100 protein-coding genes (2 of these 100 cut by a window edge) are annotated in these 115,343 nt (G+C 73.6%); 59 read left to right on the forward strand and 41 right to left on the reverse strand.

Annotated features, from left to right (window positions below; translation table 11 throughout):
• From CLV34_RS05415 to CLV34_RS05430, 4 genes are all read right to left on the reverse strand, one after another.
• A protein-coding gene (locus CLV34_RS05415; RefSeq protein ID WP_100349282.1) for a hypothetical protein crosses the window boundary here: on the reverse strand, positions 1-159 show its beginning. Its footprint begins 456 nt before the window's first position; 159 of the gene's 615 nt are visible here — the first part of the coding sequence; its start codon is at positions 157-159; its stop codon lies beyond the left edge, outside the window.
• Between the two features lies 1 nt (position 160).
• Positions 161-571, reverse strand: a complete 411-nt coding sequence (locus CLV34_RS05420; protein ID WP_100349845.1) for a DUF4383 domain-containing protein — start codon at positions 569-571, stop codon at positions 161-163.
• Between the two features lie 97 nt (positions 572-668).
• On the reverse strand, positions 669-1,937 hold the full coding sequence (locus CLV34_RS05425; protein WP_100349283.1) for a threonine/serine exporter family protein: 1,269 nt from the start codon (positions 1,935-1,937) through the stop codon (positions 669-671).
• 139 nt (positions 1,938-2,076) lie between these two features.
• Positions 2,077-2,856, reverse strand: a complete 780-nt coding sequence (locus CLV34_RS05430; protein WP_100349284.1) for a VOC family protein — start codon at positions 2,854-2,856, stop codon at positions 2,077-2,079.
• A gap of 240 nt (positions 2,857-3,096) precedes the next feature.
• Here CLV34_RS05430 and CLV34_RS05435 point away from each other — a divergent pair, with 240 nt between their 5' ends.
• The gene (locus tag CLV34_RS05435; RefSeq protein WP_100349285.1) at positions 3,097-3,513 is read left to right on the forward strand and encodes a VOC family protein; all 417 of its coding nucleotides are present in this window, start codon (positions 3,097-3,099) and stop codon (positions 3,511-3,513) included.
• Between the two features lie 13 nt (positions 3,514-3,526).
• Here the strand turns inward: CLV34_RS05435 and CLV34_RS05440 are convergent, their stop codons facing one another.
• From CLV34_RS05440 to CLV34_RS05465, 6 genes are read right to left on the reverse strand one after another with little or no spacing between them, the layout of a single operon-like run.
• Positions 3,527-4,537: a 5'-3' exonuclease gene (locus CLV34_RS05440; RefSeq protein ID WP_100349286.1), complete on the reverse strand. Its 1,011-nt coding sequence runs from the start codon at positions 4,535-4,537 to the stop codon at positions 3,527-3,529.
• 31 nt (positions 4,538-4,568) lie between these two features.
• Positions 4,569-5,330 carry a respiratory nitrate reductase subunit gamma gene (narI, locus tag CLV34_RS05445; RefSeq protein WP_100349287.1) on the reverse strand — a complete coding sequence of 254 codons (762 nt, stop codon included), beginning with the start codon at positions 5,328-5,330 and terminating at the stop codon, positions 4,569-4,571.
• Positions 5,327-6,046 carry a nitrate reductase molybdenum cofactor assembly chaperone gene (gene narJ / locus CLV34_RS05450; RefSeq protein ID WP_100349288.1) on the reverse strand — a complete coding sequence of 240 codons (720 nt, stop codon included), beginning with the start codon at positions 6,044-6,046 and terminating at the stop codon, positions 5,327-5,329. The genes narI and narJ overlap by 4 nt, the downstream gene beginning before the upstream one ends.
• Positions 6,046-7,749: a nitrate reductase subunit beta gene (gene narH, locus CLV34_RS05455; RefSeq protein WP_100349289.1), complete on the reverse strand. Its 1,704-nt coding sequence runs from the start codon at positions 7,747-7,749 to the stop codon at positions 6,046-6,048. The genes narJ and narH overlap by 1 nt, the downstream gene beginning before the upstream one ends.
• Before the next feature lie 12 nt (positions 7,750-7,761).
• Positions 7,762-11,526 (reverse strand): nitrate reductase subunit alpha, encoded by a 3,765-nt coding sequence (locus CLV34_RS05460; RefSeq protein WP_100349290.1) that lies wholly within the window; start codon positions 11,524-11,526, stop codon positions 7,762-7,764.
• A complete protein-coding gene (locus CLV34_RS05465) occupies positions 11,526-12,824 on the reverse strand; it encodes an MFS transporter (RefSeq protein WP_100349291.1) in 1,299 nt (432 codons plus the stop codon). The genes CLV34_RS05460 and CLV34_RS05465 overlap by 1 nt, the downstream gene beginning before the upstream one ends.
• Before the next feature lie 141 nt (positions 12,825-12,965).
• On the opposite strand from CLV34_RS05465, the gene CLV34_RS05470 reads away from it, so the two are divergent.
• Positions 12,966-14,231: an amidohydrolase gene (locus tag CLV34_RS05470; protein ID WP_211289361.1), complete on the forward strand. Its 1,266-nt coding sequence runs from the start codon at positions 12,966-12,968 to the stop codon at positions 14,229-14,231.
• A gap of 68 nt (positions 14,232-14,299) precedes the next feature.
• Positions 14,300-14,926, forward strand: a complete 627-nt coding sequence (locus tag CLV34_RS05475; RefSeq protein ID WP_100349292.1) for a GNAT family N-acetyltransferase — start codon at positions 14,300-14,302, stop codon at positions 14,924-14,926.
• Between the two features lie 130 nt (positions 14,927-15,056).
• Here CLV34_RS05475 and CLV34_RS05480 read toward each other — a convergent pair whose 3' ends face one another.
• The 3 genes from CLV34_RS05480 to CLV34_RS05485 form a co-directional block, all read right to left on the reverse strand.
• Complete coding sequence (locus tag CLV34_RS05480; RefSeq protein WP_100349293.1) at positions 15,057-16,574, reverse strand: dicarboxylate/amino acid:cation symporter; 1,518 nt, start codon at positions 16,572-16,574, stop codon at positions 15,057-15,059.
• 231 nt (positions 16,575-16,805) lie between these two features.
• Complete coding sequence (locus CLV34_RS17320) at positions 16,806-16,901, reverse strand: putative leader peptide (RefSeq protein ID WP_425436183.1); 96 nt, start codon at positions 16,899-16,901, stop codon at positions 16,806-16,808.
• 149 nt (positions 16,902-17,050) lie between these two features.
• Complete coding sequence (locus CLV34_RS05485; protein ID WP_100349294.1) at positions 17,051-17,425, reverse strand: TraR/DksA family transcriptional regulator; 375 nt, start codon at positions 17,423-17,425, stop codon at positions 17,051-17,053.
• Between the two features lie 270 nt (positions 17,426-17,695).
• Between CLV34_RS05485 and CLV34_RS05490 the strand changes: the two genes are divergently transcribed.
• Both CLV34_RS05490 and CLV34_RS05495 read left to right on the forward strand, forming a co-directional pair.
• Positions 17,696-18,499 (forward strand): alpha/beta fold hydrolase, encoded by an 804-nt coding sequence (locus tag CLV34_RS05490; RefSeq protein ID WP_157803715.1) that lies wholly within the window; start codon positions 17,696-17,698, stop codon positions 18,497-18,499.
• 144 nt (positions 18,500-18,643) lie between these two features.
• The gene (locus CLV34_RS05495; protein ID WP_100349847.1) at positions 18,644-19,333 is read left to right on the forward strand and encodes a hypothetical protein; all 690 of its coding nucleotides are present in this window, start codon (positions 18,644-18,646) and stop codon (positions 19,331-19,333) included.
• 18 nt (positions 19,334-19,351) lie between these two features.
• On the opposite strand, the gene CLV34_RS05500 is transcribed toward CLV34_RS05495, so the two are convergent.
• Complete coding sequence (locus CLV34_RS05500; protein WP_100349296.1) at positions 19,352-20,725, reverse strand: L-serine ammonia-lyase; 1,374 nt, start codon at positions 20,723-20,725, stop codon at positions 19,352-19,354.
• Between the two features lie 63 nt (positions 20,726-20,788).
• Here CLV34_RS05500 and CLV34_RS05505 point away from each other — a divergent pair, with 63 nt between their 5' ends.
• The 3 genes from CLV34_RS05505 to CLV34_RS05515 all read left to right on the forward strand — a co-directional run bounded on the left by CLV34_RS05505 (position 20,789) and on the right by CLV34_RS05515 (position 22,579).
• Entirely contained in the window at positions 20,789-22,009 is a 1,221-nt protein-coding gene (locus tag CLV34_RS05505) for an aminotransferase class I/II-fold pyridoxal phosphate-dependent enzyme (RefSeq protein WP_100349297.1), read from the forward strand.
• A gap of 114 nt (positions 22,010-22,123) precedes the next feature.
• Positions 22,124-22,294, forward strand: a complete 171-nt coding sequence (gene rpmG, locus CLV34_RS05510) for a 50S ribosomal protein L33 (protein ID WP_100349298.1) — start codon at positions 22,124-22,126, stop codon at positions 22,292-22,294.
• A gap of 12 nt (positions 22,295-22,306) precedes the next feature.
• Positions 22,307-22,579, forward strand: coding sequence for a type B 50S ribosomal protein L31 (locus tag CLV34_RS05515; protein ID WP_100349299.1), 273 nt, complete (start codon positions 22,307-22,309; stop codon positions 22,577-22,579).
• 116 nt (positions 22,580-22,695) lie between these two features.
• On the opposite strand, the gene CLV34_RS05520 is transcribed toward CLV34_RS05515, so the two are convergent.
• Genes CLV34_RS05520 through CLV34_RS05530 form a run of 3 tightly spaced genes read right to left on the reverse strand, consistent with a single transcriptional unit; the run spans position 22,696 to position 25,440 of the window.
• Positions 22,696-23,649 carry a metal ABC transporter permease gene (locus tag CLV34_RS05520; protein WP_100349300.1) on the reverse strand — a complete coding sequence of 318 codons (954 nt, stop codon included), beginning with the start codon at positions 23,647-23,649 and terminating at the stop codon, positions 22,696-22,698.
• A complete protein-coding gene (locus CLV34_RS05525) occupies positions 23,649-24,482 on the reverse strand; it encodes a metal ABC transporter ATP-binding protein (protein WP_245859022.1) in 834 nt (277 codons plus the stop codon). Before CLV34_RS05525 ends, CLV34_RS05520 begins: the two co-directional genes overlap by 1 nt.
• Positions 24,469-25,440, reverse strand: coding sequence for a metal ABC transporter solute-binding protein, Zn/Mn family (locus tag CLV34_RS05530; protein WP_211289362.1), 972 nt, complete (start codon positions 25,438-25,440; stop codon positions 24,469-24,471). The genes CLV34_RS05525 and CLV34_RS05530 overlap by 14 nt, the downstream gene beginning before the upstream one ends.
• Positions 25,441-25,677: 237 nt before the next feature.
• On the opposite strand from CLV34_RS05530, the gene CLV34_RS05535 reads away from it, so the two are divergent.
• Positions 25,678-25,959 (forward strand): HU family DNA-binding protein, encoded by a 282-nt coding sequence (locus CLV34_RS05535; RefSeq protein ID WP_100349302.1) that lies wholly within the window; start codon positions 25,678-25,680, stop codon positions 25,957-25,959.
• Between the two features lie 97 nt (positions 25,960-26,056).
• On the opposite strand, the gene CLV34_RS05540 is transcribed toward CLV34_RS05535, so the two are convergent.
• Entirely contained in the window at positions 26,057-28,684 is a 2,628-nt protein-coding gene (locus tag CLV34_RS05540) for a lysylphosphatidylglycerol synthase transmembrane domain-containing protein (RefSeq protein WP_100349303.1), read from the reverse strand.
• 112 nt (positions 28,685-28,796) lie between these two features.
• Here CLV34_RS05540 and CLV34_RS05545 point away from each other — a divergent pair, with 112 nt between their 5' ends.
• Positions 28,797-29,738 carry an HdeD family acid-resistance protein gene (locus CLV34_RS05545; RefSeq protein ID WP_170044597.1) on the forward strand — a complete coding sequence of 314 codons (942 nt, stop codon included), beginning with the start codon at positions 28,797-28,799 and terminating at the stop codon, positions 29,736-29,738.
• Here CLV34_RS05545 and CLV34_RS05550 read toward each other — a convergent pair.
• Positions 29,619-30,470, reverse strand: coding sequence for a CPBP family intramembrane glutamic endopeptidase (locus tag CLV34_RS05550; RefSeq protein ID WP_170044599.1), 852 nt, complete (start codon positions 30,468-30,470; stop codon positions 29,619-29,621). The two genes, CLV34_RS05545 and CLV34_RS05550, sit on opposite strands and share 120 nt — an antisense overlap.
• 100 nt (positions 30,471-30,570) lie before the next feature.
• Between CLV34_RS05550 and CLV34_RS05555 the strand changes: the two genes are divergently transcribed.
• The 3 genes from CLV34_RS05555 to CLV34_RS05565 all read left to right on the forward strand — a co-directional run bounded on the left by CLV34_RS05555 (position 30,571) and on the right by CLV34_RS05565 (position 32,839).
• Positions 30,571-31,215 (forward strand): nucleotidyltransferase domain-containing protein, encoded by a 645-nt coding sequence (locus CLV34_RS05555; protein ID WP_170044601.1) that lies wholly within the window; start codon positions 30,571-30,573, stop codon positions 31,213-31,215.
• Positions 31,203-31,547, forward strand: coding sequence for a hypothetical protein (locus CLV34_RS05560; RefSeq protein WP_100349306.1), 345 nt, complete (start codon positions 31,203-31,205; stop codon positions 31,545-31,547). Before CLV34_RS05555 ends, CLV34_RS05560 begins: the two co-directional genes overlap by 13 nt.
• Before the next feature lie 263 nt (positions 31,548-31,810).
• The gene (locus tag CLV34_RS05565; protein ID WP_100349307.1) at positions 31,811-32,839 is read left to right on the forward strand and encodes a hypothetical protein; all 1,029 of its coding nucleotides are present in this window, start codon (positions 31,811-31,813) and stop codon (positions 32,837-32,839) included.
• Between the two features lie 46 nt (positions 32,840-32,885).
• On the opposite strand, the gene CLV34_RS05570 is transcribed toward CLV34_RS05565, so the two are convergent.
• From CLV34_RS05570 to CLV34_RS05580, 3 genes are all read right to left on the reverse strand, one after another.
• Positions 32,886-35,360 carry a heavy metal translocating P-type ATPase gene (locus CLV34_RS05570; RefSeq protein ID WP_100349308.1) on the reverse strand — a complete coding sequence of 825 codons (2,475 nt, stop codon included), beginning with the start codon at positions 35,358-35,360 and terminating at the stop codon, positions 32,886-32,888.
• 68 nt (positions 35,361-35,428) lie between these two features.
• The gene (locus CLV34_RS05575) at positions 35,429-35,659 is read right to left on the reverse strand and encodes a heavy-metal-associated domain-containing protein (RefSeq protein WP_100349309.1); all 231 of its coding nucleotides are present in this window, start codon (positions 35,657-35,659) and stop codon (positions 35,429-35,431) included.
• A gap of 43 nt (positions 35,660-35,702) precedes the next feature.
• The gene (locus tag CLV34_RS05580; protein WP_100349310.1) at positions 35,703-36,050 is read right to left on the reverse strand and encodes a metal-sensitive transcriptional regulator; all 348 of its coding nucleotides are present in this window, start codon (positions 36,048-36,050) and stop codon (positions 35,703-35,705) included.
• A 252-nt stretch (positions 36,051-36,302) separates the two neighbouring features.
• Here CLV34_RS05580 and CLV34_RS05585 point away from each other — a divergent pair, with 252 nt between their 5' ends.
• The 3 genes from CLV34_RS05585 to CLV34_RS05595 all read left to right on the forward strand — a co-directional run bounded on the left by CLV34_RS05585 (position 36,303) and on the right by CLV34_RS05595 (position 38,758).
• Positions 36,303-37,460: a pectinesterase family protein gene (locus CLV34_RS05585; RefSeq protein WP_100349311.1), complete on the forward strand. Its 1,158-nt coding sequence runs from the start codon at positions 36,303-36,305 to the stop codon at positions 37,458-37,460.
• Positions 37,461-37,621: 161 nt separating this feature from the next.
• Positions 37,622-38,212, forward strand: coding sequence for an HdeD family acid-resistance protein (locus tag CLV34_RS05590; protein WP_157803718.1), 591 nt, complete (start codon positions 37,622-37,624; stop codon positions 38,210-38,212).
• Between the two features lie 105 nt (positions 38,213-38,317).
• A complete protein-coding gene (locus CLV34_RS05595; RefSeq protein WP_100349313.1) occupies positions 38,318-38,758 on the forward strand; it encodes a hypothetical protein in 441 nt (146 codons plus the stop codon).
• Between the two features lie 55 nt (positions 38,759-38,813).
• Here CLV34_RS05595 and CLV34_RS05600 read toward each other — a convergent pair whose 3' ends face one another.
• From CLV34_RS05600 to CLV34_RS05610, 3 genes are read right to left on the reverse strand one after another with little or no spacing between them, the layout of a single operon-like run.
• Complete coding sequence (locus CLV34_RS05600) at positions 38,814-39,977, reverse strand: glycosyl hydrolase family 8 (protein ID WP_100349314.1); 1,164 nt, start codon at positions 39,975-39,977, stop codon at positions 38,814-38,816.
• Positions 39,974-42,199, reverse strand: a complete 2,226-nt coding sequence (locus tag CLV34_RS05605; RefSeq protein ID WP_100349315.1) for an acyltransferase family protein — start codon at positions 42,197-42,199, stop codon at positions 39,974-39,976. The genes CLV34_RS05600 and CLV34_RS05605 overlap by 4 nt, the downstream gene beginning before the upstream one ends.
• Positions 42,200-42,244: 45 nt before the next feature.
• Complete coding sequence (locus CLV34_RS05610) at positions 42,245-44,020, reverse strand: glycosyltransferase family 2 protein (protein WP_100349316.1); 1,776 nt, start codon at positions 44,018-44,020, stop codon at positions 42,245-42,247.
• A 357-nt stretch (positions 44,021-44,377) separates the two neighbouring features.
• Between CLV34_RS05610 and CLV34_RS16690 the strand changes: the two genes are divergently transcribed.
• The 5 genes from CLV34_RS16690 to CLV34_RS05635 are packed head-to-tail and all read left to right on the forward strand — an operon-like array spanning position 44,378 to position 47,717.
• Positions 44,378-44,920, forward strand: coding sequence for a P-loop NTPase family protein (locus CLV34_RS16690; RefSeq protein WP_100349317.1), 543 nt, complete (start codon positions 44,378-44,380; stop codon positions 44,918-44,920).
• Entirely contained in the window at positions 44,865-45,893 is a 1,029-nt protein-coding gene (locus CLV34_RS05620; RefSeq protein WP_170044603.1) for a hypothetical protein, read from the forward strand. Before CLV34_RS16690 ends, CLV34_RS05620 begins: the two co-directional genes overlap by 56 nt.
• Positions 45,890-46,483: a hypothetical protein gene (locus CLV34_RS05625; protein WP_100349319.1), complete on the forward strand. Its 594-nt coding sequence runs from the start codon at positions 45,890-45,892 to the stop codon at positions 46,481-46,483. The genes CLV34_RS05620 and CLV34_RS05625 overlap by 4 nt, the downstream gene beginning before the upstream one ends.
• Complete coding sequence (locus CLV34_RS05630) at positions 46,480-46,953, forward strand: hypothetical protein (protein WP_100349320.1); 474 nt, start codon at positions 46,480-46,482, stop codon at positions 46,951-46,953. The genes CLV34_RS05625 and CLV34_RS05630 overlap by 4 nt, the downstream gene beginning before the upstream one ends.
• Positions 46,950-47,717: a hypothetical protein gene (locus CLV34_RS05635; RefSeq protein ID WP_157803719.1), complete on the forward strand. Its 768-nt coding sequence runs from the start codon at positions 46,950-46,952 to the stop codon at positions 47,715-47,717. The genes CLV34_RS05630 and CLV34_RS05635 overlap by 4 nt, the downstream gene beginning before the upstream one ends.
• A 295-nt stretch (positions 47,718-48,012) precedes the next feature.
• Here CLV34_RS05635 and CLV34_RS05640 read toward each other — a convergent pair whose 3' ends face one another.
• The gene (locus tag CLV34_RS05640; protein WP_100349322.1) at positions 48,013-48,681 is read right to left on the reverse strand and encodes an SDR family oxidoreductase; all 669 of its coding nucleotides are present in this window, start codon (positions 48,679-48,681) and stop codon (positions 48,013-48,015) included.
• Between the two features lie 166 nt (positions 48,682-48,847).
• Between CLV34_RS05640 and CLV34_RS05645 the strand changes: the two genes are divergently transcribed.
• The 6 genes from CLV34_RS05645 (at position 48,848) to CLV34_RS05665 (ending at position 54,736) form a co-directional block, all read left to right on the forward strand.
• Positions 48,848-49,204 carry a carbohydrate binding domain-containing protein gene (locus CLV34_RS05645; protein WP_211289363.1) on the forward strand — a complete coding sequence of 119 codons (357 nt, stop codon included), beginning with the start codon at positions 48,848-48,850 and terminating at the stop codon, positions 49,202-49,204.
• 167 nt (positions 49,205-49,371) lie between these two features.
• Positions 49,372-50,100: a hypothetical protein gene (locus CLV34_RS05650; protein ID WP_157803720.1), complete on the forward strand. Its 729-nt coding sequence runs from the start codon at positions 49,372-49,374 to the stop codon at positions 50,098-50,100.
• A 114-nt stretch (positions 50,101-50,214) separates the two neighbouring features.
• Positions 50,215-50,895 (forward strand): hypothetical protein, encoded by a 681-nt coding sequence (locus CLV34_RS05655; RefSeq protein WP_100349324.1) that lies wholly within the window; start codon positions 50,215-50,217, stop codon positions 50,893-50,895.
• A gap of 36 nt (positions 50,896-50,931) precedes the next feature.
• The gene (locus CLV34_RS05660; protein WP_100349325.1) at positions 50,932-51,669 is read left to right on the forward strand and encodes a hypothetical protein; all 738 of its coding nucleotides are present in this window, start codon (positions 50,932-50,934) and stop codon (positions 51,667-51,669) included.
• A gap of 5 nt (positions 51,670-51,674) precedes the next feature.
• Positions 51,675-52,352 carry a hypothetical protein gene (locus CLV34_RS16310; protein ID WP_157803721.1) on the forward strand — a complete coding sequence of 226 codons (678 nt, stop codon included), beginning with the start codon at positions 51,675-51,677 and terminating at the stop codon, positions 52,350-52,352.
• Positions 52,353-52,474: 122 nt separating this feature from the next.
• Positions 52,475-54,736 carry an MMPL family transporter gene (locus CLV34_RS05665; protein WP_157803722.1) on the forward strand — a complete coding sequence of 754 codons (2,262 nt, stop codon included), beginning with the start codon at positions 52,475-52,477 and terminating at the stop codon, positions 54,734-54,736.
• Here CLV34_RS05665 and CLV34_RS05670 read toward each other — a convergent pair.
• Positions 54,717-55,361 carry a response regulator gene (locus CLV34_RS05670; protein ID WP_100349327.1) on the reverse strand — a complete coding sequence of 215 codons (645 nt, stop codon included), beginning with the start codon at positions 55,359-55,361 and terminating at the stop codon, positions 54,717-54,719. The genes CLV34_RS05665 and CLV34_RS05670 overlap by 20 nt on opposite strands.
• Positions 55,362-55,505: 144 nt before the next feature.
• Here CLV34_RS05670 and CLV34_RS05675 point away from each other — a divergent pair, with 144 nt between their 5' ends.
• Entirely contained in the window at positions 55,506-56,843 is a 1,338-nt protein-coding gene (locus tag CLV34_RS05675; RefSeq protein WP_157803723.1) for a sensor histidine kinase, read from the forward strand.
• Positions 56,844-56,957: 114 nt separating this feature from the next.
• Here CLV34_RS05675 and hemL read toward each other — a convergent pair whose 3' ends face one another.
• From hemL to hemC, 4 genes are read right to left on the reverse strand one after another with little or no spacing between them, the layout of a single operon-like run.
• Positions 56,958-58,289: a glutamate-1-semialdehyde 2,1-aminomutase gene (gene hemL / locus CLV34_RS05680; RefSeq protein WP_100349329.1), complete on the reverse strand. Its 1,332-nt coding sequence runs from the start codon at positions 58,287-58,289 to the stop codon at positions 56,958-56,960.
• Positions 58,290-58,292: 3 nt separating this feature from the next.
• Complete coding sequence (gene hemB, locus CLV34_RS05685) at positions 58,293-59,330, reverse strand: porphobilinogen synthase (protein ID WP_100349330.1); 1,038 nt, start codon at positions 59,328-59,330, stop codon at positions 58,293-58,295.
• Entirely contained in the window at positions 59,327-60,253 is a 927-nt protein-coding gene (locus CLV34_RS05690; protein ID WP_100349331.1) for a uroporphyrinogen-III synthase, read from the reverse strand. Before CLV34_RS05690 ends, hemB begins: the two co-directional genes overlap by 4 nt.
• Positions 60,250-61,311: a hydroxymethylbilane synthase gene (hemC, locus tag CLV34_RS05695; RefSeq protein ID WP_245859023.1), complete on the reverse strand. Its 1,062-nt coding sequence runs from the start codon at positions 61,309-61,311 to the stop codon at positions 60,250-60,252. Before hemC ends, CLV34_RS05690 begins: the two co-directional genes overlap by 4 nt.
• A 223-nt stretch (positions 61,312-61,534) precedes the next feature.
• Here hemC and CLV34_RS05700 point away from each other — a divergent pair, with 223 nt between their 5' ends.
• Genes CLV34_RS05700 through CLV34_RS05725 form a run of 6 tightly spaced genes read left to right on the forward strand, consistent with a single transcriptional unit; the run spans position 61,535 to position 69,525 of the window.
• A complete protein-coding gene (locus CLV34_RS05700) occupies positions 61,535-63,016 on the forward strand; it encodes an FAD-binding oxidoreductase (protein ID WP_100349332.1) in 1,482 nt (493 codons plus the stop codon).
• 40 nt (positions 63,017-63,056) lie between these two features.
• Entirely contained in the window at positions 63,057-64,733 is a 1,677-nt protein-coding gene (locus CLV34_RS05705) for an ABC transporter substrate-binding protein (protein ID WP_100349333.1), read from the forward strand.
• A gap of 1 nt (position 64,734) precedes the next feature.
• Positions 64,735-65,742, forward strand: a complete 1,008-nt coding sequence (locus tag CLV34_RS05710; RefSeq protein ID WP_100349334.1) for an ABC transporter permease — start codon at positions 64,735-64,737, stop codon at positions 65,740-65,742.
• Positions 65,739-66,611 carry an ABC transporter permease gene (locus tag CLV34_RS05715; protein ID WP_100349335.1) on the forward strand — a complete coding sequence of 291 codons (873 nt, stop codon included), beginning with the start codon at positions 65,739-65,741 and terminating at the stop codon, positions 66,609-66,611. The genes CLV34_RS05710 and CLV34_RS05715 overlap by 4 nt, the downstream gene beginning before the upstream one ends.
• Positions 66,612-66,625: 14 nt before the next feature.
• Positions 66,626-68,314: a dipeptide ABC transporter ATP-binding protein gene (locus CLV34_RS05720; RefSeq protein ID WP_100349336.1), complete on the forward strand. Its 1,689-nt coding sequence runs from the start codon at positions 66,626-66,628 to the stop codon at positions 68,312-68,314.
• The gene (locus tag CLV34_RS05725) at positions 68,311-69,525 is read left to right on the forward strand and encodes an aminotransferase-like domain-containing protein (RefSeq protein WP_100349337.1); all 1,215 of its coding nucleotides are present in this window, start codon (positions 68,311-68,313) and stop codon (positions 69,523-69,525) included. The genes CLV34_RS05720 and CLV34_RS05725 overlap by 4 nt, the downstream gene beginning before the upstream one ends.
• Positions 69,526-69,546: 21 nt before the next feature.
• On the opposite strand, the gene CLV34_RS05730 is transcribed toward CLV34_RS05725, so the two are convergent.
• Together CLV34_RS05730 and hemE are read right to left on the reverse strand one after the other, a co-directional pair.
• The gene (locus CLV34_RS05730; protein ID WP_100349338.1) at positions 69,547-71,034 is read right to left on the reverse strand and encodes a protoporphyrinogen/coproporphyrinogen oxidase; all 1,488 of its coding nucleotides are present in this window, start codon (positions 71,032-71,034) and stop codon (positions 69,547-69,549) included.
• A gap of 19 nt (positions 71,035-71,053) precedes the next feature.
• On the reverse strand, positions 71,054-72,202 hold the full coding sequence (gene hemE, locus CLV34_RS05735; RefSeq protein WP_211289365.1) for a uroporphyrinogen decarboxylase: 1,149 nt from the start codon (positions 72,200-72,202) through the stop codon (positions 71,054-71,056).
• Positions 72,203-72,256: 54 nt separating this feature from the next.
• On the opposite strand from hemE, the gene CLV34_RS05740 reads away from it, so the two are divergent.
• The 4 genes from CLV34_RS05740 to CLV34_RS05755 all read left to right on the forward strand — a co-directional run bounded on the left by CLV34_RS05740 (position 72,257) and on the right by CLV34_RS05755 (position 76,283).
• Complete coding sequence (locus CLV34_RS05740; protein ID WP_157803724.1) at positions 72,257-73,585, forward strand: glutamyl-tRNA reductase; 1,329 nt, start codon at positions 72,257-72,259, stop codon at positions 73,583-73,585.
• Between the two features lie 137 nt (positions 73,586-73,722).
• Entirely contained in the window at positions 73,723-73,953 is a 231-nt protein-coding gene (locus CLV34_RS05745; RefSeq protein ID WP_100349340.1) for a hypothetical protein, read from the forward strand.
• A 226-nt stretch (positions 73,954-74,179) separates the two neighbouring features.
• Positions 74,180-75,430, forward strand: a complete 1,251-nt coding sequence (locus CLV34_RS05750) for an SH3 domain-containing protein (RefSeq protein WP_170044605.1) — start codon at positions 74,180-74,182, stop codon at positions 75,428-75,430.
• Between the two features lie 115 nt (positions 75,431-75,545).
• Entirely contained in the window at positions 75,546-76,283 is a 738-nt protein-coding gene (locus CLV34_RS05755; protein WP_100349342.1) for a PAS and ANTAR domain-containing protein, read from the forward strand.
• 82 nt (positions 76,284-76,365) lie between these two features.
• On the opposite strand, the gene purB is transcribed toward CLV34_RS05755, so the two are convergent.
• Positions 76,366-77,814 (reverse strand): adenylosuccinate lyase, encoded by a 1,449-nt coding sequence (gene purB / locus CLV34_RS05760; RefSeq protein WP_100349853.1) that lies wholly within the window; start codon positions 77,812-77,814, stop codon positions 76,366-76,368.
• Positions 77,815-77,937: 123 nt separating this feature from the next.
• Here purB and CLV34_RS05765 point away from each other — a divergent pair, with 123 nt between their 5' ends.
• Positions 77,938-78,267: a hypothetical protein gene (locus tag CLV34_RS05765; protein ID WP_100349343.1), complete on the forward strand. Its 330-nt coding sequence runs from the start codon at positions 77,938-77,940 to the stop codon at positions 78,265-78,267.
• Positions 78,264-79,646 (forward strand): PGAP1-like alpha/beta domain-containing protein, encoded by a 1,383-nt coding sequence (locus CLV34_RS05770; protein WP_157803725.1) that lies wholly within the window; start codon positions 78,264-78,266, stop codon positions 79,644-79,646. Before CLV34_RS05765 ends, CLV34_RS05770 begins: the two co-directional genes overlap by 4 nt.
• Before the next feature lies 1 nt (position 79,647).
• On the opposite strand, the gene CLV34_RS05775 is transcribed toward CLV34_RS05770, so the two are convergent.
• Positions 79,648-80,037 carry a phage holin family protein gene (locus CLV34_RS05775; RefSeq protein ID WP_100349345.1) on the reverse strand — a complete coding sequence of 130 codons (390 nt, stop codon included), beginning with the start codon at positions 80,035-80,037 and terminating at the stop codon, positions 79,648-79,650.
• A 73-nt stretch (positions 80,038-80,110) separates the two neighbouring features.
• Between CLV34_RS05775 and CLV34_RS05780 the strand changes: the two genes are divergently transcribed.
• The 5 genes from CLV34_RS05780 to CLV34_RS05800 all read left to right on the forward strand — a co-directional run bounded on the left by CLV34_RS05780 (position 80,111) and on the right by CLV34_RS05800 (position 89,715).
• Entirely contained in the window at positions 80,111-81,268 is a 1,158-nt protein-coding gene (locus CLV34_RS05780; RefSeq protein ID WP_100349346.1) for a histidinol-phosphate transaminase, read from the forward strand.
• Between the two features lie 81 nt (positions 81,269-81,349).
• Positions 81,350-85,939, forward strand: a complete 4,590-nt coding sequence (locus tag CLV34_RS05785; protein WP_100349347.1) for a DUF7507 domain-containing protein — start codon at positions 81,350-81,352, stop codon at positions 85,937-85,939.
• Between the two features lie 130 nt (positions 85,940-86,069).
• Positions 86,070-87,224: a pyruvate dehydrogenase (acetyl-transferring) E1 component subunit alpha gene (pdhA, locus tag CLV34_RS05790; protein WP_100349348.1), complete on the forward strand. Its 1,155-nt coding sequence runs from the start codon at positions 86,070-86,072 to the stop codon at positions 87,222-87,224.
• Positions 87,224-88,213 (forward strand): alpha-ketoacid dehydrogenase subunit beta, encoded by a 990-nt coding sequence (locus CLV34_RS05795; protein WP_100349349.1) that lies wholly within the window; start codon positions 87,224-87,226, stop codon positions 88,211-88,213. The genes pdhA and CLV34_RS05795 overlap by 1 nt, the downstream gene beginning before the upstream one ends.
• A 26-nt stretch (positions 88,214-88,239) precedes the next feature.
• Positions 88,240-89,715, forward strand: a complete 1,476-nt coding sequence (locus CLV34_RS05800) for a dihydrolipoamide acetyltransferase family protein (protein ID WP_100349350.1) — start codon at positions 88,240-88,242, stop codon at positions 89,713-89,715.
• 405 nt (positions 89,716-90,120) lie between these two features.
• Here the strand turns inward: CLV34_RS05800 and CLV34_RS05805 are convergent, their stop codons facing one another.
• Both CLV34_RS05805 and CLV34_RS05810 read right to left on the reverse strand, forming a co-directional pair.
• Complete coding sequence (locus tag CLV34_RS05805; RefSeq protein ID WP_100349854.1) at positions 90,121-92,958, reverse strand: cation-translocating P-type ATPase; 2,838 nt, start codon at positions 92,956-92,958, stop codon at positions 90,121-90,123.
• Between the two features lie 73 nt (positions 92,959-93,031).
• Positions 93,032-93,295, reverse strand: coding sequence for a hypothetical protein (locus CLV34_RS05810; protein ID WP_157803726.1), 264 nt, complete (start codon positions 93,293-93,295; stop codon positions 93,032-93,034).
• A gap of 253 nt (positions 93,296-93,548) precedes the next feature.
• Here CLV34_RS05810 and CLV34_RS05815 point away from each other — a divergent pair, with 253 nt between their 5' ends.
• The 3 genes from CLV34_RS05815 (at position 93,549) to CLV34_RS05825 (ending at position 98,346) form a co-directional block, all read left to right on the forward strand.
• Positions 93,549-95,609, forward strand: a complete 2,061-nt coding sequence (locus tag CLV34_RS05815) for a bifunctional copper resistance protein CopD/cytochrome c oxidase assembly protein (protein WP_100349352.1) — start codon at positions 93,549-93,551, stop codon at positions 95,607-95,609.
• A gap of 163 nt (positions 95,610-95,772) precedes the next feature.
• The gene (locus CLV34_RS05820; RefSeq protein WP_157803727.1) at positions 95,773-96,168 is read left to right on the forward strand and encodes a type IV toxin-antitoxin system AbiEi family antitoxin domain-containing protein; all 396 of its coding nucleotides are present in this window, start codon (positions 95,773-95,775) and stop codon (positions 96,166-96,168) included.
• A gap of 12 nt (positions 96,169-96,180) precedes the next feature.
• Complete coding sequence (locus CLV34_RS05825; RefSeq protein WP_245859026.1) at positions 96,181-98,346, forward strand: S9 family peptidase; 2,166 nt, start codon at positions 96,181-96,183, stop codon at positions 98,344-98,346.
• 42 nt (positions 98,347-98,388) lie between these two features.
• Here CLV34_RS05825 and CLV34_RS05830 read toward each other — a convergent pair whose 3' ends face one another.
• Both CLV34_RS05830 and CLV34_RS05835 read right to left on the reverse strand, forming a co-directional pair.
• Positions 98,389-99,120 carry an alpha/beta fold hydrolase gene (locus CLV34_RS05830; RefSeq protein ID WP_100349354.1) on the reverse strand — a complete coding sequence of 244 codons (732 nt, stop codon included), beginning with the start codon at positions 99,118-99,120 and terminating at the stop codon, positions 98,389-98,391.
• A 59-nt stretch (positions 99,121-99,179) separates the two neighbouring features.
• Positions 99,180-99,815, reverse strand: a complete 636-nt coding sequence (locus CLV34_RS05835) for an HdeD family acid-resistance protein (protein WP_157803728.1) — start codon at positions 99,813-99,815, stop codon at positions 99,180-99,182.
• A 97-nt stretch (positions 99,816-99,912) separates the two neighbouring features.
• On the opposite strand from CLV34_RS05835, the gene CLV34_RS17175 reads away from it, so the two are divergent.
• The 8 genes from CLV34_RS17175 to CLV34_RS05875 all read left to right on the forward strand — a co-directional run bounded on the left by CLV34_RS17175 (position 99,913) and on the right by CLV34_RS05875 (position 111,259).
• Entirely contained in the window at positions 99,913-102,150 is a 2,238-nt protein-coding gene (locus tag CLV34_RS17175; RefSeq protein WP_100349356.1) for an RHS repeat-associated core domain-containing protein, read from the forward strand.
• Positions 102,151-102,732: 582 nt separating this feature from the next.
• A protein-coding gene (locus CLV34_RS05845) for an IS3 family transposase (protein WP_425436185.1) occupies positions 102,733-103,889 on the forward strand; the annotation gives its coding sequence in 2 pieces (ribosomal slippage) (positions 102,733-103,006 and positions 103,006-103,889; 1,158 coding nt in all).
• Positions 103,890-103,895: 6 nt separating this feature from the next.
• Positions 103,896-104,654, forward strand: a complete 759-nt coding sequence (locus CLV34_RS05850) for a hypothetical protein (RefSeq protein ID WP_100349357.1) — start codon at positions 103,896-103,898, stop codon at positions 104,652-104,654.
• A gap of 1,187 nt (positions 104,655-105,841) precedes the next feature.
• Positions 105,842-106,519: a class I SAM-dependent methyltransferase gene (locus CLV34_RS05855; protein WP_100349358.1), complete on the forward strand. Its 678-nt coding sequence runs from the start codon at positions 105,842-105,844 to the stop codon at positions 106,517-106,519.
• A 35-nt stretch (positions 106,520-106,554) separates the two neighbouring features.
• Complete coding sequence (locus CLV34_RS05860) at positions 106,555-108,510, forward strand: NHL domain-containing thioredoxin family protein (protein ID WP_100349359.1); 1,956 nt, start codon at positions 106,555-106,557, stop codon at positions 108,508-108,510.
• 66 nt (positions 108,511-108,576) lie between these two features.
• Positions 108,577-109,044 (forward strand): hypothetical protein, encoded by a 468-nt coding sequence (locus tag CLV34_RS05865; RefSeq protein ID WP_100349360.1) that lies wholly within the window; start codon positions 108,577-108,579, stop codon positions 109,042-109,044.
• Positions 109,045-109,086: 42 nt separating this feature from the next.
• A complete protein-coding gene (locus CLV34_RS05870; RefSeq protein WP_245859030.1) occupies positions 109,087-109,809 on the forward strand; it encodes an HAD hydrolase-like protein in 723 nt (240 codons plus the stop codon).
• A gap of 307 nt (positions 109,810-110,116) precedes the next feature.
• Positions 110,117-111,259 (forward strand): magnesium and cobalt transport protein CorA, encoded by a 1,143-nt coding sequence (locus tag CLV34_RS05875; RefSeq protein ID WP_100349856.1) that lies wholly within the window; start codon positions 110,117-110,119, stop codon positions 111,257-111,259.
• A 3-nt stretch (positions 111,260-111,262) separates the two neighbouring features.
• Here CLV34_RS05875 and CLV34_RS05880 read toward each other — a convergent pair whose 3' ends face one another.
• Positions 111,263-111,862 carry a nitroreductase family protein gene (locus CLV34_RS05880; protein ID WP_100349362.1) on the reverse strand — a complete coding sequence of 200 codons (600 nt, stop codon included), beginning with the start codon at positions 111,860-111,862 and terminating at the stop codon, positions 111,263-111,265.
• Positions 111,863-111,909: 47 nt separating this feature from the next.
• Entirely contained in the window at positions 111,910-112,737 is an 828-nt protein-coding gene (locus CLV34_RS05885; protein WP_100349363.1) for a GntR family transcriptional regulator, read from the reverse strand.
• Positions 112,738-112,966: 229 nt separating this feature from the next.
• Between CLV34_RS05885 and CLV34_RS05890 the strand changes: the two genes are divergently transcribed.
• The 3 genes from CLV34_RS05890 to CLV34_RS05900 all read left to right on the forward strand — a co-directional run.
• Positions 112,967-114,247 carry an extracellular solute-binding protein gene (locus CLV34_RS05890; RefSeq protein ID WP_100349364.1) on the forward strand — a complete coding sequence of 427 codons (1,281 nt, stop codon included), beginning with the start codon at positions 112,967-112,969 and terminating at the stop codon, positions 114,245-114,247.
• Between the two features lie 118 nt (positions 114,248-114,365).
• On the forward strand, positions 114,366-115,262 hold the full coding sequence (locus CLV34_RS05895) for a carbohydrate ABC transporter permease (RefSeq protein ID WP_245859032.1): 897 nt from the start codon (positions 114,366-114,368) through the stop codon (positions 115,260-115,262).
• Positions 115,259-115,343 carry the 5' end (the start) of a carbohydrate ABC transporter permease gene (locus CLV34_RS05900; RefSeq protein WP_100349366.1) on the forward strand. 824 nt of this gene lie beyond the right edge of the window, so the window shows 85 of its 909 coding nt (coding positions 1-85); the start codon lies at positions 115,259-115,261; its stop codon lies off the right edge, out of view. Before CLV34_RS05895 ends, CLV34_RS05900 begins: the two co-directional genes overlap by 4 nt.

Genomic DNA, 115,343 nt, shown 5'->3' on the forward strand with positions numbered 1-115,343 from the left:
GAGGAGCGCAGACCCGCCCTGGTCGCCCACGAGCGCCAGGTTCACGAGCGCCGCGCCGAGCACGACGAACGCGAGCGCGGTCGTCGTCGCCCAGCTCGGCGTCCGGACGGTCGTGGTCCGTTCCGTCCGGACGCCGGGACGGGCGGTGACGGCGGACATGTCAGGCGACCGCCTGGTTCGTCCGGTCGGGCTCGCGGTCGGCGGCGAGGCCGACGCCGAGCAGCAGCACGGCGCTCGCGAGGTGCAGGACGTTGTCGGCACCGTTCAGCGCGATGATGTTCGCCGCCGACCCGATGATGAACAGCCCGACGATCCCGACGAGCAGGTACACGGCGCCGATCGTGGTGTTCACCGCGCGCGCGGACCCGACCGCACGGGACGCGAGCAGCAGGGCGAGCCCGATCGCGACGTGCACGATGTTGTGCAGCGGGTTCACCGCGAACACGATCAGCTCCTTGCCCTCGGTCGACGCGAAGCCGACCCCGGGCGTGATCGCGAAGCCCACGAGGCCCACGAGGAGGTACACGGCGCCGAAGACCGCTGCGAGCAGACGGTTCGGGGAGGAGGTCAAGCCGTTCATCGGTCGCACCTTCCGGTCGTGGCGCGGGCCGTCCCCGCGCCGTCACGTGCGGGGTTCGGTGCCCGGACGCGTCCGGATGGGTGCGTCGTCAGTCGCGGCGCCAGGACCGGTCGGTGAGCATGCGCGAGACGGACAGCCCGATGGGCAGCGCCACGATCACGAGGCCCGCCTGGGCGCCGAACGAGAGCGCCTGCGTCATGTCGCCGTCGGACAGGTGGAACACGGCCCGGTACGCGAGGGCGCCCGGCACCATGATGACGACCGCCGGCACGGACACGGTGATCCGCGGGACCCGCAGGCGTGGCGCGACCACGGCGGTGAGCAGCCCCACGACGACCGCGCCCGCGAACGCGGCGCCCTGGACGGCGACCCCGCGCTCGTCCAGGGCGATCCGCAGGACGTTCCCGACCGCGCCGACGGCCGCGGCCCCGAGGGCCATGCGCCACGGGCTGTTGAACATCAGGGCGAAGCCGAGCACGCCCCCGAAGCTCGCGACCGCGCGCAACGTCCACAGGACGACGCCGGGCAGGTCGGGCGGGACGGGCAGGTCAGGGGACAGGCCCGCGAGCGCCGACACGCCCCACACCGACAGGGCTGCCGACGCGAGGATCGCGGTCGCGTACGCGAGCCGGGACAGCGCCGCCGAGAAGTCCGACTTCGCGATGTCGAGCCCGCCCGTCACGAGCGGGAAGCCCGGCACGAGGAACAGGACCGCGGCGACGTACCCGGCCTGGTGCTGCGTCTGGGTCAGTCCGGTGCCGTGCAGGCTGCCGACGAGGCCCAGGTAGACCAGGCACGCGAGGGCGGCGACGAGCATCGTGGTGCCGAAGTGGTTGTACCCGCCGTGCAGCAGCCGGCGGCGGACGCCCTGCCCGAGCGTCGCCGCGACGAGCACGCCCACCATCTCGACCGGACCGGCACCCAGCAGGAACGCGAACGCCGTGCACGCGACACCCGCAGACAGGGCGTTGAGCCACGGCCCGTACAGCGGTCCCGCGTGCTCGATGTCGTCCAGGCGTGCCGTGACGTCCTCGACGGTGACGGTGCCCGGGTCGGCGCGCTCGACGTCCGACGCGAGGGCCTCGAGGTCGGCGAGCCGCCGCGCGTCCACCCCGACCCGGCGCACCTCCGTGACCTCCGTGCGGAACGAGCGCCCGCGCCGGGACGTCGTCGTGATCTCGGTCAGCGTGACCTGCGCCTCGTGGGTCTCGACGCCAAGCGCGTGGGCAACCCGGGCCATCGACTGCTTGACCCGGTACGACCCCGTCCCGGACGACAGGCTCAGGCGGCCGACCCGCAGCACCACGCCCGACCGGCGGATCAGGTCGAGCTCGTCGGCGTCCGGGAGAGACGGCATGGCGTCATCCTCTCGGACGCCGCCGGGGTGCGCAGCCCCGCCCGTCCTGCCCGTCGCCGAACAGGCGTTTGCCCACCTGATATCGCGTGATCCGGTGGACGAGCGCCTGCTCGGCGGGAGGCGAGCGCCTGCTCGGGCGTCAGGCCTGCGCGGCTCCCGTGTTCGGGCCGATCACCGAGAAGGTGGCCCCCCGCGGGTCGGTGACGTTCAGGAGCCGGCCGAACGGTGTGTCCTCCGGCCCCCGGACGACCGTCCCGCCCAGCTCGGTCACCCGGGCCGCGGTCGCGTCGGCGTCGTCCGTCCCGAAGTAGACGAGCCAGTACGACGGCCCGGGGACGCCCGAGCGGGGGTCGTCCATGATCCCGGCGTACTGCTGCCCGCCGACCTCGTCGACGGCGTACCGGAACTGCGGCTCGTCCGACATGATCCTCGGCGTCCACCCGAGCTCCGCGTAGAACGGCACGCTCGCGTCGAAGTCCTGGGTGTGCAGCTCGTGCCACCCCGGCGCGGCGTGCTCCGCGACCGTCTCGAAACCGGTCTGGGTGCCCGGCTGCCACAGCGACACCGCGGCGCCCGACGGGTCGACTACGACCGCCTGACGTCCCAGGTCCATGACGTCGAGCGGGTCGAGGACGACGCTGCCGCCCGCGCGCTTCGCCGCCTCGGTCGCGGCGTCGACGTCCGGGGCGTGCAGGTGGACGAGCCACCCGAGCGGGGACTGCGGCGACATCTGCGGCATGACGCCTGCGACGCGCTTCCCGTCGAGGAAGAACGTGCCGTAGTTCCCGAACTCCGGACCGTGGTTCTCGTGCGTCCAGCCGAACAGGTCGGTGTAGAACGCGACGGTGGCGTCGAGGTCGTCCGTCGTGAGGTCGTTCCAGATCGGTGCCCCGGTGGGCAGGTCGCCGCGTGCAGGCATGGTTCCTCCAGGGTGCGTGTGATCGGTGTGCGCGGGATGTCCGTGCTCCCACTCTCGACCGACCGGCGAAATCGCGCGAACTCATCGCCCCGGTGCGGCCGGGGGTCGTCCGTCGCCTACGCAAGGTCGCTTCGCGTCCGTTGCGGCGCACGCGAAGCGCCGATCCGCACGCGGAGCTCGCGCCCGGACCCGCGCGCGTCCGGACGCCGGCCGCCGCAGAGTGGACACGGAGGTGGCGACATGACCGACACGTACCCGACGATCAGCGGCGTCGTCCTGGACACGACGGACGCCCGGGCGCTCGCGGAGTTCTACCGCGCGCTGTTCGGGCTCGAGTACCGCGAGGGCGACGCCCCGCCCGCTGCGGGCGAGCCGGATCCGCGCGGCGAGGACTGGCTCGTCCTGCGCGGTGAGGGGTTCTCGCTGGGCTTCCAGCAGGTCGACGACCTGGCCCGCTCGACGTGGCCCGCGCCGGACGTCCCGCAGCAGCTCCACCTGGACACGACGGTGGGTTCGGCGGACGAGCTGGCGCGCCAGCGGGACCGCGCGCTCGCGCTGGGCGCGACGGTCCTGCACGACCGCAGCGACCATCCCGACGAGCCGCTCTACGTGTTCGCGGACCCGGACGGCCACCCGTTCTGCATCTTCGTGGCGTAGCCGGTCGACGCGGTCAGCCGGCGGCGTCCAGCGCCTGCACGACCCGGCGGACGCTCGACTCGAGCCCCCACTCCTCGATGAGGGTCGCGAGCGCGTCGGGGAACGCGGGGACGCGGGGGAGCGCGTCCGGTAGCGGGTCGTCGGAGCTCGGGAGCGCCAGCGAGACGGGGGCGTGCCGCGCAACCCGGACGACACCGGGCGCGACGTCGAGGTAGTCGGACGCCTCGGTGAGCCGGCGCCGCTGGGTCGCGGTGAGACCGGGGTCGCCGTCGTCGCGGGCCCGCACGACGCCGGCGAGGTCGCCGTACTTCGCGAGCAGCGCCGCGGCGGTCTTCTCGCCGACGCCCGCGACACCGGGCAGCCCGTCGGACGGGTCGCCGCGCAGCGTCGCCATGTCGGCGTAGGCGGGGCCGGACGCCACGGCGTACTTCTCGCGGAGCACGGCCTCGTCGACGACGAGCAGGTTCTTGATGCCCTTGACGGGGTAGAGGACGCGCACCCGGTCGTCGTCGGACACGAGCTGGAACAGGTCGCGGTCGCCGGTGACGATGTCGACGGGGTCGCGGTCGCCCTCGGGCCGGGACGCCTCGCGCGCGACGAGCGTCCCGATGACGTCGTCGGCCTCGAACCCGGGCGCGCCGACGCGGGGGATGCCGAGGGTCGCGAGCGCTTCGACGATGACGGGGATCTGGCGCTGCAAGGCCTCGGGGACCTCCTCTCGCCACCCGGGGGTCCCGTCGGGGCCGTCGAACCCGGTGAGCTCCTCGACGACGCGGTGACCCTTGTACGAGGGGATGGCCTCGACGCGGAACCGCGGCCGCCAGTCCTCGTCCCAGCACGCCACGAGACGGGTGGGGTGGTGGTCGGTGACGAGGGTCGCAATCATGTCGAGCAGCCCGCGCACGGCGTTGACGGGCGTGCCGTCGGGCGCCTTGATCGAGTCGGGCACCCCGAAGAACGCCCGGAAGTACAGGCTGGCGGTGTCGAGCAGAAGCAGGCGTCCGGGGACGGCGTCGGCGGTCATGCACCCATCCTGCCGCGGACGTCCGACGACGTCAGCGGGGATCGCGTGGGCGTTCGGACGGGTCCCAGCCGGGCCGGGGCTCGCGGGCGGCGACGGACGCGTCCCGGGACCGGTACACGATGTACGGGCGGAACAGGTAGGGCAGGGGTGCCGAGAACGCGTGGACGAGCCGGGTGAAGGGCCACAGGGCGAAGAGCAGGAACGCGGCGACGATGTGGAGCTGGAAGGGCGCGGGCACCCCGGTCATCAGGACGGGTTGCGGGTCGAGGTACCAGAGCGACCGGAACCACGGCGAGATGCTCTCGCGGTAGTCGTACCCGCCGCCGGCCTCGAGCAGCTGGGTCTGGACGGTCGACCAGGCGCCGAGGGCGATGGACGCCGTGAGGCCGACGTACATGGTCTTGTCCATGCGCGTGGTGGCGAGGAACACCGGTCCGGTGGTGCGCCGGCGGTAGATCAGGATGAGGAGGCCGGCGACGAGCAGCAGCGCGCCGAACGACCCGGCGTAGGTCGCGAGCGCGTGGTACCAGGTCTCGGAGATGCCGGCGGCCTCGGTCCACGTCTTGGGGACGACCAGCCCGACGACGTGCCCGACGACGACCAGCAGCAGCCCGACGTGGAACATCGGAGACCCGAGGCGCAGCAGCCGGTTCTCGTAGAGCTCGGAGGACCGGGTGGTCCAGCCGAACTTGTCGTACCGGTAGCGCCAGAACGTCCCGACGACGAACACGGCGAACGTCACGTACGGCAGGACGACCCAGAGCAGGATCTGGGAGCTGGTGGCGCCGCTCATCGTGGCCCTCCGCCGGTCGGGTCGTACGGTTCGAGCGGGCCGTGGGCGCTCACGCCCACCATCTCGGTCGGGGGACCGGCGGTCACGAGTTCCGTGTACCGACGGTGCATCGCCGGGTCGAGCGGGCCGAGGGTGAGGCAGACGGCTTCGACGACGTCCGTCCAGGGGCTGCGCTCGCCGCGGTCGGCGGACGCGAGCGCGGAACGCAGCACCTCGATGCCGTCGCGGTGGGTGCCGAGGAGCCCCGCCGCGATGACGGCGTCGTCGCCGGTGGCGCGCGCGGAGAACTCGAGGACGACGGGCAGGTGGTCGGGCAGCTCGTCACCGGCGACCTCCCACCCGGCGGCCCGGTACGCCTCGACGAACCGGACGAGCGCGGTCCCGCGCCGACGGGTGTCGCCAGCGGCAAAGTACGACAGGTACATGGAGCACTGGCGCCGCAGGTCGAACGTACGCACGTATGCGGCGGCGAGGACGTCGGCCGGCGTGTTCTCGACGACGTCCACGAAGGCGGCGAGGCGGGTGGCGACGTCCGCGGGCAAGGGGCTGAGGAGTGCGCGCACGGCCGCGGTGCTCGTCCGCAGCGTGTCGTCCGGGTAGCCGAGCAGGACGGATGCGGCGAGGTGCGCCGCCCGTCGCTGCTGCGGGGTGACGGGGAGGGCGTCGAGGGGCTCGGCGCGGGGCGTGCGCCGCGACAGCGTGACGAAGCTCCGCATCAGCTCTCCTCGGGAGGGGTCGCGCGGGTGGACGGCCGTTCGTGGGCGTCGTCGTCGGTCGGCGTGGAGCCGGGCGGGAACAGGCCGGCCGGGCGACCGTTCCCGTCCCAGTTCAGGAGATTGACCCGCCCGGGGGTCGACGGTCCGTTGGGGGAGTCGGCGGTCTGCCGCGCCTGCAGGACGTGGAAGTTCTCGACGGCCACGGGTGCCGGCTTGCCGGAGGAGGAGCCGAACGGCCCCGCACCGCCCATCCCGGGCCCGCCGTCGAAGTCGAGCGAGCAACTCATCTCCTCGAGCTCGCGCGCGATCTCGGTGTGCGCGGGCGGGATGACGTAGCGGTCCTCGTACTTGGCCACGGCGAGGAGTCGGAACATGCTCTCGACCTCGCTGCCCGTCATGCCGACGGCGGCGGCGGTCTCCTCGTTGCCGGGATCGCCGAGGTTGATGTCCCGCATGTAGGACCGCATGGCGGCGAGCCGCCGCAGCACCCGTTCGACGGGTCGGGTGTCGCCCGCGGTGAACAGGCCGGCCAGGTAGTCCAGGGGGATGCGGAGCTGCGGGATGGCAGCGAACAGGGTGCGCGCGTCCTCCCCGTCGTTGCCGGACGACGCGATCACGTCGACGACGGGCGACAGCGGCGGGATGTACCAGACCATGGGGAGGGTCCGGTACTCGGGGTGCAGCGGCAGCGCGAGCTCGTACCGGCTGATGAGCGCCCAGATCGGTGACCGCTGGGCGGCCGTGATCCAGTCCTCCGGGATGCCTGCGGCGCGGGCAGCGGCGACCACCTCGGGGTCGTCCGGGTCGAGGAAGACGGACCGTTGCGCGGCGAGCAGGTCGTGCTCGTCCTCGACCGATGCCGCCTCGGTGACGCGGTCCGCGTCGTAGAGGACGAGCCCGAGGTAGCGGAGGCGTCCGACGCACGTCTCGGAGCAGATCGTGGGCAGGCCGACCTCGATGCGCGGGTAGCACAGGGTGCACTTCTCGGCCTTGCCGGTCTTGTGGTTGAAGTAGACCTTCTTGTACGGGCACCCGGTGACGCACATGCGCCACCCGCGGCACTGGTCCTGGTCCACGAGGACGATCCCGTCCTCGGCCCGCTTGTACATGGCGCCCGACGGGCACGACGCGACGCACGCCGGGTTGAGGCAGTGCTCGCAGATGCGCGGCAGGTAGAACATGAACGTCTGCTCGAGCTCTTCGGCGACGTGCTCCGACATGTGCTGCAGGATCGGGTCGCGCTGCATGGTCGCGGTCGACCCGGCGAGGTCGTCGTCCCAGTTGGCCGACCACTCGATCTTCATGTCCTTGCCGGTGAGCAGGGACTTGGGTCGTGCGACGGGCGTCTGCTTGCCCTGCGGTGACGACAGCAGCAGGTCGTACTCGTACGTCCAGGGCTCGTAGTAGTCGTGGATGGACGGCAGCTTCGGGTTGGAGAAGATCGTCGCCAGCTTCTTGATCTTCCCGCCGGCGCGGAGCTTGAGCTTCCCGCGCCTGGTGCGCTCCCAGCCGCCCTGCCAGCGCTCCTGGTCCTCGTGCGTGCGGGGGTAGCCGAGCCCGGGCCGGGTCTCGACGTTGTTGAACCACACGTACTCGACGCCGGTGCGGTTCGTCCACGCCTGCTTGCAGGTGACGGAGCACGTGTGGCAGCCGATGCACTTGTCGAGGTTCATCACCATCGACATCTGGGCCATGACCTTCATCGCGTCGTCCCCTCAGTACTCGACGTCCTGCGACCGCCGACGGATCGTGGTGATCTCGTCGCGCTGGTTCCCGGTGGGACCGAGGTAGTTGAACGCGAAGCTCAGCTGCGCGTACCCGCCGACGAGATGGCTGGGCTTGAGCAGGATGCGCGTCAGGGAGTTGTGGATCCCGCCACGCAGCCCCGACGCCTCCGCGATCGGGACGTCGATGGTGCGGTCCGTGGCGTGGTGCATGTAGACCGTGCCCTCGGGCATGCGGTGCGACACGACGGCGCGGGCCACCACCACTCCGTTGCGGTTCACGGCCTCGACCCACTCGTTGTCGACCACGCCGATCTTCGCGGCGTCCTGCGGCGACATCCAGACGTTGGGTCCGCCGCGCGACAGCGACAGCATGAACAGGTTGTCCTGGTACTCGGAGTGGATCGACCACTTGGAGTGCGGTGTCAGGTACCGCACCGCGACGGTCTGCTCGGTCCGCTCCCCGACCTGCGGCGAGTCCTGGAACAGGCGGTGGAGGTCGAGCGGTGGCCGGTACACGGGCAGCTGCTCCCCGAGCTCGGCCATCCAGTCGTGGTCGAGGAAGAAGTGCTGCCGTCCGGTGAGGGTGTGCCACGGCTTGAGGCGCTCGACGTTGACGGCGAACGCGGTGTACCGGCGACCGCCGTGCTCGGACCCCGACCACTCGGGCGACGTGATGACGGCCGTCGGCCGCGCCTGGATGTCCGGGAACGTGATCCGCACGCCCTCCTCGTCCCGTGCGAGGTCGGCGAGCGGCGTGCCGGTGCGCCGCTCCAGCTGCTCGAAGCCCTGGACGGCGAGACGTCCGTTGGTCGTCCCGGACAGGGCGAGGATCGTCTCGCAGACGAATGTGTCCCGGTCGAGCCGCGGGCAGCCTGCGGTGGGGCCACCCGCGACGACGCCGTTGCGCCGGGCGAGCCCGTCGACCTCCGGCCCGGGGGAGAACGTGACGCCCTTCGTGGCCATCCCCGCCTTGGCGGTCAGCGGCCCGAGCGCTCCGAGGCGCGCGGCCAGCGCCGGGTAGTCCCGCTCGACGACGACGAGGCGCGGCATCGTCACTCCGGGGACGAGGTCGCGCTCCGACATCGGCGCACCCCAGTCCTCGACGGTCCCGTGCGGTACGGCCATCTCGTCGGGCGAGTCGTGCATGAGCGGCACGGCGACGAGGTCCTCCCGCACACCGAGGTGCGTCTCCGAGTACTCGGAGACGAGCCGGGCGATCGTGTGGAAGATGTCGAAGTCGGTGCGGGTCTGCCACGGCGGGGCGATGGCGGGGTTGAAGGAGTGCACGAACGGGTGCATGTCCGTGCTGGACAGGTCGTGCTTCTCGTACCAGGTCGCTGCCGGCAGCACGACGTCCGAGAACAGGGTGGTCGACGTCATCCGGAAGTCCAGGGTGGTCAGCAGGTCGACCTTCCCCTGCGGGGCGTCGTCGCGCCAGACCATCTCCGCGGGACGACGGTCCGGACCGGACTCCTGGGCGCTGACGGCGGCGTCGGCACCCAGCAGGTGCTTGAGGAAGTACTCGTTGCCCTTGCTGGACGACCCGAGGATGTTGGAGCGCCACACCGTGATGCAGCGGGGGAAGTTCTCCGGCGCGTCGGGGTCCTCGACGGCGAACCGGAGGCGGCCGGACCTGAGCTCCTGCACAACGTGCTCGGCCGGCTCGACCCCGGCCGCCCGGGCCTCGGCGACCACGTCCAGCGGGTTCCGGTCGAACGTCGGGTAGGACGGCATCCAGCCGCGGCGTGCGGACTCCACGAGGCAGTCGGCCGTGGTGCGCCCGGCGAAGATCCCGGGCCCCGTGGGCGAGGAGAGCGTGTCGGCGGGCAGGCCGTCGTAGCGCCACTGGTCGGTCGCGAGGTACCAGAACGCGGTGCCGATCATGTGGCGCGGTGGCCGCGACCAGTCGAGCGCGTTGGCGTACTGGTTGAAGCCGGTCAGGGGTCGGACCTTCTCCTGGCCGACGTAGTGCGCCCAGCCGCCCCCGTTGACGCCCTGGCAGCCCGTCATGGTCGTCAGGGCCAGGAACGCGCGGTAGATCGTGTCCGAGTGGAACCAGTGGTTCGTGCCGGCGCCCATGATGATCATGGACCGGCCACCGGACCGTTCGGCGTTGCCCGCGAACTCGCGGGCGATGCGCGCGGCCTGGGCCGCGGGCACCCCCGTGATCTGCTCCTGCCAGGCGGGCGTCGCGGGCGTCCGCGGGTCGTCGTAGCCCGTGGGCCACGTCCCGGGAAGATCCAGCGCGGTGCGGTTGACCCCGTACTGCGCGAGCAGCAGGTCGAACACCGTGGTGACGAGGTGGCCCCCGACGCGTCGCACGGGCACGCCGCGCAGGACGCTCCCGGCTCCTCCCTCGTGCTCGTGCCCCGTCGCCGGCACGACGTCGAACCGGGGGAGCGCGATCGTGGCGGTGAACGGCGTCGCGTCGTCGGACGCGACGTCCGCGATGCTGAGCACCGGGTCCACGTCCGCGAGGTCGAGGTTCCAACGACCGACGTCCGCGTCGCCGAACCGGTGGCCCAGCGACCCGTTCGGCACGCGTGGGGTGCCGTCCGCGTCGAGCAGCACGGTCTTGAACGCGGCGTTCGCCTGTGCCGCGTGCTCGGGCAGGTCGGCGGCGGTGAGGAACTTCGCCGGCACGCGGGGCCGCTCTCCGGGGCCGTCGGGCGCGTCGTAGCCCGTCCGGGGCGCCGGGGCGAGGGTCACGAGGTACGGGGAGTCGGAGAACCGCTTGAGGTAGTCGACGAACCGCTCCGTGCGGCGCTCGACGAGGAACTCCCGGAGGATCACATGACCCATCGCGAGGGCGAGCGCGCCGTCCGTCCCCGGCTGCGGCGACATCCACTCGTCGGCGAACTTGGTGTTGTCTGCGTAGTCGGGCGAGACGGTCACGACCTTCTGCCCGCGGTAGCGCGCCTCCGTCATGAAGTGCGCGTCCGGCGTGCGGGTGACCGGGACGTTGGAGCCCCACATGATGCAGTAGGACGCGTTCCACCAGTCCGCGGACTCGGGCACGTCCGTCTGGTCGCCGAACACCTGCGGCGACGCCACCGGCAGGTCGGCGTACCAGTCGTAGAAGCTGAGCATGGTTCCGCCCAGCAGCGAGAAGAACCGCGACCCGACGCCGTGGGAGACCATCGACATGGCGGGGATGGGGGAGAAGCCGGCCACCCGGTCGGGGCCGTACCGCTTGATCGTGTGCACGTGCGCTGCCGCGACGATCTCGGCGGCCTCGTCCCACGTCGCCCGCAGCAGCCCACCCTTGCCGCGCGCCGCCTTGTACGAGCGGGCCGCCTCGGGGTCGTCGGTGAGGGCCTCCCACGCGAGGACCGGGTCGCCGCCGACGCGAGCCTTCGCCGCCCGGTACGCGGTGAGGAGCGCCCCGCGGACGTACGGGTAGCGCACTCTCGTCGGCGAGTACGTGTACCAGGAGAACGCCGCGCCGCGCGGGCACCCGCGCGGCTCGTACTCCGGCGAGCCCGGCCCGACGCTCGGGTAGTCCGTCTGCTGCGTCTCCCACGTGATGATGCCGTCCTTGACGTACACCTTCCACGAGCACGACCCCGTGCAGTTCACGCCGTGCGTGGAGCGGACCACCTTGTCGTGCGACCAGCGGTCCCGGTAGAACACGTCTCCCTGGCGTCCGCCCTGCAGGAACACCTGCCGGAGGTCTTCGGAGACCTCCCCACGACGCAGGTGCTTGCCGAGGCGGAGCAGGCCCTGCTCGAGCGGGTCGTCGAGCGCCGTCATCAGGCGGCACTCCCGGCGTCGGTGGACGCCGCCTGTCGCTGCACGCGGCTCTTCACCGGCCCGAGCGTGAAGAACATCGTCAGGAGGGCGATGATCGCGAGGAGCGCGAAGCCGAGGTCGTAGTTGCCCTGCTGCCCGTAGACCGCGCCCATGATGAGCGGCGGGATGAACCCTCCGAGGCCGCCCGCGGCCCCGACGAGCCCGGTCACCGCCCCGACCTTCCCGGGCGGGGCAGCCTTCGCGACGAGCGCGAACACGGCCCCGGACGCGGCGCCCAGCGCGGCGGCCAGGCCCAGGAACCCGACCGTCCCCCAGAACGACAGCGACGGCTGGAACGCCTCGACCATGGCGAGCACCGCCACCGTCCCGAAGCACGTGACGCACACGGGGATGCCGCCGACCTTGTCGGACAGCCAGCCGCCCACCGGGCGCATGATCACGGCGAGGATCACGAACCCGGCCGTGCGGTTCGCCGCGTCGGACGTGGAGAGCCCGTATGCGTTGTGCAGGTCCGTGGGCAGGTAGACGCTGAACGCCACGAAGCCGCCGAACCCGATCGCGTAGAGCCACGAGAGCTGGAGGGTCGCAGGGAGCTTGAAGGTCGTCCAGGTGCGGTTCCAGAAGCCCTCCGCCGCCGTCGACGGCGACGGGGGCTTCGCGTCGCGCATGAGGAACCACGCCAGCACGGCGAACACCGCGAGGATGCTCGCGACGATCACGAAGGGTGCCTTGTCGCCGTGCGCGTCCACGATCTTCACCGTCGTGAAGGCGGAGATCGCGGTGCCGCCCATGCCCATCCCGAAGATCCCGATGGCCGTCCCGCGGCGCTCGGGCGGGTACCAGGCGTTGACGTACGGGACACCGATCGCGAACGTCGTGCCGCCGAGGCCCAGGAAGAACCCGCCGATCAGCATCAGCGGGTACGAGTCGGACGCGACGAACGCGATGAAGAGGACCGGCACGATGGTCGCTGCCGTCACGATCGGGAACATCAGGCGACCGCCGTAGCGGTCGGTCAAGGCGCCCACCGGGATGCGTCCGAGCGACCCCACGATGACGGGGACCGCGACGAGGAACGACTGCTGGAAGTCCGACAGGCCGAGCGACTCCTTGTAGGAGGCCCCGAGCGGGCTGATGAGCGCCCACGCCCAGAAGTTGATCGCGAACCCGATGGTCGCGAGCGCCAGCATGAAGCCCGCCTTGGAACTCGTGCTGGGCGGCGTGGCGGCAGGTTCGCGCCGCGCTGCGGGCGCCGTGCCGGGGCCGTCGTCACGCCCGGCGGGATCTGAAGTCGACATCGCACGCTCCTCGAGGGGTGCCCGCCGTCGGACGGGCGAGTCGCCGTTGTCTCGCGCTTGTCACGCTAGCGGCGGGATCCCGGGTGCGCAGGTCGGGGCCTCGGCCTGCGCACCCGGGGCTCGCGGCGTCACGATGGACCCATGACCACCGAAACCCCCATCACCACCGCCCGCGGCTCGGTCGCGATCACGAACGCCTATGTCGTCCCGGTGGCGGGTGACCCGATCGACGGCGGCACGGTTCTCGTCGTCGACGGCGTGATCGCCGCCCTGGGCGCGGCCGCGGACGTCGACGTCCCCGAGGGCGTGCGCGTCGTCGACGCGGCCGGCCGCTGGGTGCTGCCCGGCTTCGTGGAGTCGCACGGCCACCTCGGGGTCCACGAGGAGGGCGAGGGCTGGGCCGGCAACGACACGAACGAGATGACGAACCCGGACGGCTCGGCGCTGCGCGCGCTGGACGCGATCAACCCGGACGACGAGGGCTTCCGCGACGCGCTGGCCGGCGGTGTGACGTCGGTGGTCGTGAAGCCGGGGTCGGGCAACCCGATCGGTGGGCAGACGGTCGCGATCAAGGTGTGGGGCGGCCGGACGGTCGACGAGCAGGTGATCAGCGACGCGGTGTCGGTGAAGTCGGCCCTGGGCGAGAACCCGAAGCGCATCTACGGGGAGCGTAAGCAGACGCCGGCCACCCGCCTCGGTGTCGCCGCGGTGATCCGCAAGGCGTTCGTGGACGCGCAGAACTACCGGGCGAAGCGGGACGCGGCGGCGGCGAAAGGCGACCCGTTCGACCGCGACCTCGGCAAGGAGACGCTCGTCCGGGTGCTCGACGGCGAGCTCGCGTGGGACCAGCACACGCACCGCGCGGACGACATCGCGACGGCGCTGCGCCTCGCGGACGAGTTCGGGTACCGGCTGGTGGTCAACCACGGGACGGAGGGTGCGGACCTCGCGGACGTCCTGGCGGAGCGGGACGTCCCGGTGATCTTCGGGCCGATGTTCACGACGCGGTCGAAGGTCGAGCTGCGGCATCGCGCGATCGCGAACCTGGGGCGTCTGGCGCGGGCTGGGGTACGGGTCGCGATCACCACGGACCACCCGGTCGTCCCCATCAACTTCCTGGTGCACCAGGCGTCGCTCGCCGTGAAGGAGGGCCTGGACCGGGACGTCGCGCTGCGGGCGCTCACGACGAACCCGGCCGCGTTTCTCCGCCTGGACGACCGGGTGGGGGCGCTGGTGCCGGGGCTGGACGGCGACGTCGTGGTCTGGTCGGGCGACCCGTTGGACGTGAACAGCCGCGCGGAGCGGGTGTTCGTGACGGGTGTCGAGGTGTACCGGTGGGACGCGACGGCGAACGGGGGCCTGGGTGGGGGAGCGGTGACCGAGCGGGGCAGCCGGTTCGACGTCTGACCGGCCGGACGCGGGCGTTTCGCGCGATTCGCATTGTCATGGGAGCGCTCCCATGACACGCTCGGACCATGACCACCGTGACAGCGACGTTGCGGCCCTTCCGGCCGTCCGACGCCGACGACCTCTACGACATCTGCGTCCGGACGGCCGACGCGGGCACCGACGCCCGCGGGATCTACACGTCGGACCGGCTCGTGGGCGACCTGTTCGCCTTGCCCTACGCCGTCCTCGAACCGGGCCTCGCGTTCGTCGTCGACGACGGCGAGCGCGTCGTCGGCTACGTCGTCGGGACGGCCGACACGCGCCGCTTCGTCGACCGGTACCGCGACGAGTGGGTGCCGGCGCTCGCGGGCCGGTACGCCGCCGCGCCCGCGGCGCTCGACGCGGCGTCGACCCCCGACGACGTCATGACGTACCTGCACGAGCACCCCGAACGGATGCTCGTGCCCGAGCTCGCGGCCTATCCCGCGCACCTGCACGTCGACCTGCTGCCCGCGTGGCAGGGCAAGGGCATGGGCCGGTGGCTCGTCGAACGGTTCCGTCGCGCGGCCGCCGCCGAAGGGGCTGCCGCGGTGCACGTCGGGATGGTCACCGCGAACACCGGTGCCCGTCCGTTCTACGACGCGCTCGGGTTCCACGTCGTCGACGTGCCCGACGCCGGACCGCTCACGTACCTCGGCCGCCCGACCCGCTGACCGTCTCGTCCGACGCGCGCTCGGAAAGCCGCGCGCGTACGCCTGCACGTGTCCGTCGCCTACGCGAAGTCCCTTCGCGTGCGCCGAAACACACGCGAAGGGACTTTGCGTAGGCGACGGACCGCCGCGGTCAGCGGGCCGCGCCCACCAGCTCCCGGTCGTCCGAGGCCTCGCCCGAGGTCTCGTCCGGCCCGGACGTCGGGCCGCCGTCGTCGTCGGACGACTCGTCGTCGGTGAACAGGTCCTCGGCCGACGCGCTCTCGTACTGCTCGAGGTCGAGGATGCCTTCCCGCTTCGCGACGACCACGGGCACGAGCACCTGCCCGGCGACGTTGGTCGCGGTGCGGCCCATGTCGAGGATGGGGTCGATGGCGAGGAGCAGCCCGACGCCGGCGAGCGGGAGCCCCAGGGTCGAGACCGTCAGCGTCAGCATGACGAGCGCGCCGGTCAGGCCGGCGGTGGCGGCCGACCCGACGACGGACACGAACGCGATGAGCAGGTAGTCGGTGATCGACAGGTGGATCCCGAAGAGCTGCGCGATGAAGATCGCGGACACGGCCGGGTAGATCGAGGCGCAGCCGTCCATCTTGGTGGTGGCGCCGAGCGGCACGGCGAAGGACGCGTACTCGCGCGGCACGCCGAGGTTGCGCTCGGTGACGCGCTCGGTCACGGGGAGCGTCCCGATGGACGACCGCGACACGAACGCGAGCTGGATGGCGGGCCAGGCGCCGCGGAAGTACGAGCGGACGCGCAGGCCGTTGCCGCGCAGGATCAGCGGGTACACGGCGAACAGGACGATCGCGAGGCCCAGGTAGATCGCGAACGCGAACCGGCCGAGGGGTGCGAGCAGGTCCCACCCGTACGACGCGACGGCGTTCCCGATGAGGCCGAGGGTGCCGAGCGGCGCGAGGCGGATGATCCACCACAGGACCTTCTGGACGATCGCGAGCGCGGAGCGGCTGAACGTGATGAACGGCTCGGCCTTGCGGCCGGACTTGTAGGCGGCGATGCCGACGACGAACGCGAGCACGACGATCTGCAGGACGTTGAAGCTGACGTTCGTGGTGGCGCTCGCGGCGCCGTCGGCGCCGGGCTCGAGGCTGGTCGACGCCCCGAGGCCGAGGAAGTTCGACGGGATGAGCCCGGTGAGGAAGTCGATCCACGACCCGGTGTGGTCGGGGGCGACGCCGGCGGAGATGTCGAGCGACGTGTGCTTGCCGGGCTGCAGGACGAGCCCGAGCGTGATCCCGACGGCCACGGCGATCAGCGAGGTGATCGCGAACCAGAGGATCGTCTTCCAGGCGAGACGCGCGGCGTTGGTCACGCCCTTGAGGTTCGCGATGGAGACGACGATCGCCAGGAAGACGAGCGGCGGGACGACGGCCTTGAGCAGGGTCACGAAGTCCTGGCCGATGGTGCCGAGCGTCGTGGTGAGCCAGTTGGGCGTCTCGTGGTCGGTGCCGGCGTCGACGGGGCCCATGTTCCGGGCGACCCAGCCGAGCAGGATGCCGAGCACGAGGCCGGCGACGATCTGGACGCTGAACGACGGCCAGCGCAGCCGTCGGCGTCGGGCGGTGGTGGTCGTCGCAGGCTGCTTCTCGGCGACGGCCGCGGACGCGGCGGCGTCCGGCGTGGTGGGTGCAGGCACAGGTGTTCCTCGGTGTGTCGGCGCCTCATGGGCGCGGGGGAGTCCGCGGACGGCAGGGTGCGGCCGGTCCGGGCGCGGGTGGGAAGCCGTTCCGGGGCGTGGTGGGCACACGCCGGTCGGCAGGGGGAGGACGGGTCTCGGGGCGGCCGCCCGCGTTCGCCGCGACGGTCCTCGTCGGGCGGTGCGGGGCGCGCGTCCGCGTGGGCGGAGGGCTCTACCTCGTCGTGCGGGTCAGCGACACAGCGCGCTGGCGACGCGTCGGAGGTCGACGTCGCGGCGCGTGGTGAGCAGGCCGGCGAACGGGCCTGTGGTCGGGCGCTGAGGCACGGAGGGAGCTCCTGCGGACGATGGCAGATGGTTGAAGCGTCAATGACGCGGCGTCCAGGCTAACACCGCCCCGCCGCGCCCTTGTTCCCGGCACCCTCTCGCCCCCGAGCCGTCACCCCGAGCCGTCACTCCCAGCCGCCCCCCAGCCGTCAGGCGCGGGCCTGCTCCCGCTCGACCGCCTCCTGGCACGTGACGCACCGCCGCGCCGTGGGGTGCGCCGCCAACCGGTCGGCGCCGACCGGCCGGCCGCACCGCTCGCAGACGCCGTACGTCCCCGCGTCGAGCCGGGCGAGCGCGGCGTCCGCCTCGACGACGCGCGCCTGGGCTGCGGCGACGAGCCCGAGCGCCTGCGCCCGGTCGACCGCGAGGGTCACGCCCTCGGGGTCGTGCTCGTCGTCGACGTTCGAGTCCTGTCGCGCGGCGGTGACGTCCTCGACGACGGCGCCACGCGCGGCGGCCTGGTCGACGGCCTCGGCGCGCAGCGCCAGGAGCCGGTCGCGGATGCGGTCGTCGTCGGTGGGCACCAGACCAGCCTGCACCCGGAAAAGGTGTGCGCGGGGGTCTGCGTCCGTCGTCCCGCCAGGGCGACATGGCGGGTGTGTCCGCCACGTCCGGTACGCGACCGGGTGAAACCTGCGTCCGGCGCCGAAAAGCCGCGTCACGATCTGTTGCCACGGTGCTCTCCTCCACAGAATGGAGTCGCGCAGGGGCGGCGCGACGCGGTCAGGACGAAGTTCTCGCCAGAGCGACGACGGGCAGGTCTCAGCGTGACGGATTCCCAGGAGTGTCGCGGTGTGCGGGTCGGCACACCGCTGGGTGAGCTCGGTGTCACGATCGTGGGGGCGGGCTACCCCGCGGTCCTGTGGCACTCCGTCCTCGTCGACTCGGCGCAGTGGTGCCGCATCCAGAACGTGCTGGGGTCGCACCGCACGCTGCTCATGATCGACGGGCCCGGCCACGGCGTCAGCGACCGTCCGACGCGCCGGTTCGGCCTGCGGGACTGCGCGGACGCGGCCCTCGCCGTGCTGGACGCGCTCGGTGTGCACCGTGCGGACTGGGTGGGCAACGCCTGGGGCGGCAGGGTCGGCACGGTGTTCGCCGCTGACCACCCCGAGCGCGTGCGGTCGCTGACGACCTTCAGTGCACCGCCGCACCGCCTCCCGCGGGCGTGGCGGCTGGCGGCGTCGGCGCTCACCGTCCCGTACCGGGCGCTCGGCGCTGTCGGCCCCATCACCGAGGCCGCCATGTCGGCGCTCCTGGGCGAGCGCGCACGGCGGCACGACTTCGACGCCGCGATGGTCGCGTCGCGCGCCTTCCTGGCTGGCGACCGCATCGGGATCGCGCGGGCCGCCCGCAGCGTGCTGCTCCGCGCAGAGGACATCACCGACCTGCTCCCCCGGGTGGTCGCGCCCACCCTGGTGGTCGCGGGCGGGAGCGACCCGACGTTCACGGCCGACGACGCGGAGCGGGCGGCCGCCCTCATGCCCGACGCGCGGGTCGAGGTCGTGCCGAGCGTGTTCCGGCTCGCACCGCTGGAGCGTCCACAGGAGACGGCGAAGCTCCTGCTGGAGCACTGGGACGCCACGTCCTGGTCCTGAGAGGCTCCGTGCGGTCCACCCCGACGCTCCACCGTTGCGTCGGGATGGACAGGGGGCGACACTGGGGTGAGCAGCACAGGGACGTGCACGCGTCCCCGGGCCGGCGCAGCCGGTCTCGACCCGACGGTGGAGGGGGTGGTCCCCATGTCGACCACGTTTGACGTCCTGCCGATGCTCGGCCGCGGTAAGCACCGGAACCCGCGCAAGGGCGCGTGCTTCATGGAGCTCGCGTCGTACCTCGCAGGTGAGCGCTGGAGCGATCACCCGGCCTGTACCCACCCGCTGCTCGCGATGCTCGCGCGCGCGGTCAACGACCTGACGACGGACGTCGGCCGTCCGCGTCTGGCCCTCCTCATCCCGTCGGTGATCGGCGTGAGCTCGGACGACGCGCACTGGGACGTCCGGATCGCGCTCGACGCCGCGGTGCAGGCCCTGCCCGGCGCCCCCGAGTACCGGCAGCGCACGCTGGCGGTCGCGGTGATCGCGTGCGAGCGCATCCTCGACGAGATGGACGACCGTGCCCCGGGGACGCGCAGCCTGGCGTCGCGCGAGGCGCTGGCGTCGGTCCCGGCGACGGCCGCGTGGGCGGAGGAGTTCTGCCGCGGTTCGGTCGCGAAGCCGGCGCGGTTCGTGCGCGACGCGGCGCCCAGCATCGTCGGGTCGGCCGTGCTCGCGGTCGCCGAGTCAGCGCTGCCCGACACCGACGCCCGCCTCCACGCCATGCTCGACGCGGCGATCACCCGGTGCCGTGCGTGGGCCGACGCGGGCGAGGTCGAGGCGCTGGCCGAGGACCGGTGGCGCGAGGTCGTGCGTCCGGTCAACGTCGAGGTCTGATCCTCGGCGCTCGAGCGCTCAGCACTCCACGACGTTGACGGCGAGGCCGCCCTCGCTCGTCTCCTTGTACTTGTCGCTCATGTCGAGGCCGGTCTGACGCATCGTCTCGATGACGGCGTCGAGGGACACGACGTGGCTGCCGTCGCCGTGCGTCGCGAGGCGTGCGGCGGAGACGGCGGTCGCCGCGGCGACGGCGTTCCGCTCGATGCACGGCACCTGGACGAGCCCGGCGATCGGGTCGCACGTGAGCCCGAGGTGGTGCTCGAGCGCGATCTCGGCGGCGTTCTCCACCTGTTCGGGCGTGCCCCCGAGGACGGCGGTGAGCCCGGCGGCGGCCATCGCGCAGGCGGACCCCACCTCGGCCTGGCATCCGCCCTCCGCGCCCGAGATCGAGGCGTTGGCCTTGGCGAGCGACCCGATGACGGTCGCGGTGAGCAGGAACTCGCGCACCCGCTCGGGCGTCATCCCGACGACGAACTCCGACGCGTAGTGCAGGACGGCCGGCAGGACGCCCGCGGCACCGTTCGTCGGCGCGGTGACGACGCGTCCGCCGGCGGCGTTCTCCTCGTTCACGGCGAGCGCCCACGCGTGCAGCCAGTCGATGCCGTCCCCGGGACCGTCGGGCGTGCTCTCGAGGCGTGCGCGCAGGCCCGCGGCGCGGCGCCGGACGCGCAGCCCGCCCGGCAGCTCGCCCGAGCCCGCGAGCCCGTGGCGTACGCACTCCTGCATGGCGGCCCACACGGCGTCGAGCCCGGCGTCGGTCTCCGCATCAGGACGGTGGCGGCGCTCCGCCTCGCGTGCCACGCCCGCCAGGCTCGTGCCGTGCGCGCGGCACAGGGCGAGGAGCTCGGCGGCGTTGCGGAAGGCGTACGGGTCGTCTGCCGGGGCGGTCGCGGGGCGCGCGTCCGTCGGCTCGGCGCCGAGGCGCCGGACGAAACCGCCCCCGACGGACAGCCACGTCTCCTCGACGAGCGGCAGCGGCCCGCCGGCGTAGGCGCGCAGCGTGAGGGCGTTGGGGTGCTCGGGGAGGCGGGTGCGCGGCTCGAGGGTGATGTCGTCGCGGCGGAACGGGACGGGGTGCCGGCCGGCGAGGAGCAGCGGGGCACCGTCGTCGTGCCGGGCCCAGCAGGAGCGGACGTCGTCGGGGTCGCACGTCTCGGCGTCGAGCCCGCGCAGACCGGCGACGAGGGCGTCCGGGGTGCCGTGGCCGAGGCCGGTCGCGCCGAGCGAGCCGTACAGGACCGCCTCGATGCGGGTGACCCGGTCGAGCTCCCCGCGTGCGGCGAGGCCGTCGACGAACGCGCGTCCGGCGCGCAGCGGGCCGACGGTGTGCGAGCTGGACGGGCCGATGCCGAGGGAGAACAGCTCGAGGGCGGAGACGTACACGGTCACCTGTCGAGCCTACGTCCCCGCGTCCACCATCCGAGACGATGTGACGGGCCGTAGGCTCGACGGGTGCCCACCGCCGACGCTCTCGAGACCCGCGCCGTCCCCGACCCGCTGGACGCCCTGACCCTCGACGACCTGCGCCGCCGCACGAGCGTCAAGTGGCGTCGCTACCCCGCGGACGTGCTGCCGCTGTGGGTCGCGGAGATGGACGCCGTCCTCGCTCCGGGGGTCGTCGACGCGGTCGCGCGGGCGATGCAGGTCGGCGACACCGGGTACGACTCCGGAACCCGGTACGCGGAGGCATGGGCCGCGTACGCGGCCGACCGGTGGGGCTGGACGGTCGACGTCGGCCGCGCGCGGACCATGCCGGACGTCATGACGGGCGTCGTGCACGTCGTGCGGGCGACGACGGACGAGGGCGGCGCGGTCGTGGTGAGCCCGCCGGTGTACCCGCCGTTCTTCGAGTTCGTCGAGACGGTGGGGCGCCGGGTCGTCGAGGCGCCGCTCACCGCGACGGGGCGCCTCGACCTCGCCGACGGGGGTGCGCTGGACACGGCGTTCGCGGCGGCGCGGGCCGGGGGTCGTCCGGCGCTGTACCTCCTGGCGAACCCGCACAACCCGACGGGGGTCGCGCACGCGCCCGACGAGCTGGCGGCGCTGTGTGCGCTGGCCGACCGGCACGGCGTCCAGGTGCTGGCGGACGAGATCCACGCGCCGCTCACCGGGCGTCCCGGCGTCGACGACGTCCCGGTGTTCACGCCGCTGCTCACCGTGCCGGGCGGGGAGCGGGCGCTGTCGCTCGTGTCGCCGTCGAAGGCGTGGAACCTCGCGGGGCTGCGTGCGGCGCTGCTGCTGTCCGGACCGGCGGCGGACGACGCGGTGGACCGTGTCCCCCTCAACGCGCGCGAGGCCGTGAACCACGTGGGCGTCCTCGCGCAGACGGCGGCGCTCGAGACCGGAGGAGAGTGGCTCGACGCCGTGCTCGACGCCCTGGTGCGGCGGCGGGCGCTGCTCGCCGACCTGCTGGCCGAGCACCTGCCCGAGGTCGGCTACGACGCCGGGCACGCGACGTACCTCGCCTGGCTGGACTGCCGCGCGCTCGGGCTCGGCGACGACCCGGCGGCGGCGCTCCTGGACGAGGGGCGGGTGGCGCTCAACTCCGGGCTGCCGTTCGGGACGGGTGGTGAGGGGTTCGTCCGGCTCAACCTCGCGACGTCGCCGTCGATCGTCTCCGAGGCCGTGGCGCGCATGACGGACACGGTCGAACGCCCCGGCGCGCGCGGCTGACCGTCGGGCGGTGGGGAATACCGGGAGCCCCCACGCGTTGTAGAGAACGGTTCTCATGAGCGGTGATCACGCCGCGGAGGGCCGACCTGCAACACCGTGGAAGGAGCGGCCCTCATGGCCACCAAGCACGCCGACCTGCGACCCGTCGTCAGGCTCCGTTCGACCGCCGGCACCGGGTTCACCTACGTGACCCGCAAGAACCGGCGCAGCGACCCCGACCGGCTCGTGCTGCGCAAGTTCGACCCCGTCGTGCGCACGCACGTCGACTTCCGCGAAGAGCGCTGAGGAGGAACCACCATGAAGAACAACCACCCCGAGTACGGCTCGGTCGTGTTCCGCGACGCGTCCGCCGACTTCCAGATGCTGACCCGCTCGACCCTCTCCGCCGACAACGACGGCGGCCCCGGTCGTCCGGCGAAGACCGTCGAGTGGACGGACGGGAACACGTACCCCGTCGTGGACGTCGAGATCTCGTCCGCGAGCCACCCGTTCTACACGGGCACCGCGCGCGTCGTCGACACCGCCGGTCGCGTGGAGAAGTTCAACCGCCGCTACGGCCGCACGGCCTGACGCTCCCGAGCGCCCCTTCCCGCCGAGGCGCACGTTCCGTACCTCGTCCGGCTCGGACGAGGTACGGAACGTGCGCCTCGCGGTGTCGTGGCGACCCCCGCACTCCCCCGGGAGCCTCAGACGAGGTGCCCGTGGTGTGCGCCGGCGTGCTCGTCCGTCCCGACGACGACGGGCACGGCCCGGTGGGTGGACCGGGCCCCCATCCACACGCCGAACCAGACCACGCACGCGATGGTCACGATGACGAAGCTGGGCGGCAGGTTGAGCATCGCGGACAGCGCGAGCCCGACCCACACGGACACGAGCCCGATCCCGGTCGACACGAGCATGGCGCGCCGGGGCCGTGGCGTGAGCTGGATGGCGGTGGCTGCGGGCGTCACGACGAGCGCGAACAGCAGGAGCGTCCCGACGACCTGCACGGCCATGGTGACGACGAGCCCGAGCAGCGCCATGAAGAGGATGGACAGGGCTCGGACGGGCACGCCGCGCGCCTCCGCGACCTGCGCGTCGACGGACGAGAACAGCAGCGGCCGGTAGATGAGCCCGACGGCGGCGGCGAGGACGACGAGCACGACGGCGAACCCGACGAGCTGGTCGTCGCTGATGGCGAGGAGGTTCCCGAACAGGACGTTCGTCATGGTGGACGACGACTTGGTCGCCAGCGACGCGAAGTAGAGCCCGAGCCCGGTCGCGAACGCGAGCACGGTCCCGGTGGCGATCTCGCGGTCGGCGGCCTTCTTGCCCATGGCGCCGATGACGAGCGCGCCGCCGACGGCGAAGACGCCGAGCCCGAGGCTGACGGGCACGCCGATCAGGACGGCGCCGGTCGCGCCGGGCAGCCCGATGTGCGCGAGGGCGTGCGCCGCGAACGCGCTGTTGCGCACGACGACGAAGTACCCGACGAGCCCGGCGGCGAGCGCCACGATCGTCCCGCCGAGCAGCGCGTTGCGCATGAACGGGGAGGTGAGGATCTCCCACCAGTTGGGCTGGTAGACGACCAGGTCGGTGGCGCGCAGGCCCGCCCCGAGCGCGGTGCTCCCGAGGGTGCTCCCCAGTGCGGTCCCGAGCATCACACGCTCCTCATGAACATCTCGCCCTGCGGGGTGCGCACCACCTGGATGCGCGTGCCGTAGAGGTGGCTGAGCAGGTCTTCGTCGACGACGCCGGACAACGGCGCGTGGTGGGCGTGGCCGTCGAGCAGGTAGATCGCGCCGTCGAGCTCGGCGAGCAGGGGGTTGAGGTCGTGCGCGACGACGAGGATCGTCACGCCGTACTCGTCGTTGATGCGGCCGAGCAGCTCGACGATCTCGCGCTGGTTGCGCAGGTCGAGCGACGCGAGGGGTTCGTCGAGGATGACGAGCCGCGGCTCGGACACGATGGCCTGCGCGATGGCGACGCGTTGGCGCTGCCCGCCGGAGAGCTGGGAGAGGCGCCGGTCGGCGAGCTCGGTGGCGCCGACGGACGCGAGCGCCCGCTCGACCTGCGCCTTCTCGGCGGCGGTGACGCGCGACAGGGCCCACCGGTGCCCGACGAGGCCGAGCAGCACGGCGTCGCGGGCGCGGATCGCGTCAGCCGACAGGGCTGTGTAGTCCTGGGGGACGTAGCCGATGTCGGCGTTCCCGGCGCCGGGCGCGTGGCCGAGCACGGTGACGGTCCCGGAGCACACGGGCACGAGCCCGAGGATGACCTTGAGCATGGTGGTCTTGCCGGACCCGTTGGAGCCGATGACGGCGGTGACGGACCCTTGCGGGACGGTGAACGTCCCTTCGGACCAGACGAGCCGTCCGCCGAGGACGACGCCGACGTCGTCGAACACGAGCGCGGGCACGTCGTCTGCCGCAGGCGTCCCGGGCGCCGCGGCGGCGGGTGCGGCCGCGGGCGCCGCCGCGTCAGGCGTCGACACCGAGGGCCTTCGCGAGGGCGGTGAGCTGTGCCACCTGCCAATCCTGGAACGTGGCGCCGTCGGGCGCCACCGTCTCGGTGACGCCGACGACGGGCACCCCGGCGCTCTTCGCGGCGTCCCGCACCTGGTCGGTGAGGGCGCCCTCGGTCTGCGTGTTCACGACGAGCACGTCGGCGCCGTGGGACGTCAGGAGGTCGTCGAACGCCTTGACGTCGCCGGGTGCCGGGTCGGTCTCGTTGGCGGCGGCGCGTGCGTACCCGGCGGGGGTGACGTCCTTGAGGCCGACGGCCTGGGCGGTGTAGTCGAAGACGCTCTCGGTGGCAGCGTAGGTCTTGTCGGCCGCCTGTTCCTTGATGGCCGCGACGAGGTCGTCGTAGGGCTTCATCGAGGCGGCGAACGCGGCGCGGTTCTTCTCGAAGACGTCGCGCGCCGCGGGGGCGGACGTCTCGAGCTGCGCGGTGACGGTGTCGGCGACCTGGGTGACGAAGGTCGGCGAGTACCAGAGGTGCGGGTTGTCGCCGTCCGCGGCGCCGACCACGTCCCCGGCGTCCACCACGGCGGCGCCCTGGGCACTGGACGCGGCGAGCTTGCTCGCCCAGGCGTCGTAGTCGACGCCGTTGACGACGACGACGTCCGCGTGGGTGAACGCGACGCCGTCCTTGGGGCTGGGCTCGTAGTCGTGCGGGTCGACGGACGAGCTCGCGAGGATCGTGGTGACGTCGGCGCAGTCGCCGCCGAGCTGGCGGACGATGTCACCCCACTGGTCGACGCTGACGACCACGTCGACGGGCGTGGTCGGGCAGTCGCCCGTGGCCCGGGCGTCGCCGTCGTCGGCGGTCGAGCACGCGGCGAGCGCGAGGACGGCGACGGCCACCGCGGTCACGCCGGACGCGAGCGTGAGGGCTCTCCGGGTGCGGCGCCGGGTGCGGGGGGCGGGGAGGGGCGGACGCGATCTCACCCCCACACCGTAATGAGAATCGCTATCGAAAAGCAATCCGAGGCGCTCCCGTGAGCGATCACACATGCCCGGAAGTCGCTCGACACGCCCCGGATCCGCGTGATTCCGCCCCCGGACGGCCCGTCGAATGCGCATCTGTCGCAGGGATTCCCTAGAGTTGGGCCGACGTCCGGCGTCCCGGACGGACCAAGCGGCGTTGTGGCGCCCGCTCGGGCGTCATCCGACGAAGGGAATTGCATGTCTCTCAACAAGTCCGAGCTCGTCTCGGCCATCGCAGCCAAGGCCGAGATCTCGAAGGCCGACGCCGAGAGCGCCATCAACGCGCTCCAGGACGTGCTGATCGAGTCGCTGGGCAAGGGCGAGGCCGTCAAGCTGACGGGCCTGCTCTCCGTCGAGCGCGTCGAGCGCGCCGCCCGCACGGGCCGCAACCCCCGCACGGGCGAGGAGATCGCCATCCCCGCCGGCTACGGCGTGAAGATCAGCGCGGGCAGCCTCCTGAAGAAGGCCGTCTCCGCCTGAGACCCCGCCGCGCGCACACCGCGCGCGGCCCGAAGGGCCGGACGCACACCGCGTCCGGCCCTTCGTCGTCCTGCCACGGTCTCGCTGGCGCTGGGCGCTACAGGTCGCCCTGGCGTTGCAGCCATCGCATGAACACCCAGCCGATGGGGATGCGCAGCCAGTAGGTCGCGACGCGGAACAGCACGGTCACGGACGTCGCGATCGGCGCGGACACCCCCGCCGTCGTCAGGCCCAGGATGAGCGCGGCCTCGATCGCGCCGATGCCGCCCGGCGTCGGGACGGCCGCACCGGCCGCGTTCCCCACGAGGTACACGACGGCGACGTCCACGAGGTCGAGGTGCTGCCCGAAGGCGAGCAGCGCCGTGTAGAACGCCAGGACGTAGCTCATCGTCAGGACGAAGCTGCCGGCCAGGCCGGACAGGAGGCGCAGCGGCTGCCCCAGGACGGCGGACAGCCGCGGCCACACCTGCTCGAGCGTCGGACGGACGCGGGCGAGCACCCAGCGCCGGACGGCCGGGACGAGCAGGGTGCCGGCCACGACCATCGCGAGCGCCCCGATCGCGACCATGACAGTCGTCGACGGTGCCGACACGAGGCCGCCGTCGCCCGTCGCGAGCGACAGGACGACGAGGATCCCGATGGTCACGGCGAACTGGGAGAGCTGCACGAGGGCGACGGTCGCGAGCCCGAGGGACGTGGACACGCCGCGCTTGGTGAGCAGTCGCATGTTGAGGGCGGCCGGCCCGATGCCGGCGGGTGCGGCGATGGCGACGAACGACCCGGCCACCTGCGTCCACAGCGTCCGCAGGAACGGCAGCCGGGCCGGCGAGAAGGCCATGAGCGTGATCGCCGCACCGAGCCACGAGAACCCGCCCAGCACGAACGTGAGCACCGCCCACACGGGGTTCGCGTCCGCGAGGGCGGACGTGATCTCGTCCGCGTTGACGGTGGTCACGATGGCGACCACGGCGACGACGGTCAGGGTCAGCGTGAGGATCGTGCGGACCGAGAACCGCGTGATGTTCTCGGGCTCGAACTCCGTGGCCTCCGGCATGCGGTCGACGAGCGCGGCGCGCAGCCCCTTGAGGAGCTCCTTGTCGGCACGCACCGCCTCGCGGGTCGTGGACGGCAGGGCGATCGACTGGAGGACCGGGCCGACGGACTCGAGCTCGTCCTCGTCCAGCGCCCGGGCGGCGGACTCGACCGCGCGCTCGATCCCGACGCGGATCGCGAGCACCGCGAGCAGCTGGGCGAGGTCGAGGCGCCGCGCGAGGGTGGACGACGCGACCTCGCCGTGCTCCCACCCGGTGAGCAGCACCCGTGGCGCGTCGGTAGGCACGTCGCCCGGCCCGACCGTCCCGGCGCGTTCCACGGCGTCGTCCGGACCGGTCGCGACGAGCACGACGTCGACGGTGAGCGCGCGGTGCGTCAGGCCCGCGTTGTGGGCGAGGCGGAGCTGGCGCCACGCCTCGTCCAGCACGTCGTCGCCCAGCAGCGTGGCGTCGGCGTCACGCAGCGAGACGGTCCGAGCGGCGTGCTCCTGCACGAGCACCATGGAGTCCTCGGCCTCGGACATGCCGAGCAGCCGCGGTCCGCGCACGCCGGCCGCGTGCGCCGCGTACGTGAGCAGGGCGGCCCGCTCGGCCGCGGCGCGCAGCGAGATCGCCGTCCGCGTCTCGAGCCCGCGCAGCCGGACGGAGTGCCAGAAGCGGGAGAGCCACCCGACGACCTGGCGGTCCCCGTCGAGCACGACGACGTCGTGCCGCTGACCGTCGGGCGTGAACAGCGCGTAGACGCGGTTGTCGCCCGCGCGGGTGAGCGCGACGGACGCCGCGTCCCAGGTGGCGGCGATCGCCTCCGCGGGTCGTCCGGGTGGCGCGTCCGGCACGACGACGGGGTGCTGGCCGGTGCGCAGGTCGGCGACGTCGACCTCGCCCGTGACCTCGCCGCGCTCGACGCTCGTGACCTGCTCGCGCAGCGCGCTCGCCGGGTCCGTGAGGTCCCGGACGCGGACGAGGTACGTGGGGTCGAACCCGGCCCGCCGCACCCCGTCGACCAGGTCGGCGCCGTACGCACGCTCGCTGCGCACCCCGGACGCGTACCGGACGGCGAGCCCGGCGATGCGCCCGAGGAGGAGCGTCACGATCTCCGCGGGCAGCGACACCTTCGCGGTGACGAGCAGCACGCCGATCGCGACCCACAGCAGGTTCCACGACCACTTCACCGTGCGGCGCCGGGTGCGCGGGCCGGCGACCGTGAGGATGCCGACGAGCGCGGCCGCGTACGCCGGCATGACGACGGTGAGGTCGCCGCTCACCCAGACGCTGAACCCCGTGACGAGGGCGTCCGAGCCCCAGATCCGGATCAGCTCCTCGGCGAGCAGGGCGAGCCCCAGGGCGAGGCCCGCGGCGACGACCCCTTCGAGGATCTGCCGTCCGAGCCGGCGCAGCGCGAGCTCGGTGAGCACCGCGATCGGGATGAAGATCGTCACGAGACCCTCGAGCACCGCGACCGGCACGAGGAGCAGGCGCGCGAGCAGGTTCGAGAAGCCCTGGACGTCCTGGGCCACGCCGGCGGTCGTCGCGTGCGCGTAGACCGCGAGGAAGAACGTGACGACGACGCCCACCGCTGCGACGATCGCGCCCACGGCGTCGGACGGGTGGTGGACGCGGCTCGTGGGCGTGTCGACGACCCGGACGACCTGGTCGTGCGTGGCCACGGGCATGCCGTCGAGTGTAGGTGCGCAGGTCGGCCTAGGCTGGCAGGAAGGCTGCAGCAGCGTCGGCCTCGTGGCGGGGTGGCCCCGTCACGGTGGTGGGTCAGGGACGGGGACGCTCATGATGACGACGGTGCAGGGCACGGACGAACCGACGGAGCGATCGAAGGAGCCCAAGCCGGTCAAGCGGTTCCGCGCGGTGTGGTTCCTCGCGATCCTGCGCGGGTTCGTCCTGCTGGTCCTCGGTCTCCTGCTGATGATCCAGCCGATCGCGACGGACTTCGGGACCCTGCGCTGGGTCGTGGGGTTGTTCGTCGCAGGGGACGCGGTGCTCGCCGCGTGGCAGGGGCTCGCCCACCGCAAGCAGCCGGCCTGGCAGGCGTGGCTCGCGCAGGCGGTCGTGGACGCCGTGTTCGCACTCGTCGTGATGTTCTGGCCGGACCTGTCGCAGCAGTCGATGTACTACCTGTTCGCGTCGTGGGCCATCGCGCTCGGGGTGACGGTCGTGGTGACGGCAGGCTCGCTGGCCCGCGCGCGCGACCTCGAGTGGTCGTGGCAGCTCATGGCCGGGATCGTCGGGTTCCTGTTCGGGACGCTGCTCCTGCTGCGCTCGTCGGACCTCGACGACGACCTCGCGACCACGACCCTCGTCTTCGCGTTCTACGCGTTCGCGATCGGGGCGGTGTACGTCGTGACGGGCTTCGCGACGCGTGGTCTGGCGCGCGAGCTGCGTGCACTGCGGGAGAGGGCCGGGGACGACGAGGACGAGGTCGCCCGCGGTCGGACGGGATCCGTGCTGGGCGGTGTCGTGCTGCCGCAGCGGCCGGCGCCTGCCCCGGAGCCCTCGACGGAGCCCGCGGCGGAGCCGGCACTCGAGCCCGCGGCACCCGCGCCCGTCGTCGCGCCCGAGGCGTCGGAACCCGAGACCTCAGAGCCCGAGACCTCAGAGCCCGAGCGAGTCCTTCCAGGTCTGGGGGAGGAGCGCGTACCCGACGAACGACACGATGTCGAGGATCGTGTGCGCGACGACGAGCGGCACGACACGCCGACGTCCCCAGCGTGACGTGTAGAACCAGGTGAACAGGACGCCCATGGCGGCGTTGCCGAGGAACGGCCCGAACCCCTGGTACAGGTGGTAGCTGCCGCGCAGCACCGAGCTCGACGCGACGAACCTCCACCGGCCCCAGCCGAGGTCGGTGAGCCGTTCGTGCAGGTAACCGACGACGATCACCTCTTCGAGCAGCCCGTTCTGGAGCGCGGCGAGGATCAGCACCGGGACGGTCCACCAGTAGCCGCTCAGGTTCGACGCCTGCACCTCGACGGTGATGCCGAGGGCGCGTCCGACGAGGTAGAACGCGAGCCCGGGGATGCCGACGGCGGCGGCGAGCGCGACGCCCCAGCCGAGGTCCGGCCCGGGCCGGTGCAGGTCGAGGCCGATGGCCGCGGTGGACGACCGGCCGCGGTTCGACAGCAGATACAGCGCCAGCACGACGGGCACGAGCGCGAACCCGATGCCGAGGAGCTGGTACGTCAGGTCGAGGTAGGGGCGCGGTGACTGCGAGACGTTGAGCGCGGTCGACTGGCCCTTGAGCGGTCCCTGGCTGAGCTTCGCGATGATCGACACGACCGCGTAGACGGCCGAGGCGCCGAGGCTGGCGGCGAGGACGATCCAGATCTCGCCGACGATCCGGCGGGGCTGCATCGAGGGGAGCGAGCTCCTCGGCGTGAACGAGACGGAGGCCGAGCGCGTCGGCGGCGCGGGCTCAGGGGCGGGGGTCGCGTCGTCGCCGGTCATGGTGCGGTTATAGCACCGGCGCATCCTTCCGCCCTGGACGACCGCCTCCCTAACTGACGAGATTAGTAGTCAATCGACTACCAAGAAGGGGCGTCAAGACGTGGACCTGACTCATCCGATCGCGACCGTGATCCCCAGCCTCGATGGTCGAGTCCTCGCAGTGCTCTCCCGGACGACGCGCCCGATGGCCGGTCGGCAGATCGCCAGGCTTCTTCCGGACGCGTCGCTGCGGGGGGTCCAGCTCGCGCTCGAGCGGCTGGAACGGCAAGGGCTGGTGCTGGCCGAGCCGTTCGCGCACGCAGTGATGTTCAGCGCCAATCGGCGCCACCTGCTCTGGCCCGCCATCGAGCGGCTCGTGGAGGCTGCCGCATCGACGCCCACGCAGCTCCGGCGCCTCGTGCAGCACACGGTCCAGAGCTTCGACCCTGAGCTGGCACCGCGTCTCTCGATCGCGCTGTACGGGAGTGCTGCCCGGCAGGCCGCGACCCCCGACAGCGACATCGACGTGCTGATCGTGGAACCTGCTCCCGCGAGCGCCCGGGTGGACGACCTTGTGGCTCACCTGGCGGAAGAAGTTCGCCTGGCGACAGGCAACGACTGCAACGTCTACCTCACGACTCGTGAGCGGCTGGACGAGATGGTCCGCGAGCGCGACCCGATCATTGCGTCCTGGCTCGAAGACGCCGAAATGGTCACCGGACCGGACGTCCGGCCGCACCTGGAGGGATCGCCATGGCGCGCGTGACCGCTGTGACCGCGGCAGACGTCCGTCAACGCGCGGCGACGGCGCGCGAGCACTTCCAGGTCACGCTCGAACGCCTCGAGATCGCACTCGGTCGCCCCGGCCCTTCGCCGGAGGCGCAGGTCGCGGCGTCGAACGCGGTGAGCGCCGCGATCGCCGCCTGTGACGCGCTCTGCGGCGACGCCTTGGGGCAGCACGCCAGCGGCCAGGATCACAGAGCCGCGGTCGCGATGCTGTCCAGCATTCGCCCGGACGGACAGAGTCTCGGACGCAGGCTGAGTCGGCTCCTCAATGACAAGACCTTGTTCCAGTACGGGACGTTCTGCACCGGCTGAACGGGCCCGAAGGGACGCGGAAGCCCTCATCGACGCCCTCGACGCGCGCGGTCTCTGACGGGATCACCCCACCTTCACACGACCGTCGCACGGTGCCCCGGGGACACCCAGGTGACGGGCGGTCGGGCCGCCTAGCCTGGGAGGGCCGCTCCGCGGCACCCCTTCGACGACGAGGCCCGGACCGTCAGGTCCGGGTCCGTCGGTCGTGCCCCCGCCCGTGCCGGCGGTCCGTGCCCGGACCGCGCCCCGACCCCGAGAGAGCCGTGACGACCCCCTCGCCAGCACCCCGCACGCGCGACGCGCGCGACGCGACCCGACCCCTGCCCACCGCGCCGAACGCTGTCGGTGCGCCTGCCGTCGCGCCGGCCGCCGCCGACCCGCACGCCGCGGACGACGTCGCGCAGCGCATCGAGGACAAGGCTCCGCGCCCGTCGATGGTGCAGCTCACGGGCAGCGCCCTCGCCGCGATCACGTCGACGGTGTGCCTGTCGTACTTCGGTGTCGCGGGGACGGTCATCGGCGCCGCGGTCGCGAGCATCATCACGGTGCTCGGGAACTTCGTGTACCAGCGGTCCATGCTGCGCGCCCAGCACAAGGTCGCCGCGGCGCTGCGCACGGGGGCGCGCCTGGGTGCGGGGACCCCGGCGCCGTCGCGCGTGGCCGACTCGTCGGCCGTCCTCACCGCGGTCCTCGGCCCGGACGGGGCCGAGCGGGCGCGCGCTGCCGCGGACGGCACCGGCACCGAAGCCGCCGACGCCGGCAGCGGGACGGATCCGCTGGACCCGCAGGACCTCGCCCGGCGGCCGCACTGGCGGCGCCGTCTCGTCGTCATGTCGGTGGGGCTGTTCGTCGCGCTGCTCACCGTGATCACGGGCTTCGAGCTCGTCACGGGCAAGCCGCTCACCGACTTCCTGCACGGGACGGACGGCTCGGGCACGAGCATCTCGCACGTCAGCAACCGCGGGGACGGCGCGTCGGTGCCCGGGCCCGCGGACACGTCGACGCCCACGCAGGCGCCGACGTCGGGCAGCGACCCGGAGCCGACGTCCGACCCGACGAACGTGCCGACCGAGGAGCCCACGTCGGAGCCGACGCAGCAGCCGACGTCCGACCCGACGAGCAGCCCCACCGACCCGGCGACCACCGACCCGGACCCGGCCCCGAGCACGACGCCGACAGGTGCGGCGGGCGGCTCCGGCGCCGCGGGCGAGAGCGAGTCAGGGGAGTCGGACGGCGGCACCGACGCGTCCGGCACGTCGGTGCCGCAGTCGACCGCGACGACCGCGTCCTGACGCACCGCGTCCCGACGGACCGCCTCCGCGGACGGTCCCGGGCCGCTCAGGCGGCGCGGCGCAGCCGCAGCGAGCTGCCCACGACGAGCACGGAGCTCGCCGCCATCGCGGCACCGGCGACCATCGGGGACAGCAGCCCGGCCGCGGCGAGCGGGATCGCGGCGACGTTGTAGGCGAACGCCCAGAACAGGTTCTGCTTCACGACGCGCAGCGTGCGCCGCGACAGCCGGACGGCGGTCGCCGCGAGCCGCAGGTCGGGCCGGACGAGCGTGATGTCGCTCGCCTCGATCGCGACGTCGGTGCCGGTGCCCATCGCGAGGCCGAGGTCGGCCTGTGCGAGCGCCGCGGCGTCGTTCACGCCGTCGCCGACCATCGCGACGACGCGTCCCTCGGCCTGCAGGCGCTCCACCTGGGCGACCTTGTCCTCGGGCCGGACGTCGGCCACGACGTCGTCGATCCCGACAGCCTCGGCGGCCGCGTGCGCGGAGGCGGCGTTGTCGCCCGTGAGCAGGACGGGTCGCAGCCCGAGCGCGCGCAGGTCGCGGATCGCGTCCGCGGACGTCGGCCGCACCGCGTCGCGGAGCACGACGACCCCGCGCGCCGACCCGTTCCAGGCGACGGCGACCGCGGTCGCGCCGGTGGACTCGGCCTCGGCGACGGCGCTGCGGGTGCCGTCGTCGAGCGTGACGCCCTGGTCGGCGAGCCAGCCGAGCCGGCCGACGAGCACACGGCGCGAGCCCGTGGCACCACCGAGCGTGATCGTGGTGGGGCTGTCGGGCGCGGCGCCGGTGCCGCGGTCCCGCGTGCCGCCGTCCCCGATGCCGGAGTGCGCGACCCGCACGACGCCCTCGACCCCGCCGCCCGCGTGGTTGCGGAAGTCGTGGACCTCGAGCGCGCCGATCCCGACGCCGTCCGCGCCCGTCCCGCGCGTCTGCTGCGGGGTGCCCGGGCCGGTGGGGGATCCGGCGTCCGCCGCCGCGGCGACCGCCTGGGCGACGGGGTGCTCGCTGCGGGCCTCGACGGCGCCGGCGTACCGCAGGACGTCGTCCGGCGTGGTCCGGGGGTCGGTGGCGACGACCTGCTCGACCTCCATGCGGCCCTCGGTGACGGTCCCGGTCTTGTCGAGCACGACGGTGTCGACGCGGCGCGTGGACTCGAGGACCTCGGGTCCCTTGACGAGGATGCCGAGCTGCGCGCCGCGCCCGGTGCCGACGAGCAGCGCCGTGGGCGTGGCGAGCCCGAGCGCGCAGGGGCACGCGATGATGAGGACGGCGACGGCGGCCGTGAACGCGTCGGACGCCGACGCCCCCGCGAGCAGCCAGACGGCGAGCGTGCCGACCGCGATCACGAGCACGACGGGCACGAACACCGCCGAGATGCGGTCCGCGAGGCGCTGGACGGGAGCCTTGCCGGTCTGCGCACGCGTCACCAGACGCCCGATCTGCGCGAGCGTCGTCTCCTCGCCGACGCGCGTGGCGCGTACCACGAGCGACCCGGACGTGTTGACGGTCGCGCCGGTCACGGTGTCGCCCGGCTCGACGTCCACGGGGACGGGCTCGCCCGTGAGCAGGGACGCGTCGACCGCGCTGCGGCCCTCGACGACCTCGCCGTCCGTCGCGACCTTCTCGCCCGGCGCGACGCGGAACAGGTCGCCCACGGCCAGCGACGCCACGGGGACGCGCTGCTCGCGGCGCCCGCCGGGGCCGTCGACCAGGCGGACGGCGTCCTTCGCGCCGAGGTCGAGCAGGGACCGCAGCGCGTCGCCCGCGCGGCGGCGCGACCGTGTCTCCGCGTACCGGCCGGCGAGCAGGAACGTCGTGACGACGACCGCCACCTCGAGGTACAGCTCGCCCTCTCCGGACACGAGGACCCACACGGACCAGAGGGTCGCGGCGGCGACGCCGATCGAGACGAGCGTGTCCATCGTCGACGACCCGTGCCGGGCCGCCCGCGCGGCGGCGCGGTGGAACGGCCACGCGCCCCACGTCACCACGGGGGCTGCGAGCACCGCCACGACCCACTCCCAGCCGTCGACGTGCCACGCGTGGACCATCGACAGCAGGACGACCGGCACGGCGAGCACGGCGGACACGACGAGCCTGCGTCGCAGGTCGTGCGCGCGGTCGTGGGTGGGGGCGGAGGTGTCCTCGTCGGGGTCCATCTCACGCGCGTGGGGGCCGCCCGGCATCGAGTGGCCCGACAGCGCCATCTCGGTCGCGTCGTGGCCGCCCATCTCGTGGGCGCTCATGTCGTGGGCGCTCATCGCGTGGCCGCGCGGGCCGCGTCGTGCGGTCACCCGGGCGTCGTACCCGGCCTTGCGGACGGCGGCGACGAGGTCGTCGTCGGGGACGTCGCTGCCGGGCTCGAGGACGACGTGCGCGGACTCGAGCGGGAGGTTGACCGTCGCCGTGACGCCCGGCACCTGGCCGAGGCGCTTCTCGACGCGCGCGACGCACGACGCGCACGTCATGCCCTCGACGGCGAGCTCGACCTCGGTGGGGTCGGTCTGCTGCGTGGTCATCGGGTTCCTCCCTCTGTCGTGCTGGTCGTGCTGGTGCTGCGGTGCGTGCTGGCGCGGCGCCGGTGGTCCTACCGGACGGCGACGAGCGCGTAGCCGGCCTCGTCGACGGCGGCGCGCAGGGCGTCCTCGGGGACGTCCGTGGTCGTCGTGACGGTCACGTGCGACGTGCCGCCGGCCTGCAGCTCGACGTCCACGCCGGCGACGCCGTCGAGCGCGGTGAGCTCCTCGGTGACGGCGTGGACGCAGTGTCCGCAGGTCATGCCGGTGACGTCGAGGGTGCGGGCTGCGGTGGTGGTCATGGTGTTCTCCTCGTGGTGCTTCGGGACGTTCGAGCGGGTGGGGTCAGCTGCGGACGAGCCGGGCGATGGCGTCGGCGGCCTCGCGGACCTTCGCCTGGCCGGCCGCGTCGGACTCGCGGGCCGCGTCGACGACGCAGTGGCCGAGGTGGTCCTCGACGAGGCCGAGGCTCACGGCCTGGAGCGCCTTGGTGACGGCCGCGACCTGGGTGAGGACGTCGATGCAGTAGACGTCCTCGTCGACCATGCGTGCGATGCCGCGCACCTGGCCCTCGATGCGGCGCAGGCGCTTGAGGTAGGCGTCCTTGTCCTGGGCGTAGCCGCGTGCCGTCGACGTGCTGCCGTCGGTCGGCGAGGCGTGGTGGTGCTCGGTGGTGTTCTCGACGGTGGCCATGGCGTCCTCCGGGGCGACGGTCGGCGATCGATATACCCTGCTGGGGTATCTCGAGCATACCCCTTGGGGGTACTACGTCAAGGGGGGTACGTTCGGCCACGACGGAACGAGAACAGGTTTCTGTGGTCCGGACTCACCGGAAGGGTTGCCGAACACCTCTGCCGGCGCCAAACATGGGAAACCGGTTACCGAACCGCCCGCACCGTCAGGGACGACCGTGTGAGGACGACGACACCGGAGGCACCCGCACCCATGAACCCGCTCGCACGCACCCCCCGCAGCGCCCGGATCCTGCCCGGCCTGCTCCTCGCGCTCCCCGTCCTCGCGCTCGCGGTCATCGGGTCAGGGTCCGCGTCCGCGGTGGGGTCGCCCTCGCGGTCCCCCCACGACCAGCGGCCGCACGTCCGGCCTGACCACGACCGCGGGGGCCACGACCGGGCCGACATCGTGGTCGCCGCGGACGGCTCGGGCGACACGACGACGGTCCAGGGCGCGGTCGACCTCGCGCCGGCCGGGTCGTCGGCGCGCACCACGATCCTCATCCGGCCCGGCGTCTACCAGGGCGCCGTGACGGTCGGCGCCGACAAGACCGGGCTGACCTTCGTCGGTGCGACGGGCGACCCGGAGGACGTCGTCATCACGGACGACCGCGCCAACGGCACCCCGAAGGAGGGCGGCGGGACGTGGGGCACGTCCGGCAGCGCGACCGTGACCGTCGCAGGGGCGGGCTTCGAGGCGCGCGGCGTGACGTTTGCGAACGCTTTCGACGAGGCCGCGCACCCCGAGATCGCGAACCGGCAGGCCGTCGCCGTGAAGACGATGGCCGACAAGGTCGTGTTCGACCACGTCCGGTTCCTCGGCAACCAGGACACCCTGTACCTCGACTCGCCCGCAGCCGACGTCCCCGCCCGCGTGTACGTGCGCGACAGCTACGTCGAGGGCGACGTGGACTTCATCTTCGGGCGGGCGACTGCCGTCATCGAGGGCTCGACCATCAAGGCGCTGCGCCGCGACAGCACCCCCGACGGGTACGTGTTCGCGCCGAGCACGTCGAAGGAGTTCGCCCACGGGTTCCTCGTCACGCGGTCGCGGCTGATCACCGACGCCGACCCCGGCGCGTACGCCCTCGCGCGGCCGTGGCACCCCAGCAGCGCCCCCGACAACGACCCTCGGCTCGTCGTCCGGGACTCCTACCTGGCCGCGCACCTCGCCGTCGACGCCCCCTGGGCCACCATGTCCGGCTACGACTGGACGCCCGGCAGCAACGCCGAGTACCGCAACAGCGGCCCCGGGGCGTTGGTCACCGACGCCCGTCCGCAGCTCGACGCCCGCACCGCGCGCGCGTACGAGGTCGCCGACTTCCTGCGCGGCGACGACGGGTGGTCCCCGCAGGACGGCCCGCGCTGCTGAGCGGGACGACCGGCTGCGCGGGTCGACGCCCCGTTCGACCTGCGCGAACGCCCGGACGGGAGCACGATCGTCCTGACACCACGTACGTGGGTCGGTGGCCGGGACGCGCGTCGTCCCGGAGCGAACGTCGTCCGGCGCCCCGGCGCCAGCAGGGAGGCCCCGTGTCCGACCGTCAGAACCTCGACCCCCTCGGCGTGAACCCCGCGCAGGTCGCCCGGCAGTACTGGTGGCTCCCCGTGCTCCGCGGCATCGTGTCGATCCTCTTCGGTCTGCTCGCCGTGATCTGGCCCAAGATCACCGCGGGCGCCCTGCTGTGGATCGTCGGCCTGTTCGCCCTGATCGACGGCATCCTCATCCTCGTGGACGCCCTCCGGCACCGCGGTCAGGGGGGGACGGCGCTCGGCGTCGTCCTCGGCGTGCTGGCCGTCGCGTTCGGCCTCGCGGCCCTGTTCTGGACCGAGAAGACGGCCGTCGTGATCGTCGTCATCCTCGGCATCTGGGCGATCATCGCCGGCCTCGTCGAGCTCGTCGCCAGCATCGACCTGCGGTCCGCGATCGGGAGCGGATGGGTGTGGGGCACCATCCTCGGTGCCGTCACGCTGGTGTTCGGCATCCTCGTCGTCGTGTGGCCCAAGGCCAGCATCGTCTCCGTCGTCTGGCTCATCGGGCTCTGGGCGATCATCGCCGGGCTCGTGCTGGTCGTCGTCGGGTTCCAGGTGCGACGGCTCGGCAGGGCTGAGCGCACCGTCTGATCTCCCGCGCCCGGGCCGACCGCACGGCGCCCGGGAGCGGTGATCTTCTGCACCAGCCGACGTCGGGCGACGAGCGTCGGGCGAGCGTTCGGACGGGGAGGTCCTATGGCGCAAGCGGTGGACCACGGGGGGCCCGTCGGTGGCCCGCGGCACGGCGCGCACGCCGGACGCCGCACCGCCCACCCCGGCGCCTTCCGCTGGTCCACGCTGGCCCTGACCGGCGTCGGGCTCCTCGTGAGCGTCCTCGCGCTCGCCGTCCTCGACCGGCACTGGCCCGACTGGGTCGGCGCCGGGTGCTTCACCGTCTGGTTCGTCGTCGGGGTCGCGTGGGCCGACGCCGTCCGCACCCACTGGCACTGGGCCGTCTCGATCGGGCTGGGGCTGGTGCTGCTCGCCGCCGCCTCCGTCCTGCCCAGCACGCACACCCCGCCCGACGACGGATGGGCGTGGGTGGTCGCACTGTGCGCCGCGCTGGGGACGGGCTTCGCGCTCGGTCCCGTGGTGGGTGCCGTGCTCGGACGCGTCGTGGCGTCGCGCGAGCGGTGAGGCTCGCCCGTCGGTGAGCGAGCGAAGCACCGGGGCTGACGCGGTGCTGTACGGGTCAGGCTCGGCAGGTGTACAGCGCAGTCAGCGCGATCCACGCCGAGCCGTAGTAGGTGGGGTAGTACCCGTCGGCGCGCTGCGCGGCCCCCAGCAGCCGGTCGAAGCCGTCGGCGTCGCCCGCGGCACGCGCCGTCGCGGCCGCGCTCGTCCACATCAGCGGGTTCGTCCAGGTGACCAGCGGCTTCCCGTCGACCGAGTAGCTGCCCACCGGGCTCTCGCCCAGCGCGCGCAGTCGCGGCCACAGGCTCGCGGCGACCGCCTGGTCGTCCGGCGCGCACGACTGCGCGTACCGCGCGCCGATGCGGGCCGCGTCGAGCCCGTAGGCGGGCGTCGCCGCGTCACCCCACGTGGACGGCGTGACCGTGCCGTTCGCCGCGACGCGCGCCCAGTCGGGCGGGTAGTCCACCTGGTCGAGCAGCGACCGCACCACGGCGCGGTCGCCGTCGGCCACCTCGCCCCATCGGGTGTCGCCCGTCAGGGACTGCAACGCCGCGCCCCCGCGCGGGTTGAAGTAGCTGGGGTTCACGGTCGCCGGCAACATCCACCCCTGGCTGCCCGCGAGCAGCACCCGGCCGCCGTCCGGGAGCGGAGCGGTCGCCCGGTCCAGCAGCGCCGCACCGAGCGCCGCCGCGTCCCGGGCGTCGTCGTCCGACCCGAACGCGTGCGCCGCCATCGCCAGCGCCCACGCCGTGTCGAGGTCGGCGTCGGACGCGCTGTCCTGCCCGACGACCGCGCCGTCCCACCGCCACGCAAGGCGCCCGTCGGTGCGGAGCAGGTGCTCGCGCGTCCACGCCCACACCCGGTCGAACGTGTCGCGGTCGCGCACGGCGACGGCGACGAGCAGCGCGTACGCCTGCCCCTCGCTGACGGTGTCGCCGCCCTGGTCGTGCCGGACGACGCGTCCGTCCGCGTCGACGTACCGGTCGAGGAACGCGCGACCCAGGCGGCCGGCGTCGGGATCGGGCGAGGGGAGCGGGACGCCGGACGCGTCGGTCGTGGACAGCGACGACGCTGACGACCCGGTCGACCCGTCCGTCGTGGTCCCGCCGCCCGCCGTGGGAGGCGTCGGCGAGCACCCGCTCACCAGGGCGCCGACGAGGGCGCCGACCAGGACGCCGAGCCCGAGGGCGGGCACCGTCGCGCGCGTCGGGCGCGGCCTCATCCGAGCACCCCCGTGCTCTCGAGCTCCGCGCGGACGGCCGGGGCGAGGGCCGCCATGGCCGTGCGCGTCACGTGCGACGAGTCCCGGTACAGCAGCACGCCGTCCCGGACGGTCGGGCACGTGGCCGGGCCGTCGCCGGGGGTCGGAGAGCCGTCACGCGGGTGGTCGCCGGTGCGAGCGCCCGGGCACAGGTACCGCGCGACGTCCACGGTCCGCAGGTCGGCGAACCCCGCGCGCCGGTCGCGCACGGCGTCCGCGAGCACGTCGCCGCCGGGGGTGGGGACGGTGCAGCGCGACCAGTCGTCGAGGTGCGCGGACACGCACGTCGGCACGTCGGTGCCCGGGTAGGGGGTGTCGACGAGGTAGACGATCGGGGCGCCCGTCGCGCGGAGCGCGCGCAGGGTGGTGCGCCAGCCGTCGAGGAGCTCGTCGTCGGTGTCGTAGTGGTTCATGGTCGAGACGAGGATCGCGCGCGGCCGGGGCTCGTGCGCGAGCCGGTCCAGCGCGGCGATGCGCCAGGCGTCGCACTCGGTGAAGGCCCGCCCGAGCTGGGCGTCCACGTAGTGGATCGTCGGGAGCGCGCAGCCCGACTTGGTGAGCACCTCGATCGAGAGGCCGTGCGCGGCGGCCGCCGGTCGGACGGCGTCGAACCACTGCCCGGCGTGCGAGTCGCCGAGGAGCACCACCCGGTCGGACGTCACCGCGCCGCCGGTCGACCAGTCGGGGGCGATCAGGCAGGGCGGCGACGTCGTGCCGAGGGTGTCCACGACGCACTCGGCGGGGTAGTGCGGGTCGTCGTGGGACGCCTCGAGCACGCCCGGGGTGACGGGCCCGCTCGTCGCCGTGGACCGGAACGGGTCGGCGGTCGACGCCGCCACCGTGAGCGGGTCGTCGGCCCGTGCGGACGCGGCGGGTGCGAGCTGCCGCGCGACGCCCGTCCCGACGACCAGCACCACGCACACCGCGAGCACGGTCGACGCGAGTCCCACGCTGAGACCCTGCCGCGGGCTGCGGAGCACCGCGGGCGCCCGCCGGACGGGGTTCTCGACGAAGCGCCAGGACAGCCACGCGGGCACGAGGCTCGCGGCGGCGACGCCCGTGAGGACGGGCCAGGTCGCGCCGGGCACCAGCAGCGTCACGAACGCGATGGCCGGCCAGTGCCACAGGTACCAGGAGTAGGAGAGTCCGCCGACGGCCTGCGCCGGTCGCGCGGAGAGCCAGCGCGACGGGTCGCCCGGTCCGGCCGGGCGGAGCTCGAACCCCGTCCCGGTCGACCGCCCCACGAGGATCACGAGCCCGATCGCGAGGGTCGGCGCGAGCGCCGCCACACCCGGGTACGGGGTCGCGGTGGTCAGGCGCAGCATGACGACGACGAGGGTGACGAGCCCGGCCCAGCCGAGCGCGGCCCGCACCGCGCGCGGCCACGCCCCGACGTCGAGCGTCCGCACCAGCAGGGCGACGAGCGCGCCGACGGCGAACTGCCACACGCGCGTCGGCGTCGACAGGTACGCGACCGGCTCCTGCGTCGCGGTCCACGCGAGCGAGAGGGCGAACGTCCCGCCGAGGGCCGCGAGCGTCACGGCGAAGAACGGGACGGCCCGCCACCGGGGCGCGAGGCGCCGGGCCAGGAGCCCGCACGCGAGGAACAGCAGCGGCCACGCGAGGTAGAACTGCTCCTCGACCGACAACGACCAGAAGTGCAGCACCGGGCTCACGGCGTCGCCCGCGTGCAGGTAGTCGGTCTGCCGGTCCACGAACCGCCAGTTCACCGCGTACGCGAGCGACCAGGCGACGTCGGCGAGCACGCCGGCCGCGCGCAGCGGGGCGAGCAGCAGCCACGACGCGACGCTCACCACGACGAGCACGAGCGTCGCCGCGGGCAGGATGCGCCGGGCACGGCGCGCGTAGAAGTCGCGCAGCCCGATCGTCCCGCTGCGGGTCGCCTCGTCGAACAGGAGGCCGCAGATGAGGAACCCCGAGATCACGAAGAACATGTCGACGCCCACGAACCCGCCCGGCAGGAACGGGACGCCCGCGTGGTAGAGGACGACGGCGAGGACGGCGAGCGCCCGCAGGCCCTCGACGTCGGTGCGGCGACCGGACGCCCCGGGGTGGCCGGGCCGCCCGAGGACGGTGGCCGGGTCGACGGGCGTCCCTGGGGCCAGGCGCCCTCGGGGTGGGGCGGCAAGGGGGGAGCGAGCGGGTGGAGCGGTGCGGGACACGGGTGCCTCCGGGCTCTCGCGACAGCAGGGACGGGATCGGGTGCGTCAGACGAGCGGGACGGTGTGGACCTGGCCGGACGCGACGATCGCGACGAGGACGACCACGGCGGTCCACGCCACGGACTCGGGCCACGCGAGGGGGCGGTCGAGGTGGTGCTCGCTCGCGCCGCGGCGACCGGCCCGGGCCCGCGCGCGCGCCCGGGAGCGCGGCGAGACGGCGGGCCGGGCGACGCGCCCGCGGGCGAGCGGCCACAGCTCCACGACGACGGGCACCGCGACGTACGCGAACAGCGCGACGAGCAGCCCGGCGACCCAGACCTGCCCGATGCCGACGGTCACGGTGGCGCGCGCGAGCGCCGCCACGAGTCCGGCGAGGAGCGTCGTGAGCCAGACGACGCCGAGCCGGGCGACGCGCACGGGCACCCCGCCACGGCGGCGGGCGGAGACCGCGGCGCTCGTCGGCACCCAGGCGGCCTCGCGCCGGCGCAGCGTGTCGACGATCGCGACGACGTGCGTCAGCGAGTACAGGAGCTGGACGCGCAGCACCTCGAACCGCCACACCGTCGTCGACGTGCCGGGGACGAGCACGAGCCGCACCCACACCGCGGGCAGGAGCGCGAGGTACGCCCACGGGTGCACGGACCGCGGGTCGGTGGCGAGCACGACGAGCCCGGGGAGCTCGCCGAGGAACACGCCGAGCGCGGTCGTCACGTAGAAGAGGAACCCGGCCCAGTGGGCGACGCGCTGGCGGCCCGTCATCGCCATGCGGTGGAAGTCGCGGCTCGCGAGCAGCGACATCGCGCCGAGGCACCAGCGGTACTGCTGGTTGAGGAAGGAGTCGGTCGTGTCGGGGCACACGCCCTTCGAGACCTGCACGGGCACGTAGCACAGGCCGTACCCGTGCTCCTGGAGCTGGAGGCCCGTGTAGACGTCCTCGCTGTGGGCGATGCGCGCGAAGCCGCCGTTCGCGTCGAGCGCCGTCCGCCGGTAGACGGCCGACGTGCCGACGCAGATCGCGGCGCCCACGGCATCGCGCGACGGCTGGATCCAGCGGTAGAAGAGCTCCTGGGCGGCGCCGGCGGTGCGCTGCACCCAACCCATGCGGGCGGTCGTGTCGAACACCTGGGGGGACTGCACGATCCCGACCGTCGGGTCGTCGAAGGAGGGCACGAGGTGGTCGAGCAGGTCGGGCCGCGGGCAGAAGTCGGCGTCCAGCACGACGACCAGGTCGCCGTCGGTACGCTGGTAGGCGGCGTGCAGGTTCCCGGCCTTCTTGAGCTCGCCGCGGTTCGCCCGGACGTGGTGGACGAACCCGTGCGCGCGGGCGGCGTCGGCGACCTCGGGCCGGTCGGCGTCGTCGAGGACGTGCACGCGCAGGACGCCCGGCCACCGCAGCGCCGCGACGTGCCGGTACGTGTTCTCGAGCAGGGTCAGCGGCTCGCCCGCGGTGGGCAGGAAGACGTCGACGCTCGGGTGGTCGTCCGCGGCGCGCCCGGCGGGCCACAGGAGCAGCCGGGCCTCGTGGTCGGCGCGCGACACGCGGCGCCGGCGCAGCCCCGACGCCGTGGACAGCACAGCGCCCACGACGGACAGCGCGAAGAAGACGAGGAACGGCCAGAAGGCCCACGACCGCAGCGTGAACACGAGCAGCGACGCCATCGTTGCGACGAACGCGACGTCGGTCGCGACGAGCACCCAGCGGCGCTGCGGGCCGAGGTAGGCGTACAGCTCGGCGTCCGTAGGCGGTGCCGGCAGGTCGCCGGCCCCGGGCGGGCGGACGACGGGGCGGGTGCGGCCGTGTCGTGGTGCGGTGACAGTCATGGCTCCCCTTCGCGGGCGGCGGAGGCGAGCTGCACGACGGCACGCGGAGACGGCGCGGCGACCGTGCTGACGGCCGTCGCCCCGCGTCACACGCCCCCTGCGCGTGTGCTGCGGCCGCTCCCCCCTGAGTGCTCTTGGAGACTAGCGGGCGAAACGTGAGCGACGGTCACAAATACGGGGTTACTCGTAAGTATTCACCCGAAGTGCAGGTTTCGGACGGCCATCACGCCCGCTGTTCGTCCGCAGGAACGGACGGAACGTCCAGGATGCGGACGAATCGGGTCGGTCGGCGCGCGGCGCGCGAGGCTCGGTCACCCGCGCGCCACCGCGCACCCGCACACCACCGAGGGAGGGGCCGTGCTCGTCAGCTCGGGGATCACGCACCGCTACCGCCGCCTGCACGGGCCGCGGGGTGCCGGCCGCGACGCGCTCGCCGGCGCGCACCGCCCGACGGCCGGCGCCGTCACGCTCGACGGCGTCCCCGTGCGCGACCCCCGCTCGCGCCGCCGCGTCTCCTGGATGCCGCAGGACGTCACCGCGATCCGCGGGCTCACCGTGCTCGAGCAGGTCGCCTACGCGGGGTGGTGTGCCGGTCTGGGCACCGCCGCGGGCCTCGATCCCGCCCAGCGCGCCAACTTCCGCGCGATCCTCGCGGACACGCGACGCGACACCACCCTCGTCGTCTCGACGCACCAGACGGACGACCTCGCCGACCTGTTCGACCACGTCACCGTGCTCGCCGCGGGGCGCGTCGCGTTCGAGGGGACGCGGCACGCGTTCCACGCGCTCGCCGCCGGGGACGAACCGGGCCGACCCGCGGGCTCGCAGCCCGGCGAGGGTGACCGTGCGTCCGCACGCGACGAGCACGCCTTCACGCTGCTCGTCGGGGACGGCGCCTGATGCCCCACCCACCTCCCTGCGCTGGTCGGACGCCGTGTGGGGAGGCGCGCTCGTCGTCCTCGGCGCGCTCTGGGTCGTCGTCTCCGTGCCCGCGCTCACGCCCTCCTACGACGTGTCACGCCTCGCGACCGCCCTGCGGTCCGTCGTCGTCGCCGCGCCGGTCGCCGCCGTCGTCGCCGCACTGCGGACCGGCCGGCTCCGCCCCTGGCTCGACGCGCACGCCACCGTCCGGCCGCGCACGGTCGTCGTCCTCGGGGCGACCTGGCCCCTGCTCGTCGCGAGCACGGTCGGCTACGCGCCGGTCGTCGTCGGCGCGCACCGGGGCGTCCCCGGCGGACGCGGCCTCGCCATGCTGGCGGTCGGGGTGCTCGTCGTCGTCCTCGGCGCTGCCGTCGGGACCGCCGCCGGACTCCTGCTCCCGCGCGTCGCGGCACCGCTCGTCGGCGTCGTCGTGTGGGCCCGGCTCGCGCTGCCCGGGTCGAGCGGCGACGCCGCGCTCCGGGCCGGGTCCGGGTCGCTCGCCGGCTGCTGCACCCTCGCCGAGGTGCCGCAGACCGCGCTGCTCGTCCTCGCGGGCGGGTTCGCGGTGCTCGGGACGGCCGTCGTCGCGCTCGGGCTCGTGGGACGCGGGTGGCGTGGGGCCGGGATCGTCGCCGGCGGCCCACGAGCCGAGCGCCTGCCCGCAGCCCGGCGGGACCGGGGACCCAGACCGCGCGGACCCGTACGACGTCGCGGCCGCGCGCACCGCGTGGCTCGCCGAGGTCATGGGCGTGCCGCGCCAGCAGGCTCTCGACGGGACGGGTGCAGAGGGGTCCGTCCCGTCGGGAACGACGACCGCCGCGCACCGCGCGTGGTTCCGCGCGGGCGTGGAGTCGTTGCGCGCGTGCACGGCAGGTGCGGGTTCGGACGCGCGCGCCGGCGCGGGTGCCGGCGCGGACGCGGGTGCCGGCGCGGACGGGTCGTGAGGCTGTGACGCTCTGGCTCCGCGTCCGGCACGGACGGTCGCTGCTGCTCGTCCTGCTGGGCGCCGCGGTGTGCGCGGCCACGCTGCGGGACGCCGTCGTGCACGTGCCTCCCGTGCTCGGCGGCGGGTCGTCGCCCGTCTCCGTGTCGCTGCTGCTGCCGCTCGTCTTCGCCGTCTGGCTCGCCGCGGCGCTCGGGGCCGCCGGTCGCGTCCAGGAGCGGGCCGCCGTGCGCCGGCTCCCCGCCTATGACGTCGCCCTGTGGTGCGGCGCCACGCTCGCCGTCGCGCTCGTGCTCGTCACCCTCGGGTTGTGCCTGGGTGGCGACGTCGGCTCCACCGCACGCGTGACCCGCGACGTCGTGCTGCTCGGGGCGCTCGTCGCGGCGCTCGTGCCGTGGACCGGGCCGGCCGGTGCGTCCGCCGTCACCGTCGCCGTCGTGCTGCTCGCGTCGTCGTACGGCGTCGGGGCGGACGGCGCGCGGTACGTCCGGGCGTTCGAGCAGCCCGCGTCGTCCGTCCCCGCGGGAGGCGCGACCGCCGTCGTCGTGCTGATGGCGCTGGTCGGCGTCGGCGTCCGGGCGGTACCGTTCCGCGCGTGAAGACCACGACGCCCCACGGGGCCACCGTCCGCGTCCGTCGGCGTCTGCTCCCGTGGCGTCGACGCGTCCGCAAGACCGACCGGTTCGACGGCCTGCCCGACCTCGCCGACCTGTTCAGCGGCGCGGACGACCTCATCGGCGGCGTCATCGGTGCCGTCCTGCTCGTCATCGCCGTCGTGCTGATCCTGCCCGTGCTGATCTTCGCGCTCGTCGTCGTCGGCGAGGTCCTGCTCCTCCTCCTGCTGCTGCCGCTGTTCCTGCTCGCGCGCGTCGCGCTCAAGAAGCCGTGGATCGTCGAGGTGACGATCGGTGGTGCGGTCGTCCACTCCGAGGCCGTCGTCGGATGGAGGGCCGCCGGTGCGCGAGCCCGGCAGCTCGTGAAGATCGTGTCCGTGGGCGCGCCGCTCGTGGACGCGTGGACGGTTGACGCGCCGCCGGCGGACGTGTCGTCCGCTCCGACCCCGAGATGACTCCGCCCTCGGCCGCAGTGCCGCGCACCCCGGAACCCGACCCCGACGACGCCCGCGAAGCCGCCGCGGCCGCCGCGCGCGTCCATGACGACCGCGTCACCGGGACCGGGTGGGCTTCCGCGCTCGCCGCGCTCGGCGTCGTCGTCGCGGCCGCCGGCCTGACGACGCACTCGAGCGAGCTGGACTGGATGGTCGGCGACTCGTGGGCCCTGGCGCTGGTCACCGCGTCCGGGCTCGCGTCCCGGTGGCTGCGCCCGGCGGCGCGCTGGGCCCTGACCGCGGCGTTCGCCGCCCTGGCAGTCGTCGCCGTCACGGACGTCGGGCACGACGGGCCGCACGACGCCGCGTCGCGCGCGGTCGTCGGAGTCGCCGCCTGCGCCGGGGCCGTCGCACTGGGCATCGTCGCCGACCCGCTCCGACGTCACCTCGGACAGCGCCGTCGCCGCCGCGACGCCACGTGGGCCCGCGCCGGGCTGTCGGCGCCCGCCGCCGAGCGCGCCACGCTCCCGATGCGCTGGTCCACCGGTGGTGCGGCTGTCGTCGTCGACGACCTCGGCGAGCGACGGATCCAGGTCGTGAAGGCGTTGCGCGATCTCGGTCCGGACGACGCCGGACGCGCGATCCTGGCGCTCGGGCGGGACGACGACGGGAAGCCGACCACCGCGCCCGGGGTGATCGCGACCGGGCTCTCCGCCGCCGACGCCGCCGTGGTGGTCGCGCGCCTCGGTGACGCCGGAGCGTCCGCACGCGTCGTCGAGGGCTGACGTCCGCGGGCGCGCGTCGGGCGCGGGCGCGCGTCGGGCGCGGTGTCCGCTGCCGCGGTCGGTGCGGGTTGGTGACGTGGAGCACCCGAGCCCCCGCGCGTCGGTGACGTGGAGCACCCGAGCCCCCGCGCGTCGGTGACGTGGAGCACCCGAGCCCAGCGCGTCGGGCACGCCAACCGGCGAGATTCCGCGCGACCGCGCTGTTCGAGGGGGCTCCCGCGCGTGACGGATCACGGGACTGTGGTGCGTGGCGTCACGAACGTGCGGGGGATGCGCCGCGCTGTGGTGCGCGGCGTCACGAAGCGCGGGCGACCGCGTCCTCGATCGGCACGTCCCCGCTCACGAAGCCGATGAACCGCCCTGACGTGTCGGGGCGTGGCAGTACCGCGGCGACGACGGCCGCGACGTCCTCGCGCGGGACGCTCCCGCCGTCGGGCGCGGTGCCGTCGTCGGGGGAGCCGGCCTCGATCCGGCCCGTGCCGGGGTCGAGCGTCAGGGTGCCGGGCGCGACGATCGTCCACGCGAGCTCGGAGCGGCGCAGGTGCTGGTCCGCGGCGGCCTTCGCCTCGGCGTACGCGTAGAACGCGTCGTCGGGGTCGACGCCGTGGTCAGGTCCGGCGCCCAGGTACGACACCATGACGTAGCGCCCCACGCCGGCCTGCTCGGCGGCGTCGATCGTGCGGACGGCCGCGTCCCGGTCGACCGCGTACGTGCGGTCCGCGCTGCCGCCGCCCGCACCAGCGGACCACACGATCGCGTCGGCGCCGTGGAACAGGTCGGCGAGCTCGGGGGTGAGCAGGTTCTCGACGTCCGCGAGCACGGGCTCGGCGCCGAGCGCCCGGACCTCCTCGGCGTGGTCGGGGTTGCGGATCAGTGCGCGGACGCTGTCGCCGCGCGCGACGAGGAGGGGCTCGAGCAGGAGTGCGACCTTGCCGTGGCCGCCGACGATCACGATGTCAGCCATACCTCCACCTTGTGGCGTGCGGGAGCGATGTGCACGACGGGCCGCCGCCGCGCCGCGGGCACGGCCGGGCGGGTGGCGTGTCATCTTCGCGTGCGATACGGCGCTTCGCGTGCGCCGCACCGGACGCGAAGCGACCTTGCGTAGGCGACGACCCGCGGCGGAGGGGGTGGCGACCGTGAAGGGCTGGTCGACGTACGACATCCACCACCAGGTCGGCACCGGCGCCTGGACGACCGCGCCCGGCGTCCCGATGTCGGCGGCCTGCGCGGGCTGGGTGTCGAAGACGATCGACCTCGGCACCGCGACGACGCTCACGGCCACGTTCACCGACGGCAACGGGACGTGGGACGACAACGGGTCGAAGAACGACGCCCTGCGGTCCGGGGTGAGCGCCGTCAAGGACGGAGTCGTCACGACGACCGACCCGTGCGCGTCCAGCCCGACGGCGACGTCGTCGCCGACCAGCGCTCCGACGTCCACCGCGACCTCGGGTACCACCCTGGGCGACGCCTGGCGCGGCTGACCTCGGCCGATACCCGACGCCCCGCCGCGCCGCGGACACTCCGTGCGGCGGGGTGTCGGGGAGCGACCGGGTGAAAAACGCGTCGGCTGTTGGCGCGCGATATTCGGGATGCGATTCTTGAAAAGACCACCCGGTCATGGAACGCTTTGCTAGCAGGGGGATGCGGCATGGTTCAGTCCGGTGTATTCACTGATGTCCTCGCGGCGGTCGACCCGGGGACGGTGCTCCGCACGGAAGCGGCACCCCAACGACGACGGCGGGCGCTCGGTGCGTCCGAGCACGTGCCCACGAACCAGGAGATCCTCGAGGCTGCGCGGCGTCACTACGCGGACAACCACCACGTCGTGGACACGAGCACGAGGTCCGGTCAGGACTACGTCCTGACCGGGCCGGGCCACGTCGAGGTCGCCGACCTCAACGCGTACGACTGGCGCTCGCGCGAGGCGGCGCCGATCCGGCCGACCTGTCAGACCGTCGCCGACGCACCGCCGATGGCCCCGGCCCTCACCGCCGTCAAGGGCAGTCCGGTGGTGACGACGCTGGTCGTGGGCATTTCCGAGTCCGCCCAGGTCATCGTCGGCGAGGAAGGCGGCATCGGGGTCGCCGTCGACGTGACCAAGAAAGAGCCCGTCAAGGGCGTCGCGTACTTCGCCGGCAAGCTCGGGCTCGACATCGACGTCGCCATCAACCTGCAGCTCGGCCTGTGGGCGTCCGACGTCGCCGGGCTGGCCGGCGACTTCGTCGGCATCGAGGTGAACCTCGACCTGGAGGTCGGGGTGAGCCTGGGCGTCTTCATGCACACCAAGGACCTCAGCTTCTACGGCTTCTCCGTCGGGGTCGGGGTCGGGGTCGGCGGAGGCGCGACGGTCGTCGGCGGGTACACCTGGGTCTTCTGATCCCCGGGAAACACTTCGCGAGTCGTTGAGCACGCGCTTTCCGGACGCATTGTTCGATGGCGCCCGCAGCACCATCTGGCCATTGTGGCCTGCCATTTTCCAAGGAGGGAAATAATGTCTGAGAACACCATCTCGGAGGCGCTCGACGCGGCCGGGTCGCACGACCTGGACGGTGCGGCGCGCGACACCGGTCCGTCCAACCAGGACATCATCGACCACGCCAAGTCCGCCTACCAGACCTTCCGGGCCACGGTCGACGCCTCCGCCCAGGCGCTCGCCGCGGTCGTGACCGGCGGACAGCTCACGGCGGCGATCACGGCACTCGACGACGCCGACTGGCAGGGCACCGTGGACCCTGAGCTCGTCACGCCGGTGCTGGAGGCGCCCGCGGTCGCGAAGGCCCGTGCCGACGCCGACAAACGTCTCGGCACCTACTCCGTCGGCGTCTTCTCGAACGACCTCCGGGACGGGGGCGTCGGCGTCGTCGGGTTCGCCCGCGCGACGGACGGCGAGGGTCTCGCGCAGGTCACCCTCGTGCTCGACATCGTCAAGCACGCGGTCACCACCGAGCCGGGCCGCAACCTGCAGCTCGGCCAGTGGGTCAAGGCGCCCGACGCCCTCCACGACGAGGTCTACGGGCTCTACATCCAGTCGTCCGTCGGTGGCATCCAGCTCGACGTCAAGATCGTGCTCGACACGGACCTCGAGCCCTACGGCTTCGTCGAGAGCACCGGCGCGTCCCTCCGCCTGCCCGCCAAGGCCTACCCGTTCAGCGGGTCGACGTCCGTCGGCTGACCGCTACCCCGCTCTTCCCTCCGTGAAAGGACTGCCATGTTCGGCGACGTGCTGGAGAACCTCACCGCATCGGACCTCGAGCTCACGGCGGGCACCCGCCGGTCGCTCGACAACGGCCTGTTGACGTCCACCCCGACCAACCAGGAGGTCCTGGACGCGACCCGGACCTTCTATCAGGCGAACCACGCGACCGTGGACCTCAGTGCCAAGAACTCCACGTCGGTCGCGGAGGACCACAAGTCCTACGTGGACACGATGGGCGGGTACAAGGACGCGCTGCGGGACAAGTCGCTGCCGCCCGGGTCGACGAGCACGACGCAGCAGGCGCTGTTCGGTGACGACAGCGACGACGACGGCCTGTTCGGTCCGACGCTCGACAAGGTCAAGGCAGAGGACCTGTTCACGACGATCGCGCTGGGCGTGAGCGTCGAGGCCATCTTCTTCGTCGGCGGGATGGGTGGTGCGGGATGCGCCTGGGACATCGCGAAGCGGGAGCCGCCGTCGGGCTACGGGTACGCGACGGGCGAGCTCGGCTTCAAGGTGGCCGCCGACGTCAACGTCCAGGTCGCGATCTTCAACGAGCTGCCCAGCCAGCTCGACCACGACGTCTTCGGCCTGAACGTGACGCTCGCGGCGGCGCTGTCGCTCGGCTTCTCGACGTTCTTCACGATGAAGGACAGCAAGCTCACCGTCCTCGGGTATGCGGTCGCGGTCGGCGTCGGCGTCGGCGCGGGAGCGGCCGTGTTCGGCGGTCACCTCTGGAACTTCCGCTGAGCGCCGTGCCCACCGACGACCTGCAGCAGATCGTGGCGGCGACGCTGGCCGCCACGCCGGACGTCCCTGCTGGCGCGGCCCTGACGTTCCAGTGGCCGTGGACCATCGCCCAGCGGGGTGCCGAGCACCTGTCCGGCAGCGACGGGGTCATCTCGGGCCTGGTCAGCGGCGGGAACGCCGTCCTGACCTCACCGGCCGGCCCTGGCATCGTCGCCGCGATCAAGGCGTCCCCGACGGACCCGTCCGTGACCGACGCGGTGCTGGACGACGGGCTCTTCGGTCCGGCGCTCGACGCCGTGCGTGCCGACCAGCTGTTGCGGACGCTCTTCATCGGGTTCGGCGGCGGAGGACAGGGCGGGCTCGTGGGCGGGGCGGGCGGTTCCGGCGTCGCGTACGACGTGCTCGCGCCCGCCGACCGCACCGCGGTGTCCTACCAGCAGTTCAACCTCGGCGTCGGGGCGACGGTCTCGGTCGGTCTCGTCGTGGGGGCGATGTCACGTCAGCCGGGGATGCTCACCGACGACACGTGCGTGTGGTCGTTCGGCGCGAGCATGGGGGCGAGCGTCTTCGTGCAGGTCGTGATGCGCAGCGACGACCTCAGCCTCATCGGGTTCCTGGTGAGTCTGGGCGGCGGGGTCGGCCTGGCCAGCACGTCGGGGTACGGGTCGATCTCGGCGGGCTAGGTGCGAAGAGTGGTGCTGGCACCACTGTGCCGAGCCGCCGCGGTGCGGAAGATGGATCAGGTCCGGACGACCGTCCGGGCCTGGTCCGTCTCCGGACCGGCGGACCGGCAGGGACGGCACCGATGACTACCAGCACGACCACGGCACGACGCTCCGGCCCGGGCGCGCCGCCGCCCGCGACGGGTCCCGGCTCACCGCGCGGCGTGACCCAGCGGGTCGCCGTGTGGAGCGCGACGCACCGTCGTCGCGCGATCGGCCTGTGGGCCCTCATGATCGTCCTCGCGGCGAGCATCACGATGTTCATGGCGCCGAAGCAGGCCACCGACCTCGACCTGGGTGTCGGTGAGTCGGGCCGCGCCGCGCAGACCGCCGCGGACGCCGGGCACCCGGACCCGGTCGTCGAGAACGCGCTCGTGACCGCGCGGACCGGAACCCTCGACCCGGACACGGCCGATGCCGCTGCGCACGAGCTCGTCGCCCGCCTGGGCGCGCTGGACGAGGTCGCGTCGGTCTCCGACCCCGTGACGTCGCAGGACGGCACCGCGGTCCTCGTCCAGGCGACGATGTCCGCGGACGCCGCGGACGCCGACGCCCAGGTACCGGCGCTCCAGGAGGCGGTCGCGTCCGTCCAGGCGGACCACCCCGACCTGCGCGTCGAGGAGGTCGGGACGGCGTCGATCGACGCCCAGTTCCAGGACTGGCTGGGCAGTCAGCTCGGTCACGCGACGCTCCTGAGCGTCCCCTTGACGCTCGCGATCCTGCTCGTGGTGTTCGGCGCGATCGTCATGGCGGGCATCCCCGTCGTCCTCGGGCTGTCGTCGGTCGCGGCGGGCCTCGGCCTGTGGGCCCTCGCGTCGCAGGCCCTGCCCGACCCGGGGACCGTCACCGACCTGCTCGTGCTCGTCGGGATGGCCGTCGGCGTCGACTACTCCCTGTTCTACCTGCGACGTTTCCGCGAGGAGCGGCGACGCCTCGGTGAGGACGCGACGATCGACGCGATCAGCATCGCCGCAAGGACGGCGGGTCACTCCGTCGTCGTGTCCGGCCTCGCGGTCACGCTCTCCATGGCCGGCCTCTACTTCGCCGGCAACAACCAGTTCTCGGCGATGGCGACCGGCTCGATCCTCGTCGTCCTCGTGGCGCTCGTGTCGTCCGTGACGGTCCTGCCCGCCCTGCTCGCCGCGACCGCGCGCTGGTCGGAGCGCCCCCGCGTGCCCGTGCTGTGGCGGCTCACGGGCGGACGACCCCGCGTCGTCCCGGCTCTGCTGCGCCGCGTCCTCGCGCGCCCGGTCGCCGCCACCGTCGCCGCGGGGATCGCGCTGCTGGCGCTCGCGGCCCCCGTCCTCGGCATCTCGCTCGCGAACGGCGACGTCGACGAGTTCCCGCGCACCCTGTCGACCATGGAGACGTACGACCGCCTGGTCGCGGAGTTCCCGCAGGGCGCGCCGCCGGACACCGTGGTCGTGCAGGTGCCCGCCGGGTCCGAGGACGAGCTCCGCACCCAGGTCGCCGCCCTCGACGCCGCGGTCGCCCGGAACCCCGACGTCTTCGCCGGCACGGAGAAGCCCTGGTACTCGTCCGACGGGCGGACCGCCGTCGTCACCGTCGACGTCGCGTCCCCCGGCACCGGTTCCGGTGGAGGGTCTGCCGACGCAGCGCCTCCGGCCTCGCAGACCGCGAACGACTCCGTCGCGACGCTGCGCGACGACGTCGTGCCCGCGACCGTCGGCAGCATCGCCGGGGCGACCGCCGACGTGGGCGGGGACGCCGCGAGCTCGCTGGACTTCACCGCGAACCTGCGTCACGCGACGCCGATCGTGGCCGTGGCGGTGCTCGGACTGACGTTCCTGGTCATGCTGGTCGCGTTCCGCTCCGCAGTGGTGGCCGGCCTGACCGTCGTGCTCAACGTGCTGTCGATGGCGGCGACGTTCGGGGTGCTCACCCTGGTCTTCCAGGGCACGTGGGCCGAGGGGATCCTGGGCTTCACGTCGTCGGGGCACGTCGTGTCGTGGGTCCCGATGCTGCTGTTCGTCGTCCTGTCGGGCCTGTCGCTCGACTACCACGTGTTCGTGGTGAGCCGGATCCGGGAGAACGTGCGGCTCGGCCTGTCGGTGCGGGAGGCGATCCTCGACGGGGTCAGCCGCACCGCGGGCACGATCACCAGCGCCGCGGCCGTGATGGTCGGCGTGTTCAGCCTGTTCGGCGTGCTCGGGTTCATCGAGCTCAAGCAGTTCGGGGTGGGGCTCGTGGTCGGCGTCGTGCTCGACGCGACCGTCGTCCGGCTCGTCCTGCTGCCCGCGACGCTGATGCTCGCCCGTCGACGCCTGTGGCGGCCCCGCCCTGGTGCGCGGCCCGTCCCCGAGCTCAGGAGCGCAGATAGGTGAGCACCGCCACCACGCGCCGCGACACCGTCGACGACGCCGGCAGGTCCAGCTTCATGAGGATCGAGTTGATGTGCTTCGCCACGGCCTTCTCGGTGACGACGAGACGCTCCGCGATCCCCGTGTTCCCCTCGCCCTCCGCCATGAGGGCGAGCACCTCGAGCTCGCGCGGCGTCAGGCGTTCCAGCAGGGATGTCGCCGACCGGCGCTGCATGAGGGCCCGCACGACCTCGGGGTCGACGGCCGTCCCGCCCGCCGCCACGGTCCGCAGCGCCGACACGAACTGCCGGTCGTCGAACACGCGGTCCTTGAGCAGGTACCCGACGCCCTGCGCGCCGTCCGCGAGAAGCTCGTCGACGTACAGCTGCTCGACGTACTGGGACAGCAGCAGGACGGGCAGCCCCGGGAAGCGGCGGCGCGCCTCGAGCGCGGCCTGCAGGCCCTCGTCCGCGAACGTCGGCGGGAGCCGCACGTCCAGCAGCGCCAGGTCGGGGGAGTGCTCCGCGATCGCGGGGAGGATCTCGTCGCCGTGCGCGACCGCGGCGACGACCTCCACCCCGTGCGTCCCGAGCAGCCGGACCAGACCGTCGCGGAGCAGGAACTGGTCCTCGGCGAGCACGATGCGCACGGCGGTCCTTCTCGGGTCGGGCAGCGGGCGGACGGCCCGCTGGGGTCGCAGCCAGCGTAGTGAAGGACGTCCCGCAGCGGCGGGGCGACCGGCCGGCGCGTCCGTCGGCATGACGGGCCGGACGTGTTCGGGCAGGGTGAACCCGTGACCGTCGCACCGACCCCCGCTGCGCGACCCGGGTCCGCGCCCGGACCCGGGGACGAAGGCGTGGGTGTGGCGCTCGGACGCTGCCTGCGGCTGTTCGGCCTGGGCCTCTGGGAGCTCGTGCTCATGGTGTGGCTGCTGCTGGGCGTGTGCCTGACGGTGCTGTGGGTCGGGCTCTACCTCGTCCCGCCGACCGTGGACGCGATCGTCCGGGTCGCGCGGAGGCAGCGCCGGCTCGCGCGCCGCTACTCCGGCGTCGGGATCGCGGAACGTTACGCGCCACTGCCCGGCGCGGTCCTGCCCGACGGGGACGGCCGGAACCGATCGGCAGGCGGTCAGCTGTCCCGCCGGTGGCGCCGGCTGGCCGCGCAGCTCCGTGATCCCGCCGTGCAGCGCGACCTGCTGTGGTCGCTCGTCGACCCCGTCGTCGGGGCCGTCCTCGTGCTGGTGCCGCCTGCCCTCGTCCTCAACGCCCTGTGGGGCGTCGTGCTGCTGTTCGTGTGGCGTCCGATCGTCGCGGCGGACGGCACCCAGTGGTTCCTCTTCGTCCCCGTGAACGACCGGCCGTCCGCCGTCCTCGCGGCCGTCGTCGGTGTCGTCCTCGGTGTCCTCGGCGTGCTGCTGGCTCCGCGGTTCGTCCGCTGGCACGCGTCCTGGGCGCAGGTGCTGCTGCGCCCGTCGGGTCGCAGCCTCGAACGGCGCGTCGAGGAGCTCACGGTGTCGCGTGCCGCCGCCGTGGACGACGCGTCCGCCGAGGTCCGGCGCATCGAGCGCGACCTCCACGACGGCGCGCAGGCGCGGATCGTGTCGATGGGCATGACGCTCACCGCGGCCGAACGGCTCATGGACACCGACCCGGAGGCGGCGCGCGCCATGATCGCGGAGGCCAAGGCGTCGTCGTCCGCGGCGCTGCAGGAGCTGCGGGACCTCGTGCGCGGCATCCACCCACCCGTCCTCGCGGACCGCGGGCTCGTGGACGCGGTCCGGACGCTCGCGCTCGAGGCGCCCGTCCCTGTGGACGTCGTCTCGACGCTGGACGGGCGTGTGTCGGCGCCCGTCGAGTCGGCTGTCTACTTCGCGGTGTCCGAGCTGCTCGCGAACGTCGCCAAGCACGCCCGGGCCACCCGGGCGAGCGTGGAGGTGTCACGGGTCGACGGGGAGCTCGTCGTGGTCGTGGCCGACGACGGCGCCGGGGGCGCCTCAGCCGCCGGCGGGTCCGGGCTGGCGGGGATCAGCCGGCGGCTGGGCGCGTTCGACGGGACGCTGACGCTCGCGAGCAGGGTCGGGGCGGGGACCGTCGCGACCGTCCGCGTGCCCGTGGCCGTGGCCGGAGCCTGACCCGTCGCGCCTCCGCGTGCGTTTCGGCTCTTCGCGTGCGCCGGAACGCACGCGAACGGACCTTGCGTAGGCGACGGACGACGGCGGCGACGGTCGGGGGACGGACCGGGAGCGTCAGGCGGTGGCCGACGCCGCGGCGCGCGCCGCCCTCGGGAGCGCAGCCTCGATCCGTTCGAGGGCCGCGTCGTCGTGCGCCGCGGACAGGAACCACGCCTCGAACACGGACGGCGGCAGGTTGACGCCGCTGTCGAGCATGGAGTGGAAGAACGCGGTGTAGCGGAACGCGTCCTGGGCCTTGGCGTCGGCGTACGTGCGCACGCCGTGACGCGCGGCCGCCTCCCCGAAGAACACGGAGAACAGGTTCCCGGCGTGCTGGACGACGTGCGGCACCCCGGCGTCGTCGAGCGCTGCGCCCACGGCGGCGGACAACCGCGCGGCCGCCGCGTCGACGTGCGCGTACACGCCCGCGTCCGCGAGCCGCAGCGTCGCGAGGCCCGCGGCCACGGCCACCGGGTTCCCGGACAGCGTGCCCGCCTGGTACACCGGGCCGAGGGGCGCGAGGTGGTCCATGACGGCGGCCGACCCGCCGAGCGCAGCGACCGGCATGCCGCCGCCGACGACCTTCCCGAAGGTGAACAGGTCGGGGTCGTACGCCGCGTCGGGTCCGCTCGCGGAGCCCGTCTCGAGACCCCACCACCCCGACGGCCCGACCCGGAACCCGGTGAGCACCTCGTCGAAGATCAGCAGGGCGCCGTGCTCGCGCGTGATGCGGCGCAGCCCGGCGTTGAAGCCGTCGGGCGGGGTCACGATGCCCATGTTCGCGGGCGCGGCCTCGGTGATGAGAGCAGCGATCCGCGGGCCGTGCTGCGCGAATGCGGCCTCGACGGAGGACAGGTCGCCGTAGGGCACCACGATCGTCTCGCCCGCGGTCGCGGCGGTCACGCCGGCCGACCCGGGCAGTGCGAGCGTCGCGACGCCCGACCCGGCGTCCGCGAGGAGCGCGTCGCCGTGACCGTGGTAGCAGCCCGCGAACTTCACGACGAGGTCGCGCCCCGTGACCCCGCGGGCCAGGCGGATCGCGGTCATGGTCGCCTCGGTGCCCGTCGACACGAGCCGGACCCGCTCGGTGAGCGGCACACGCCGCCGGATCTCCTCCGCGAGCTCGACCTCGCCCACGGTGGGCGCACCGAACGACAGGCCGCGCGTCGCGGCCTCCTGCACGGCCGCGACGACCTCGGGGTGCGCGTGGCCCAGCAGCGCCGGGCCCCACGAGCACACCAGGTCGACGTACTCGCGCCCCGCGACGTCGGTGACGTACGCGCCGCGGGCGCTCGCGAGGAACCGCGGGTCGCCGCCGACGCTCCCGTACGCCCGGACGGGCGAGTTCACGCCGCCGGGGATCGCGTCCTGGGCGCGGACGAACGCGTCGTGGTTGGAGAGCGTCATGGGTCAGCGGCCTTCCTGGCTGGCACGGAGCCAGCCGGCGACCTCGGTCGCCCAGTACGTCAGGACGATGTCGGCGCCGGCGCGCTTGATCATCGTCAGGGACTCCTCGATCGCGGGTCGGCGCGAGATCCAGCCGTTCGCGGCGGCGGCCTCGATCATCGCGTACTCGCCCGACACCTGGTACGCGGCCACCGGCACGTCCGACCGTGCGGCGACGGCGGCCAGCACGTCGAGGTTCCCGGCGGGCTTCACCATGACGACGTCGGCGCCCTCGAGCAGGTCGACGTCCGTCTCGCGCAGCCCCTCGCGCCCGTTCGCGGGGTCGAGCTGGTACGTGCGGCGGTCGCCCTCGAGCGCCGAGTCGACGGCCTCGCGGAACGGCCCGTAGAACGCCGACGCGTACTTCGCCGTGTACGCGAGGATCGCCGTGTCCTCGTACCCGGCCTCGTCGAGCGCGTCGCGGACCGCCGCGACCTGGCCGTCCATCATCCCGGACAGGCCGAGCACGTCCGCCCCGGCCTCGGCCTGCGCGAGCGCCATCGCCTGGTAGCGGACGAGCGTCGCGTCGTTGTCGACGCGCGGCGACCCGTCGCGCGCGGGGATGTCGGAGAGGACGCCGCAGTGCCCGTGGTCGGTGAACTCGTCGAGGCACAGGTCGCCCATGACGACGAGCCTGCCGCCCGCCGCCTCGGCGGCGACCCGCAGGCCGCGCTGCAGGATCCCGTCGGGGTCGTCCGCCTGGGAGCCCGTCGCGTCCCGCACCGCGGGCACGCCGAACAGCATGACGCCGCCCACGCCGAGGTCGGCCGCCTCGCGCACCGCACCCGCGAGGGAGTCGAGCGTGTGCTGCACGACGCCCGGCATCGAGCCGAGCGGCGACGGCTCGGCCAGACCCTCCTTGACGAACAGCGGCAGGACGAGCTCGGCCGCGTGCAGGCGCGTCTCGGACACGAGCCGGCGCATCGCCGGGGACGTGCGCAGCCGGCGCGGGCGGACGAGCGGGACGGTCGCGAGCGAGCGGGCGGGCGTGTCGGAGGTCATGCGTTCTCCTCGGGGGAGGGATGGAGTGTGAGGGCGACGACGACCGCGGCGGCGAGACCGGCATCGTCGGGGGTGGCGGCCACGGCGTCGAGGCGCAGGCCCGCCTCGGTCGCGGCGCGGCGGGTGGGCTCGCCGATCGCGACGCCGGCGACGTCGTCGCGCGCGCCGAGCTGTCCGGAGATCTCGCGGGCGACGCTGCCGGACGTCAGGACGACGGCGTCGACCCGCCCGTCGTGCCAGGCGGCGGCGACGTCCGCGTCGATCGGGTGCGTCACGGTCCGGTAGACCGTCACGACGTGCTGGCGCGCGCCCATCGCGGCGAGCCCGCGCGCGAGCGTCGGCCGGGCGAGGTCGCCGAGGGGGAGCAGGACCTCCGGCCCGGGCGCGGTGGCGGACGTGTCGTCGCCGGTCTCAGCGCCGGAGCCCGCGCGGTCGGTCGCCGAGGCGACGCTGAGGGCCCGCAGCGCGGCGAGCAGGCCGATCGCGGACGACTCCGCGGGCACGAGCTCGGGCTCGACCCCCACGGCGCCGAGCGCCTTCGCCGTGGCAGGCCCGACGGCGGCCCAGCGGGTCGGGACGTCGACGAGCGCACCTCCCGCACGTGTCACCGCGGCGCCGAGCTCGTCGATCGCGTTGACGCTCGTGACGAGGGTCCACGTGAAACGTCCGGCGACGAGGTCGCGGGCGGCGGAGTCGATCGCGTCGACGTCCTCGGCGGGCGCCCGCTCGACGACCGCCGACACCAGCACCTGCGCGCCCAGCTCGTGGAGCCGCGCGGCGAGCCCCAGGGCACGGTCGAGCGCGCGCGGGACGAGGACGGTCCGTCCGGCGAGCGGCCCGCCGGTGCCCGTGTCGCCGGTACCGGCAGTGCCGGTGTCGCCCGTGCTGGTGTCGCCGGCAGACCGCGGTCCGCGCGTGGTCATCGGCCGGTCCCGACGACGTCGGGCATCGCGGCGGCGATCTCGTCGGCGACGCGGGTGCCGAGCGCGACGGCGTCGTCGACGGTGAGGCCGGCGTCCGCCGTGGCGAGGACTCGTGCGGTGCGCCGCTCGACGGTCCGTCCGTCGAGCGTGACGGCGACGGCGTCGAGCACGAGCTCCTCTCGCCGAACGGGCGGTTGTCCACCCGAGACCACGTCAGGAGGTGGATCACCGCCCGTTCGGCCGGGGACAGGCGCCCGGTCGACGACGTGGGCCAGCGCGCCGAGCGGCGCCGCGCACCCCGCCTCGAGCCGCGCGAGGAACGCGCGCTCGGCCGCGACGGACAGCGTCGTGGCGTGGTCGGCGAGCGCGTCGAACGCCGCGGTGATGGCATCGTCCAGCGCCGTGGCGGCCACGTCGTCGCCGGCCTCCCGTGCCTCGACGGCGAGCGCGCCCTGCCCGGGGGCGGGCAGCATGACGTCGGGCGCGAAGGCCTCGGCGACCGCGTCGAGCCGACCGATCCGTTCCAGGCCGGCGCGGGCCAGCACCACCCCGTCGAGGTCGCCGGTCTCGGGGTGGACGCGCCCGAGCCGGGTGTCGATGTTCCCCCGGATGTCGAGGATCTCGAGGTCGGGTCGTGCGGCGCGGAGCTGGGCGGCGCGGCGCGGCGACCCCGTGCCGACGCGGGCGCCGATCGGCAGCGCGGCGAGCCCGTCGCCCGTGCGGGTGCACAGCACGTCGGCGGGGTCGACGCGCTCCGGCGACACGAGCCGCAGCCCGGGCGCCGGCGCGACGGGGAGGTCCTTGAGGGAGTGCACGGCGACGTCGCAGCGCCCGTCGAGCAGGGCGTCCCGCAGCGCGGTCACGAACACGCCGGTGCCCCCGAGCTGGGTGAGCGACCCGGTGCGGACGTCCCCGTCGGTCTGGATGCGGACGATCTCGACCGGGAGCCCGGTGAGGTCCGCGAGGCGGTCGGCGACGGTCTGCGTCTGGGTGAGGGCGAGCTGGGAGCCGCGGGTGCCGACCCGCAGCAGGGGACCGGACGAGGAGGCGGAGGTCACGGGTCCAGTGTCCGCCCGTCCGGGCGTGCACGGTAATCAGGTGACCGGTCGTCAGATCGGCGTCACAGGCGGCCGACCAGACGCGGGGACGTGCGGCCCAGCGGGTGCCGCGAGCGCTTGCCAAGACACATCGTCCCGATCTGCAAGACGATTCCGTCCCCCTGTTGGACACCACCGCCCGTCCGCCTACCTTCGAGGCCTCCCGGACCCTACGGAAGCGGACATGACTCACATCTCTCGCATCGCCTCGGTGCTCGCACGGCGGCACCCCGAGATCGAGGTGCGCCCCGGCTCCACCGGCACCGCGGCCTACGCTCATGACGCCGGCACCCGCCCCCGCGTCGCGCACCCTGACGCCCCCGGTCCGACCGTGGCGTTCCCGGCCACCGTCGAGCAGGTCCAGGACGTCGTGCGCGTCGCCGCGTCGCTCGGCGTCGCCGTCGTGCCCCGCGGCGCGGGAACCGGCCTGTCGGGCGGAGCGAGCGCCGACGTCGGACAGCTCGTCGTGTCGACCGACCGGCTCGACCGCGTGCTCGAGGTCTCGCCCGCCGACGAGCTCGTCGTCGTCGAGGCCGGGGTCGTGAACGCCGACCTCGACGCCCACCTCGCCCCGCACGGGCTCTTCTACGCCCCCGACCCCGCCTCCTACGAGACCTCGACCATCGGCGGCAACGTCGCGACGAACGCCGGTGGCCTGCGCTGCGCCAAGTACGGCGTCACGCGCGAGTCCGTGCTCGCGCTCGACGTGGTGCTCGCCGACGGCAGCGTGCTGCACACCGGGCACCGCTCGGTCAAGGGCGTGACCGGCCTCGACCTCACGTCGTTGTTCGTCGGGTCGGAGGGCACGCTCGGGATCGTCGTCCGCGCGACCCTGCGCGTGCGTCCCCGGCCGGTCGCCCGTCGCAGCCTCACCGCGTTCTTCCCCGACACGCTCCGGGGCGCCCACGCGCTCGTCGCTCTGGCCGCCACGCCGGTGCGACCCGCCGTGGTCGAGTTCCTCGACGGGCCGACGCTCCGCGGCATCGACGCGCACTCGGGCTCCGACCTCAGCGCCCGCGGCGGCTCGCTCGTCCTCGTCGAGCTCGACGGCTACGGCATCGACGAGCAGACCCGCGACCTCACCGCGGCGCTCGCCGCGGCTGGCGGGACGGTCCGCGTCGAGAGCCCCGAGGACGCCGCGCACCTGTGGCACCTGCGCCGCCACGGGCGGGGCGTCGGACGGGGCGAGCCGCGCTGGTTCGTCGGCGAGGACGTCGCCGTACCGCGGTCCGTGCTGCCGGACGTGTTCGCGTACCTGCCCGAGCTGGAGCGCCGGTACGGGGTCGAGGCCTCGGCCGTCGCCCACGCCGCCGACGGCAACCTGCACCCGCTGCTCAGCCGGCCCGTGCGCGCGGACGACGCCCCGGACGTCGTCCCGCCCGACCTCGCGGAGGCGGCCACGGCGCTCGTGCGCTTCGCTGTCGCGCACGGTGGGACCGTCTCGGGCGAGCACGGCATCGGGACGGTGAAGCGGGACTGGGCGCGTCTCGAGCTGGACGACGTCGCCCTGCGGGCCCAGCACGCGGTCACGGCGGCGCTCGACCCGCACGCGCTCCTCAACCCCGGCAAGGCGCTGCCCGTGCTCGAGCCGCGCACGCCGCTCGACGGGCCCGTCCCCCGGGCGGCGCCGTCGACCCACCCGGACCCGGTCCCCACCACCGTCTGACCACCCCCCGCGCCACCCCGTCTCCCGAGAGGAACCACCCATGTCACGCACGACCACCCGACCCAGACCCGCCGCGCCGGTCCGCGCGCTCGCCCGCGCCGCGTCCGTCCTGTCCACCGGCCTCGCCGTGGCTCTCCTCGCCGCGTGCACGGGCGGCGCGGGCGCGACGTCCCCGTCGGACGGCGGCTCACCGCGCGCCGGTGGCGACCTGACCGTCCTCATCTCGAACTTCGACGCGGGCTGGGTGCCGAGCAAGAGCTCGATCTCGAGCTACGAGGGCAACGTGTGGGGCGAGATCACCGACAAGCTCGTCTACGTCGACCCGAAGGGCGCGGTCAGCCCCTGGATCGCGGAGAGCTGGGACCAGAGCAAGGACGCCCGCACGTACACGCTGCACCTCAAGCAGGGCGTCACCTTCTCGGACGGCACGCCGCTCGACGCGCAGGCCGTCGTCACCAATATCGACACCTGGGCGAAGGGCGACCCCGCCCGCGGCATCACCCGCATCGCCTTGTTCCCGTCGGCGTCCTACGACCACGCGAAGGCGGTCGACGACCACACCGTCGAGGTGGTCTTCACCAAGCCCACGCTCGGGTTCATCCCGACGCTCGGGTACCACGGCTCGATCCTCGTCTCGCCGAAGAGCATCGCCCTCAGCCTGGACGAGCAGGGCGACCTGTCGAAGGAGATCGGCAGCGGCCCGTTCGTCGTGACGTCGTGGAAGGCGGGCGACTCGGTCGTCCTCGCGAAGCGGCCCGACTACGACTGGGGGCCGAAGGTGCTCGACCACGACGGCCCGGCGTACCTCGACACGGTGACGTACAAGATCGTCAAGGAGGACTCGCTCCGGTCGTCGGCCGTGCAGTCCGGCCAGGCGGACGTCGCGTTCAACGTGTCCCCGCAGGAGATCGAGACGCTGCGAGGGCAGGGCTTCGACGTCGAGACGCCGCGCTACCTCGGGTTCGTCCACGGGTTCAAGGTGAGCACCAAGGCAGCGCCGTTCGACGACCTCCGGGTCCGGCAGGCGCTGCAGCACGGCATCGACCGGCAGCAGATCATCGACACCGTGTACACGTCCGACTGGCAGGCCGCGACCGGCTTCATCCAGGGCACGGTCCCCGAGGCCGGCGACTTCTCCTCGACCTTCGCGTACGACCCGGAGCAGTCGAAGAAGCTCCTCGACGAGGCCGGGTGGGTCGCGGGCGCGGACGGCGTGCGCGTCAAGGACGGCAAGGCGCTCGAGCTCACGCTGTACCCGACGCCGTACATCATCACGTCGGAGCCCATCGACGAGCTCGTGTCGCAGCAGCTCACGAAGCTCGGATTCAAGGTCACGATCCAGAGGCTCGACGTCCCGAGCTACCTCGATCGGCTCACCGGGAACCAGTCCATCGCGCTGGCCGACGTGACCCGCAGCTTCGTGGACGTGGGCACGGTCGCGGGCGTCCTCACGGACTCCAACGGTGGGGAGGACTGGTTCGCCGTCGGGCACTCGGACGCGACGCTCGACCGGCTCAGCGCCGACATCTCGGACGCGTCCGACGCGGCGTCCCGCAAGAAGCTCGTGGACGAGCTCCAGGAGTACGTGCTCGACCAGGGCTACTTCGTCCCCGTGACCCAGATCGTGCAGCGCATCTACCTGCAGTCGCCGAAGGTGCACGGCGCGTCGTTCAACGGGCTCGCGTACGCGAACTACGCCACCGCGTGGGTCGACTGACATGAGCGGCCGTCACGGGGTCTTCGTGGCCCGCAGGGTCGGTCAGGCCGCCCTGGTCGTCCTGCTCACCTACGTCTTCACGTTCCTCGTGATCAGCGTGCTGCCCGGGGACCCCGTGACGAGCATGCTGCGCGACCCGGAGAACGGCTTCTCCGACCAGGACGTGCAGCAGATCGTCGCGTACTACCACCTGGACCAGCCGGTCCTCGTGCAGCTCGCGACCTCTCTCGGCCGGTTCCTCACCGGCGACCTGGGTGTGTCCCTGCGCACCCAGGTCCCGGTGACCCAGCTGCTCGGCGACGCGCTCCCGTCGACGCTCGAGCTCACCGCGACCGCGCTCGGCGTCGCGCTCCTGCTCGCCGTCGTGGTCGCGTACGGCACCCAGTTCCTGCCCCCGCGCCTCGGTCAGGGCATCGTGCGGGCGGTGCCGTCCGCCGCGCTCTCCGTGCCTTCGTTCGTGATCGGCATCGTGCTCGTCCGGACGTTCGGGTTCCAGCTCGGGTGGTTCTCCATCACGGATCCCGACTCCCTGACCGCGACGCTCGTGGCGGGCGTCGCGCTCGGCATCCCGGTGTCCGCGCAGATCGCGGAGGTGCTCGTCGCGAACCTCGACCACGAGCGCACGCAGGACTACGTGACGCTCGCCCGGTCGCGTGGCCTGACGAGCCGGGAGCTGTTCCGGCGGCACCTCCTCAAACCCTCGGCGCTGCCTGTGCTGACGGTCGTCGCCATCGCCGTGGGCGAGCTCCTCGGCGGGTCGCTCATCACCGAGTCGGTGTTCGGGCGGCAGGGCGTCGGCACCCTCGTCGAGACCTCCGTCACCGGCCAGGACCTCCCCGTGCTGCAGGCCGTCGTGGTGCTCGCCGCGATCGTGTTCGTGGTCGTGAACCTCGCGGCCGACCTGCTCTACCCGCTGCTCGACGCCCGCCTGCGGCCGTCGGCACGGTCGGCCGCCCCGGTGACCGCCCCCGCCCGCACCCTCTCCGACGCCGTGGCAGGTGCCGCATGACCACGACCGTGCTCCCCGAGGCACACTCCCCGCACGACGCCCCGAACGTCGCCCCGCCGGGCGCCCGTCGCCCGGCCCGCGTCCGGCGCGTGCCCGTGTCCCTCGCGCTGTCCGTCGCCGTCGTGGTGCTGGTCGTCGCGTGGGCGCTCCTGCCCGACGTCTTCGCCCACCAGGACCCCGTCACCGGCGTGCCCGCCCAGAAGTTCCTCCCCCCGGGGGCCGCGCACTGGTTCGGCACCGACCACCTCGGCCGTGACGTGTACTCCCGCATCGTCCACGGCACCGCGTCGTCCGTCCTCAGCGCCCTCGTCGCCGTCGGGATCGGCGTCGTCGTCGGGGGCGTCCTCGGGCTCGTCGCCGGGTTCGTCGGCGGGTGGGTCGACGCCGTCGTCGGACGGACCGTCGACGTGCTCCTCGCCGTCCCCGGCTTCCTGCTCGCCGTCGTGGTGGTGAGCGCGCTCGGCTTCCAGACGATCAACGCCGCCGTCGCGACGGGGGTGTCCGCCGTCGCGGTGTTCGCGCGGGTCATGCGCGCCGAGGTGCTCAAGGTGCGCCGTGCGACCTTCGTCGAGGCGTCCACGCTCGCCGGCGGGTCGTCGCTGCACGTCCTCGTGCGCCACGTCCTGCCCAACGCGTACCGGTCCGTCCTCGCGCTGTCCGTGCTCCAGCTCGGCGTCTCGATCCTCGTGATCGCCGGGCTCGCGTTCCTCGGGTACGGCGACCCGCCGCCAGCGTCCGACTGGGGGCTCCTCGTCGCGTCCGGCAAGAACTACCCGCTCGCGCCGTGGCTCGTCCTGGCGCCCGCGGCCGTGATCGTCGTCGTCGTCCTGTCCGTCAACCGCGTCAGCCGCCGGCTGCGGCAGGCATGAGCAGGGAGAGCACCATGTCCGAGACCGAAGACCTGTCGGCAGACGTGCCGGCGACGCCCGAGCTCCTGCGGGTCGACGGGCTGACCGTCGGCTACGGCCGCGAGCCCGTCGTGCACGACGTCGGGCTCACCGTGTCGCGCGGCGAGACCGTCGCTCTCATCGGAGAGTCCGGGTCCGGCAAGTCCACCGTCGCACGGGCCGTCCTGCGGCTCCTGCCGCGCGGCGCGTGGGCGCAGGGGTCGGTCACGCTCGCCGGTCACGACGCCCTGGGCCTGTCCGAGGCGCAGTTCCGTCGCCTGCGCGGCCGTGTCGTCGGGTTCGTCCCGCAGGACCCGGCGAGCTCCCTCAACCCGGTCCGCACCATCGGTGCGCAGGCCGACGAAGCGGCCCGGCTGCTCGACCTGCCCGACCGTGCCGCGCGACGCGCCCGCGTCCTCGAGGTGCTCGCCCGCGTCGGCCTCGACGACCCCGAGCGGGTCCACGCCTCGTACCCGCACCAGCTCTCGGGCGGGATGCTGCAACGCGTCCTCATCGCGCTCGCCGTGCTCCCCGGCCCGGACCTCCTGGTGGCCGACGAACCCACGTCGGCGCTCGACGTCACCGTGCAGCAACGCATCCTCGACCTGCTCGCCGAGCTCCAGGACTCGCTCGGGCTCGGCATCCTGCTCATCACGCACGACCTCGCGCTCGCTGCCGAGCGGGCCGACCGGCTCGCCGTCCTGCGCGACGGACGCGTCCAGGAGTCCGGGCCGTCGCGCCAGGTGCTGCTGGAGCCCGCGTCCGAGTACGCGCGAACCCTGGGCGCGGACGTGCCGTCGCTGCACCCCGACCGGTTCGACGCGCTGCGGGCCCGGCGGTCCCTCGCGCCCGGCGCTGCGCCGCAGATCGAGCTGCGCGGTGTGGACCGCACGTTCCGGACGGGGGACACCGACGTGGTCGCGGCGTCCGGCGTGTCCTTCGCGGTCGCCCGCGGCACCACGCACGCGCTCGTGGGCGAGTCGGGGTCGGGCAAGACGACCGCGGTCCGGATCCTCCTCGGGCTCGAGACGCCGGACGCGGGCGAGGTGCTCGTCGGCGGAGAGGCGCTCGGGCGGCGGTCACGGGCGCAGGTGCGTGCGCTGCGCCGTCACCTCCAGCTCGTCTACCAGAACCCGTTCACGTCGCTCGACCCGACGTGGTCGGTGGAGCGGCTGGTCCGGGAGCCGCTCGACCGGTTCCGGGTCGGCACGAAGGCCGAGCGGGCGGAGGCGGTCGCGCGGGCACTCGACGACGTCGGACTGTCGCGCGACCTGCTCGGCCGGCGCCCCGTCGCGCTCTCCGGCGGGCAGCGCCAGCGCGTCGCGATCGCGCGCGCCCTCGTCCTGCGTCCCGACGTCATCGTGCTCGACGAGCCCACCACCGCGCTCGACGTCACCGTCCAGGCGGGCATCGTCCGCGTGCTCCTGGAGCTCCAGGCACGTCACGGGCTCACCTACCTGTTCGTGTCGCACGACCTGGGTCTCGTCCGGCAGGTCGCCGACACCGTGAGCGTGCTCGAGCGCGGACGCGTCGTCGAGCACGGCCACGTCGCCGACGTGTTCACCGACCCGCAGCACCCGTACACCCGTGCGCTGCTCGCCGCCGTGCCGCGCGCCGCGCAGCACCCGACCACCGCGCAGCACCCCGTGCCCGCCCAGCACCCGACCCTGGAGCCCGTCCCATGAGCCTCACCGTTGACGCACCGACCACCCGTTCCGCTCGCCGCCGTCCCGACCTCGTGAGCGCGCTCCGGGCGCCCCAGGGCTTCGGTGACGCCACGCTGCGCGACCGCGCCCCCGACGCCATCGAGCTGCTCGGCGGCATCCCGGACCCGTCGGTCCTGCCCGCGGACGAGCTGGCCGCTGCCACCGCCCGCGTCCTCGCCCGCCCGGGCCTGGCCGCCCTCCAGTACTCCCGCACCCAGGGCATCAGCCCGCTGCGCGAGTGGGTCGCCGCACGCGAGGGCGTGCCGGTCGAGCGGGTCCTCGTGACCAACGGCGGGTTCCACGGGCTGTCGCTCGCCGTGCAGGCCGTCGTGGAGCGCGGTGCGACCGTCGCGGTCGACAACCCGGTGTTCCCGCTGTTCCTCCGGGGTCTCGAGCTGTCCGACGCCCGCGTGGCCCCCGTGCCTGTCGGCGCGCACGGGATCGACGTGGAGGCGCTCGCCGACCTGCTGCGCGGCGGGCTGCGCCCCGCCGCCCTCTACACGGTGCCCGACTTCCACAACCCGTCGCAGGGCACCCTGCCGACCGAGCAGCGGCGTGCGCTCGTGCGTCTCGCCGAGCACTACGGGTTCGTGGTCCTGGCGGACAACCCGTACCGCGAGCTGCGGTTCCGGGGGACGCCGCAGGACGTCGAGCCGTTCAACACGTCGAGCCACGTGGTGCACGTCAACACGTTCACCAAGACGCTCGGGCCGGGCCTCCGGCTCGGCTGGGTCGTGCTGCCCGACGACCTCGCCGCGGACGTCGCGGCCCTGCGCGCCCGACAGGACGGTCACAGCTCGACGTTCGTCCAGGCGGTCGTGGGGGAGCTCGTGACGTCCGACCCGGACCTGTTCGACCGGGTGCTCGACACCGCGCGCGCCCTGTACCGGCGCCGGTCGGACGCGCTCGCCGACGCCCTGGAGGCCGCGGCGCCGGGCGCCTTCCGCGTCGAGCGACCCGAGGGCGGCCTGTTCCTGTGGCCTGAGATCGCGGACCCGGACGTCGACCCCGAGGTCCTCGCGGCCGACGCGGCGGCGGAGGGCGTCCTCTACCAGCGCGGGTCGTTCTTCCCGTCAGGCCCGGGGACGGACGCGCACCGGCACCTGCGCCTGTCGTTCGGTGACACGTCCGAGGCCCGGCTCGTCGAGGCGGCACGGCGGCTCGGCCGGGCGGTGCGTCGGCAGCGGTAGGCGGGCCGGTCGCGTCCCGCGTCAGGCGATGGCGGGGGGTGTGACGGCCGCCCGGGCGTGGCCGACGACGGCAGCGAGCCCCGTCCCCGCGACCCAGCCGCCGACGACGGTCAGCCCGGGCGCTGCAGCCTGCGCCGCCTCGGCGCGCTCCCGGTCGAACGAGACGGCCGGCGCGAGCGCGTCGGGCCAGTGCGTGCCGAGGTGCCCGACGACCGCGGCCCGGTCGAGCGTGACGCCGAGCAGCCGGGACGCGTCCGCGAGCGCCTCGTCGACGTCCGGCACGCGGGTGTGCCCCGGGTCGCCTGCGCGCCCGTAGGACAGGCGGACCACGTGCCGGTGCACGGGCAGGGCGGCGCGCAGCCACGGCCACTTCGCGGTCGCGTGGGTGAGCCCCTTCGCACGGACGTCCGCGGACGGTGCGACGAGCACGCCCGTGCCGCGGGGTGCCGCGTCGAGCGCCGGGGCGTCGAGCACGAGGGTGACGAGCTGCACGTCCGAGCCGTGCCGCGGGTGGGCGGTCGCGGGCGGGAGGAGGTCGCCGAGCAGGTCGGTCGCGACACGACGGGGTGTCGCGGCGACGACCCGGGCGGCGGCGACCTGCTCGTCGCCCGCGCGCACCACCCAGCCGTCCCCGTCGCCGTTGCGCACCAGCGCGTCGACCCGGACGCCTGTACGCACCGCGCCGCCCGCAGCCTCGATCGCGTCGACGAGCTCGTCGACGATCCGGTGCATGCCGCCCTCGACGCCCGCGACGGGCGACCCGGGCTTGTCCTTGCCGCGGCCGGGCGCCGCGGCGACCTGGGACGCCGCCCGCAGCAGCGACCCCGTCTTCTCGTACGCGGCGACGAGCTGCGGGGCGACGGTCCGCGGGTCGAGCGTCGCCGGGTCGGCGGAGTGCACCCCGCCGGCGACGGGGGCGACGAGCCGGTCGAGCACGGTCTCGCCGAGGCGCTCGCGGACCCAGTCCGCGAGCGACCAGGGCCGGTCCGGCGGCGGGACGGGCGTGCGCGGCATGCCGAGGTCCCACCAGGCGCGCAGCGCCCCCCACGTGCCGAGCGCCCGGCGGACGTCGCGCGACCAGGGGGACGTCGGGATGCCGAGGGTGGCGGTGCGGGGGAGGGGCACCGCGACGGGTCGCAGGGGCGCGTCGGGGTCGTCGTGCGCGCGCTCGGCGGCGTACGCCCACGCGCCGAGCGGGTCGGGCTGCACGACGGCGAGGCCGAGGTCGCGGGCGAGGTCCGCGACGGCGGGGGTGCGGGTCGCGAACGACTCGGCGCCGACGTCGACGGTGACGGTGCTGCCGTCGGCCAGGTCGAGCGTCGCGCCGCGGACCGTGCCGCCGACCTGCTCCGACGCCTCGAGGACGAGCACGTGATCCCCGGCCTGCGCGCGTACCCACGCGGCGACGAGCCCGGCGATCCCGCCCCCGACGACGACGGTGACGATCGGGCGGGCAGGCGTTCGTGCGGCGGCGTCCGGGACCGGCCGGTCGGCGCTCTCTCCACCCATGGACGTCACGTCGTCCGCGTCAGAGCGAGTGGACGAGCTCGACGACGCGCGTGAGCACCGTGGGGTCGGTCGTGGGCGGTACGCCGTGGCCGAGGTTGACGACGTGCCCGGGCGCGTACCGGCCGCGCTCGACGACGTCGCGGACGTGCGCCTCGAGCACGGGCCAGGGCGCGAACAGGAGCGCGGGGTCGATGTTGCCCTGGAGCGGCGTGGTGCCGCCGAGGAGCTTTGCGGCCTCGTCGAGCGGCGTGCGGTAGTCGACGCCGAGCGCGCCCGCGCCGGCGTGGCGCATCGCCTCGAGGAGGTGCCCGGTGCCGGTGCCGAAGTGCACGAGCGGGATGCCTCGCGGCGCGCCGCCGGCCTGCGCGCCGGCGTCCCGGGCGGCATCGGGCGCGGGCGGGGTGACGAGGTCGGTGACGTGCGTCAGCGCGCGGGACGACGCGGGCAGGGCGTAGCGCGAGTAGTCGTCGAGCGACAGCGACCCGGCCCACGAGTCGAAGAGCTGCCCGGCACTCGCCCCGGCGAGCACCTGGGCGCGCAGGAACGTGCCGGTGACGTCGGCCGCCCACTCGACGAGCCGGAACCACGTGTCGGGGTCGGCGTGCATGAGGGTGCGTGCGGCGAGGTGGTCGCGCGACGGGCGACCCTCGACGAGGTAGGCGGCGAGCGTGAACGGCGCGCCGGCGAAGCCCATGAGGGGCGTCGAGCCGAGCGCGGCGACGGTCCGGGCGACGCCCTCGCTCACGGGTGCGAGCGCGTCGAGCGTCAGCTCGTGCTCGACGAGGCGTGCCACGTCGTCCGCGGTCGCGTACGCCTGACCCATGACGGGTCCGACGCCGGGCTGGATCTCGACGTCGACGCCGGCCAGCAGGAGCGGCACGACGATGTCGGAGTAGAAGACGGCCGCGTCGACGCCGTGGCGGCGCACGGGCTGCAGCGTGATCTCGGACGCGAGCGCCGGGTCGAGGCACGAGCCGAGCATGGTGGTGCCCTCGCGCGCGGCGCGGTACTCGGGCAGCGACCGGCCGGCCTGTCGCATGAACCACACGGGCAGGGTCGCGGGGCGGTCGCCCCGCAGCGCGCGCACCAGCGGCGCGTCCGTGGTCCTGCCGTCGACGAGCGGGTGGTCGGCAGGCAGGTGCTTGGTGGGGTTCACCGTGGGGGTCACCCCCCGATTCTGCCCTCCGGGGGTCGTGGTGCTTAAATCGATGGCACTGTGGCTGTGCTCTCCTTGACTGCGAGCCACCACGACCTCGACCTCCCCACGCTGGAGCGCCTCTCGTCAGGCACGCACCGCGTGGTCGAGGCGGATCTGGTGGCCTGTGACGCGATCAGCGGTGCCGTCGTCCTCGCGACGTGCAACCGCTTCGAGGTGTACGTCGACGTCTCCCGCCCTGGCGGGACGACCGACGGCACCCCTTCTGCCGACCCCGTGGACGACCTCTCCGGCGACGGCTCCGCCCTGGCGCGCGAGCACGCGTCCGCCGAGGTCGCACGGGTCGTGGCGGCCTCGACGGGCATCGATCCGGACGTGGCGCGCGCCGCCCTGACCGTGCGCACGGGGGACGCCGTGCCGCACCACCTGTTCTCCGTCGCGGCGGGCCTGGACTCGATGGTCGTGGGGGAGCGTGAGATCGCCGGCCAGGTGAAGCGCGCGCTCGAGGCGTCGCGTTCCGGCGGCACCACCACGTCGGCGCTCGAGCGCCTCTTCCAGGCGGCGTCGCGCACCTCGAAGCGTGTGACGAACGAGACAGCGCTCGGTGCGGCCGGACGCTCGCTCGTGGCCCTCGGCCTGGACCTCGCGTCCGACGACCTGCCGCCGTGGCGCCAGGTGCGCACCGTGCTCATCGGGACGGGCTCGTACGCGGGCGCGTCGTTCGCGGCGCTGCACCAGCGGGGCGCGGAGGACGTGCGCGTCTTCTCCCGCTCGGGCCGGGCGGCGGCGTTCGCCGAGCAGCGGGGCGCGGTCGCCGTGGACGACCTCCTGGCCGCGCTCGAGGACGCCGACCTGGTCGTCGCGTGCAGCGGCGGCGGACGTCAGGGCGAGGGCGGCGGGCGGACGGGCGGCGTCGCGGTGCAGCCGGCGCTCGACGCGGCGGCGGTCCTCGCGGCGCGTGCGCAGGCGGCCCGCGCGGTCGGGGACGACGCCCCCACGCGTCCCCTGGTGGTGCTCGACCTGGCGCTCACGCGGGACGTCGCACCCCAGGTGGGGGCGGTCGACGGGGTGCTCCTGTACGACCTGGCGTTCCTCCAGGCGCACTCGCCGCAGCTCGGCTCGGCGGTGGTCGCCGAGGCGTCCCGGATCGTCGAGCACGCGACCCGGCACTACGTCGACGGCGAGGGGTTCCGCACGGCCGACGAGGTCGTCGTCGCCCTGGTCGACGCCGCCGACCGGGAGATCGCGGCGCTCGTCGAGCAGCGCGTCGCGACGGCCCGTGCGGCGGGCGTCGAGGTCGACGTCGAGGAGGTCGAGCTGCAGGCACGCCGCCAGGTGCGGGCGCGGCTCCACCGGGACATCCTCGCGGTGCGCTCGGAGGCCGCGGCCCGCTGAGGCGGTGCCGTCCCACCCGTCTCCGGGGACCCGCCCTGCGGGGGGCTGGTGGCCGCGGTCCGACGCGGGCTAGTGTGACCGGCAGCCGGGCGACGACGCCCGGGCGCGGGGGCGCTGGACCACGTTGTGGAGGACCGATGAGCACGCCCGACCGCGTCCGGGGCACCGTGCCCTTCGGGGCCGTCCCCCTGGCACTCCCGTCGACCGCGCACCAGCTGGCGGCGCGCCGGGCCATCGACCCGCTGGACGCCCCCCCACCTGCGGCGACGCTGTCCGTCGGTCGCCTGCTGGGTCGGCTCGCGGCCCGTGCCTGCTACGCGGCGTCCGACACGGTGACGGATGCCGTGCGCCAGGGCGACTGTCGCTGAGGGCTTCCTCCCGATGGCGGTCCTCGGACCGCCGTCCTACCGTGAACGGGCCCGTGCTCCCCCGTTCTCACGGAAGGACGTCGTCATGGACCCCTCGACGACGGCAGGACCCGGACACGCGACGACGTCCGGACAGGCCACGACGGCCCGCGCCGCGCGCGGAGGCCGTCGGGTGCGGCGCGGACGCCGGGAGAGCGTCCGCGGCGGGCTCCTGGGAGGCCTGGCGGTGAGCGCCCTGGTCGCGTCGGGCACCCTGCCCGCGGCCGCGCAGGACGCACCCGTCACCCCGCCGGCCGACGAGCGCGCCCCGGCGGTCGTGGCCGACGAGCCGGCGGCGTCGGTCCGGGCGGCCACGGCGGCGGCGTCGGTCGCGGTCCCGGTCGAGACGAAGAAGGTCGTGGCCCCGCTCGCGTCGGGGGCGTACCGGCTGTCGTCCTACTACGGGCCGCGCTGCATCCCGGTGACCGGCGCCTCGGCGTGGCACCTCGGGCAGGACCTCGCGGCGGCCGACGGGACGCCGATCCGTTCCGTCACGGACGGGGTGGTGCGGGCCGCCGGGGCGGTCTCCGGCTTCGGGCAGTGGGTCGTGGTCGACTCCGTCGTGGACGGCAGACGCGTCTCGTTCGTCTACGGGCACATGTGGAACGGCACGAAGTACGTCAAGGCGGGGCAGCGCGTGACCGCGGGCCAGCACATCGCGGACGTCGGCGCGAACGGCTTCGCGACGGGCCCGCACCTGCACCTGGAGGTCTGGGTCTACGGGTACGGCGGCACCCACGTCGACCCCCTCGTGTGGCTTCGCAACCGGTCGGTGAGCCTGTCCGCGGGCGCGACGGCGCACCTCGCGCGGATCGTGCCGACTGGCTGCACCTACCGTGCGACCACGCGCGTGAACCTGCGGACCTGGACCAGCACGGCGAGCAGGGTGATCCGCGTCGTGCCGACGAACGGCACGCTGCGGTCCCAGCCGGGTGCCAAGTCGGGGCGCTGGGTGCACGTGACGTACGGGAGCACGACGGGATGGGTCTACGACTCGTACGTCTCGCCGTCGGCCGTCAAGGTCAGCACCCCTGCCACGATCCGCTACGTCGCGGTGGCGTCGCTCGTCCTGCGGGCGTCGGCCTCGACGTCGTCGACGGCGCTGACGTCGCTCTCGCGCGGTACGGCGGTGACGTACGTCGGGTCGGTGTCGTCGTCCGGCTGGGTCAAGGTGACGACAGAGGGCCGGACGGGGTACGTCGCCGCGTCCTACCTCGCGACGACGCGCGAGAAGGCGCTCTACCGGGTCCAGTATGTGGACGTCTCGGCGCTGAACCTGAGGGCGACGCCGTCGACGTCCGCGGAGGTCGTCGTGCGGCTCGTCGAGGGGACGGCGGTGCAGCCTCTCGGGCTCGTCTCCGCCAACGGTTGGCGCAAGGTGAGCGTGTCGGGGCACACCGGATACGTCGCCGCGAAGTACCTGCGATCGACCCCCTGACGGCCGGTCACGGAGAACTTTTCACCCGCTCGGGGTGACGAACCGGGTGGCGACGGGATAGGTTCGGGGGACGGGTCAAGAAGCGGCCACCTCTCGTCTGTCGAGGAGTCCTGCCGTGACCGTTTCCTCCCTTCCGCGCGCCCGCCGCACCGACATCACGTCGGTCATCGACGCCCTCGGCGTCGGCTCCCCGCTGCTGACGGGTTCCTTCCGCTTCGACCTCGTGACCGGCGAGTGGTGGTGCTCCGACGAGGTCTTCCTCATGCACGGGGTCGAGCCGGGCGCCACGGAGCTCGGGCTCGACGAGCTCCGCTCCCGCAAGCACCCCGACGACCGCGGCCGCGTCCTGCGCGAGGCGACCGCCGCGCTCCGTGCCGGCCGCAGCTTCGCGTGCGCGCACCGGATCGTCGACGCCAAGGGCCGCGTCCGCACCCTCGCCGTCACCGGTGAGCCCGAGCGCGACCGTCGTGGCCGCGTCCTCGCCCTCAACGGCACCGTGACCGACCTGACCCACCTGCGCCGCGAGATCGTCGACCGCGAGGCCACCCGGGTGCTCACCGCGGCCCGAGCGTCCGTCGGCGCGACCGAGCGCGCGAAGGGCGCCCTCATGGCGCTCGAGGGCATCGACGACCGCCAGGCGTCCGCGCGCCTCGCCGACTACGCGTCCCGGTCGGGCGTCGAGGTCCGGGACGTGGCCAACACCCTGCTCGAGCTCGTCCGCCGGAACCCCGAGGGGGCGAAGGACGCCACGTTCCTCGACAAGAAGCTCTCGCACATCGTCGGTGCCGCGGCGAACCGCCAGCGCAGCGCCCAGCTGGCGCGCCGCCGCCGCAGCACCAGCGCGGCTGCCTGAGCGGCACCGCACCCCGAACCCGCCGAGGGGCGGGCGGCATCCTCCGGGGAGGTGCCGCCCGCCCCTCGGCGTCTGTGCGACGTCAGGCGAGGTAGTCGTCCACGAGCTGCTCGGCCAGTCCGGTGTACGTCGCGGGGGTGAGGTTCGCGAGGCGCTCGGCGTCCGCGTCGGGCAGCCCGAGGCCGGCGACGAACTCCCGCAGGCCCTCGGCGTCGACGCGGCGACCGCGGGTGAGCTCCTTGAGGCGCTCGTACGGGTTGTCCATGCCGGGGACGCCCGCGACGGCCGCGGCGCGCATCACCGACTGGATGGGCTCGCCGAGGACCTCCCAGTTGTGGTCGAGGTCGTCGGCCAGCAGGTCCGCGTCGACCGCGAGCATGCCGAGCCCGCGGCGCACGTTGTCGATCGCGAGCAGCGAGTGCCCGAACGCGGGGCCGATGTTGCGCTGCGTCGTCGAGTCGGTGAGGTCGCGCTGCATGCGCGAGGTGACGAGCGTCGACGCGAGCGTGTCGAGCAGCGCGGACGAGATCTCGAGGTTCGCCTCCGCGTTCTCGAAGCGGATCGGGTTGACCTTGTGCGGCATGGTCGACGAGCCCGTCGCGCCGGGCACCGGGATCTGCCGGAAGAAGCCGAGCGAGATGTACGTCCACGCGTCGGTCGCGAGGTTGTGCAGGATGCGGTTGAAGCGGGCCATGTCGGCGTACAGCTCGGCCTGCCAGTCGTGCGACTCGATCTGCGTGGTCAGCGGGTTCCAGGTGAGGCCGAGGCCCTCGACGAACCGTCGCGACACCGCGGGCCAGTCCGCACCGGGGACGGCGACGGTGTGGGCGCCGTACGTGCCCGTCGCGCCGTTGAGCTTGCCGAGGAACTCCGCGCGGTCGACGCGCACGAGCTGGCGGCGCAGCCGGTGCGCGAGGACGGCGAGCTCCTTGCCGACGGTCGTCGGCGTCGCGGGCTGGCCGTGCGTGCGGCTCAGCATCGGGACGGACGCGTGCTCGCGCGCCATCTCCGCGACCTGGTCGACGAGAGCCGTCGCGGCCGGCAGCCACACGTCGCGGACCGCGCCCTGGACCATGAGCGCGTACGACAGGTTGTTGACGTCCTCGCTGGTGCACGCGAAGTGCACGAGCTCGCCCACGGTCGGCAGGACGGTGTCGGCGCCGGGTCCGCCGTCCGCGACGGGCACGTCGGGGGCCGCGGCGAGGCGGCGCTTCACGAAGTACTCGACCGCCTTCACGTCGTGCACCGTCTCGCGCTCGATCGCGGCGAGCTCGGCGATCTCGTCGGCGCCGAAGCTCCCCGGGATCGCCCGCAGGTACGCGGTGTCGGCGTCGGTGAGGCGCGGGGCGCCCGGGACGACCGTGCCGTCGGTGAGCGCGATCAGCCACTCCACCTCGACGTGGATGCGCGCGCGGTTCAGCGCCGCTTCCGAGAGGTGGTCGACGAGCGGGGCGACCGCGGGGCGGTAGCGACCGTCGAGCGGACCGAGGGCGATGGGGGGCGTGACGTCGGCGAGGTTCACGCGGCCGATTCTCCCACGGGGGCGGTCCGCGGCCCGTCCACCGTCCGGACGCCGAGAGCGATCCCCACAGGTGCCCGCCGCGCGGGCGCCGTGCGCCCCGCGCGGCGAGCACCCCGGCCTAGCGTGCCGCCCATGACGCCACCGACAGGGTTCGACCGCGACCTGCACCTTCCCTCGCCGGGCGCTGTCGTCGGCGCGGTCGTCGGCGCGACGCCCGGTGCGCTGCTCGTCCGGGGCGTCGCGGAACCGGTCACCGCCGAGCTCGCCGCCCACCTCCTGCGGTCCGCACGCGAGCACCTGGCCGCGGCCGTCGCGCACGCGCACCGGGCGCTCGACGTCGAGTGGGTGTCCCGGGCGGCCACGGCGTACGGGGTCGACGTCGCCGCGACGGTCACGGCCGCCGCCGTCGTCGACGGCACCCTCGCGGGAGCCCTGGCGTGCGCGGACGGAGGGGCGTCGTGACCGAGGTCGTCGTCACGGGCGGGTACACCCAGGCGGAGACCGACTCGTTCCGCGCCGCGGCCGAGCACCTGCGCCAGGCGCAGCTCGCCGCCGAGGCCGCCCGGTCGCGGGCGGTGAGCGCGGTCGACCTCCTGCACGGGGTCCCGAGCGTCGTGAGCGGGGTGCTGCCCGACCCCGGCGGCGCCTCCCGTGCCCGGGCCCGCGCCGCCGCAGACGCCGCGGTGGCCGGCCTGGGCGACCTCGCCGAACGCTGGGCCGGGCTGCGCACCGCGCTCCTGCGCGCGGGCCACCTCTACGAGGAGGGCGAGGACCTCGTCGGGGCCACCCTGCGCTACGTGCCCTGGCTCGGCATCCAGCTCGGGGCGGGGCAGGCGCTCGGCGGCGTGCTCGGCACCGTCGCCGCCGGGGAGCGCCCCGACCTCATGACGGTGTTCCGCACGTGGGGCGACCACACCGAGGACCTCACCGCAGGGCTCGGGCTGCTGCTGACGTCTCCGGTCCTGCTGCCGTGGGCGTCGCGTGTCCCCGCGGGTGCCGCGACGGTCGGCGGGCTCGACACGATGGCGGCGGGGGCCGAGGGCCTGCTCGGGCACGGCCCCGGCGCGCGGTACGAGCTCCACGTCGAGGAGCGGTCCACGACCCCGGACGGCGCGCCGCTCGGTGCCCTGCCCGTCCCGACGTCCGTCGAGCAGGCGCTGCGCCAGGTGCACGACGTGTCCGGCGCAGCGGGCCCGGGGACGGTGGCCGTCCAGCGCGTCGGCGAGGGACCGGACGCGCGCTGGGTCGTCGTCGTGCCCGGCACCCAGACGTACGACCCCGGGACGACGAACCCCCTCGACGGCCGCACCGACGTCGCGCTCGTCGCCGGGCGCCCCAACGACGCGGAGCACGAGGTCCTGGAGGCCATGCGGGGCGCGGGCGTGCCCGCCGGGGCGAGCGTCGTGATCGTCGGGCACTCGCTGGGCGGCATCGCCGCCGCCCGCCTCGCCGCGAACCCCCGGTTCCGGGAGCGCTACGACGTGCGGGGCGTGGTGACCGCCGGCTCACCCGTCGGGGGGATCCACATCCCGTCGTCGACGACCGTCCTGTCCGTCGAGAACACCTCGGAGGGCGTGTCGGGGCTTGAGGGGGCGCCAAACCCCGCGTCGCCCGACCGCGTCACCGTCCAGGCACGGCTGGACGCGCGCGAGCTCGCGGACGCCGAGGCCAGCGGCCAGAACGCCCACGACGTGCGCCTGCACGCCGACGTCCTCGACCGGGTCCGGCGCACGGGCGACCCGGCGCTCGACCGGACCCTCGCCCGCCTCGACGCGCTGCTCGGCGCCGACGACCCGTCCGCCCCGACCCGCACCTGGTACTTCACGGGGGAGCGGCGGTGACTCAGGTGCTCTGGTTGCCCGGGATCACGGCGTTGACCAGCACCTGCAGGATCGCGATGACCAGCGCCGCGAGCACCGCCCAGCCGAAGTTCTCGACCCGGATGCCCCAGTCCGTCTGCTCCGTGATCCACGCGGTGAGCATGAGCAGCCCCGCGTTGACCACCAGGGAGAACAGGCCGAGCGTCAGCAGGTACAGCGGGAACGCGAGCACGTGCAGGACCGGCTTGAGGATCATGTTCACCAGCGTGAACACGAGCCCGACGCCCGCGAGGATCCCGACGGTCTGCCAGCCGCTCGCGTCCGGCGGCTCGATCCGCAGGTGCGGGTCCATGAACAGGGTGGTGAGCCAGATCGCGAATCCCGCGACGGCGACACGAAGGATGAACCACATGCGCGTGATCCTGCCACCCCCGTCCCCTCGACGCGCGTGACGACGCGCCCCCGGTCGGTGGCATCCTGGGCCCGTGACCACGAGCGAACCCCGAGACACCGCACCGTCGGCCCCCGAGCTCCCGTCGTCGGGGGTGCGCCTGCGGGACGCCGTCACGACCCTGCCGGCCTACGTGCCGGGGGCGCGCCTGCCCGCGGGGCTCCCCGCGGTCAAGCTGTCGTCCAACGAGAACCCCTACCCGCCGCTGCCGTCGGTCGTCGACGCGATCGTCGCGGGCGTGGGCGCGACGAACCGCTACCCCGACCTCGCGGCCGTCCAGCTCGTGGAGGCGCTCGCGGAGCGGCTCACCGCGAAGGCGCCCCGCGCCGTCACGCCCGCCGAGATCGTCGTCGGCACGGGCTCGGTCGGCGTCCTCGAGCACCTGCTCGACGCGGTGTGCGACCCGGGTGACGAGGTGCTCGTGCCGTGGCGGTCGTTCGAGGCGTATCCCATCGCGGTGGCCGTCGCCGGGGCGCGGTTCGTGCCCGTCCCGCTCCAGGAGGGGCACGACGCCGACGGCCGCTCGCTCGCCGGCCGGCTCGACCTCGCCGCGCTCGCCGCCGCGATCGGCGAGCGGACCCGGGTCGTCGTCGTCTGCACGCCCAACAACCCGACGGGACCGGCGGTGCACGCCGACGAGCTCGAGTCCTTCCTCGCCGCCGTGCCCCCGCACGTCATGGTGATCCTCGACGAGGCGTACGTGGAGTTCGTCCGCGACCCCGACGCGCCGGACGGTCTCGCCGTCTACGCCGCGCACCCCAACGTGGTCCTGCTGCGCACGTTCTCCAAGGCGTACGGGCTCGCGGCGCTCCGCGTCGGCTACGCGGTCGCGCGCCCCGACCTGGCGGCGGGCGTCCGAGCCGTCGCCACGCCCTTCGGCGTGGGCGACCTGGCGCAGCGGGCGGCGCTCGCGAGCCTCGCCGCCGAGGACGAGCTGCTCGAGCGCGTCGAGACGCTCGTCGCGGAGCGCACGCGCGTGACCGACGCCCTGCGCGAGCAGGGCTGGGACCTCCCCGACGCGCAGGGCAACTTCGTGTGGTTCCCGCTCGGCGCCCGGACCGCGGAGCTCGGCGCCCGCGCGCGCGACGAGGGCGTCCTCGTGCGTCCCTTCGCGGGCGAGGGGGTGCGCGTGTCGATCGGGTCGGTCGCCGAGGACGACGCGTTCCTGCGGGTGGCGGCCGGCTGGCGCTGACCGGGGCAGCTCGGCACCGGCATCTCTTGCGGTGCGGCGCCTTGCCGCGCAGAGTGGTGCCGTCGACCAGGAGGTAGGTGCGTGCGAGCAGGTCGCGGGCTGTCGGGGGCTTCCTTCATCGCGGCTGCAGCGCTCGCCCTCGGGGTGCTCGTGGCGGTCCCGGGTGCCGGCCCGGCAGCGGCCGACCCGCCGACCGGCGGCACGACCATCGTCGACGAGACGTTCGAGAACGCGACCGTCCCCGACTCGGCGTGGCAGCCGCTCGGTGATGCCTGCCTCACCGGCATGGAGGCCGACGCGCCGACGCCGACCGTCGGGTCGCCGCTGCCGAGCTGCAGCGCGCACCGGACGGGCGGGTCCGACTACTGGGGGACCGGGGACCAGCAGCCGCCCGACATGGGGGCCGCGGCGGGCCCGGGCTACCTCCAGCTCACGGACAGCGCCGGCTTCGTGACCGGAGGCATCCTGTACAACCGGCCGGTGCCGGCAGCCCAGGGCATCTCCGTGACGTTCCAGCAGTCGCAGTACGCGCGCTCGGGCCCGGAGGGCGGCGACGGCATCGGGTTCTTCCTCGTCGACGGGTCGACCGACCTCACGGACACCGGCGCCGACGGTGGGAGCATGGGGTACGCGCAGCGCAACCTCGACCCGGGGATCGTCGGTGGCTACGTGGGCGTCGGGATGGACGTCTACGGCAACTACTTCAACGACAGCGAGCAGCGTGGCCTCGGCTGCCCCGCGGGCAAGCAGTCCCCGGCCGGCACGTCGTCGACCCGGGGTGTGGACACCATCACGGTGCGCGGCCCCGGATCGGGCATCACGGGGTACTGCTACCAGGGGTCGACCGCCGCCGCCGACGGCACCTCGACGCTCGCGGGGTCGCTCGAGGGCGACGCCCAGACCGACTACCGGACGGTGAACGTCCAGGTCACCCCCTCGACGTCACCGGGTGGCCCCCGCGTGATCGTCCAGGTGCAGTACACGCCCGCCGGCCCGTGGGTCGAGGAGCTGAACGTCCCCGCGCCGGCAGGGACCCCGGGCACCTACAAGTTCGGCTTCTCCGCCTCCACGGGCGGGTCGACGAACGTCCACCTGATCCGGAACGTCGTGGTCACGAGCATCGACCCGCTCGACAGCCTCCAGCTCGCGAAGCAGGTCGACCGCACCCACGGCAACCTGCCGGCGGACATCACGGCCGGCACCCAGATCCCGTACCAGTACACGGTGACGAACACGGGGGAGGAGCCGGTCTCGGGACTGACGATCGCGGACAGCAACATCGCGTCGGACGACATCACGTGCCCGGCGGGCGAGATCCCGCCCGCTCCGGACCCGCGGGCCACCGTGGTCTGCACGGGAGTGCACACCGTGACGGCCGCCGACGTGGCGGCGGGCGAGGTCGTGAACACCGCGACGGCTTCGGCGGTCCCCGACAGCGGCGGGACGGTCGACTCGAACGAGGACAGCGTGACGGTGCCGCTGCACTCGGCGATCTCCGTCGAGAAGTCGGTCACGACCGACCCTCCGTACGCCGTCGGACAGTCGGTGCAGTACTCCTACGTCGTGACGAACACGGGTGGCTCCGCGCTCGGCAACGTCACGCTCGCGGACGACCGCATCACCGACCAGGCTGATGTCTCGTGCCCGCAGAACGTGCTGCAGCCGGGCGCCAGCATGACCTGCACGGGCACCTACGTCGTGCAGGCCGCCGACGTGGCACCGTCTGGCTCGGTCACCAACACGGCGACCGTCCGCGGCGTGACGAAGATCGGGCAGGACGTCACCGACTCGGACTCCGCGTCCATCGGGGTCAACACCGACGTGGGTGTCACGAAGACCGTCTCGGACACGACCCCTGATGTCGGGTCGAACGTCACGTTCACCGTGCGGGCCACCAACCACGGGCCGGGCGTCGCCACGGGCGTGGTGGTCACCGACCAGCTGCCGAACCCCTTGGTCCCCGTGAGCTCGACCGCGTCTCAGGGCACGTACGACCCGGTGACCGGCGCATGGACGGTCGGGACGCTCGGGACGTCGGCGAGCACGCGGACCGCGACGCTGCGGATCACGGCGACGGTCACGAGCAACGGCCCTGTGACCAACACGGCCACCCGCACCGCCATGGACCAGGCGGACACCGACACGACGAACGACAGCGCCTCCGTGACGATCACGCCGACTGCGGTCGCCGACATCGGGGTGACGAAAAGGGTCGTGGGCGCGACGACGATCCCCCGCGGCACCGAGGGGACCTTCGCCGTCACGGCCACGAACCACGGGCCGAGCGACGCCTCGGGCGTGGTCGTGCGCGACGCGCTGCCGGCGGGCCTCACGTTCGTCTCCGCGTCAGGTGACGGCACGTACGACGCGAGCACCGGGACCTGGATGGTCGGCGCGCTGGCGAACGGCGCCTCGAAGACCCTCACGCTCACCGTGCGGGGCGGGACGAACGGGACGTTCACGAACGTCGCGGCACTGTCCGCGTCTACCCCGGACGACACGAACTCGGCGAACGACACGGGCACCGCCACCCTGCGCGTCGTCGACCCGACGGCCGACCTGTCCGTCACCAAGCGGGTCGACCCGGCCGCGGCCCAGGTCGGCGACACCGTCACGTACACCGTGACCGTCCACAACGCGGGCCCCGACCCCGCGGACGGCGTGATCGTCACGGACGACCCGCCCACGGGCATGTCGGTCGTCACGATCGGGACGCCGTCGCAGGGCACGATCGACCCGGACACCCTGACGTGGACCGTGGGGCACCTCGACGTGGGGGCGAGCGCGACGGCCACCGTCACGGCGCGCGTGGACACGGCCGGCACCAAGACCAACACCGTCACCGTGAGCGCGCCCGCGACGAACGACCCGGACCCGGACGACAACTCCGACTCCGCGACGCTCGTCTCGAGCGAGCCGCCGCTCGACATCGTGGTCGGCAAGTCGGCGACGCTGCCCGACGGCGTGTCGCCGGGGACCGTGCCGCTCGGCACCCAGGTCGAGTACACGCTGAGCGCGCGGAACGATCCGGCCGACGACGGCACGACGACCGACGCGACCGGACTCGTCCTGCGCGACCGCCTCCCGGCAGGGGTCACCTACGTGTCGAGCGACGACTGCGACGGCAGCTACGACCCGTCGACCGGCCTGTGGACCGTCGGGGACCTGGCGTCCGGGGAGACCGCCACCTGCACGATCGTCGTGACGACCAGCTCGACCGGCCTCCAGGTCAACGTCGCAGCGCTCGACTCGGTGGACCAGCGGGACACCAACCCGGCCAACAACCGGGACGCCGCGGGGATCTTCGTGATCCGTGAGGCCGACCTGGGCATCGCCAAGGCGGTGGACCCGTCGACCGCGCAGCCCGGTGACTCGGTCCGGTACACGATCACCGTCACGAATCACGGCCCGAACACGGCGCACGACGTCACGGCAGTCGACCCGATGCCCATCGCCGCGGACATCACCGGCTCGACCGCCTCGCAAGGCACCTTCGACGAGTCCACCCGCGTGTGGAGCATCGGCACCCTGGCGAGCGGCGACTCGGTGACGCTCACCGTCGACATCCTGCTCGACCAGCGCACGGGGACGTTCGTCAACACCGTCGCGATCGGCCAGAGCGACGCGCTCGACCCGGAGCCCGACAACGACCGGGCGTCCGCGCGGCTCTTCGTGCCGTCCGCGGACGTCCAGGTGGCGAAGACCGTGGACGACCCGACGCCCGTCGTGGGCGACGTGGTCACGTTCACGGTCGGGGTGACGAACTGGGGCCCGGACCCCGCGGAGGACGTCACGGTCGACGACGTCCTGCCGGCCGGGCTCGAGTACGTGTCGTCGGCGGCGAGCGTCGGTGCGTACGACCCGACCACCGGGGTGTGGGACGTGGGCACGATGGCGCCCGTCACGCTGCCCCGCAGCCCGGGGGCGGCCCCGGTCGAGCAGCTGACCATCACGGCGCGGGTCACCCAGGCCGGGACGATCACGAACACGGCGACCTCCGACCGCTCCGGGGCCTACCCGTACGACCCGGTCCCCGACAACAACTCCGGCTCCGCGACCGTGACCGCCACGCTCCCGCCGGCGAACGTCGCGATCGACAAGAGCGTGCGCCCGGGGTCGGTCCAGGTCGGCGGGTCGGTGACGTACACGCTCGTCGTTCGCCAGGAGGGCCCCGGTGACGCCGCCGACGTGGTCGTGGCCGACACGTTCCCCGCCGGTGTGACCCCGCGCAGCGTCTCGGGCTCGGACGGGTGCACGGTGTCCGGGCAGGACGTGCGCTGCGCCCTGGGCACGATGGCGGCGGGAGACTCCGTCACCCTCACGGTGGTCGCCGACGCGAACGCCGTGGGCGAGCACGTGAACACCGCGACGGTGTCGACGTCGTCGGAGCAGACGTCGACCGACGACGACTCCGCGTCCGCGACGCTCCTCGTCGATCCGCGGCCGACCCCGACACCCACCCCGACACCCACGCCGACTCCGACGGCGTCGACCGTGTCGCCGTCGCCCGCGCCGACCGGCTCGGCGTCTTCGGTCACGCCACCCCCGGCGGGCCCCGGGCTCGCCACGACCGGCGCCGAGGTGGCGGGCGTCGTGGTCGCGGTGATCGTCCTCGTGGGTCTCGGGACGCTGTTCGTGGTGCTCGCGCGCCGCCGCGGCCGCCAGGACTGAGCGGCGGAAGGCTTGTCGACATCCGACAAGTGACGAGGGGAAGAACGCGCCGGGCGCGGACTTCCGTCGGTGCGACGTCGTACCTTACGGTGGCGTAGGCTACGGAACCGTAGGTTACGGAGGAGGAACTGTGTCAGCATCCCTCACGGGCGAGGAGACCCTCGTCCAGCTCGTCGCACCGGACGGCGCCGACGCGACGTCCTCGCCGTCGAGCGACCCCTACCGCGAGCGCGCCGCGCACATCGTCGGCCCCGACGCCGACCCCGAGATCCTGCGCGGCATGTACCGCGACATGGTGCTCGTGCGCCGGTTCGACCAGGAGGGCACGAGCCTCCAGCGCCAGGGCGAGCTCGGGCTGTTCCCGCAGCTGCTCGGCCAGGAGGCCGCACAGATCGGCTCCGGTCGCGCGCTGCGCCCCGCGGACTTCGTCTTCCCGTCCTACCGCGAGCACGGCGTCGCCTGGACGCGCGGCATGGACCTCACCGATCTCCTCAAGATCTTCCGTGGGATCGACCACGGCGGCTGGGACCCGGCCGAGCACAACTTCCACGTCTACACGCTCGTCATCGGCTCGCACACCCTGCACGCGACCGGGTACGCGATGGGCGTCCAGCGTGACGGGCTCGTCGGCACGGGCGACCCCGACAAGGACATGGCCGTCGTCGCGTACTTCGGCGACGGCGCCACCTCGCAGGGCGACGTCAGCGAGGCCCTCGGCTTCGCGGCCGTGAACAACGCGCCCCTCGTGCTCTTCTGCCAGAACAACCAGTGGGCCATCTCGCTGCCCGTCGAGAAGCAGTCCCGTGCACCGCTGTACCAGCGCGGCTGGGGCTTCGGCGTCCCGAGCGTCCAGGTCGACGGCAACGACGTCGTCGCCTGCTGGGCCGTCATGGACGAGGCGCTCGAGCGGGCGCGCTCCGGCGGCGGGCCGACGTTCGTCGAGGCCGTCACGTACCGCATGGGCGCGCACACCACGTCCGACGACCCCACCCGCTACCGCACCTCCGCGGAGGAGGCGTCCTGGGCCGAGCGCGACCCGATCGCCCGCGTCCACGCGCGGCTCGTCGCCGCCGGCTGGTGGACCGACGAGGACGACGCCGCGCTCGACGCCGAGGCCGACGCGCTCGGCGTGCACGTCCGCGAGGTCACCCGGGCGTTCGCCGCCCCCGCCCCCGAGTCGATGTTCGACGAGGTGTACGGCAGCCCGAACGGCCAGGTCGAGGCGGAGCGCACCTGGTTCGCACAGTACGAGGCGGCCCTCGCGGCCGGGGAGGGCGAGGCGTGATGGCCACGACGACGATGCCGATGGCGAAGGCCATCAACGCCGGCCTGCGCCGCGCGCTCGAGCACGACCCCAAGACGCTCCTCATGGGTGAGGACATCGGCGCGCTCGGCGGCGTGTTCCGTGTCACCGAGGGCCTGCAGAAGGACTTCGGCGAGGACCGCGTCGTCGACACCCCGCTCGCCGAGTCCGGGATCCTCGGCACCGCGATCGGCCTCGCCATGCGCGGCTACCGCCCCGTCTGCGAGATCCAGTTCGACGCGTTCGTGTTCCCCGCGTACGACCAGATCACGACCCAGCTCGCCAAGATGCGTTACCGCACCCGCGGTCGGGTCCCGATGCCCGTCGTCATCCGCATCCCGTTCGGCGGGGGCATCGGCGCGATCGAGCACCACAGCGAGAGCCCCGAGGTGCTGTTCGCGCACACGCCCGGCCTGCGCGTCGTGGCGCCGTCCACCGCCCAGGACGCGTACACGATGATCCAGGAGGCCGTCGCCAGCCCCGACCCCGTGCTGTTCTTCGAGCCCAAGGGCCGGTACTGGGAGAAGGGCGAGGTCGACCTCGACGCGCCCGTCCGCGGCGGCGCCGGGCTCGAGGGCGCGCGCGTCGTGCGGCCCGGGACCGACGTGACCGTCGTCGCCTACGGGCCCACCGTGCACACCGCCCTCAAGGCCGCCGAGGTCGCCGCGTCCGAGGGCACGAGCCTCGAGGTCGTCGACCTGCGGTCCGTGTCGCCCATCGACGTCCCCACCGTCGTCGCGTCGGTGCGCCGCACCGGCCGCTGCGTCGTCGTCCACGAGGCGCCCACGTTCCTCGGCGCCGGAGCCGAGGTCGCGGCCCGCGTCACCGAGGAGTGCTTCTACGAGCTCGAGGCGCCCGTGCTGCGCGTCGGCGGGTTCCACACGCCGTACCCGGTCTCCAAGATCGAGCACGACTACCTGCCGAACGTCGACCGCGTCCTCGACGCCGTCGACCGCACCCTGACGTTCTGACCGACCCCGCCCACCGAGGACGACGCATGCCCACCTTCCAGGACTTCCGCCTCCCCGACGCCGGGGAAGGTCTCACCGAGGCCGAGATCGTCGAGTGGCGCGTCGCCGTCGGCGACACCGTCACCGTCAACCAGACGATCGTCGAGATCGAGACCGCGAAGTCGCTCGTCGAGCTGCCGTCGCCGTGGGACGGCGTGGTGAGCGCGATCCTCGTGGAGGTCGGCACGACCGTCGAGGTCGGCGTGCCGATCATCCGTGTGGACGTCGACCCGACCGGGGTCGCGACGCCCGCGGGCGCAGGGCCGGACGCCGGGTCGGATGCCGCTGGGGGTCCTGACGGCGACGCGCCGGCCGCCGAGGTCGGGCACGCGCTCGCCGTCGAGGCGGGGACCGGCTCCGGTGCGGACGCCGCGGGCAGCGGGTCCGTGCTCGTCGGGTACGGGACCGGGAACGCCGGGGCGAGCCGTCGTCGGCGGCGGGCCGCTGCGCCTGCTGCCGCCGCTGCGCCTGCCGCGCCTGCTGTGCCCGCCGCGCCCGTGGTGCCGGCGCGCGTGCAGACGGTCGCGCTGCCCGCCCCGCCCGTCGCGGTCGACGACCCCGCCGTGCGCGCCAAGCCGCCCGTCCGCAAGCTCGCCAAGGACCTCGGCGTCGACCTCGCGTCCGTCGTCCCGACCGGCCCCGGCGGCATCGTCACCCGCGAGGACGTCCAGGCGTTCGCCGCCGAGGCAGCCCGCCCCGAGACGCTCGCCGGCTACCCGTCCGACGAGCCGTGGCTCGCCGCCGGGACCGTCACGCCCGACGCCCGCCAGACGCGCGTCCCCGTGAAGTCCGTCCGCAAGCGCACCGCGGAGGCGATGGTCGCGTCCGCGTTCACGGCGCCCCACGTCACCGAGTTCCACACCGTCGACGTCACCAAGACGATGCGCCTCGTGCAGCGGCTCCGCGAGGACCGAGAGTTCGCCGACGTCCGCGTCACCCCGCTGCTCATCGCCGCGAAGGCCCTCCTGCTGGCCGTGCGCCGCCGCCCCGAGATCAACGCGAGCTGGGACGACGAGACGCAGGAGATCGTCTACAAGCACTACGTGAACCTCGGCATCGCGGCCGCGACTCCGCGCGGGCTCGTCGTCCCGAACATCAAGGACGCGCACCGCATGGACCTCAAGGCGCTCGCCCAGGGCCTCGCGGACCTCACCGCCACCGCACGCGCCGGGCGCACCTCCCCGAAGGACATGTCGGACGGCACCATCACCATCACCAACGTCGGTGTGTTCGGCATCGACACCGGCACGCCGATCCTCAACCCCGGCGAGGCCGCGATCCTCGCCTTCGGCGCGATCCGTGAACAGCCCTGGGTCCACAAGGGCAAGATCAAGAAGCGCTGGGTCACCCAGCTCGCCCTGTCGTTCGACCACCGGCTCGTCGACGGGGAGCTCGGCGCGCGCGTGCTCGCGGACGTCGCGAAGGTGCTCGAGGAGCCCGGCCAGGGTCTCGTCTGGGGTTGATGTCGGGGTCTTCGGCTGGGGCTGGGGTCGGGGTCGGCCGGGTCGGGGTCGGCCGGGTCGGGCGGGCGGAGGGTGTGCGCTGCGCCGCCTACCATCCGGCCGCTCGTTCCTCGCGGCCTCCCGCCAGGCCCGCCACGGCGGCGCAGCGCACACCCTCCGCCCGCCCGCGTGTCAGCCACGACCGTCCGCGTGTCAGCCACGACCGCCCGCCGGTTAGCCACGACCGTCCGCCGGTCAGCCACGACCGTCCGCGTGTCAGCCGTGACCGTTTCCGGCGGCGGAACCGGGTGGAGCCAGTGGTGTCGGTGCCTTGTCCGCGTTCACGGACGTCGGGACGGTCGTGGTTGACACGCGGGCGGTCGTGGTTGACACGCGGGTGGTCGTGGTTGACCGAGCGAGGCGGGGCTACCGCGCGGCGCGGCGGTCGAGGGCCTTGAGCAGCTCGACGACGAGGAACACCGCGACCGCGAGCAGCAGCGGCACCCACCAGCCGCGCCACCCGACGGACGCGGACCCGAAGAGGGTGTGCATGAACGGCACGTACACGAACAGCACCTGCAGCACCACGAGCGACCCTGCGGACACCCACAGGACGCGGTTGCCGCGCAGCACGTCCCACGTGAGGCTCGACCGGTCGAGGAACCGGCACGAGAACAGGTAGGCGAGCTGGCCGAGCGCGAGCGTCGTGACGGCGGTCGTCTGGGCCTGGTCGACCGTCATGTGCCCTTCGCGCTCCACGTAGAACACGAGGAGCGCCGCACCGCCGATCAGCGCGGACACCAGCAGGACGCGACGCAGGGACGCGCGGTCGACGAGGGTGGCGCGCGGGTCGCGCGGCGGGCGCCGCATGATGCCGGCCTCGGGCCCCTCGTAGGCGAGCGCGAGGGACAGGGTGACCGCCGTGACCATGTTGATCCACAGCACCTGGACCGGTTCGAGGGGGAGCGTCCAGCCGAACAGCACGGCGACGAAGATCACGAGGGCCTGGGCACCGTTGGTCGGCAGCAGGAACAGGACGGACTTGCGGACGTTGTCGTAGATCCGTCGCCCCTCCTCGACGGCCCGCTCGATGGTCGCGAAGTTGTCGTCGGCGAGGACGACCTCCGCCGCCTCCTTGGTGGCCTCCGTGCCCTTGATGCCCATCGCCTCCTTGGTGGCCTCCGTGCCCTTGATGCCCATCGCGACACCCACGTCGGCCTGGGTGAGCGCGGGCGCGTCGTTGACGCCGTCGCCGGTCATGGCGACGACCTGGCCGTGCGCCTGGAGGGCCGACACGATGCGGATCTTGTGCTCCGGGCTCGTCCGCGCGTACACGTCGACGTCACGGACCACCGCCTTGAGCTGTTCGGTCGACATCGACTCGAGCTCCGGCCCGGTCAGGACCCCGGGGGCGTCCGGGTCGCCGGTGCCGCCCGGTCCCGCCGGCCGGCCTTCCGCGTCGAGGATGCCGAGCTCCTTGCCGATCGCGGCGGCGGTCCCCGCGTGGTCGCCGGTGATCATCTTCACGCCGATCCCGGCGGCGTGGCAGTCCGCGATCGCTGCCACGGCCTCCGGACGCGGCGGGTCGACGATCCCGACGACCCCGACCAGCACGAGGTCCACCAGATCGTCGTCGGTCACCGTGTCCATCGGGTCGGTCGTGCCGGCGGCGCGACGGGAACGCTCCGACGACGCGTCCCGCCGCGCCGCGGCCAGCACCCGCAGCCCCTGCGCGCCGAGGGCGTCGACCTGCGCCTCCCAGAAGGCGACGTCGAGCGGCTCGGGACGTCCGTCCTCCCCGAGCTGGGCGGTGCAGCGCCCGAGCACGCGGTCGGGCGCGCCCTTGACGTGCAGCACCGCGCCGACGCCGCCACGGACGTCCAGCGTCGCCATGTACTTGACCGCCGAGTCGAACGGGACGACGGCCCGCCGCACCCACCCGGCCGTCGTCACGCCGGCCTTGAGCCCGAGCGTCCGCAGGGCGCCCTCGGTCGGTTCGCCGACGAGCACCCAGCCGAGGGTCTCGTCGGGCACGACCCGTGCGTCGTTGCACAGCGCCATCGTCTCCACCAGCGCCGCCAGGGCGGGGTGTGCGTCCAGGGACGCGGCGGTGCCGTCGTCCACGGCACTCACCACGCCGTCGGGCGCGTACCCGACGCCCGACACCGCGTACGTGCGCGCCGCCGTGCGGACGGTCCGCGCCGTCATCTCGTTCTGCGTCAGCGTGCCCGTCTTGTCGGAGCAGACCGTGCTCACCGAGCCCAGGGTCTCGACGGCGGGCAGCTTGCGCGTGATCGCGCGTCGGCGTGCCATCTGCTGCACGCCGAGAGCCAGCGTGATCGTCACGAGCGCGGGCAGCCCCTCGGGGACCGCGGCGACCGCGAACCCGATCGACGCGGAGATGAGGTCCGCCGGCTCCCAGCGGTGCACGACGTGCCCGACGACCGCCATGACGAGCCCCAGGACCAGGATCAGCAGCGCGATCTGGGCGCCGAACCGGGCGAGCTGGCGCGTGAGGGGCGTGTCGAGCGCCTCCGCGCTCTCGACGAGGCTCTGGATCCGGCCGATCTCGGTCGCGGCGCCCGTGCGCACCACCACGCCCGACCCGGCGCCCGCCGCGACGATCGTGCCCGAGAACAGCATCGTCGAACGGTCGCCCACGCCGGCCTCGGCGTCCACCTCCGCGTCCGCGTCCTTCGACGCGGGGACCGACTCGCCCGTCAGCGCGGACTCCTCGACGCGCAGGTTCGTCGCGTCGAGCAGACGCAGGTCGGCGGGCACCCGGTCGCCCGCCCGGACCCGCACCACGTCACCCGGGACCAGCTCGGCGGCGTCCACCCTCGCCCACGCCCCGTCCCGGCGGACCTCCGCGGACGTCGACAGCATCTGCCGGATCGAGTCGAGCGCACTCTCCGCCCGCCCCTCCTGGATGAAGCCGATCGCCGCGTTGACCACCGCGACCAGCAGGATCACGAAGAAGTCGACCCACCCGCCGAGCATCGCCTCGAGCGCCGCCGCGACGAGCAGCACGTAGATCAGGACGTCCTGGAAGTGCGACAGGATGCGCCGCCACAGCGGCGGGCGCTCCGGGGGCGGGAGCTCGTTGCGTCCCGTCTCGCCCAACCGGCGGGACGCCTCCGCGCCGGTGAGGCCGTCAGGGGACGAGCCGACCGCGGCCAGCGCGTCGGCCGGTGCCGACGCCCACGGTGCGTCCGGAGCGGGTGTGTCGGACGCCGGAGCGGACCGCGCGGGCGTCGGCGTCATGTCCCCGTCCATCCCCCCATTCAAGGGGCGCGGGCGACGTCCGGCGCGGGGAGCGCTGTCAGGGAGCGGCGTGTCAGGGAGCGTCGATCGAGCACAGGTGCTCGTACAGGGACCACCGGACGGGGCGGCAGCCCGGGTCGAACCACTCGGCGCCGCGCTCCACCCAGGTGCGGCGGTACGCGCGCGTGGCCTCGACGCTGGTGTCGTCGACACCGGCCTCGGCGCCGCAGCAGTCGCAGATCGCGTGCGTCGGACGGTCTCCCAGCCACCCCGGCCCGTCGAGAGCCCACCCGCAGGCGCGGCACGCGCATGCTTCCTGGAGCGCTGCTCGGGACATCATTCCTCCGGTGACGGGACCTCGCCGCGGGGCCGGCACGTGCGGCCGCCACGCGTCGCAGCCGACGTGGCTGCTGGGTGGGACGCCGTGCCCGCGACGCCGTCCGACATGGTAAGCACGCCAGCGTAGGGACGATCAAGACTCTCCGGGCGACTGGGGACAAGAACACCGCTCCGGAGGCCGATTCACCCGTCGTCCACCGGTTGTCCGACCGTCGTACCGGGCCCGTGACGTGGCGCTCTACCCTGGTCGGGTGAGCACCTCCGTCGCGCAGCGCACCGCGCCTGCGCGGTCCCAGCCCGGACGACGCCCCTGGTGGGTCGTCGCCGCCGCACCGATCGCGATCGTCGTGGCGCTCGCCGCCGTCCTGCTCGCCGGGGCCTTCACCCGTGCGTTCGCCACGGCGGACGGTGCGGTGCTCGACGCGGGACCCTGGGTCCGCTACTCCCTGCCCGTCGTGACGACGCTCGTCGAGCTGTCCCTCGCCGTGACGCTCGGGGCGTTCGTCCTCGCGCTGTTCGTCCTGCCGTCGAAGGAACCGTCCGACGGCGCCGGGTTCCGGCGGGCGGTCGTCGTCGCCGGCGCCGGTGCGGGGGCGTGGGCCGTCCTCGTGCTCGCCCAGCTCGTCCTCGAGTACGCGAACATCGCCGGCGTCTCGCTGTCCGACCCGTCGTTCGGCAACCAGCTCGGCGTCTTCGTGACGAAGGTCGAGTACGGGCGCACCCTGCTGGAGATCGCCGTCCTCGCGGCGCTGTGCTCGACCGTCGCGCTCGCCGTCCGGACGCCCACGGGCGTCGCGTGGACGTCCCTGCTCGCCGTCGCGGCCGTCGCCCTCCAGGCGAGCACCGGGCACGCCGCCGGGTCGAACAGCCACGAGCTCGCCATCTCGTCCCTGTTCCTGCACCTGGCGGGCGCCGCCGTGTGGATCGGCGGTCTCGCGACCCTCGGCGCCGTGTTCTGGGGGCCGCGCCGGTCGGGCGGACGCGGCGCGCGACCGGACCTGGCGTCCGTGGTCGCGCGCTACTCCGCCATCGCGCTGTGGTGCTTCGTGCTCGTCGGGGTGTCGGGCGTCGTCAACGGCATGATCCGGCTCGGCAGCCTCTCCGCCGTCGAGACCCGGTACGGCGTGCTGCTGCTCGTCAAGCTCGCTCTCCTCGCCGTGCTCGGTGTCGTCGGGTACGCCCACCGTGCGTTCGTCGTCGGACGGCTCGAACGGGCCGACGCCCGCCCGGTCCGGCTGTTCTGGCGGCTCGCCGCGTTCGAGCTCGTCGTCATGGGCGCCGTCAGCGGCGTCGCGGTGGCGCTCGCGTCGTCCGCACCACCCGTCGACGACTCCGGGACCGGTACCGTCACCCCCGCCGAGCGCGTCACCGGGCACCCCCTGCCGCCCGAGCTCACCGGTGGCCGCTGGGTCACCGAGTGGGGCTGGGACCTCATCATGGCGACGCTGTGCGTCGCCGGGCTCGTCGTCTACCTCGGGTGGGTGCGGCGGCTCGCGCGGCGCGGCGACCGGTGGTCCGCGGGGCGCACGGTGTCGTGGTGCGTCGGCATCCTCATCCTGTTCTGGACGACGTCCGGGTCGCCCAGCGTGTACGGGCACGTGCTGTTCTCGGCCCACATGATCCAGCACATGGTGCTCGCGATGATCGTGCCGATCTTCCTCGTGCTCGGCGCGCCCGTGACGCTCGCGCTGCGCGGCCTGACCGGGCGCAAGGACGGCTCCCGCGGGCCCCGCGAGTGGATCCTCATCCTCGTGCACTCCCGCTGGGGGCGGTTCGTCGCGAACCCGATCGTCGCCGCCGTGCTGTTCGCCGGCTCGCTCATCGTCTTCTACTACACGCCCCTGTTCTCGTGGTCGCTCCACTCGTACGTGGGGCACCTGTGGATGGTCGTCCACTTCACCGGTGCCGGGTACCTGTTCGCGAACGCGCTCATCGGCATCGACCCCGGGGCGTCGCGCCCCAGCTACCCCATGCGACTCGGCCTGCTGTTCGCGACCATGGCGTTCCACGCGTTCTTCGGCGTCGCGCTCATCAGCAGCGAGACCTTGCTCGTGCCCGAGTGGTTCGGTCTGCTCGGACGTCCGTGGGGTCCGTCGGCGATCGTCGACCAGCAGAACGGGGGAGGGATCGCGTGGGGGATCGGCGAGCTGCCGACGCTCGTCCTCGCGATCGTCGTCGCCGTGCAGTGGTCGCGGTCCGACGAGCGCGAGGCGCGCCGCAAGGACCGGCAGGCCGACCGCGACGGCGACGCCGAGCTGACGGCGTACAACGACATGCTCCAGAAGATGTCGGAGCGCGACACCACCCCCTGACCCTCCTGTCCCGCGTCGTGCGCCCGCCCGGCCGCAGCGTTGCTCCTGTTCGGGGCCGCCGACGGGGTCCACAGTCCGGCGGGTAGCAGCATCGTCCACCGATTCGGCGCGCGGAGGGTCGACGTGCCGTCCCGACCACGGGTGCTGCGGTGTGATCACCGGCATGAGAGTCCCCGCAGCACCGCCGTTCGTCCCGGAGGCCGTGGCCCAGGAGGGACTCGCGTCCGTCTCCCAGGTCAGGTCCGCCGGCCTCAGCGACCGGCGGCTCGGCACGCTCGTCGCGCACCGGGTGTGGACGCGTCCGGCGCGCGGCGTCTACGACACGACGCCGGCCGCCCCGCGCCCGCTGTCCGCGCTGCGTCGGCGCGCTGCCTGGCTGGCGCTCCTCGCCTACGGGCCTGAGGCGATCGCCGTCGGATCGTGCGCCCTGGCACTCCACGGGATCGAGGGTCTCCCGATGACGATCCGCCCCGAAGCCGCCCTGCCGGACGCCGATCGTCGCGAACCCCGATCGACGCTCCGTCTCAGGCGGTTCGACGACGGCGGGGGCCTCGCGTGATAGGACGGGGACGTGCCTGACGCCCACGACGCCAACGCCCTGTCCGACGCCCCTACCCCGTTCCACGACCTCGACGCGTACGTCGCGCTGCCGCGCGTCTCGGGCCTGACGCTGTCGCCGGACGGTTCGCGGCTCGTCACGACCGTCACGACGCTCGACCCGACGAAGACCCGCTACGTCACCGCGCTGTGGGACGTCGACCCCACGGGCGACGAGCCGGCGCGCCGGATCACGCGATCCCGCAAGGGCGAGTCGTCGGCGGTGTTCGCGGCGGACGGGTCGCTGCTGTTCACCTCCGCGCGCCCCGACCCGGCGCAGGCGGACGACGACGACGCCCCGGCCACCCTGTGGCTCCTGCCCGCGGACGGCGGTGAGGCGCGGGTGGTCGCGACAGCGCCCGGCGGGGTGGGCGCGGTGGTGACGGCGGCGGACACGCACGTCGTGTCGGTGACGTCGTCGCTGCTGCCGTCGGCGCGCGACCTCGATCACGACGAGGAGCTCCGCGCGGCCCGCAAGAAGGACAAGGTCGCGGCGATCCTGCACAGCACGTACCCGGTGCGGCACTGGGACCACGACCTGGGACCCGCGCGTCCGCACCGCCTCGTGGCGTCGCTCGCGGACCTGGACGGCGACGGTGCGGGCAGCCCGCTCGCGGCCGACGACGACCCGCGTCTGGACCTGCGGGACGTGACGCCCGCACCGGGCGTCGCGCTGACGGAGACGGGTGCCCCAGCGCTGAGCCCGGACGGCCGGACGCTCGTCACGTCCTGGTACGTGCCGACGCCGCGGGCGGGGATCCGGTCGACGCTCGTCGCGGTCGACACGCAGACCGGGGAGCGGTACACGCTGGTCGACGACCCGGGGGCGAACCTCGGCTCGCCGGTGGTGTCTCCGGACGGCCGCTTCGTGGCGTTCGTCCGCGAGACCCTGACGACGCCGGACCGGTCGCCCGACGTGACGCTGTCGGTCGTGGCGCTGGCGCCGAAGCAGGCGCCGCGGTCGCTGACGCGGCACTGGGACCGCTGGCCCACCGCTGCGACGTGGCTGCCGGACGGTTCGGGCCTGCTCGTCACCGCGGACGACGACGGCCGCGGCCCGGTCTTCCACGTGGCGGCGACGGGCGGCGGGATCGTCCCGGTGGAGCGGGTCACCGCGGACGACGCCGTGTTCACGGACGTCCAGGTGGCGCGCGACGGATCGGCGTTCTACGCGCTGCGGTCGAGCTACCTGGCGCCGCCGGAGCCGGTGCGCGTCGAGCTGCGCGACTTCCTCGCGGCGGACGAGGGGGCGCGCGAGCCCGTCGAGGCGACGCTGCTGCGCGGCCCGGTGCCCGCCTCCGAGCTGCCGGGCACTCTCGTCGAGGTGGAGACGCCCGCGTCGGACGACGTCCGCATCCGGGGGTGGCTCGCACTGCCGGAGGGGGCTTCGGCGGACGACCCGGCGCCGCTGGTCCTGTGGGCGCACGGCGGTCCGCTGAACTCGTGGAGCACGTGGTCGTGGCGCTGGAACCCCTGGCTGCTCGTCGCGGCGGGGTACGCGGTGCTGCTGCCCGACCCGGCCCTGTCGACGGGGTACGGCCGCGACTTCGTCCAGCGAGGGTGGGGCTCGTGGGGCGACAAGCCGTACACGGACCTCCTCGCGATCACGGACGCGGTCGAGGCGCGCGACGACGTCGACGCGACCCGCACGGGCATGATGGGCGGCTCGTTCGGCGGGTACATGGCGAACTGGATGGCAGGTCACACCGACCGGTTCCGCGGGATCGTGACGCATGCGTCGCTCTGGGCGCTCGACCAGTTCGGCCCGACGACGGACCACGCCTACTACTGGGAGCGCGAGGTGTCGGCCACGATGGCGGCCGAGCACTCGCCGCACCGGTACGTCGGCGAGATCCGCACCCCGATGCTCGTCGTGCACGGCGACAAGGACTACCGCGTGCCCGTCGGGGAGGGGCTGCGCCTGTGGCGCGAGCTGCTCACGTCGTCCGGGCTGCCGATGGCGGAGGACGGCTCGACGGTCCACCGGTTCCTGTACTTCCCGGACGAGAACCACTGGGTGCTCAGCCCGCAGCACGCGATCGTCTGGTACCGGGTGGTGCTGGCGTTCCTCGCCGAGCACGTGCTGGGCGTGACCCCGGACGACGACGCCCACCCGGGCCTGCCGGAGACGCTCGGCTGATCTGGCGGGCGGCGGCCCGTCGACGAGGGCCCGCACGCCCGGTCAGGCTGCGGGTGCGACGGACCGCGCGACGTCGACGAGCACGCCCGCGAGGTCTGCCGGCCGGGACAGCATCGGCCAGTGCCCGGTCGGCAGGTCGACCCAGTCGAGGGTGCGCACGTCGAGGAGCTCGGTGTGGAACGGGGCGTCGTGGCTCGCGACCGCCCGCAGGTCGCGTGCCGAGATGCTCGTGCACACCGCGGTCGCGGGGATGTCGAGCCGCGCCGGGTCGGCGACCTGGACGGGCGTGGTGGCGACCGCTGCGGGCTGCGGCTGCGCGAGCTCGCGGAACCGCGCGAGGCCGGCGTCGTCGATGCCGTCGACGCTCGACCCCTGAGCAGCCAGCTCGTCCCACGCCGGCAGGGGGATCTCGGTGCCGACGCCCGGGCCGGGCGGAGTGAGCCGGGCGCCGTCGACGAGGGGCCCGGAGTCGACGTAGACGACGTGCGCGACGCCCGCGTGGACGCGGTCGAGCACCTCGCCCACCAGTGCACCGCCCCCGCTGTGCCCGACGAGCACGACCGGTCCGTCGAGGCCGGTCACGACGTCCTGCACGGCACGGAGGTGGTCCTCGCGCGTGACGGCCGCGCGGGACTCCGGCGTGCTCTGCGGGGACAGCCCGGGCAGGTCGACCGCGTGCGGCACGAGGCCGGCAGCACGCAGCGGACCGGCGACCTCGTCCCACGCCCAGGGGCCGAGCCAGAATCCGGGGACCAGGACCACGTGCGTCGTCATGCTTCGATCCTCCCGCTGCGGACGTCGTGGTCAGACCTTCGCACGGCGGTGCGACACGATCAGGCAGGGATATCCGGTCGGGGGCCCGGCTCGATGACCAGAGCCGCCGCGTCGCGCTCCTCGACGTGCAGCGCGAACCCGGACACGAGCAGCACGATCCCGGTCGCGACGAGGTAGACGGACAGGGCGAGGGCGACGAGCGCCAGGTCGTCGATCGACTTCACCAGGACGAGCACGCCGAACGCGATCCACAGCAGCGACGTGGTGAGCCCCCACGCCCACGACGGTCGGCGATCGCGGTACGCGCGCCCGGCGGCGAACGCGCCGACGAGTCCCGCGACCAGCGCCCACACGGCGACGAGGTTCAGGACGAAGGTCACCGACTTGTCGGGCCAGACGACGACGGCGAGCCCGGCGACCACCGCGAGGACCGCGACGACGATCCGCCAGTACCGCGCCACGCCGCTGCCGCCGGCCCCGCGGACGCGTTCCGCCTCGACCAGCAGGATCACGGCCTGCAGCCAGAGCAGGACGGCGAGCAGCCACGTCATGACGTCGAGCGCCACGCTCGTCCACAGGTACATGACGACGCCGACGACGAGGAACAGTGCGCCGCGCACCATGGACGTCGCCCAGACGCGGCGCGCGACCTGGAACGTCGAGGCGGTGATGCTGGTGGGTGGGGTGTCGGGCACGGTGACCTCCTGAGGCGGACGCTAGCGCGCCCCGCCGACCCGCGCGCCCCGGCACGTGACCTTCCCCGTGGCCGGACCGCGTCGCTACCCTGCGAGGGTGGCCGGTTCCGCGGGCTGCCCCGCGCACCCCGAGTGGGCGGGCCTGGTCTGCCAGACCACCACCGGGGAGACCACCGCGTCCGTCCCGGTCGATGCCACCACCGCGTACACGCTGTGGGGGGATGCGAAGACGCAGACCGAGACGAAGGGCTCAACGGTCCGCACCACCACGACGACGTTCGACCCGGCGGGCCGTCCCACCCTGGTGCACACCGCCGTGGCCGGGCTGTCCGGCTCCACCCCGGTGGACGACACGTTCACCCACTACAGCTCGACCACAGGGGCTGTGGACTACTCGGGCACGCAGAACCCGTCCACCCACGCCGAGACCGGGCGAGTCTCGACCGGATACGACGCCTGGGGCCGCACCATCGCCTACACCGACGGCAACGGCGTCGTGACCTCGACGACCTACGCCGCCCCCGGCGCGAACGGTGCCGGGTCCGTGTCCTCGGAGTCGACGAAGAACGCCGCCCAGGCTGTGGTCTCGTCTACCGCCTACACCTACGACAGCTCGGGGAACACGACCAAGCAGGGCACCACGATCGGGTCCAGGTCGTTCACCTACGGCGCGACGTATGACACGGTGGGGGACATGGTCACCCAGACCCTGCCGGGTGGTGTCACCCAGACGAACGCGTACTCGCGCGACGGGCAGCCCACCGGCATGGAGTACGACGGCACCGCCGCCGACGGCTCCAGTGTCGCGATGCTGGCGTGGACCATGGTGTCCGACGCGCAGGGCAGGACCACGCAGGTCGACACGAACGCCGCGGTGGGGACCGACGGCACCCAGACCGCGGAGCGGACCCTGAGGTACGGGTACGACAACGCGGGCCGGCTCACCGACGTGACCGACACTCGCGGTGACGTGTGTCAGGACCGGGCGTACGGGTTCGACAGCGACGGCAACCGGACCGCGCAGACCACCACCACCGTCACCGGTGAGGACTGCACCGTCACGGCGAACACCACGGCCGCGGTCACCAAGACCTGGACCTACGACAGCGCGGACCGCATCACCAAGGACGCCGCCGTCCACGCCGTGGTCACCACCACCGACGACGGCGGCAACGCCACCACCGCCACCACCGACACCGGTGGCGCCACCGCCTACACGTACGACGCGCTCGGGCGGGTCACGACCCTGCCCGCGGGGGACACCCCGGCAGCACAGTCAGCTGAAGCCACGGGGCAGCCGGTCGCCGCGGGTGACGTCAGCATCGGGTACTACGACACCGACGCGGCCCGCACCACGTCCGCGGGTGGGACCACGACGACGTACGGGCTGGACCCGGCCGGGCGCCGGGGGACCTCCACGGTCACCAAGTCGGGTGCGGACACGGTGTCCACGGTCATGGACTTCGGCGACGACTCGGACAACCCGTCCTACGCCACCCAGACGGTGGGAACGAACGCTCCGATCGTGTCGGTGTATGGGTCGTCGATCGGGGGTGACCTCGGGTTCAACACCACCGGGGACACAGCCACGCTGGACCTCGCGGACCCGCACGGCGACACCATCACCACCATGACCATCCCCACCGCGGGGAACCTCGCCCTGCTCGCCTCGCCCATCCAGGCGTTCGACGAGTACGGCAACACCTGCACCGACCTCACCACCACCGGCGACGACGGCAACCTCACAGACGGGTCGACCACCACCAGCTCGGCCACCGGCGCCATCCACTACGGCGCCCTGGGCGCCAAGCAACGCGCCACCGACACCACCGGCCTCACCCTCATGGGCGCACGCCTCTACAACCCCACTACCGGCCAGTTCACCTCCACCGACCCCGTCGCCGGCGGAAACTCCACCGCGTACGCCTACCCCCAAGACCCCATCAACAGCTTCGACCTCAACGGACAATGGGGATGGCGAAAGGCTTGGCATCGGACAACTCATTGGGTATCGAAGCATCGGCGTGGTCTCACACACTTTGGTCTGAGCCTTGCCTGGGGGATCGGTACGGGGCTCGCCGTCGGTGCGCTCTGCGCCGGCACGGCTGGATTCGGTTGCGCAGTTGGAGCGGGGGTTGCCATCTCAATGTGGCAGGTTCCGGGACACCTTGCGATCGATCGGGCCTACCATCACAAGACTTCAGGGCGAGAGGCAATCGGTTATCTTCGAGGGTCGATTCAGAATGGAATCAAGGGGCCTTACCAGTCGCATTACGTGACGAAGCCTCTGTGGCATCGGACGAAGTCGTACGCCAGTCGTCTGAAGTTCTGGTAGGGGAGTGGGATGAGCGACGATTCGACAGAACTGAGTGGATGGACGGCACTCTGGGCGCTCGGCCTGCTCGCCCTTGGGGCAGCTGCCACCTACACCACGATGTCTGGGCCCCTGATGCTTTCTATCGTGCTCTCAGTCCTCGAGGCCGCCGGGATAATCCTGTTTGTCCTCCGGGCGCGAAGGCGTGCGCGAGAAAAGGATGCGCGGTGAGCTCACGGTTCTCGGTCAAGCATGCGCTGGTAGGAGGCGCGGCGGCAGCCGCTGTTGGAATAGTCGCTGTGGCCGCACTAGCGCTACTTCCGAGTCATCTGGGGGCAGTCCTCGCCGGTGCGCTGGCGATATTCGTCATTGGGTCATTGGTGGCCGCACGTGCTCGGCGTCGGTCGCGCTAGATCGTGATGTTCGGGAATGCTTGATGAACCAAATCCATGACCAGGCGATCTGAAGGGCTCTTGGTGTCAACGCCGGACGAAAATGGACCCCTGCTGCTCACGGTCGAGGTCGCCGTGGTCGGGGACTGCTGCAGGTTCGGTTGACACCTGACTTGTGGGGACGTGTGTCCCTGCTGGAAGGATGTGTGCTGTGCCTGCACCCCACCCCCAGGAGTTCCGTGACGACGCGGTCGCGCTGGCCCGTAAGGGCGATGCCCCGGTCTCGAAGATCGCCAAGGACCTCGGGATCTCCGAGTCCTGCCTGCGCAACTGGATGCGCGCCGCTGATGTCGAGGCCGGCAACCGCGAGGGCGTGACCGCCAAGGAGTCGGCCGAGCTGCGCGAGCTGCGTAAGCGCAACCGGCTGTTGGAGCAGGAGAACGAGATCTTGCGGCGGGCGGCGGCCTACTTCGCCAGGGAGATCTCCCCAAAATGACCTACCCGCTGGTCCGTGACCTTGCCGCCGACGGTTACCCCGTCGCGGTGACCTGCCGGGTGCTGAAGTTCTCCAGGGCCGGTTACTACGCCTGGTGCAAGGACCCGCTCACCGACCGCGACCTGGAAGACGCCTACTTGACCAACGCGGCGATCGACGCCCACAAAGACGACCCGGAGTTCGGGTATCGGCTGGTGGCCGACGAGCTGCGCGGCGCCGGGCACGAGGTCGGCGACCGGCGGGTGTGGCGGCTGTGCTCGGCGGCGGGTGTTTCCTCGACCCACTCGCGCAAACGCGGATCCGGCAAGCGGCCCGGCCCGCCGGTGCACGACGACCTGGTCAAGCGCCAGTTCACCGCCTCGCGACCGAACGAGCTGTGGTTGACCGACATCACCGAGCACTGGACCGACCAGGGCAAGGTCTACTGCTGCGCGATCAAGGACGTCTACTCGAACAAGATCGTCGGGTACTCGATCAGCGACCGGATGAAGTCGCGCCTGGCCGTCGACGCACTCGAGAGCGCCGTGCGGCGCCGCGGCGGCCCGCAGACGGTGACCGGGTGCGTGGTGCACTCGGACAGAGGCAGCCAATTCCGATCTAGGAAATTCGTTGCTGCGATCAACCGCAACGGGCTGCGTGGGTCGATGGGCCGTGTCGGGGCCGCGGGCGACAACGCCGCGATGGAATCGTTCTTCGCCCTGCTCCAGAAGAACGTCCTGAACCGGCACCGCTGGTCCACCCGCAACGAGCTACGCCACGCAATCGTGTCCTGGATCGAGCGCACCTACCACCACCGGCGCCGCCAAGCCCGCCTCGGTCGCCTCACCCCGGTCGAGTTTGAGACCATCTACGCGGTCGCCTCAGCGGCCTAAACGCAAGTGAATCGAAGTGTCAACGAAACTTGCAGCAGTCCCCAGTTCGACGGGCCTGCGTTCCTCGACCTGACCCCGTGGGGCGGGCCTGGGCAGGACGCCTGGGCCGCCTACGACGCGCGCTCGTGGAGCCGGTTCGACACCGCCGGTGGTTCGACCCTGTACTTCAGCCAGACCCGTCGAGGCGCGTTCTCCGAGACGATCCAGGACTACCGCCCCACGCCCGGCCGCCAGGGTGCTTTCGAGCGCACGGCCGCGAACCTCGGTATGAGCGCCGACGACCTGTACGAGGCTGTCCGGGACGAATGGTCCGAGGCGGCGTTCATGCAGATCGGTCATCTCCCCCGTGCGTTTCGTCAAGCCCGCGCCCTGTTCACCGTCACGATCAACGAGGATGGGTGGTGGATCGCCCCCGAGCATGCCGACTCCCGATACGCCCTCGCCGCCCAGCTCGACGACCCCGCCCAGACCCTCGGGCATGAGCACCTGGACCGCCACACGATCCTCGGCCACGACCGCCGCTTCACGACCACGCTCGCGTCGATGATGCGCGACGCGGTCCTGGATGACGGCACCCTGCCGCTCGGCGCGGCGTGGCAGTCCGACCCCGGCTGGGACCTTTCATATGCCTACTGGATGCGTTCGCGTGACGACGGTCTCGACGACAAACCATCCGACCCCACCGCCGACTCGGGCCAGGAGATCAGCGATCTCGACCCCGACCTCCTCGAGATCGCTGGGAAGTACCGCATAAAGCTGCACTGACCAGCGCCGCCGATACGATGCTCGAGCTCGGTCGCGGGATGGCCCTCGTCGGACGCCAGGTGCGCCTGACCGTGCTCGCCCGCCAAAGGCCACCGTCCATCGACCTCGACCACTCCCAACGGGCAGCGAGCACGGCCACGCGTTGACGGCTGATCCCGAGCTCGCGCGCGAGCTCGACGGACGACCAGGTTCGGCTTACGCGTCCACCGTTTCGGCCGAGCGTCGAGCCCGTTGCGACCCGGTCGACTGCTCGATCCGGCACCTGCGACAGCGACGTCAGCCGTCGGCCAAGACGTACGTGTTCGCCGCGTCGTACAGGTGCCCCTGAGGGCAGCGGGTCTTGGCTCGTTGGTTGTCGCCTGGCGAACCGGGCTCAGGGGTGCCGGTCCGCTCGAGACGCTGGCAGTACACCATGCACAGCCCGTGCGCGTGGTGCGCGAGATGCGCCCGTCGTCGACGCCGAGCGCGTCTCCGCAAGCTCGACCGTCGTCGACACGCCGATAAGGCTGCCACACCCCGGTCCGCTCGCCGTCGTCGTCGGGGTGGTCCGCGGTCCGGTGGGCCGGTCCGCTCGCCGTCGTCGTCGGGGTGGTCCGCGGTCCGGTGGGCCGGTCCGCTCGCCGTCGTCGTCGGGGTGGTCCGCGGTCCGGTGGGCCGGTCCGCTCGCCGTCGTCGTCGGGGTGGTCCGCGGTCCGGTGGGCCGGTCCGCTCGCCGTCGTCGTCGGGGTGGTCCGCGGTCCGGTGGGCCGGTCCGCTCGCCGTCGTCGTCCCAGGGGCGTAGCCCCTTCCTGGGCTTTGGAAGGGGACGACCCTCTGCCCGCCTCATCGTGCCCAGTCAGGCGGAGCAGAGGCGGAGCAGGCGGAGCAGAGGCGGAGCAGGCGGAGCAGAGGCGGAGTAGCGTGCGAACACCGCGCTCAGCAGGATTGTGGTCGGTTGTCATCGGCACCGAGCCCGACGACTGCGCGGACCCGTCAACCGCCGTCCACCCCGAGGTCGATCCCTTGGGACTCACGACTCGGATCGTCGTACCCGAGTTCGCCGTCAACGCCGCCACCTCGCCGGCGTTGCCCGGGTCCTACCCGAAGCCCGTTCGCGGAACGCTGACAGAAGGGGGCGATACTGCCATGGAGTTACCTCACCACGCCCCCGCGGGCAGTACGGCACCGACGCCCCCTGGGTCGTCTGGATGTGGGCGGGGTTCGCCGTCCTGTACGCGACGCTCGCGGTCCTGAACCTCACGCTCGGGAACGGCCTCACGTGGGTGCCGGTGCTGCTCCTCGGGCTCGCCGCCTGCTTCGTGGTGGGCGGCGCGCTGTACCTGCACGCGTCGCGTCGCGGGAAGTTCGTCGTCTGGGACGAGCTGCTCGCGGGCGTCCCCGCACCGGGGCGCGCGCTCGACCTGGGGTGCGGACGTGGCGCGGTCGCGATCATGACGGCCCTCCGGTTCCCGGCAGCGGAGGTCGACGGGATCGATCTGTGGCGCAGCGTCGACCAGTCGGGGAACTCGCCCGCCGCCGCCGCCGCCCACGTCCGCGCCAACGGCGTCGACGACCGGGTCGCGTTCACCACGGGCGACATGACGGAGCTGCCGTACGAGGACGCGTCGTTCGACCTCGTCACCGCGAGCCTGTCGATCCACAACATCCCGACGCGCGACGGCCGCGACCAGACGGTCGCCGAGGCGTGGCGCGTCCTGCGCCCGGGCGGGACGCTCGTCGTCCTCGACATCTCGAAGGCGCGCGAGTGCGCCGAGCGCCTCCGCGCGCTCGGCGCGGAACCCACCACGCCCCGGGACGTCGGCTGGCGCGTCTGGTGGAGCGGCCCGTGGATGGCGACCCGTGTGGTGACCGCCACCCGTCCGTGACACCGGAGCCCGCCGCCCGGCTGGGACACTGGGGTGTGACCACCGCACCACCCCGCCTGCCCCGTGTCCGCGCGTCCGAGCTCGTCGGGCGCGGCTGGCTCAACACCGGCGGCAAGGACGTCACGCTCGCCGACCTGCGCGGGCGCGTCGTCCTGCTCGACTTCTGGACGTTCTGCTGCATCAACTGCCTGCACGTCCTCGACGAGCTGCGCGACCTCGAGCAGCGGTTCGGTGACGTCCTCACGATCGTGGGCGTCCACTCGCCCAAGTTCGAGCACGAGGCCGACCCGGTGGCGCTCGCCGCCGCCGTCGAACGGTACGAGGTCCACCACCCCGTGCTCGACGACCCCGACCTCGTCACCTGGCAGGCGTACACCGCGCGTGCCTGGCCGACGCTCGTCGTCGTCGACCCCGAGGGGTACGTCGTCGCGCAGATGGCGGGCGAGGGACATGCCGCGAACGTCGAGGCGCTGGTCGCCGAGCTCGTCGCCGAGCACCGGGCGAAGGGGACGCTGCGTGAGGGCGACGGCCCGTACGTCCCGCCGGAGCCGACCGCCGGGACCCTGCGGTTCCCCGCGAAGGCCGTCGCCCTGCCCGGCGGGAACCTGCTCGTCGCCGACGCCGGGCACCACGCGCTCACCGAGCTCGCGCCCGACGGCGAGACGCTCGTCCGACGCGTCGGCTCGGGGGAGCGCGGGCTCGTGGACGGCGGCCCCGACGACGGCCGGTTCGCCGAGCCGGGCGGGCTCGCGCTCGTTCCCGCCGACCTGCGCGGCACGCTCGGCTACGACGTCGTCGTGGCCGACACCGCGAACCACGTGCTGCGCGGGGTCCGTCTCGCGGACGGCACGGTGACGACCCTCGCGGGCACCGGCGACCAGTACATGGTGGGCGCGCCGGACAACGTCGACCCCGAGCGGGGCGTCCGGCTGTCGTCGCCGTGGGACGTCCTGTGGGTGCCGGACCTCGGGGCGTTCGTCGTCGCGATGGCCGGGAACCACACGCTCTGGACGTTCGACCCCGTCGCCGGGACGATCACGCAGCTCGCCGGGACGATGAACGAGGGGCTGCAGGACGGTCCGCTCGCCGGCGCGTGGTTCGCGCAGCCGTCCGGGCTGGCGCTCGCGCTCGACGACGACGGGCGCCCCGGACGCGTCTGGGTCGCCGACTCCGAGACGTCCGCCGTCCGCTGGTTCGACCCGCGCCGTGACACGGATGGCGCGACCGGTGCCGTCACCGTGCACACGGCCGTCGGGCAGGGGCTGTTCGACTTCGGGCACCGCGACGGAGCCGCGGACCAGGCGCTCCTGCAGCACCCGCTCGGCGTGGCCGCCCTGCCCGACGGGTCCGTCCTCGTCGCCGACACCTACAACGGAGCGGTCCGTCGCGTCGTCCCGGCGCGGGACGGGACGACCGGCCAGGTGACCACGCTCGCCACCGGTCTCGCGGAGCCCAGCGGGCTCGTCGTGCTCGTCGACGGCGCGCCGTGGGCGCCCGGTCGGCCGGGCGACGGTCCGGTCGGGGCGCGGCTGGACGTGCTCGTCGTCGAGTCGGCCGCCCACCGGCTCACCCGTGTCGCGCTCCCCGCGGACCTCGTGGGCGACGTCCTCGACGGCGGTGCCCGTCGCACGCAGCGGCCCGTGACCGAGATCGTCGCCGGCGCGCTGCGGCTCGAGGTGCCGTTCCGTCCGGCGCCCGGGCAGAAGCTCGACGACCGGTACGGACCGTCGACGCGGCTGCGCGTGTCCAGCACCCCGCCCGAGCTGCTGCTCGCCGGCGCGGGGGACGGCACCGACCTCGCCCGCGACCTCGTCGTCAACCCCGACGTCGACGGCGGGGTGCTGCACGTGACCGCGCAGGCCGCGTCCTGCGACGCGGACCCCGCGATCGAGTTCCCCGCCTGCCACCTCGCACAGCAGGACTGGGGCGTGCCGGTGCGCGTGGTCCCCACGGCGGGGGAGCCGGCGCTCACGCTGCCGCTCCTCGGCTGAGGTACCCCGGCTGACGTCCCTCGGTCGACGTACCGCGACCGGCAGGCGAACCGGTAGGTTTCGCCCATGCTGACGTGGGGCAAGGGGTGGGGGAACCGCGAGCTCGTGCTCGACGGCGCGACGGTCGGGGTGTTCCAGCAGGGCACGTTCCGCGAGCGGGCGGAGATCGACCTGCCCGACGGACGCTGGACGTTCGCGAAGCAGTTCGGCGGCGACATCGTCGGGACGGGGCCGCTCGGTGACGCCGGCCCGCGGTTCGTCGCCCGGAAGACGTCGTTCTGGACGTACTCGTGGACCGTGTGGACGCCCGTCGCGACGTACGAGCTGAAGAGCGGGTTCTTCGCGAGCGGCTTCGACGTGCTGCGCGACGGCGTGGGCATCGGCTCCGCGGGCCGCGCCGGGACGTTCACGAACCGGTTCTCGCTCGACCTGCCGCCCGACGTCCCGCTGCAGGACCAGGTGTTCCTGCTGTGGGTCGTCGAGGCGTCCGAGCGGAGGCGCGACAGCAGCAGCGCGGCGGGCGCGTCGACCTGACCGGTTCACGTCGTGCCGCGCGCTCGGGTGAGGATGGGGGGTGTGACCTCCCCGCTGCCTTCTCCCGCGCTGCCCACTCCGCCGTCGCTCGTCCTGCTCGACCTCGACGGCACCCTCACCGACTCCGCGCCCGGGATCATGGGGTCGATGCGGCACGCCCTGGCCGAGGCCGGGTTCCCCGTCCCGGACGACGAGCGGCTCCGCGCGATCGTGGGCCCGCCGCTGCACGAGTCGCTGCTGCTCCTCGGGGTGCCGCAGGACCGGGTGGACGAGCTGATCGGGCTGTACCGGGCGGCGTTCGTCGCCGGCGGGATGTTCGACAACGCCGTGTTCCCCGGGATCCCGGAGGCGCTCGGCGCGCTGCAGGACGCGGGCGTCCGCATGGTCGTCGCGACGTCGAAGCCCGAGGTCTACGCCCGGCAGATCGTCGAGCACTTCGGTCTCGCCCCATACCTCGACGGCGGGGTCGACGGCGTCTTCGGGGCCGACGCGGACGGTGGCCCGCGCAGCGCCAAGGCGCAGGTCGTCGCGCACGCGCTCGCGTCCGTGGCGGCGCGCCGTGCCGCGGCCGGCGAGCCGATGCCCGCGGCCGACGCCACGGTGATGGTCGGCGACCGGGAGCACGACGTCCTCGGCGCCCGCGAGCACGGCCTGCGCACGGTCTCCGTCGGCTGGGGCTACGCGGTGCCGGGGGAGATCGAGGAGGCCGGGCCCGCCGCCACCGTGGCGACGCCGGCCGAGCTCGTGCACCTGCTCGTCGCCTGACCGTCCGGGGAACGTCACCCCGGGGACGGCGCGGTGACACGCGTGGCGGGAGTATCCTGAACGACGGTCCGGGCGTCGCCCGGCACGGGACCGCAGCCGCGAGCTGCACGGACGAGGGGAGGTCGCGATGCGCAGCGAACCTCCCAGTGATAGTCGCCGCCATGTCGATGGCACTCGCGTCCGCATGCCTGCTGGCATGACCTTCCTCGCCTGACCGTCCCTCCCGGACCGTCGGCCGCCACGGCTTGTGCCCGGCGCCCGACGGTGGCCGCTGCGGACGGTCGGCCGCGCTGCCCCGGAGCCCGTCATGACCGACCGTCCCATCACCCGTCTCGCCTCCCTCGCGACGCGTCGTCCGCGCCGTCGCGACGACCTCGCGAACCGTCCCCACGTGCCCGTCGTGCCGATCGACGACACGCCGCGCCAGGTGTCGAGCATCGTCGACGCCGCGATCTACGAGAAGGGTCGTCGCGTCGAGACGCCGCCCACGCTCGGCGACACGTTCCGCGGTCTGCGCGCCCACGAGGACGCCATGGCGTGGATCGGCCTGTACCGGCCGAGCCCGCAGGACCTCACCCGGCTGGCGGTCGAGTTCGACCTGCACGAGCTCGCGGTCGAGGACGCGATCGTCGCGCACCAGCGGCCCAAGCTGGAGCGGTACGGCGACACCCTGTTCGTCGTGCTCCGTGCCGCCCGGTACGTGGACGAGCGTGAAGAGGTCGAGTTCGGCGAGCTGCACGTCTTCGTCGGCCCGGACTTCGTGGTGACCGTCCGGCACGCCGAGTCGCCGAACCTCACGACGGTGCGCCGTCGCACGGAGGCCGACCCGTCGATGCTGGCCCGCGGGCCCGAGGCGGTGCTGTACGCGATCCTCGACGCCGTCGTCGACGGGTACGCGCCCGTCGTCGCGGGCCTGGAGAACGACATCGACGAGATCGAGACCGAGGTGTTCGGCGGCGACGCGGCCGTGTCCCGACGCATCTACGAGCTGTCGCGCGAGGTCGTGGAGTTCCAGCGTGCGGTCCGTCCGCTGCGGCAGATCCTCTCGGCGCTGCGTGCCGGGTTCGACAAGTACGCGATCGACGAGGAGCTCCAGTCGTACCTGCGCGACGTCGCCGACCACGCGACCGAGGTCGCGGAGCGCATCGACTCGTTCCGGGTGGCGCTGCGCGACATCCTCACGGTGAACGCGACGCTCGTGTCGCAGCGGCAGAACGAGGAGATGCGGGCGCTGTCGGAGGCGTCGAACGCCCAGAACGAGGAGGTCAAGAAGATCTCCGCGTGGGCCGCCATCCTCTTCGCGCCGACGCTCGTCGGCACGATCTACGGCATGAACTTCGAGGACATGCCCGAGCTGTCGTGGCACTGGGGGTACCCGCTCGCGCTGCTCGGCATGGCGGCGGTGAGCGTCGTGCTGTGGGGCGTGTTCAAGCTGCGCCGCTGGATCTGAGCGTCACCACCGGCCGCGGTGGACGACGTCGTCGGCGGGCCGGCGGGGTCGTCGTGCGGCCGACCCGCGCACGGGGGTTCCCGCTTCGGGGTGGCCGAGGGTGATCGCGCCGACCGGGTCGTGGTCGTCGGGGATCCCGAACGCGGCACGTACGGCGGCGTCGGCCTCGGGCGGGATCCCGAAGAACAGCGCGCCCAGGCCCTCGTCGACGGCGGTCTGCAGGATCAGCAGGCTCGCCATCGCGACGTCCATGTCCCAGAACGGCTTCGACCAGCGGGACTCGTCCCGGTCCGTCCAGCCCTTGTCGGGCTCGGCGTAGCGCTCGAGGTACGCGGCCTTGCTGCTGCACGGGATCACGACGACCGGCGCGCGCATCATGCCCGTGAGCCACGCGTCGGGGCGGGACGTGTCCGCGGTCGCCTCCCAGAACCGGCGGACGTCGGCCGCCTGGTCGAGCACGAGGAACCCCCAGCCCTGGCTGAACCCGGCGCTCGGAGCCCGCTGGGCGTTGTGGAGGGCACGCTCGACGACGCGCGGGTCGACGGGCGCGTCGCTGTAGCGGCGGACCATGCGGCGGCGGTCCACGACGCTCTGGAACTCCATGGGTCACGTCCTCCGGACCGCGGCGGGCGCGGTGGTCAGGACGTCGGTCATCGCTGCACCTCGCCGTGCGTGACGTACTCGACGGACGTCTCGCTCGCGGGCATGCCCGGGTAGTGGCCCGCGGCCGCCGCCTCGGCCGGGGAGCCGTCGGCCGTCGGGGCGAGCGAGAGCCGCGACACGATGCGGTACCGGTCGCCGCGGTAGACGGAGTGGACGTACTCGACGGGTCGGCCACGCTGGTCGAGCGTGAGGCGTTCGAACATCAGCGCGGCGGAGAACGGCGGGACGCCCATGATGCGGGCCTCCTCCTCGCTCGTGACGGTGGCCTCCATGGCCTGGGTCGCGCTCGCCACACGCACCCCGTGGTGCAGGGCGAGGTGCTCGTAGAAGTCGCCCACCTCGACGTCGGCGGGGTCGAGGCCGGGGACGACGTCGGCCGGGAGGTAGAGGTACTCGATCGCGATCGGCTCGCCGTCGACGAGGCGGAGCCGGGCGACGTGGACCACCGTCGCCGACGGTGACAGGTGGAGACGCCGTCCGACGCGCGGGCCGGCGGGCACGGTCCCGAGGTCGAGCACGCGGCTCGACCAGGCCCCGCCGGCGCGGGGGACCTCGGCGACGGTGTCCTGCGCGACGAGCTCTTGGGTGACCTTGGCGCGCGCGACGAACATGCCGCGCCCGTGCTCGCGGACGACGAGCCCGGCGGCCACGAGCTCGTCGACGGCGGCGCGCAGCGTGGGGCGCGAGACCCCGAGCTGGTGCGAGAGGTCGCGCTCCGACGGGAGGGGATGCCCTGCGGGCTGGGACTCGACCAGCTCGAGGATGTGGTCGCGCACGAGCTCGCGCTTGCGGGTGGGCGCGGGGGTGTCGGGCACGCGCGCTCCCTTCTGGTTGTCGCAGAACTTACCGGTGGTCAGTATGCCACCTCACGGTGGCTGCACGACCGTCGGTCGGAACGATTCGGCCTCGGATCGCCCCTCTCGCGCGGCAGAGACGTCAGAAACCGACATGAACGAACCCCTTGACGCCGCGGTGCGCTGCGTGTCATCTTCCTCTCATTACTTACCAGTTGACCAACTGGTAAACAACGAGGCGAGGTGAATCATGAGGAAGCTCCGCACCGCCGGCGCGGCCGCGGCGACGGCAGCGGCCCTGGCCCTGACCGTCGCGGCCTGTTCGTCCGACGAGGGTTCGGGCGACACCGGCACGAGCACGCAGGGAGCCACGACGATCGACGTCTGGCTCATGCGCGACAGCATCTCCGACGACTTCCAGAAGGAGTTCGTCGCCGGGTTCGAGAAGGCGCACCCGGACGTCACGGTCGACGTCCAGGTCCAGGAGTGGGACGGCATCGGCCAGAAGATCATCTCCGCGCTGGCCAGCGACGACGCCCCCGACGTGATCGAGGTGGGCAACACGCAGGTCGCCCAGTACGGCGCCAGCGGCGGCCTCGCCGACCTCACCGACAAGGTGAGCGACCTCGGCGGCTCGTCCTGGATCCCCGGGCTCGCCGAGCCCGGGAACATCGACGGCAAGCAGTACGGCATCCCGTACTACGCCGCGAACCGCGTCGTCCTCTACAACAAGGACCTCTTCACGAAGGCGGGGATCACCACACCGCCGAAGACGCGGGACGAGTGGCTCAAGGACACCAAGGCGCTCGACACCGGCGGCAACCAGGGGATCTACCTCGCCGGTCAGAACTGGTACACCTACGCCGGCTTCCTGTGGGACGAGGGCGGCGACCTCGCGACAAACGACGGCGACACCTGGAAGGGCGGCCTCGACACCCCGGCCGCCGCTGCGGCGATGGACTTCTACGGCACGCTCCAGAAGCTCGGCAAGGGTCCGCAGGACGCCGACGAGCAGCACCCGCCGCAGATCGACGTCTTCGCGACCGGCAAGGTCGCGCAGATGATCGCGACGCCCGGTGCCGCCACCCAGGTCACCGCCGCGAACGCCGCCATGGCGGACAAGATCGGGTTCTTCCCGATCCCCGGCAAGACCGCCGACCAGCCCGGAGCGGTCTTCACCGGTGGGTCGGACCTCGTGATCCCGACCGCCGCCGCGCACCCCGACCAGGCGTACACCTTCATCAAGGAGCTCACCGGGGACGAGTGGCAGAAGAAGCTCGCCGTCGCCATGAGCTACGTCCCCAACAAGACCACGCTCGCCGGCGTCCTCGCCGACGACCCCGGCGCCGCGGCGATGGCGGTGGGCGCCGCCAACGGGCACGCCACGCCCAACTCGCCGAACTGGGCCGCCGTCGAGGCGAACAACCCCGTCAAGAACTACATGACGCAGGTGCTGACAGGGGCGGACCCGGCCGCCGCCGGCACGACCGCGTCGGACGCGATCACGAAGACGCTCAATGCGTCGAGCTGAGCTGGAGGGGGTCGTGGGAGGCGCCGTATCTCCCGCGTCCCACGACCCCCTCCTTCCCGAGGGGCGGTCCCCGCGGACCGCCCCCACCACCGGGGCGGGCGCCGGGACGCCCGCCCCGGTGCGGCGGACGCGGGCCAACCCCTGGCCGTACGTCCTCGTCGCGCCCGCGGTCGTCGCGATCGGTCTCGTCCTCGGCTACCCCGTGGTCCGCAACGTCGTCATGTCGTTCCAGGACTACGGCCTGCGCGAGCTGATCCGTGGGGGAGCCTCGTTCGTCGGGCTCGACAACTACGCCGAGCTGCTCACCGACGGCACCTTCTGGGGCGTCGTCGTCCGCACGCTCGCGTTCACCGCGATCGACGTCGTCCTCATCATGGTGCTGTCGACCCTGGTGGCACTCATGATCAACGCGCTCGGCCGCGTCCTGCGGTTCGGCGTGATGGCCGGGCTCGTCGTCGTGTGGGCGACGCCGATCATCGCCGCCACCACCATCTGGCAGTGGCTCTTCCAGTCCGAGCGCGGAGTGGTCAACGCGACGCTCGTCGCGCTCGGGCTGGACCGGTTCGACGGCTACTCGTGGCTCGCCCACGGGCCCGCGGCGTTCGCCATGCTCGTCCTGCTCATCGTCTGGCAGTCCGTGCCCTTCGCCGCCCTCACGCTCTACGCCGGCCTCACGACCGTGCCGCACGAGCTGTTCGAGGCGGCCCGGATCGACGGGGCGTCCGGCTTCCGGCTGTTCCGGTCCGTGACGTTCCCGATCCTGCGACCCCTGTTCGGGCTCATCACCTCGCTCGAGGTGATCTGGGTGTTCAAGGCGTTCGCCCAGATCTGGGCCGTCACCCAGGGCGGGCCCGACGACGCGACCACCACCCTGCCCGTCTACGCCTACCAGGTCGCGCAGTCGCTGCACCGGTACGGGCTCTCGGGGGCGATCTCCGTCGTCACCGTCGTGATGCTCACGCTCCTGCTGCTCGTGTACTTCCGTCAGACCTTGCGCCAGGAGGGCGACCGATGACGACAGACACCGTCCCCACCTTCGTCGCCGGTCCCGCCGGCCCTGGAGCCGCGACGACCGCCGGACGGCGGCGCCGCCGCC

Origin of the sequence: Luteimicrobium subarcticum, assembly GCF_002798015.1 — a bacterium.
GTDB lineage: Bacteria > Actinomycetota > Actinomycetes > Actinomycetales > Cellulomonadaceae > Luteimicrobium > Luteimicrobium subarcticum.

Excerpts from the sequence above, each read along its gene's own strand:
- CLV34_RS05855 (WP_100349358.1), top strand. The coding sequence starts at position 105,842 with ATGTGGGCGGGGTTCGCCGTCCTGTACGCGACGCTCGCGGTCCTGAAC.
- CLV34_RS05570 (WP_100349308.1), bottom strand. The coding sequence starts at position 35,360 with ATGACCACGCAGCAGACCGACCCCACCGAGGTCGAGCTCGCCGTCGAG.
- CLV34_RS05730 (WP_100349338.1), bottom strand. The coding sequence starts at position 71,034 with ATGGGTGGAGAGAGCGCCGACCGGCCGGTCCCGGACGCCGCCGCACGA.
- CLV34_RS05560 (WP_100349306.1), top strand. The coding sequence starts at position 31,203 with ATGGCGCGCGTGACCGCTGTGACCGCGGCAGACGTCCGTCAACGCGCG.
- CLV34_RS05475 (WP_100349292.1), top strand. The coding sequence starts at position 14,300 with ATGACCACCGTGACAGCGACGTTGCGGCCCTTCCGGCCGTCCGACGCC.
- CLV34_RS05575 (WP_100349309.1), bottom strand. The coding sequence starts at position 35,659 with ATGACCACCACCGCAGCCCGCACCCTCGACGTCACCGGCATGACCTGC.
- CLV34_RS05425 (WP_100349283.1), bottom strand. The coding sequence starts at position 1,937 with ATGCCGTCTCTCCCGGACGCCGACGAGCTCGACCTGATCCGCCGGTCG.
- CLV34_RS05655 (WP_100349324.1), top strand. The coding sequence starts at position 50,215 with ATGTCTGAGAACACCATCTCGGAGGCGCTCGACGCGGCCGGGTCGCAC.
- CLV34_RS05520 (WP_100349300.1), bottom strand. The coding sequence starts at position 23,649 with ATGCTCGGGACCGCACTGGGGAGCACCCTCGGGAGCACCGCGCTCGGG.
- CLV34_RS05710 (WP_100349334.1), top strand. The coding sequence starts at position 64,735 with ATGAGCGGCCGTCACGGGGTCTTCGTGGCCCGCAGGGTCGGTCAGGCC.
- narH (WP_100349289.1), bottom strand. The coding sequence starts at position 7,749 with ATGAAGGTCATGGCCCAGATGTCGATGGTGATGAACCTCGACAAGTGC.
- CLV34_RS05820 (WP_157803727.1), top strand. The coding sequence starts at position 95,773 with ATGAGAGTCCCCGCAGCACCGCCGTTCGTCCCGGAGGCCGTGGCCCAG.
- CLV34_RS05865 (WP_100349360.1), top strand. The coding sequence starts at position 108,577 with ATGCTGACGTGGGGCAAGGGGTGGGGGAACCGCGAGCTCGTGCTCGAC.
- CLV34_RS05805 (WP_100349854.1), bottom strand. The coding sequence starts at position 92,958 with ATGACGCCGACGCCCGCGCGGTCCGCTCCGGCGTCCGACACACCCGCT.
- CLV34_RS05435 (WP_100349285.1), top strand. The coding sequence starts at position 3,097 with ATGACCGACACGTACCCGACGATCAGCGGCGTCGTCCTGGACACGACG.
- CLV34_RS05465 (WP_100349291.1), bottom strand. The coding sequence starts at position 12,824 with ATGTCGACTTCAGATCCCGCCGGGCGTGACGACGGCCCCGGCACGGCG.
- CLV34_RS05640 (WP_100349322.1), bottom strand. The coding sequence starts at position 48,681 with ATGGCTGACATCGTGATCGTCGGCGGCCACGGCAAGGTCGCACTCCTG.
- hemL (WP_100349329.1), bottom strand. The coding sequence starts at position 58,289 with ATGACGCTCTCCAACCACGACGCGTTCGTCCGCGCCCAGGACGCGATC.
- rpmG (WP_100349298.1), top strand. The coding sequence starts at position 22,124 with ATGGCCACCAAGCACGCCGACCTGCGACCCGTCGTCAGGCTCCGTTCG.
- CLV34_RS05545 (WP_170044597.1), top strand. The coding sequence starts at position 28,797 with ATGATGACGACGGTGCAGGGCACGGACGAACCGACGGAGCGATCGAAG.
- CLV34_RS05725 (WP_100349337.1), top strand. The coding sequence starts at position 68,311 with ATGAGCCTCACCGTTGACGCACCGACCACCCGTTCCGCTCGCCGCCGT.
- CLV34_RS05795 (WP_100349349.1), top strand. The coding sequence starts at position 87,224 with ATGGCCACGACGACGATGCCGATGGCGAAGGCCATCAACGCCGGCCTG.
- CLV34_RS05775 (WP_100349345.1), bottom strand. The coding sequence starts at position 80,037 with ATGTGGTTCATCCTTCGTGTCGCCGTCGCGGGATTCGCGATCTGGCTC.
- CLV34_RS05745 (WP_100349340.1), top strand. The coding sequence starts at position 73,723 with ATGAGCACGCCCGACCGCGTCCGGGGCACCGTGCCCTTCGGGGCCGTC.
- CLV34_RS05540 (WP_100349303.1), bottom strand. The coding sequence starts at position 28,684 with ATGCCCGTGGCCACGCACGACCAGGTCGTCCGGGTCGTCGACACGCCC.
- CLV34_RS05660 (WP_100349325.1), top strand. The coding sequence starts at position 50,932 with ATGTTCGGCGACGTGCTGGAGAACCTCACCGCATCGGACCTCGAGCTC.
- CLV34_RS05600 (WP_100349314.1), bottom strand. The coding sequence starts at position 39,977 with ATGAGGCCGCGCCCGACGCGCGCGACGGTGCCCGCCCTCGGGCTCGGC.
- CLV34_RS05875 (WP_100349856.1), top strand. The coding sequence starts at position 110,117 with ATGACCGACCGTCCCATCACCCGTCTCGCCTCCCTCGCGACGCGTCGT.
- CLV34_RS05715 (WP_100349335.1), top strand. The coding sequence starts at position 65,739 with ATGACCACGACCGTGCTCCCCGAGGCACACTCCCCGCACGACGCCCCG.
- CLV34_RS05800 (WP_100349350.1), top strand. The coding sequence starts at position 88,240 with ATGCCCACCTTCCAGGACTTCCGCCTCCCCGACGCCGGGGAAGGTCTC.
- CLV34_RS05880 (WP_100349362.1), bottom strand. The coding sequence starts at position 111,862 with ATGGAGTTCCAGAGCGTCGTGGACCGCCGCCGCATGGTCCGCCGCTAC.
- CLV34_RS05550 (WP_170044599.1), bottom strand. The coding sequence starts at position 30,470 with ATGACCGGCGACGACGCGACCCCCGCCCCTGAGCCCGCGCCGCCGACG.
- CLV34_RS05700 (WP_100349332.1), top strand. The coding sequence starts at position 61,535 with ATGACTCACATCTCTCGCATCGCCTCGGTGCTCGCACGGCGGCACCCC.
- CLV34_RS05765 (WP_100349343.1), top strand. The coding sequence starts at position 77,938 with ATGACGCCACCGACAGGGTTCGACCGCGACCTGCACCTTCCCTCGCCG.
- CLV34_RS05890 (WP_100349364.1), top strand. The coding sequence starts at position 112,967 with ATGAGGAAGCTCCGCACCGCCGGCGCGGCCGCGGCGACGGCAGCGGCC.
- CLV34_RS05720 (WP_100349336.1), top strand. The coding sequence starts at position 66,626 with ATGTCCGAGACCGAAGACCTGTCGGCAGACGTGCCGGCGACGCCCGAG.
- CLV34_RS05690 (WP_100349331.1), bottom strand. The coding sequence starts at position 60,253 with ATGACCACGCGCGGACCGCGGTCTGCCGGCGACACCAGCACGGGCGAC.
- CLV34_RS05535 (WP_100349302.1), top strand. The coding sequence starts at position 25,678 with ATGTCTCTCAACAAGTCCGAGCTCGTCTCGGCCATCGCAGCCAAGGCC.
- CLV34_RS05460 (WP_100349290.1), bottom strand. The coding sequence starts at position 11,526 with ATGACGGCGCTCGACGACCCGCTCGAGCAGGGCCTGCTCCGCCTCGGC.
- CLV34_RS05580 (WP_100349310.1), bottom strand. The coding sequence starts at position 36,050 with ATGGCCACCGTCGAGAACACCACCGAGCACCACCACGCCTCGCCGACC.
- CLV34_RS05635 (WP_157803719.1), top strand. The coding sequence starts at position 46,950 with ATGACTCCGCCCTCGGCCGCAGTGCCGCGCACCCCGGAACCCGACCCC.
- narI (WP_100349287.1), bottom strand. The coding sequence starts at position 5,330 with ATGAGCGGCGCCACCAGCTCCCAGATCCTGCTCTGGGTCGTCCTGCCG.
- CLV34_RS05430 (WP_100349284.1), bottom strand. The coding sequence starts at position 2,856 with ATGCCTGCACGCGGCGACCTGCCCACCGGGGCACCGATCTGGAACGAC.
- hemB (WP_100349330.1), bottom strand. The coding sequence starts at position 59,330 with ATGACCTCCGACACGCCCGCCCGCTCGCTCGCGACCGTCCCGCTCGTC.
- CLV34_RS05585 (WP_100349311.1), top strand. The coding sequence starts at position 36,303 with ATGAACCCGCTCGCACGCACCCCCCGCAGCGCCCGGATCCTGCCCGGC.
- CLV34_RS05440 (WP_100349286.1), bottom strand. The coding sequence starts at position 4,537 with ATGACCGCCGACGCCGTCCCCGGACGCCTGCTTCTGCTCGACACCGCC.
- CLV34_RS05595 (WP_100349313.1), top strand. The coding sequence starts at position 38,318 with ATGGCGCAAGCGGTGGACCACGGGGGGCCCGTCGGTGGCCCGCGGCAC.
- CLV34_RS05515 (WP_100349299.1), top strand. The coding sequence starts at position 22,307 with ATGAAGAACAACCACCCCGAGTACGGCTCGGTCGTGTTCCGCGACGCG.
- CLV34_RS05470 (WP_211289361.1), top strand. The coding sequence starts at position 12,966 with ATGACCACCGAAACCCCCATCACCACCGCCCGCGGCTCGGTCGCGATC.
- CLV34_RS05705 (WP_100349333.1), top strand. The coding sequence starts at position 63,057 with ATGTCACGCACGACCACCCGACCCAGACCCGCCGCGCCGGTCCGCGCG.
- CLV34_RS05650 (WP_157803720.1), top strand. The coding sequence starts at position 49,372 with ATGGTTCAGTCCGGTGTATTCACTGATGTCCTCGCGGCGGTCGACCCG.
- narJ (WP_100349288.1), bottom strand. The coding sequence starts at position 6,046 with ATGCGGAGCTTCGTCACGCTGTCGCGGCGCACGCCCCGCGCCGAGCCC.
- CLV34_RS05665 (WP_157803722.1), top strand. The coding sequence starts at position 52,475 with ATGACTACCAGCACGACCACGGCACGACGCTCCGGCCCGGGCGCGCCG.
- CLV34_RS05610 (WP_100349316.1), bottom strand. The coding sequence starts at position 44,020 with ATGACTGTCACCGCACCACGACACGGCCGCACCCGCCCCGTCGTCCGC.
- CLV34_RS05830 (WP_100349354.1), bottom strand. The coding sequence starts at position 99,120 with ATGACGACGCACGTGGTCCTGGTCCCCGGATTCTGGCTCGGCCCCTGG.
- CLV34_RS05810 (WP_157803726.1), bottom strand. The coding sequence starts at position 93,295 with ATGTCCCGAGCAGCGCTCCAGGAAGCATGCGCGTGCCGCGCCTGCGGG.
- CLV34_RS05495 (WP_100349847.1), top strand. The coding sequence starts at position 18,644 with ATGTCGACCACGTTTGACGTCCTGCCGATGCTCGGCCGCGGTAAGCAC.